This is a genomic window from Pseudomonas sp. CFII64 (assembly GCF_000416235.1).
Classification (GTDB): Bacteria; Pseudomonadota; Gammaproteobacteria; order Pseudomonadales; family Pseudomonadaceae; genus Aquipseudomonas.
The window spans coordinates 1-111,558 of record NZ_ATLO01000035.1; the positions used below are offsets into that span (position 1 = coordinate 1).

At 58.5% G+C, this 111,558-nt stretch carries 115 protein-coding genes and 2 tRNA genes (1 of these 117 only partly in view); 62 read left to right on the plus strand and 55 right to left on the minus strand.

The features are described from left to right. The 4 genes from rfbD to rfbB all read right to left on the minus strand — a co-directional run. The coding region (gene rfbD / locus CFII64_RS15235) for a dTDP-4-dehydrorhamnose reductase (protein ID WP_020291689.1) at nt 1-878 on the minus strand (878 nt) is incomplete at its 3' end. After that, a complete protein-coding gene (gene rfbC, locus CFII64_RS15240) occupies nt 875-1,423 on the minus strand; it encodes a dTDP-4-dehydrorhamnose 3,5-epimerase (protein ID WP_020291690.1) in 549 nt (182 codons plus the stop codon). The genes rfbD and rfbC, both read right to left, overlap by 4 nt. Then, a complete protein-coding gene (gene rfbA / locus CFII64_RS15245; RefSeq protein ID WP_020291691.1) occupies nt 1,420-2,295 on the minus strand; it encodes a glucose-1-phosphate thymidylyltransferase RfbA in 876 nt (291 codons plus the stop codon). Before rfbA ends, rfbC begins: the two co-directional genes overlap by 4 nt. Next, nucleotides 2,292-3,374: a dTDP-glucose 4,6-dehydratase gene (gene rfbB / locus CFII64_RS15250; protein WP_020291692.1), complete on the minus strand. Its 1,083-nt coding sequence runs from the start codon at nt 3,372-3,374 to the stop codon at nt 2,292-2,294. The genes rfbA and rfbB overlap by 4 nt, the downstream gene beginning before the upstream one ends. Before the next feature lie 288 nt (nt 3,375-3,662). Here rfbB and CFII64_RS15255 point away from each other — a divergent pair, with 288 nt between their 5' ends. The 6 genes from CFII64_RS15255 to CFII64_RS15280 all read left to right on the plus strand — a co-directional run bounded on the left by CFII64_RS15255 (nt 3,663) and on the right by CFII64_RS15280 (nt 12,219). Beyond that, on the plus strand, nt 3,663-6,575 hold the full coding sequence (locus tag CFII64_RS15255; protein WP_020291693.1) for an aminotransferase: 2,913 nt from the start codon (nt 3,663-3,665) through the stop codon (nt 6,573-6,575). A 296-nt stretch (nt 6,576-6,871) separates the two neighbouring features. Beyond that, on the plus strand, nt 6,872-7,978 hold the full coding sequence (gene aguA / locus CFII64_RS15260) for an agmatine deiminase (RefSeq protein ID WP_020291694.1): 1,107 nt from the start codon (nt 6,872-6,874) through the stop codon (nt 7,976-7,978). A gap of 639 nt (nt 7,979-8,617) precedes the next feature. Further along, nucleotides 8,618-9,889: an OprD family porin gene (locus CFII64_RS15265; RefSeq protein ID WP_020291696.1), complete on the plus strand. Its 1,272-nt coding sequence runs from the start codon at nt 8,618-8,620 to the stop codon at nt 9,887-9,889. A gap of 177 nt (nt 9,890-10,066) precedes the next feature. Then, nucleotides 10,067-10,834 (plus strand): helix-turn-helix transcriptional regulator, encoded by a 768-nt coding sequence (locus CFII64_RS15270; protein WP_020291697.1) that lies wholly within the window; start codon nt 10,067-10,069, stop codon nt 10,832-10,834. A 210-nt stretch (nt 10,835-11,044) separates the two neighbouring features. Further along, nucleotides 11,045-11,218 (plus strand): DUF1427 family protein, encoded by a 174-nt coding sequence (locus tag CFII64_RS29390; protein WP_020291699.1) that lies wholly within the window; start codon nt 11,045-11,047, stop codon nt 11,216-11,218. Between the two features lie 41 nt (nt 11,219-11,259). Next, nucleotides 11,260-12,219: a zinc-binding alcohol dehydrogenase family protein gene (locus tag CFII64_RS15280; protein ID WP_020291700.1), complete on the plus strand. Its 960-nt coding sequence runs from the start codon at nt 11,260-11,262 to the stop codon at nt 12,217-12,219. Nucleotides 12,220-12,227: 8 nt separating this feature from the next. Here CFII64_RS15280 and CFII64_RS15285 read toward each other — a convergent pair whose 3' ends face one another. After that, complete coding sequence (locus CFII64_RS15285; protein ID WP_020291701.1) at nt 12,228-13,787, minus strand: PAS domain-containing methyl-accepting chemotaxis protein; 1,560 nt, start codon at nt 13,785-13,787, stop codon at nt 12,228-12,230. Between the two features lie 406 nt (nt 13,788-14,193). On the opposite strand from CFII64_RS15285, the gene CFII64_RS15290 reads away from it, so the two are divergent. From CFII64_RS15290 to CFII64_RS15300, 3 genes are all read left to right on the plus strand, one after another. Then, on the plus strand, nt 14,194-14,838 hold the full coding sequence (locus CFII64_RS15290) for a hydrolase (protein WP_020291702.1): 645 nt from the start codon (nt 14,194-14,196) through the stop codon (nt 14,836-14,838). 331 nt (nt 14,839-15,169) lie between these two features. Beyond that, nucleotides 15,170-16,021, plus strand: a complete 852-nt coding sequence (locus CFII64_RS15295) for a CAP domain-containing protein (RefSeq protein WP_020291703.1) — start codon at nt 15,170-15,172, stop codon at nt 16,019-16,021. A 43-nt stretch (nt 16,022-16,064) separates the two neighbouring features. Further along, nucleotides 16,065-16,436: a PH domain-containing protein gene (locus CFII64_RS15300; protein ID WP_020291704.1), complete on the plus strand. Its 372-nt coding sequence runs from the start codon at nt 16,065-16,067 to the stop codon at nt 16,434-16,436. Nucleotides 16,437-16,454: 18 nt separating this feature from the next. Here CFII64_RS15300 and CFII64_RS15305 read toward each other — a convergent pair whose 3' ends face one another. Both CFII64_RS15305 and CFII64_RS15310 read right to left on the minus strand, forming a co-directional pair. After that, on the minus strand, nt 16,455-16,841 hold the full coding sequence (locus CFII64_RS15305; protein ID WP_020291705.1) for an ester cyclase: 387 nt from the start codon (nt 16,839-16,841) through the stop codon (nt 16,455-16,457). A gap of 89 nt (nt 16,842-16,930) precedes the next feature. Further along, nucleotides 16,931-17,152 carry a DUF6124 family protein gene (locus tag CFII64_RS15310; protein ID WP_044901430.1) on the minus strand — a complete coding sequence of 74 codons (222 nt, stop codon included), beginning with the start codon at nt 17,150-17,152 and terminating at the stop codon, nt 16,931-16,933. 238 nt (nt 17,153-17,390) lie between these two features. On the opposite strand from CFII64_RS15310, the gene CFII64_RS15315 reads away from it, so the two are divergent. The 3 genes from CFII64_RS15315 (at nt 17,391) to CFII64_RS15325 (ending at nt 18,275) form a co-directional block, all read left to right on the plus strand. Then, nucleotides 17,391-17,651 carry a hypothetical protein gene (locus CFII64_RS15315; protein WP_020291707.1) on the plus strand — a complete coding sequence of 87 codons (261 nt, stop codon included), beginning with the start codon at nt 17,391-17,393 and terminating at the stop codon, nt 17,649-17,651. Between the two features lie 107 nt (nt 17,652-17,758). Next, nucleotides 17,759-18,001: a CopG family ribbon-helix-helix protein gene (locus CFII64_RS15320; RefSeq protein WP_020291708.1), complete on the plus strand. Its 243-nt coding sequence runs from the start codon at nt 17,759-17,761 to the stop codon at nt 17,999-18,001. Beyond that, nucleotides 17,991-18,275, plus strand: coding sequence for a type II toxin-antitoxin system RelE/ParE family toxin (locus CFII64_RS15325; protein WP_020291709.1), 285 nt, complete (start codon nt 17,991-17,993; stop codon nt 18,273-18,275). Before CFII64_RS15320 ends, CFII64_RS15325 begins: the two co-directional genes overlap by 11 nt. A 115-nt stretch (nt 18,276-18,390) precedes the next feature. Here CFII64_RS15325 and CFII64_RS15330 read toward each other — a convergent pair whose 3' ends face one another. Further along, on the minus strand, nt 18,391-18,720 hold the full coding sequence (locus CFII64_RS15330) for a hypothetical protein (RefSeq protein ID WP_020291710.1): 330 nt from the start codon (nt 18,718-18,720) through the stop codon (nt 18,391-18,393). A 157-nt stretch (nt 18,721-18,877) separates the two neighbouring features. Here CFII64_RS15330 and CFII64_RS15335 point away from each other — a divergent pair, with 157 nt between their 5' ends. The 3 genes from CFII64_RS15335 to CFII64_RS15345 all read left to right on the plus strand — a co-directional run bounded on the left by CFII64_RS15335 (nt 18,878) and on the right by CFII64_RS15345 (nt 22,791). Continuing rightward, on the plus strand, nt 18,878-19,396 hold the full coding sequence (locus CFII64_RS15335; RefSeq protein ID WP_020291711.1) for a sigma-70 family RNA polymerase sigma factor: 519 nt from the start codon (nt 18,878-18,880) through the stop codon (nt 19,394-19,396). After that, nucleotides 19,393-20,334, plus strand: coding sequence for a FecR domain-containing protein (locus tag CFII64_RS15340; RefSeq protein WP_044901421.1), 942 nt, complete (start codon nt 19,393-19,395; stop codon nt 20,332-20,334). The genes CFII64_RS15335 and CFII64_RS15340 overlap by 4 nt, the downstream gene beginning before the upstream one ends. Nucleotides 20,335-20,436: 102 nt before the next feature. Then, entirely contained in the window at nt 20,437-22,791 is a 2,355-nt protein-coding gene (locus CFII64_RS15345) for a TonB-dependent siderophore receptor (RefSeq protein ID WP_020291713.1), read from the plus strand. A gap of 98 nt (nt 22,792-22,889) precedes the next feature. Here CFII64_RS15345 and CFII64_RS15350 read toward each other — a convergent pair whose 3' ends face one another. Further along, on the minus strand, nt 22,890-23,777 hold the full coding sequence (locus CFII64_RS15350; protein ID WP_020291714.1) for a LysR substrate-binding domain-containing protein: 888 nt from the start codon (nt 23,775-23,777) through the stop codon (nt 22,890-22,892). Between the two features lie 126 nt (nt 23,778-23,903). Between CFII64_RS15350 and CFII64_RS15355 the strand changes: the two genes are divergently transcribed. The 5 genes from CFII64_RS15355 (at nt 23,904) to CFII64_RS29795 (ending at nt 28,732) form a co-directional block, all read left to right on the plus strand. After that, nucleotides 23,904-24,413 carry a hypothetical protein gene (locus tag CFII64_RS15355; protein ID WP_044901431.1) on the plus strand — a complete coding sequence of 170 codons (510 nt, stop codon included), beginning with the start codon at nt 23,904-23,906 and terminating at the stop codon, nt 24,411-24,413. After that, entirely contained in the window at nt 24,410-25,264 is an 855-nt protein-coding gene (locus CFII64_RS15360; RefSeq protein ID WP_020291716.1) for an MBL fold metallo-hydrolase, read from the plus strand. The genes CFII64_RS15355 and CFII64_RS15360 overlap by 4 nt, the downstream gene beginning before the upstream one ends. Nucleotides 25,265-25,996: 732 nt before the next feature. Further along, the gene (locus CFII64_RS30560; RefSeq protein WP_084488276.1) at nt 25,997-26,290 is read left to right on the plus strand and encodes a DUF3892 domain-containing protein; all 294 of its coding nucleotides are present in this window, start codon (nt 25,997-25,999) and stop codon (nt 26,288-26,290) included. A 296-nt stretch (nt 26,291-26,586) separates the two neighbouring features. Continuing rightward, nucleotides 26,587-27,243: a hypothetical protein gene (locus CFII64_RS15365; RefSeq protein WP_020291717.1), complete on the plus strand. Its 657-nt coding sequence runs from the start codon at nt 26,587-26,589 to the stop codon at nt 27,241-27,243. Nucleotides 27,244-27,415: 172 nt separating this feature from the next. Further along, nucleotides 27,416-28,732 (plus strand): hypothetical protein, encoded by a 1,317-nt coding sequence (locus tag CFII64_RS29795; RefSeq protein WP_156883196.1) that lies wholly within the window; start codon nt 27,416-27,418, stop codon nt 28,730-28,732. 450 nt (nt 28,733-29,182) lie between these two features. Here CFII64_RS29795 and CFII64_RS15380 read toward each other — a convergent pair whose 3' ends face one another. The 6 genes from CFII64_RS15380 to CFII64_RS15410 all read right to left on the minus strand — a co-directional run bounded on the left by CFII64_RS15380 (nt 29,183) and on the right by CFII64_RS15410 (nt 35,387). Then, nucleotides 29,183-29,665: a TIR domain-containing protein gene (locus CFII64_RS15380; RefSeq protein ID WP_020291720.1), complete on the minus strand. Its 483-nt coding sequence runs from the start codon at nt 29,663-29,665 to the stop codon at nt 29,183-29,185. Nucleotide 29,666: 1 nt separating this feature from the next. After that, complete coding sequence (locus CFII64_RS15385) at nt 29,667-31,097, minus strand: SIR2 family protein (protein WP_020291721.1); 1,431 nt, start codon at nt 31,095-31,097, stop codon at nt 29,667-29,669. 528 nt (nt 31,098-31,625) lie between these two features. Then, complete coding sequence (locus CFII64_RS15390) at nt 31,626-31,937, minus strand: hypothetical protein (RefSeq protein WP_020291723.1); 312 nt, start codon at nt 31,935-31,937, stop codon at nt 31,626-31,628. Next, entirely contained in the window at nt 31,934-32,914 is a 981-nt protein-coding gene (locus CFII64_RS15395) for an integrase domain-containing protein (RefSeq protein ID WP_020291724.1), read from the minus strand. The genes CFII64_RS15390 and CFII64_RS15395 overlap by 4 nt, the downstream gene beginning before the upstream one ends. Nucleotides 32,915-33,818: 904 nt before the next feature. After that, entirely contained in the window at nt 33,819-35,147 is a 1,329-nt protein-coding gene (locus CFII64_RS15405) for an integrase arm-type DNA-binding domain-containing protein (protein ID WP_020291726.1), read from the minus strand. Between the two features lie 164 nt (nt 35,148-35,311). Next, a tRNA-Thr gene (locus CFII64_RS15410) sits at nt 35,312-35,387 on the minus strand. 175 nt (nt 35,388-35,562) lie between these two features. Here CFII64_RS15410 and CFII64_RS15415 point away from each other — a divergent pair. Next, on the plus strand, nt 35,563-36,534 hold the full coding sequence (locus CFII64_RS15415) for a J domain-containing protein (RefSeq protein WP_020291727.1): 972 nt from the start codon (nt 35,563-35,565) through the stop codon (nt 36,532-36,534). 150 nt (nt 36,535-36,684) lie between these two features. On the opposite strand, the gene CFII64_RS15420 is transcribed toward CFII64_RS15415, so the two are convergent. From CFII64_RS15420 to CFII64_RS15430, 3 genes are all read right to left on the minus strand, one after another. Next, nucleotides 36,685-37,203 (minus strand): Dps family protein, encoded by a 519-nt coding sequence (locus tag CFII64_RS15420; protein ID WP_020291728.1) that lies wholly within the window; start codon nt 37,201-37,203, stop codon nt 36,685-36,687. A gap of 420 nt (nt 37,204-37,623) precedes the next feature. Further along, complete coding sequence (locus CFII64_RS15425; RefSeq protein WP_020291729.1) at nt 37,624-38,841, minus strand: methyltransferase; 1,218 nt, start codon at nt 38,839-38,841, stop codon at nt 37,624-37,626. Between the two features lie 133 nt (nt 38,842-38,974). Further along, complete coding sequence (locus CFII64_RS15430; protein WP_020291730.1) at nt 38,975-39,739, minus strand: transporter substrate-binding domain-containing protein; 765 nt, start codon at nt 39,737-39,739, stop codon at nt 38,975-38,977. 679 nt (nt 39,740-40,418) lie between these two features. On the opposite strand from CFII64_RS15430, the gene gabP reads away from it, so the two are divergent. Continuing rightward, a complete protein-coding gene (gene gabP, locus CFII64_RS15435; protein ID WP_020291731.1) occupies nt 40,419-41,810 on the plus strand; it encodes a GABA permease in 1,392 nt (463 codons plus the stop codon). A 181-nt stretch (nt 41,811-41,991) separates the two neighbouring features. Here gabP and CFII64_RS15440 read toward each other — a convergent pair whose 3' ends face one another. The 3 genes from CFII64_RS15440 to CFII64_RS15450 all read right to left on the minus strand — a co-directional run bounded on the left by CFII64_RS15440 (nt 41,992) and on the right by CFII64_RS15450 (nt 44,216). Then, nucleotides 41,992-42,534: a cytochrome b gene (locus CFII64_RS15440; protein ID WP_020291732.1), complete on the minus strand. Its 543-nt coding sequence runs from the start codon at nt 42,532-42,534 to the stop codon at nt 41,992-41,994. 115 nt (nt 42,535-42,649) lie between these two features. Continuing rightward, nucleotides 42,650-43,135 (minus strand): hypothetical protein, encoded by a 486-nt coding sequence (locus CFII64_RS15445; protein WP_020291733.1) that lies wholly within the window; start codon nt 43,133-43,135, stop codon nt 42,650-42,652. Nucleotides 43,136-43,208: 73 nt separating this feature from the next. Continuing rightward, a complete protein-coding gene (locus CFII64_RS15450; protein ID WP_020291734.1) occupies nt 43,209-44,216 on the minus strand; it encodes an AraC family transcriptional regulator in 1,008 nt (335 codons plus the stop codon). A gap of 100 nt (nt 44,217-44,316) precedes the next feature. Here CFII64_RS15450 and CFII64_RS15455 point away from each other — a divergent pair, with 100 nt between their 5' ends. Further along, nucleotides 44,317-45,432, plus strand: a complete 1,116-nt coding sequence (locus CFII64_RS15455) for a fatty acid desaturase (protein ID WP_020291735.1) — start codon at nt 44,317-44,319, stop codon at nt 45,430-45,432. On the opposite strand, the gene CFII64_RS15460 is transcribed toward CFII64_RS15455, so the two are convergent. Next, on the minus strand, nt 45,390-45,632 hold the full coding sequence (locus CFII64_RS15460; protein WP_229635570.1) for a hypothetical protein: 243 nt from the start codon (nt 45,630-45,632) through the stop codon (nt 45,390-45,392). The two genes, CFII64_RS15455 and CFII64_RS15460, sit on opposite strands and share 43 nt — an antisense overlap. Nucleotides 45,633-45,917: 285 nt before the next feature. Between CFII64_RS15460 and CFII64_RS15465 the strand changes: the two genes are divergently transcribed. Together CFII64_RS15465 and CFII64_RS15470 are read left to right on the plus strand one after the other, a co-directional pair. Continuing rightward, nucleotides 45,918-46,163 (plus strand): type II toxin-antitoxin system ParD family antitoxin, encoded by a 246-nt coding sequence (locus CFII64_RS15465; protein WP_020291737.1) that lies wholly within the window; start codon nt 45,918-45,920, stop codon nt 46,161-46,163. Next, complete coding sequence (locus tag CFII64_RS15470; RefSeq protein WP_020291738.1) at nt 46,156-46,446, plus strand: type II toxin-antitoxin system RelE/ParE family toxin; 291 nt, start codon at nt 46,156-46,158, stop codon at nt 46,444-46,446. Before CFII64_RS15465 ends, CFII64_RS15470 begins: the two co-directional genes overlap by 8 nt. 157 nt (nt 46,447-46,603) lie before the next feature. Here the strand turns inward: CFII64_RS15470 and CFII64_RS15475 are convergent. The 5 genes from CFII64_RS15475 to panM all read right to left on the minus strand — a co-directional run bounded on the left by CFII64_RS15475 (nt 46,604) and on the right by panM (nt 50,963). Then, a tRNA-Phe gene (locus CFII64_RS15475) sits at nt 46,604-46,679 on the minus strand. Between the two features lie 101 nt (nt 46,680-46,780). Further along, a complete protein-coding gene (locus CFII64_RS15480) occupies nt 46,781-47,053 on the minus strand; it encodes an oxidative damage protection protein (protein ID WP_020291739.1) in 273 nt (90 codons plus the stop codon). After that, a complete protein-coding gene (gene mutY / locus CFII64_RS15485) occupies nt 47,050-48,117 on the minus strand; it encodes an A/G-specific adenine glycosylase (protein ID WP_020291740.1) in 1,068 nt (355 codons plus the stop codon). Before mutY ends, CFII64_RS15480 begins: the two co-directional genes overlap by 4 nt. A gap of 119 nt (nt 48,118-48,236) precedes the next feature. Then, nucleotides 48,237-50,456 (minus strand): AsmA family protein, encoded by a 2,220-nt coding sequence (locus CFII64_RS15490; protein WP_020291741.1) that lies wholly within the window; start codon nt 50,454-50,456, stop codon nt 48,237-48,239. Between the two features lie 78 nt (nt 50,457-50,534). Further along, nucleotides 50,535-50,963, minus strand: coding sequence for an aspartate 1-decarboxylase autocleavage activator PanM (gene panM / locus CFII64_RS15495; protein ID WP_020291742.1), 429 nt, complete (start codon nt 50,961-50,963; stop codon nt 50,535-50,537). A 254-nt stretch (nt 50,964-51,217) separates the two neighbouring features. Between panM and CFII64_RS15500 the strand changes: the two genes are divergently transcribed. From CFII64_RS15500 to CFII64_RS15530, 7 genes are all read left to right on the plus strand, one after another. Beyond that, entirely contained in the window at nt 51,218-52,879 is a 1,662-nt protein-coding gene (locus CFII64_RS15500; protein ID WP_020291743.1) for an OFA family MFS transporter, read from the plus strand. Between the two features lie 260 nt (nt 52,880-53,139). Beyond that, nucleotides 53,140-53,733: an imidazoleglycerol-phosphate dehydratase HisB gene (hisB, locus tag CFII64_RS15505; RefSeq protein WP_020291744.1), complete on the plus strand. Its 594-nt coding sequence runs from the start codon at nt 53,140-53,142 to the stop codon at nt 53,731-53,733. Beyond that, nucleotides 53,733-54,371 carry an imidazole glycerol phosphate synthase subunit HisH gene (hisH, locus tag CFII64_RS15510; RefSeq protein ID WP_020291745.1) on the plus strand — a complete coding sequence of 213 codons (639 nt, stop codon included), beginning with the start codon at nt 53,733-53,735 and terminating at the stop codon, nt 54,369-54,371. The genes hisB and hisH overlap by 1 nt, the downstream gene beginning before the upstream one ends. A gap of 5 nt (nt 54,372-54,376) precedes the next feature. Further along, a complete protein-coding gene (locus CFII64_RS15515; RefSeq protein WP_020291746.1) occupies nt 54,377-54,637 on the plus strand; it encodes a DUF2164 domain-containing protein in 261 nt (86 codons plus the stop codon). A gap of 129 nt (nt 54,638-54,766) precedes the next feature. Then, a complete protein-coding gene (hisA, locus tag CFII64_RS15520; protein WP_020291747.1) occupies nt 54,767-55,504 on the plus strand; it encodes a 1-(5-phosphoribosyl)-5-[(5-phosphoribosylamino)methylideneamino]imidazole-4-carboxamide isomerase in 738 nt (245 codons plus the stop codon). 91 nt (nt 55,505-55,595) lie between these two features. Next, nucleotides 55,596-56,366, plus strand: a complete 771-nt coding sequence (hisF, locus tag CFII64_RS15525; protein WP_020291748.1) for an imidazole glycerol phosphate synthase subunit HisF — start codon at nt 55,596-55,598, stop codon at nt 56,364-56,366. Nucleotides 56,367-56,523: 157 nt separating this feature from the next. After that, on the plus strand, nt 56,524-57,300 hold the full coding sequence (locus CFII64_RS15530) for an ABC transporter substrate-binding protein (protein ID WP_020291749.1): 777 nt from the start codon (nt 56,524-56,526) through the stop codon (nt 57,298-57,300). 42 nt (nt 57,301-57,342) lie between these two features. Here the strand turns inward: CFII64_RS15530 and CFII64_RS15535 are convergent, their stop codons facing one another. From CFII64_RS15535 to gpmI, 4 genes are all read right to left on the minus strand, one after another. Further along, on the minus strand, nt 57,343-58,137 hold the full coding sequence (locus CFII64_RS15535; RefSeq protein ID WP_020291750.1) for a divergent polysaccharide deacetylase family protein: 795 nt from the start codon (nt 58,135-58,137) through the stop codon (nt 57,343-57,345). A 3-nt stretch (nt 58,138-58,140) separates the two neighbouring features. Then, the gene (locus CFII64_RS15540; RefSeq protein ID WP_020291751.1) at nt 58,141-59,457 is read right to left on the minus strand and encodes a S41 family peptidase; all 1,317 of its coding nucleotides are present in this window, start codon (nt 59,455-59,457) and stop codon (nt 58,141-58,143) included. A 30-nt stretch (nt 59,458-59,487) separates the two neighbouring features. Further along, the gene (locus CFII64_RS15545) at nt 59,488-60,825 is read right to left on the minus strand and encodes a murein hydrolase activator EnvC (protein WP_020291752.1); all 1,338 of its coding nucleotides are present in this window, start codon (nt 60,823-60,825) and stop codon (nt 59,488-59,490) included. Between the two features lie 152 nt (nt 60,826-60,977). Next, nucleotides 60,978-62,513: a 2,3-bisphosphoglycerate-independent phosphoglycerate mutase gene (gene gpmI, locus CFII64_RS15550; protein ID WP_020291753.1), complete on the minus strand. Its 1,536-nt coding sequence runs from the start codon at nt 62,511-62,513 to the stop codon at nt 60,978-60,980. A gap of 207 nt (nt 62,514-62,720) precedes the next feature. Between gpmI and CFII64_RS15555 the strand changes: the two genes are divergently transcribed. From CFII64_RS15555 to secB, 3 genes are read left to right on the plus strand one after another with little or no spacing between them, the layout of a single operon-like run. Continuing rightward, complete coding sequence (locus CFII64_RS15555; RefSeq protein WP_020291754.1) at nt 62,721-63,134, plus strand: rhodanese-like domain-containing protein; 414 nt, start codon at nt 62,721-62,723, stop codon at nt 63,132-63,134. Nucleotide 63,135: 1 nt separating this feature from the next. Continuing rightward, nucleotides 63,136-63,390, plus strand: a complete 255-nt coding sequence (gene grxC, locus CFII64_RS15560; protein ID WP_020291755.1) for a glutaredoxin 3 — start codon at nt 63,136-63,138, stop codon at nt 63,388-63,390. A 41-nt stretch (nt 63,391-63,431) separates the two neighbouring features. Then, nucleotides 63,432-63,920, plus strand: coding sequence for a protein-export chaperone SecB (gene secB / locus CFII64_RS15565; protein ID WP_020291756.1), 489 nt, complete (start codon nt 63,432-63,434; stop codon nt 63,918-63,920). Between the two features lie 174 nt (nt 63,921-64,094). On the opposite strand, the gene trmL is transcribed toward secB, so the two are convergent. Next, a complete protein-coding gene (gene trmL / locus CFII64_RS15570; RefSeq protein ID WP_020291757.1) occupies nt 64,095-64,550 on the minus strand; it encodes a tRNA (uridine(34)/cytosine(34)/5-carboxymethylaminomethyluridine(34)-2'-O)-methyltransferase TrmL in 456 nt (151 codons plus the stop codon). On the opposite strand from trmL, the gene CFII64_RS15575 reads away from it, so the two are divergent. From CFII64_RS15575 to CFII64_RS15605, 8 genes are all read left to right on the plus strand, one after another. Continuing rightward, on the plus strand, nt 64,549-64,989 hold the full coding sequence (locus tag CFII64_RS15575; RefSeq protein ID WP_020291758.1) for a hypothetical protein: 441 nt from the start codon (nt 64,549-64,551) through the stop codon (nt 64,987-64,989). The genes trmL and CFII64_RS15575 overlap by 2 nt on opposite strands. A 304-nt stretch (nt 64,990-65,293) precedes the next feature. Then, nucleotides 65,294-65,428, plus strand: a complete 135-nt coding sequence (locus CFII64_RS30280; protein WP_020291759.1) for a hypothetical protein — start codon at nt 65,294-65,296, stop codon at nt 65,426-65,428. A gap of 505 nt (nt 65,429-65,933) precedes the next feature. After that, nucleotides 65,934-67,283 (plus strand): OprD family outer membrane porin, encoded by a 1,350-nt coding sequence (locus tag CFII64_RS15580; protein ID WP_020291760.1) that lies wholly within the window; start codon nt 65,934-65,936, stop codon nt 67,281-67,283. 183 nt (nt 67,284-67,466) lie between these two features. Beyond that, a complete protein-coding gene (locus tag CFII64_RS15585) occupies nt 67,467-68,105 on the plus strand; it encodes a peroxiredoxin (protein WP_020291761.1) in 639 nt (212 codons plus the stop codon). 895 nt (nt 68,106-69,000) lie between these two features. Further along, entirely contained in the window at nt 69,001-69,966 is a 966-nt protein-coding gene (locus CFII64_RS15590) for a sulfonate ABC transporter substrate-binding protein (protein ID WP_020291762.1), read from the plus strand. Between the two features lie 28 nt (nt 69,967-69,994). Then, on the plus strand, nt 69,995-70,792 hold the full coding sequence (ssuC, locus tag CFII64_RS15595; protein ID WP_020291763.1) for an aliphatic sulfonate ABC transporter permease SsuC: 798 nt from the start codon (nt 69,995-69,997) through the stop codon (nt 70,790-70,792). Beyond that, entirely contained in the window at nt 70,789-71,604 is an 816-nt protein-coding gene (gene ssuB / locus CFII64_RS15600; RefSeq protein WP_020291764.1) for an aliphatic sulfonates ABC transporter ATP-binding protein, read from the plus strand. Before ssuC ends, ssuB begins: the two co-directional genes overlap by 4 nt. 38 nt (nt 71,605-71,642) lie before the next feature. After that, on the plus strand, nt 71,643-71,858 hold the full coding sequence (locus CFII64_RS15605) for a molybdopterin-binding protein (RefSeq protein ID WP_020291765.1): 216 nt from the start codon (nt 71,643-71,645) through the stop codon (nt 71,856-71,858). A 57-nt stretch (nt 71,859-71,915) separates the two neighbouring features. On the opposite strand, the gene CFII64_RS15610 is transcribed toward CFII64_RS15605, so the two are convergent. Next, nucleotides 71,916-72,761 carry an alpha/beta fold hydrolase gene (locus CFII64_RS15610; RefSeq protein ID WP_020291766.1) on the minus strand — a complete coding sequence of 282 codons (846 nt, stop codon included), beginning with the start codon at nt 72,759-72,761 and terminating at the stop codon, nt 71,916-71,918. A gap of 114 nt (nt 72,762-72,875) precedes the next feature. On the opposite strand from CFII64_RS15610, the gene CFII64_RS15615 reads away from it, so the two are divergent. Then, nucleotides 72,876-73,763, plus strand: coding sequence for a LysR family transcriptional regulator (locus CFII64_RS15615; RefSeq protein WP_020291767.1), 888 nt, complete (start codon nt 72,876-72,878; stop codon nt 73,761-73,763). Between the two features lie 3 nt (nt 73,764-73,766). Here CFII64_RS15615 and CFII64_RS15620 read toward each other — a convergent pair whose 3' ends face one another. Both CFII64_RS15620 and CFII64_RS15625 read right to left on the minus strand, forming a co-directional pair. Next, on the minus strand, nt 73,767-74,423 hold the full coding sequence (locus tag CFII64_RS15620; protein WP_020291768.1) for a TetR/AcrR family transcriptional regulator: 657 nt from the start codon (nt 74,421-74,423) through the stop codon (nt 73,767-73,769). Between the two features lie 238 nt (nt 74,424-74,661). Beyond that, a complete protein-coding gene (locus tag CFII64_RS15625; RefSeq protein ID WP_020291769.1) occupies nt 74,662-76,038 on the minus strand; it encodes a glutamine synthetase family protein in 1,377 nt (458 codons plus the stop codon). Nucleotides 76,039-76,314: 276 nt separating this feature from the next. Between CFII64_RS15625 and CFII64_RS15630 the strand changes: the two genes are divergently transcribed. The 8 genes from CFII64_RS15630 (at nt 76,315) to CFII64_RS15665 (ending at nt 85,672) form a co-directional block, all read left to right on the plus strand. After that, nucleotides 76,315-77,091, plus strand: a complete 777-nt coding sequence (locus tag CFII64_RS15630) for a gamma-glutamyl-gamma-aminobutyrate hydrolase family protein (protein WP_020291770.1) — start codon at nt 76,315-76,317, stop codon at nt 77,089-77,091. Nucleotides 77,092-77,155: 64 nt separating this feature from the next. Next, the gene (locus tag CFII64_RS15635) at nt 77,156-78,514 is read left to right on the plus strand and encodes a glutamine synthetase family protein (protein WP_020291771.1); all 1,359 of its coding nucleotides are present in this window, start codon (nt 77,156-77,158) and stop codon (nt 78,512-78,514) included. A 216-nt stretch (nt 78,515-78,730) separates the two neighbouring features. Further along, complete coding sequence (locus CFII64_RS15640) at nt 78,731-80,095, plus strand: aspartate aminotransferase family protein (RefSeq protein WP_020291772.1); 1,365 nt, start codon at nt 78,731-78,733, stop codon at nt 80,093-80,095. A gap of 120 nt (nt 80,096-80,215) precedes the next feature. Then, on the plus strand, nt 80,216-81,313 hold the full coding sequence (locus CFII64_RS15645; protein ID WP_020291773.1) for a polyamine ABC transporter substrate-binding protein: 1,098 nt from the start codon (nt 80,216-80,218) through the stop codon (nt 81,311-81,313). Nucleotides 81,314-81,581: 268 nt separating this feature from the next. Continuing rightward, entirely contained in the window at nt 81,582-82,676 is a 1,095-nt protein-coding gene (locus CFII64_RS15650; RefSeq protein WP_020291774.1) for a polyamine ABC transporter substrate-binding protein, read from the plus strand. 55 nt (nt 82,677-82,731) lie between these two features. After that, complete coding sequence (potA, locus tag CFII64_RS15655; protein ID WP_020291775.1) at nt 82,732-83,874, plus strand: polyamine ABC transporter ATP-binding protein; 1,143 nt, start codon at nt 82,732-82,734, stop codon at nt 83,872-83,874. Continuing rightward, on the plus strand, nt 83,871-84,791 hold the full coding sequence (locus tag CFII64_RS15660) for an ABC transporter permease subunit (protein WP_044901424.1): 921 nt from the start codon (nt 83,871-83,873) through the stop codon (nt 84,789-84,791). The genes potA and CFII64_RS15660 overlap by 4 nt, the downstream gene beginning before the upstream one ends. Beyond that, the gene (locus CFII64_RS15665) at nt 84,788-85,672 is read left to right on the plus strand and encodes an ABC transporter permease subunit (RefSeq protein ID WP_020291777.1); all 885 of its coding nucleotides are present in this window, start codon (nt 84,788-84,790) and stop codon (nt 85,670-85,672) included. Before CFII64_RS15660 ends, CFII64_RS15665 begins: the two co-directional genes overlap by 4 nt. 127 nt (nt 85,673-85,799) lie before the next feature. Here CFII64_RS15665 and CFII64_RS15670 read toward each other — a convergent pair whose 3' ends face one another. Continuing rightward, entirely contained in the window at nt 85,800-88,187 is a 2,388-nt protein-coding gene (locus CFII64_RS15670; RefSeq protein WP_020291778.1) for a penicillin acylase family protein, read from the minus strand. An 89-nt stretch (nt 88,188-88,276) separates the two neighbouring features. Continuing rightward, nucleotides 88,277-88,861, minus strand: a complete 585-nt coding sequence (locus CFII64_RS15675) for a DUF6436 domain-containing protein (RefSeq protein WP_020291779.1) — start codon at nt 88,859-88,861, stop codon at nt 88,277-88,279. Between the two features lie 101 nt (nt 88,862-88,962). Here CFII64_RS15675 and CFII64_RS15680 point away from each other — a divergent pair, with 101 nt between their 5' ends. Then, nucleotides 88,963-89,922: an alpha/beta hydrolase gene (locus CFII64_RS15680; protein WP_020291780.1), complete on the plus strand. Its 960-nt coding sequence runs from the start codon at nt 88,963-88,965 to the stop codon at nt 89,920-89,922. Nucleotides 89,923-89,924: 2 nt separating this feature from the next. Here the strand turns inward: CFII64_RS15680 and CFII64_RS15685 are convergent, their stop codons facing one another. Further along, nucleotides 89,925-90,683 carry a DUF2059 domain-containing protein gene (locus CFII64_RS15685; RefSeq protein WP_020291781.1) on the minus strand — a complete coding sequence of 253 codons (759 nt, stop codon included), beginning with the start codon at nt 90,681-90,683 and terminating at the stop codon, nt 89,925-89,927. Between the two features lie 149 nt (nt 90,684-90,832). Here CFII64_RS15685 and CFII64_RS15690 point away from each other — a divergent pair, with 149 nt between their 5' ends. The 4 genes from CFII64_RS15690 (at nt 90,833) to trmB (ending at nt 93,481) form a co-directional block, all read left to right on the plus strand. Further along, nucleotides 90,833-91,468 (plus strand): 2OG-Fe(II) oxygenase, encoded by a 636-nt coding sequence (locus CFII64_RS15690; RefSeq protein WP_020291782.1) that lies wholly within the window; start codon nt 90,833-90,835, stop codon nt 91,466-91,468. Between the two features lie 93 nt (nt 91,469-91,561). Then, nucleotides 91,562-91,762, plus strand: a complete 201-nt coding sequence (thiS, locus tag CFII64_RS15695) for a sulfur carrier protein ThiS (protein WP_020291783.1) — start codon at nt 91,562-91,564, stop codon at nt 91,760-91,762. Between the two features lie 54 nt (nt 91,763-91,816). Then, nucleotides 91,817-92,611, plus strand: a complete 795-nt coding sequence (locus CFII64_RS15700) for a thiazole synthase (RefSeq protein WP_020291784.1) — start codon at nt 91,817-91,819, stop codon at nt 92,609-92,611. 222 nt (nt 92,612-92,833) lie between these two features. Further along, entirely contained in the window at nt 92,834-93,481 is a 648-nt protein-coding gene (gene trmB, locus CFII64_RS15705) for a tRNA (guanosine(46)-N7)-methyltransferase TrmB (protein WP_218187608.1), read from the plus strand. A 125-nt stretch (nt 93,482-93,606) separates the two neighbouring features. Here trmB and CFII64_RS15710 read toward each other — a convergent pair whose 3' ends face one another. From CFII64_RS15710 to CFII64_RS15750, 9 genes are all read right to left on the minus strand, one after another. Next, a complete protein-coding gene (locus CFII64_RS15710) occupies nt 93,607-93,930 on the minus strand; it encodes a DUF3392 family protein (RefSeq protein ID WP_020291786.1) in 324 nt (107 codons plus the stop codon). A 21-nt stretch (nt 93,931-93,951) separates the two neighbouring features. Continuing rightward, nucleotides 93,952-95,166, minus strand: a complete 1,215-nt coding sequence (hemW, locus tag CFII64_RS15715) for a radical SAM family heme chaperone HemW (RefSeq protein WP_020291787.1) — start codon at nt 95,164-95,166, stop codon at nt 93,952-93,954. Beyond that, on the minus strand, nt 95,163-95,756 hold the full coding sequence (rdgB, locus tag CFII64_RS15720) for an RdgB/HAM1 family non-canonical purine NTP pyrophosphatase (RefSeq protein ID WP_020291788.1): 594 nt from the start codon (nt 95,754-95,756) through the stop codon (nt 95,163-95,165). Before rdgB ends, hemW begins: the two co-directional genes overlap by 4 nt. Then, nucleotides 95,756-96,199, minus strand: a complete 444-nt coding sequence (locus CFII64_RS15725) for a DUF4426 domain-containing protein (RefSeq protein ID WP_020291789.1) — start codon at nt 96,197-96,199, stop codon at nt 95,756-95,758. Before CFII64_RS15725 ends, rdgB begins: the two co-directional genes overlap by 1 nt. 25 nt (nt 96,200-96,224) lie before the next feature. Then, complete coding sequence (gene metW, locus CFII64_RS15730) at nt 96,225-96,845, minus strand: methionine biosynthesis protein MetW (protein WP_020291790.1); 621 nt, start codon at nt 96,843-96,845, stop codon at nt 96,225-96,227. A gap of 7 nt (nt 96,846-96,852) precedes the next feature. Beyond that, nucleotides 96,853-97,992 (minus strand): homoserine O-acetyltransferase, encoded by a 1,140-nt coding sequence (locus tag CFII64_RS15735; RefSeq protein ID WP_020291791.1) that lies wholly within the window; start codon nt 97,990-97,992, stop codon nt 96,853-96,855. A 203-nt stretch (nt 97,993-98,195) separates the two neighbouring features. Continuing rightward, on the minus strand, nt 98,196-98,786 hold the full coding sequence (locus CFII64_RS15740; protein WP_020291792.1) for a YggT family protein: 591 nt from the start codon (nt 98,784-98,786) through the stop codon (nt 98,196-98,198). 27 nt (nt 98,787-98,813) lie between these two features. After that, nucleotides 98,814-99,632, minus strand: a complete 819-nt coding sequence (proC, locus tag CFII64_RS15745) for a pyrroline-5-carboxylate reductase (RefSeq protein ID WP_020291793.1) — start codon at nt 99,630-99,632, stop codon at nt 98,814-98,816. 24 nt (nt 99,633-99,656) lie between these two features. After that, nucleotides 99,657-100,343 (minus strand): YggS family pyridoxal phosphate-dependent enzyme, encoded by a 687-nt coding sequence (locus CFII64_RS15750; RefSeq protein WP_020291794.1) that lies wholly within the window; start codon nt 100,341-100,343, stop codon nt 99,657-99,659. Between the two features lie 55 nt (nt 100,344-100,398). Between CFII64_RS15750 and CFII64_RS15755 the strand changes: the two genes are divergently transcribed. Continuing rightward, the gene (locus tag CFII64_RS15755) at nt 100,399-101,433 is read left to right on the plus strand and encodes a type IV pilus twitching motility protein PilT (RefSeq protein WP_020291795.1); all 1,035 of its coding nucleotides are present in this window, start codon (nt 100,399-100,401) and stop codon (nt 101,431-101,433) included. Between the two features lie 89 nt (nt 101,434-101,522). Here CFII64_RS15755 and CFII64_RS15760 read toward each other — a convergent pair whose 3' ends face one another. After that, nucleotides 101,523-102,200, minus strand: coding sequence for a C40 family peptidase (locus tag CFII64_RS15760; RefSeq protein ID WP_020291796.1), 678 nt, complete (start codon nt 102,198-102,200; stop codon nt 101,523-101,525). 250 nt (nt 102,201-102,450) lie between these two features. Between CFII64_RS15760 and CFII64_RS15765 the strand changes: the two genes are divergently transcribed. Together CFII64_RS15765 and CFII64_RS15770 are read left to right on the plus strand one after the other, a co-directional pair. Continuing rightward, nucleotides 102,451-102,870, plus strand: coding sequence for a TM2 domain-containing protein (locus CFII64_RS15765; RefSeq protein WP_020291797.1), 420 nt, complete (start codon nt 102,451-102,453; stop codon nt 102,868-102,870). Between the two features lie 300 nt (nt 102,871-103,170). Continuing rightward, nucleotides 103,171-104,520: a delta-60 repeat domain-containing protein gene (locus CFII64_RS15770; RefSeq protein ID WP_020291798.1), complete on the plus strand. Its 1,350-nt coding sequence runs from the start codon at nt 103,171-103,173 to the stop codon at nt 104,518-104,520. Nucleotides 104,521-104,588: 68 nt separating this feature from the next. On the opposite strand, the gene CFII64_RS15775 is transcribed toward CFII64_RS15770, so the two are convergent. The 7 genes from CFII64_RS15775 to gshB all read right to left on the minus strand — a co-directional run bounded on the left by CFII64_RS15775 (nt 104,589) and on the right by gshB (nt 110,613). After that, nucleotides 104,589-105,860, minus strand: coding sequence for a dihydroorotase (locus tag CFII64_RS15775; protein ID WP_020291799.1), 1,272 nt, complete (start codon nt 105,858-105,860; stop codon nt 104,589-104,591). Next, nucleotides 105,857-106,861 (minus strand): aspartate carbamoyltransferase catalytic subunit, encoded by a 1,005-nt coding sequence (locus tag CFII64_RS15780; protein ID WP_020291800.1) that lies wholly within the window; start codon nt 106,859-106,861, stop codon nt 105,857-105,859. The genes CFII64_RS15775 and CFII64_RS15780 overlap by 4 nt, the downstream gene beginning before the upstream one ends. 26 nt (nt 106,862-106,887) lie before the next feature. Beyond that, entirely contained in the window at nt 106,888-107,409 is a 522-nt protein-coding gene (pyrR, locus tag CFII64_RS15785) for a bifunctional pyr operon transcriptional regulator/uracil phosphoribosyltransferase PyrR (RefSeq protein WP_020291801.1), read from the minus strand. A 112-nt stretch (nt 107,410-107,521) separates the two neighbouring features. Continuing rightward, nucleotides 107,522-107,962, minus strand: a complete 441-nt coding sequence (gene ruvX / locus CFII64_RS15790; protein ID WP_020291802.1) for a Holliday junction resolvase RuvX — start codon at nt 107,960-107,962, stop codon at nt 107,522-107,524. Then, complete coding sequence (locus CFII64_RS15795) at nt 107,962-108,531, minus strand: YqgE/AlgH family protein (RefSeq protein ID WP_020291803.1); 570 nt, start codon at nt 108,529-108,531, stop codon at nt 107,962-107,964. Before CFII64_RS15795 ends, ruvX begins: the two co-directional genes overlap by 1 nt. Nucleotides 108,532-108,606: 75 nt before the next feature. Beyond that, nucleotides 108,607-109,509: an energy transducer TonB gene (locus CFII64_RS15800; protein ID WP_020291804.1), complete on the minus strand. Its 903-nt coding sequence runs from the start codon at nt 109,507-109,509 to the stop codon at nt 108,607-108,609. 150 nt (nt 109,510-109,659) lie between these two features. Then, nucleotides 109,660-110,613, minus strand: coding sequence for a glutathione synthase (gene gshB / locus CFII64_RS15805; protein ID WP_020291805.1), 954 nt, complete (start codon nt 110,611-110,613; stop codon nt 109,660-109,662). Nucleotides 110,614-110,838: 225 nt separating this feature from the next. On the opposite strand from gshB, the gene pilG reads away from it, so the two are divergent. Then, the gene (gene pilG, locus CFII64_RS15815) at nt 110,839-111,249 is read left to right on the plus strand and encodes a twitching motility response regulator PilG (protein WP_020291807.1); all 411 of its coding nucleotides are present in this window, start codon (nt 110,839-110,841) and stop codon (nt 111,247-111,249) included. 45 nt (nt 111,250-111,294) lie between these two features. Then, nucleotides 111,295-111,558, plus strand: the 5' portion of a protein-coding gene (pilH, locus tag CFII64_RS15820; protein WP_020291808.1) for a twitching motility response regulator PilH. It continues 102 nt past the right edge of the window; only the first 264 of its 366 coding nucleotides appear in the window; its start codon is at nt 111,295-111,297; the stop codon falls past the right edge of the window.

Consider the following 111,558-nt stretch of genomic DNA (forward strand, 5'->3'; position numbering starts at 1 on the left):
AGGCACTGCAGCAATGCGCTGTGCCAGTCGGTTTGTTGCACGCCCCATTCGCGTTGCAGTTTGCTGCAATCGAGCCGCGAGTTGAGCGGGCGCGGGGCGGGGGTTGGGTAGGCGGAGGACGGAATAGGGTGCAGCGTGGCGCATTTCTTGCCGCTGTTGATCAATTGCTGACCAATCGCCTCGGCAAAACCAAACCACGAGGTCTCGCCACTGGCGGTCAGGTGATAAGTGCCCCAGGCCCCAGGGTCGCCACTGCGCCAGCGGTCGATCAACTGTCGTGTGCTCTGGGCGATGGTGCCCGCCCAGGTCGGCGCGCCGATCTGATCGTCGACGACGTTCAATTTGTCCCGCTCCTGCAACAAGCGCTGCATGGTCAGCAGAAAGTTGCGTCCGACGGCGGAGTACACCCAGCTGGTGCGCAAAATCAGATACTGCCCGCCGATGACACTGATCGCCTGTTCGCCGGTCCATTTGCTGGCGCCGTAGATGCTCAGCGGATTGATTTCGTCGTCTTCGGTGTAAGGCGATTGCTTGCTGCCATCGAACACGTAATCGGTGGAGTAATGAATCAGCGGGATGCCCAGCTCTTCGGCCTGCTGGGCAAACACACCCGCTGACATCGCGTTGATCTGAAACGCCGCCGTCGCATCGGTTTCGGCCTGATCCACTGCGGTGTAGGCGGCCGCATTGATGATCAGGTCCGGTTGCACGGCCTGCACTCGATCAATCACCGCCAACGGATAATTCAGATCCAGCTGGTCACGGCCCAGCACCACCAGTTCGCCCAGGTCCGCCAGGCTTTTCTGCAAGGCTTGAGAGACTTGGCCGTGCTGGCCGGAAATCAGGATTCTCAGCGGTTTTTCGGCGCGATCGTTCATGGGAAAAGATCAGCCTCCTTCAGGTATTTTGCGTTCTGGTCCTTGGCCGACATTTGCGGCTGCTTGCCATCGAGCTCCCAGTCGATACCAAGGTCCGGGTCATCCCAGCGGATGCAGCGCTCTGCGGCCGGGGTGTAGTAATCGGTGGTCTTGTACAGAAATTCCGCGTAGTCGCTGAGCACCACGAAACCATGGGCAAAACCCGGCGGCACCCACAACTGGCGGAAATTCTCGGCGGACAGCTTCACGCCGACCCACTTGCCAAAGGTCGGCGAACTGCGGCGGATGTCCACCGCGATGTCCAGCACTTCCCCCGCAGTCACGCGCACCAGTTTTCCCTGGGCATGTTCGATCTGGTAATGCAGGCCGCGCAGTACGCCCTTGGCCGAGCGTGAGTGGTTGTCCTGCACGAAGCGGGTGTCCAGGCCGGTGGCATCCGCGAAGGCCTTGGCGTTGAAGCTTTCATAGAAGAAACCTCGTTCATCACCGAACACACGAGGCTCGATGATGATGACTTCAGGCACTTCACAGGCAATCACATTCACTGATTTTCCCCCGCAAGCTTGAACAGGTATTGGCCGTAACCGGTCTTGCCGAAATAGTCGGCGCGCTGAAGCAAGTGCTCGCGATCGATCCAGCCGTTCTGGTAGGCGATTTCTTCAAGGCAGGCGACTTTCAGGCCTTGGCGATGTTCGATAGTCTGCACGTATTGCGACGCATCGAGCAGGCTGTCGTGGGTGCCGGTGTCGAGCCAGGCGAAACCGCGCCCGAAACGTTCGACCCGCAGGTCGCCGCGTTCCAGATACGCATTGTTCACATCTGTGATTTCCAGCTCGCCGCGTGGCGATGGCTTGACGTTCTTGGCGATCTGGATCACTTCGTTGTCGTAGAAATACAGGCCGGTCACCGCATAGCTCGACTTCGGATGCTTGGGTTTTTCTTCGATGGACAGCGCGCGGCCCTCGTCGTCGAAGTCGATCACGCCAAAGCGCTCCGGGTCTTTGACCCAATAGCCGAACACCGTCGCGCCTTCGGTATGGGCGGCGGCTTTCTGCAACTGCTCGCTGAAGTGCTGGCCGTGAAAGATGTTGTCGCCCAGGATCAGGCACACCGAGTCGTCGCCAATGAATTCTTCGCCGATCAGAAACGCCTGGGCCAGGCCATCGGGCCTGGGCTGCTCGGCATAGTGAAAATTGACCCCGAACTGGCTGCCGTCGCCCAGTAGATTGCGGTACTGCGGCAAATCCTGAGGCGTGGAGATGATCAGGATTTCGCGAATGCCGGTCAGCATCAGCACCGAGATCGGGTAATAAATCATCGGTTTGTCGTAAATGGGCAACAGCTGCTTGGAGACGCCCAGAGTGATGGGGTGCAGGCGTGTGCCCGACCCGCCTGCCAGAACGATTCCCTTGGTCATGCGATCAGATCCTTATGGTGGGTGAAGCCCAGTCGTTGGCCCTGATAGCTGCCGTCCTGCACTCTGCGGCACCATTCCAGGTTGTCGAGATACCATTGCACGGTTTTGCGTAAGCCTGATTCGAAGGTTTCCTCCGGCGTCCAGCCCAGTTCACGTTCGATCTTGCCGGCATCGATGGCGTAGCGCAGATCGTGGCCCGGACGATCCACCACGTAGGTGATCAGGTCGGCAAAATTCGTCACGCCAGCGGGATGCTCTGGCGCCAGCTCTTCAAGCAGCGCGCAAATGCTGCGCACCACGTCGATATTCTTTTGCTCGTTGTGGCCGCCAATGTTGTAGGTCTCGCCCACCACGCCTTCGGTCACGACCTTGAGCAGCGCCCTTGCGTGATCCTCGACAAACAGCCAGTCGCGCACTTGCAGGCCGTTGCCATACACCGGCAGCGGCTTGCCCGCGAGGGCGTTGAGAATCACCAACGGGATCAGCTTCTCGGGGAAGTGGAACGGGCCGTAGTTGTTCGAACAATTGGTGACTACCACCGGCAAGCCGTAAGTGCGATGCCAGGCGCGAACCAGATGATCGGACGCGGCCTTGCTGGCCGAATAGGGCGAGCTGGGCGCATAGGGCGTGGTTTCGGTGAACAGGTCATCGACGCCGTGCAGGTCGCCGTACACCTCGTCGGTGGAAATGTGATGGAAACGAAACGCGGCGCGCTCGGCTTCCGGCAGTTTCAGCCAATAACCGCGCACGGCTTCCAGCAGGCTGTAGGTGCCGACGATGTTGGTCTGAATGAATTCCGCCGGGCCGTCGATGGAGCGGTCGACATGGGATTCAGCGGCAAGGTGCATGATGGCGTGCGGCGCAAAGCGCTCAAGCACGGCACTGACCTGGGCTTGATCGCAGATGTCGGCCTGCACGAACTCATAGCGGGTATTGGTCGCAATGCTGGCCAGCGATTCGAGATTGCCGGCGTAGGTCAATTTGTCGAAATTAAGCACATCGTGTTCGGTGTTCTGGATCAGATGACGGATCAGCGCCGAGCCGATGAAGCCCGCACCGCCAGTTACAAGTATTCGCATGAGCTGGCCTTCTTCCTTGTTGGTCGTAAGACGTATGGAGCATAGCTTGTGGGCGTGAGCAGGCCCGCGCAAGCAGCATCAAGCAAGAATGGTCGCTTGGGTCATGAAAAGATTTGATTGGCCCCCGGCACTTGCGTCATAAAACCGGCGATGGTGATTCTACGGCGTGCTTATTGGTGTCGTTAATCCGACGCAACTATAGTTGTGGATCAAAACACTCAAGTCACGCCTGATTTGCCCTCGTCGGCCGGGCCAGGCAAGCCCGTCCAGCACTATTTGAGGTTGTTCATGCCCCTTGCCACGTTGATTCGCCGTTCCAGCCTGCCATGCCCGGAAGTCACCACAGAACAAGCGTTGCAACTGCTCGATCAACATTACGGCCTGAGCGGCACGTTGAAGGAGTTGGGCAGTCAGCAGGACCGCAATTTCCTGCTCGACACCGGCAGTGGCCGCTACGTCCTGAAAATCTGCCACGGCGCGTATTCGCCTGCCGAGTTGCAGGCCCAGCACGCGGCGCTGGGGCATCTGGCGGCGCACTCGCCGGTTCGCGTGCCGGCTGTGGTCAGCAGCAAAAATGCCGCGCAGCTGCTGTCGCTGGAAATCGACGCCAAGCCCGTGCATGTGCGCCTGCTGGAATTTGTCGACGGGCAGTCCCTCAGCCACCTGGCGCATCTGCCGACTGATGTCGTAGCCGGGATTGGCGAGCTGTGCGCCCAGGTTGATCAAGCGCTGGCAGGCTTCGAACATCCGGGGCTGGAGCGCATCCTGCAATGGGATCCCCGACATGCGATGGCGCTGATCAAGCACTTGCTACCCGTGATTGAAGACGCCGACAAACGCGCCTGTATCGCCGAGGCGGCCGAGCTGGCGCAGCATCGTTTACTGCCGCTGATTGCCGCGCTGCCGTTGCAGGCCGTGCATCTGGATATCACCGAATACAACGTGGTCTGGGCGCGCGACACACAGCGACAATGGCAGTTGCAGGGTTTGATTGATTTCGGCGATCTGGTCACGACCTGGCGTGTCGCCGACCTTTCGGTCACTTGCGCCGCGTTGCTGCATCATGCGGACGGCGACCCGCTGTACATCCTGCCGGCGATTCGCGCCTATCACGCGATCAATCCCTTGCAGCGTGAAGAGTTGCAGGCGCTTTGGCCGCTGATCGTCGCACGTTCGGCGGTGTTGGTCCTCAGCAGTGAACAGCAGGCCAGGGTCGAGCCGGACAACGCGTACATTCAGGCCAATATCGCCAGCGAATGGGGGATCTTCGATCTCGCCACTTCGGTGCCGATAGCCTTGATGGAAGCGGCGATTCTCGCGGCGCTGGGCATGGCGGCGGCCAAAGCCCCGGAGCCGATTTATTTCCCGTTGCTGCCGAGCCTGATCGGTCGGGAATTTCGCCTGGTGGATCTGGGCGTGTTGAGCGAGCATTTTGTCGCTGGCAACTGGCAGCAGGATGGCATCGACGAGCAATTGTTGATGCAGGCCGCGCAAGCCTTAGGTCAGGCGTCGAGCCGTTTCGCCGAATATCGCCTGTCGCGCACCTTGATCGACAGTGCGAAGCAGCCCGAAACCTGCGCCTTGCACGTGGAGTTGAGCCTGCCGGACGCCATCCCCTTGCATGCGCCGTTCAGTGGCACTTTGCGCATGACCGCTGACGCCGCACTATTGCTGGTGGGCGAGGACATGAGCCTGCGCCTGTGGGGCGCGGCTTGCGGATTGCAGTCCGGGCAAAAGCTGGTCGCTGGAGACGAGCTTGGCCAAAGCGCCGGTTCGCTGATCCTGCAACTGTGCGGCGCGCCAAACCTGAGCCCGCCATTGTTTGCCACACCGAGCTGGGCCGATGCCTGGCGAGCGTTGTGCCCGTCGCCTTCGACGCTGCTGGGTTTCCCCTGTGATGCGCCGCCGTTGCCCGATTCGACGGGGTTGCTGGCGCGACGTGATGCCAGCTTCGCCCGCTCGCAAAAACATTATTACCAGGCACCGCCGCACATCGAGCGCGGCTGGCGCAACCATCTGATCGACATGCAGGGCCGCTCGTATCTGGACATGCTCAACAACGTCGCGGTGCTCGGCCATGGCCATCCGCGCATGGCGGCCGAAGCGAGTCGGCAATGGTCGTTGCTCAACACCAATTCGCGCTTTCATTACGCGGCCATCGCCGAATTCTCCGAGCAGCTGCTGGCGCTGGCGCCACAAGGCATGGATCGGGTGTTTCTGGTCAACAGCGGCACCGAAGCCTGCGACCTGGCGATTCGTCTGGCCTGGGCGTTCAGTGGCGGGCGCGACATGCTCTGCGTGCTGGAGGCCTATCACGGCTGGTCAGTGGCGGCGGACGCGGTTTCGACGTCCATCGCCGATAACCCTCAAGCCTTGAGCACCCGGCCGGACTGGGTGCATCCCGTCACGGCGCCGAACAGCTATCGCGGCGAATTTCGCGGCCCGGACAGCGCGCCGCAGTACGTGCGCAGCGTCGAACAGGTTTTGCAGCAGTTGGCTGCGCAACAGCGGCAAGTGGCGGGTTTTATCTGCGAACCGGTTTACGGCAACGCCGGCGGGATTTCCTTGCCGCCGGGTTACTTGCAACAGGTTTACCAGAAAGTCCGGGCGCAGGGCGGCGTGTGCATCGCCGATGAAGTGCAGGTCGGTTATGGCCGCTTGGGCCGTTACTTCTGGGGTTTCGAAGAGCAGGGCGTGGTGCCGGACATCATCACCATGGCCAAAGGCATGGGTAACGGCCAGCCGCTGGGCGCAGTGATCACCCGCCGGGAAATCGCCGAAGCGCTGGAAGCCGAGGGCTATTTCTTCTCGTCAGCCGGAGGAAGCCCGGTCAGCTGTCGCATCGGCATGGCCGTGCTCGATGTGATGAAAGAGGAAAAGCTGTGGGAAAACGCTGAAATTGTCGGCGGACATTTCAAGGCACGACTGGAAGCGCTGATCGACCAGCATCCCTTGGTGGGCGCGGTCCACGGCATGGGTTTCTATCTGGGCGTCGAGCTGGTGCGTGATCGCCAGAGCCTGGAACCGGCCAGCGAAGAAACCGCCTATTTGTGCGAGCGCCTGCGGGAGCTGGGCATCTTCATGCAGCCCACCGGCGACTACCTGAACATCCTGAAAATCAAACCGCCCATGGTCACCACCCGGCAGAGTGTGGATTTCTTTGTCGATATGGTGTCCAAGGTGCTGGCAGAGCTGGAATAAACCCGTTTGAGCGAGGCTTGCTGTAGGACTGGCTTTAGCCGGGAGGGCAATTGACGCTCTCGCGACTAAAGTCGCTCCTACGGTCGCTCCTACGGCTACTTCGCGAGCAAGCTCGCTCCCACAGGTTGGTGGTTTATTCAGATTAATATCGGGATAGTTTGCCGATTTTGTCTTTTAAATTTAGTGCTAATGCTTTAATTGCCGATTTTTATCGTCTATAAAGGCGTCCAGATTGTCATGGCACGCCTGCTATGGTGAGAAGCCCTTTGTACGACGGTTCGCTGGAGTTCTGAATGATGACCACGCTCAATAGCACGCCGCGCGCCGACGGCTTTTACATGCCGGCCGAATGGGCGCCGCAAACCCAGACCTGGATGGTATGGCCGGAGCGGCCGGACAACTGGCGTCTGGGCGGCAAACCGGTGCAGACCGCGCACGTCGCGGTGGCCAAAGCCATCGCGCGTTTCGAGCCGGTGACGGTCGCCGTTTCCGCCGCGCAATACGACAACGCCCGCGCGCGCCTCGATGTGCCAAACATCCGTGTGGTGGAAATCAGCAGTGACGACGCCTGGGTGCGCGACACCGGCCCGACCTTCGTCATCAATGATCACGGCCAGGTGCGTGGCGTGGACTGGGATTTCAACGCCTGGGGCGGTTTCGATGGCGGGTTGTATTCGCCCTGGAACCTGGATTCCCAACTGGCGAGCAAGGTTCTGGAAATCGAGCGCTGCCCGCGTTACCAGACCAAGGGTTTCGTGCTCGAAGGCGGCTCGATCCATGTCGATGGCGAGGGCACGCTGATCACCACCGAAGAGTGCCTGCTCAACCGCAATCGCAATCCGCACCTGTCCCGCGCAGAGATTGAAACCGTGCTCAGCCACAACCTGGCGGTCGACAAGATCATCTGGTTGCCGGACGGCCTGTTCAACGACGAAACGGATGGACACGTCGATAACTTCTGCTGCTACGTGCGCCCCGGCGAAGTGCTACTGGCCTGGACGGATGATCCCGAAGACCCCAACTATTCCCGCTGCCACGCGGCATTGAGTATTTTGGAAAACAATCGGGACGCCAAGGGCCGGGCATTCATCGTGCACAAAATGCCGATTCCCGGCCCATTGTTCGCCACGCACGAAGAATGCGCAGGCGTTGATCAGGTGCATGGCAGCCAGGAACGCAACCCATCGGTGCGCCTGGCCGGTTCCTATGTGAATTTCCTGATCGTGAACGGCGGGATTATCGCCCCCAGTTTCGACGATCCACTGGACGAAACAGCGCGAAAAATCCTGCAAACGCTGTTCCCCGAGCATGAAGTGGTGATGGTTCCAGGCCGCGAATTACTGCTGGGCGGCGGCAATATTCACTGCCTGACTCAGCAGCAACCGGCCCCGCACCGGGTCTGAATTGTAGGACGATATTTCCTTTCGGACACACAGTTGGTCCCGATCTTGCTCTCACTAACCCATCACCCGATGGGTTTTTTTATGGGTCGCGGTTTACTGGTCTATGCTTTCGGATAGATCTGTAACGAAGTGTTTAATCGTTCGCCGCGTCTCTCGTCTGTCATATAGCGCCCGTACATTTAGCCCCTCACGACTTACAGAGGTTGTCCCTATGAACGCAGCTCTAGAGCACCATGCTCACGGTTTGTCTGCTAGTAGCGAAGCCCGCCAAATGATGGCGGATTGGTTAAGGGCGACAAACATCCGAGTACCTCAACGACCGGATGTACGCAAAATGCTTCTGCAGCGTTACCCGGCCGGGTTGCTGGAAGAGGCGGAACTGGAAGCACTGATCAGCGTGCATCGAGACTCCAGCAGGCCGTGCTAGAGCGGTCGAATGTTTCAAAGGTGTTACATGCAAATTGACACCTTTCAAGCCTGCGTCTAGGATTTGCGTCCTCCGCCCGTGGCCTAATGCCATGCATCAGTAGTCCACTGCGATGATTGCGCCGGCTTTTCGGAAGCTGTTTTTCGGAAGGCCAAACGACTGAACAAGTCGTCGCCACGGCGCGTGATCAATCCGCAGAAAGGGAATTACCGATGCTCACTACACGTATCAGCTTGCTCGCACTGAGCCTGATCAGTGCTGGACAGGTCATGGCTGACGGCCAGGCCGACTCGAAGGGATTTGTTGAGGACAGCAGCCTCAATCTGTTCCTGCGCAACGCGTACATCAATCGCGATTACAAGAATGGCCGCGAAGACAAGGCCGAATGGGGCCAAGGCTTCACCGCCAACTTCGCCTCGGGTTTCACTCAGGGCACGGTCGGCGTGGGCGTCGATGCGTTCGCGCTGTACGGTTTGCGTCTGGATGGCGGCAAGGGTCGCAGCGGCGCGGGCGGTATCGATTTCTTCAAGCAGGGCGACAGCGGCGCAGCGGCGGATGACCTGTCGCGTTTCGGCGGCGCAGTCAAAGCACGCATCTCCAATACCGTGATCAAGTACGGCGACCAGATGCCTGAGTTCCCGGTGCTGAGTTACGACAACTCGCGTCTGCTGCCGGAAAGCTACACCGGCACGTTGATCACTTCCAAAGAGATCGATGGCCTGGTCGTCAACGTGGGTCGCTTCACCCAGCAGACGCGTAAAAGTGCCGAAGGTCGCGACAGCGGCGATCTGAAAAGCATCAATGTCTACGGGGCCAGCTACAAATTCACCGACGCGTTCAGCGCCGCGTTCTACGCCTCCGACGACGAAGACACGCTGAAAAAGCAGTACCTGAACCTGAACTACGTGTTCGCCCTGCAGCCAGACCAGTCGCTGACCTTTGACTTCAACGGCTACAAGACTGAACTGGACAAGGAAATCGCCGACAGCGGCGAGCGCGACAACAAGATCTGGAGCCTGGCGGCGACCTGGGCAGTGGGCATCCACTCGTTCACCATTGCCCACCAGCGCAGCACCGGCGACACCGGCTACAACTACGGCGGTTATCGCAATGCTGGCGGATTTGGTGACGGCGGCAACACTATCTACCTGGCGAACTCGTACTGGTCCGACTTCAACGGCAAGGACGAGCGTTCCTGGCAGGCGGGTTACGGCGTGAACCTGTCGACCGTGGTTACTCCGGGCCTGAGCTATAAAGTGGCTTACGTGCGCGGCGACAACATTGATGACGGCACCAATCGCGGCAGCGGCGAAGAACGCGAAATCTTCAGCCAACTGACATACGTGGTGCAGAGCGGCCCGGCGAAAGATTTGTCCGTACGCCTGCGCAACTCGTTCCTGCGCGTGTCCGACAACGCCAGCAACTACAACAGCGAAGGCAACGAAACGCGGATCTTCGTGGATTACCCGATCAACGTGTTCTGATTGTCAGCACACCACTCGTACAGTCTGCGTAGGCCCGGCTTTAGCCGGGAGGACGCCGGTACATTCTCGGCGGATGCGTCATCAGACCTTCCGCCCTCCCGGCTGAAGCCGGTCCTACAGTTCTGTGTGCTGGCTGCGCTACCATGTGCCATCCCAGCACCTGATCCCGGTCGCCCCATGGCCCTCGCAACGCCTCCCGATCTTTCCGATATTGCCGTGCCCGTGCAACCGCTGGCGCGTACCTATCCGCGTGGGCGGTATATCGAGCCGCACGAGCATGTCTGGGGTCAGGTGTTGTACGCCACCTCCGGCGTGATGTGGGTTGAAACGCCGCTGGAAGCGTTGGTGGTTCCGCCGCAACGAGCCGTCTGGTTGCCGCCCGGCGTGGTGCATGGCATTCGCGTTGTCACCGACCTGGAAATGCGCAATATCTACCTGCGCCCGGCCATTGCCGAAACCCTCGAAAAAACCGTGCAGGTTTTCGAAGTCGGTCGTTTGCTGCGGGAATTGATCCTCGGCCTTGTCGCCCAGGATCACGAGCAAGCGTCGGAGTATTACGACGCATTGGTCGGACTGGCGCTGCTGGAACTCAAGCGCGCCAAACGGTCGATCCTGAAAATTCCCATGCCCGACCAATCCGACCGTCGCCTGATGAACCTGTGTCAGGCGGTCATGAGCGAGCCGTCGCTGGCGATTGCCTTCGAGCAACACGCGGAAAACGCCGGAGCCAGCGTGCGCACGCTGGCCCGACTGTTTCAAAGTGCGCTGGGCATGGGCTTCGCCGAGTGGCGGCGCCAAGTGCAACTGGCCACCGCCGTGGCGGAAATCATCCAGGGCGTCCCCGTCAGCACCATCGCCCGCTCGCTGGGCTATTCGCCCAGCAGCTTCAGCGACATGTTCCGCCGGGAACTGGGCGTGGCGCCTTCGAAGTACCCGCTTATATGAAATCCGTAGGACCGGCTTTAGCCGGGAGGAGGTCAGTCCATTCGCAGCAGATGCCTCGTCGGACCTTCCGCTCTCGCGCTCTCGCGCTTTCCCGCTCTCGCGGCTAAAGCCGCTCCTACGAGGTTTTGGCCGATATTCCGAAGTCCTTGGCCGATAGCTTTTCCCTGCCGCTCGTAAACTTTGCGCATTCCAGTTTGCCCGGAGTTCACCATGAGCTATCTCATTTCCATCGTTATTGGCATCGCCGTCGGCCTGCTCTACGGCGCGCTTGATTTCCGTTCGCCTGCGCCGCCCGCCGTGGCGCTGGTGGGTCTGACCGGCATGTTGCTGGGCGAAAAACTTTGGCCCATGGGCAAGCAGTTGCTTGCCAGCTGGGTGTCCTGATTTCTCGAATCGCGCCGCAACAACTTCACGAGAGGCCTTCCATGAAAGCACTGCAATTTTCCCGAACCGGCGACCTCGCCGCACTGCAATACGTCGATCTGCCCAAGCCGGTTGCCGGCCCGGATGAAGTGCTGATCCAGGTGAAGGCCGCGGGCCTGAATCCCAGCGACGTCAAAAACGTGTTGGGTCGTTTTCCGTACACCACTCTGCCGCGCGTACCGGGGCGTGATTTTGCCGGAATCGTGGTGCAAGGCCCGCAGGCGTTGCTCGGCCAGGAAGTCTGGGGCACTGGCAAAGAGCCGGGCTTCTTTCGGGACGGCTCCCATGCTGAGTTCCTCACCTTGCCGGCCAAGGGCGTGGCCCTCAAACCCAAACATTTGAGCTTTAGCCAGGCCGCCAGCCTTGGCGTGCCTTACACCACCGCATGGGATGCGTTGCAACGCAGCCTGGTCGGCGCCGATACGCGTTTGCTGGTGATCGGTGCCAATGGCGCGGTCGGCAGTGCCGCTCTGGCGCTGGGCAAGATCCTGGGCGCCCAAGTCCTCGGCGCGGTACGTCGCCCGGAACAGCTCAAGGCGTTACAGGAGCAGGGCTTCGACGCCATTTTGCTGGACGCGGCTGAGGAACTGGCCGGGCAAGTCAGCGGGATTTTCAAAGGCGGCGCCGACGTCATCTTCGACACCACCGGCTTCTGGCTGCCCGGCGCAGTGAGTGCGCTGGCGCCATTCGGCCGCATCGCCATCATTGCCGCGCCGGTCGACGGCCACGTGCAATTGCCCGCGCTGGCGTTGTATCGCAGAGGCGGCTCGGTGGTGGGTATCAACTCGTTGCTGTACGACTGCCAGGCCTGCGCGAAGATGCTTGACCAGTTTGGCCGATTCTTCGACGAAGGCAGCTTGCCGCTGCCCACCGGCCTGTTCGAATCACCGCTCAGCGAAGGCCTGGCACGCTACGCCGAGGTCAACCAGGGCGCAGGGGAGAAGGTGATTCTGGTGCCGTGAGGCCCGCTTTACCGATTAAACCGCTCAACCAACGCACGCAGCCCGCGTGACGCCGCTTCAAGTTCAGCGCCGCGCGACACGGCGGCGCTGGCGTTGCTGGCGGATCGCTCGAAGGTCTCGGCCACGTTATTGATCTGCCGGGAAATGTCCTCGGCCACGTGGGCCTGTTCTTCCGAAGCGGTCGCCATTTGATGACCCATGCTGCTGATCCGGCCAATCACTTCGCGAATACCTTGCAGCGCGTCCTGCGCCTCGATCACCTGGGCAACACCTTTGTCAGCCTCGCTGATACCCAGCTGCGCAATGCTCACCGCGTCGTCGGCACCCTTTTTCAACGATGCGATAACCGCCTGAATTTGCTGGGTCGACTCACGCGTCTTGCCTGCCAACGCGCGGACTTCATCGGCAACCACCGCAAAACCACGGCCTTGTTCGCCGGCCCGGGCAGCTTCGATGGCGGCGTTGAGCGCGAGCAGGTTGGTCTGATCGGCAATCGCTTGAATGACGCCGGCCGCCGACATGATTTGCTGGGTTTCATTGGCCAGGTTATCGACGGCGCTGCTGATATTGGTCACCGTGCCCGCCAGCCGCTGGATCGCCTCGCGGGAAGTACCGGCCACTCGGTTGCCTTGCTCGGCCAGTTCATTGGCCGTGCTGGCTTCGGATGCGGTGTGCTGCACATGCCGGGCGACTTCGTTGATCGAGGCCGCCATTTCAGTCATGGCCGCTGCGGTCATGTCTGTTTCGGCACGTTGTTCCAGCAGCGCGCGTTCGGTTTGCGAGGAGAGCTGAGTGGAATGGCCCGCCGCTTCGGAAACCTGACTGGCCAGATCGCTCAGGCGGGTCAACGCGGTTTTGAGGCGCGCGTCCTCGCTGAGCAGAATCATTTCCACCCGCGCCTGAGAGCCATAAGCGTCGCTGTAAGTCAGCGCGCTCACCGGATCGGTGAATGCATTGGGCGCGCTGTTGATGATGCCGGACAACTGACGTTCGCCGCGCAGATAAGCCCACGCGCCCAGCGCCACGAACAACCCGGCGATGACCACTTGAGCCACGATACCGGGGAAGAAATTGTTCACAGCCAGGGCGACGGCCGCAGCAACGACCGGCACCGCCATGATGCTGGCAAACACACCCAGATGACGGGCCGTCGTGACCGCGCTTTTGCCTTCGCGCAACCGCGCGTACAAGGCTTCGGCCCGGGCGATCTCTTCGCGAGTCGGCTTGACGCGCACGGACTCATAACCGATCAGCCGACCGTTCTCCAGGATCGGCGTCACGTACGCGCTGACCCAGTAGAAATCGCCGTTCTTGCAGCGATTCTTGACGATGCCCATCCAGCTTTTGCCCGCCTTCAAATAGGCCCACATCACGCCGAAAACATCCTTGGGCATGTCCGGGTGGCGAACCAGGTTGTGCGGGCTGCCGATGATTTCAGCCTGGGAATAACCACTGATTCTCGCGAACTCATCGTTGCAGTACGTGATTTTGCCGGTGGTATCAGTCGCTGAAATCAAACGTTGTTCGGCGGGAAAGGTTTGCTCGGTTTGCGTCACATGCTTGGCCATCGTCAACGTCCATATAGAGGTACTTGAAAAAACCTCACTGACAGTGAGATCCGGCCAACAGTGGCTGAGTATAGGTAGCGCCTGAGCGTTATCAAATTTCCAGCCACTCTGCGCCGGTTTCACCCAGCGCATGGGAAAGCTCTATCGGCCTGATTCCGTGGTTCTCCAGTCCGGATGATGAACGGGAGATCTGTTCTGGATTGCCATTGGGCGCAGCTGAGGTGTTCAGGTGTAACGGCCACACCATCAATGTCCCCAAAATAGAAACAATGAATCCGAATTTTGGGTAATTGTCTCGATCAGGCGTCGGCAGTATCTTTGTTCCAACGCCGCAGAACACAGCCAGACGCTGAAGCGCGGCAACCGAACTCAGCTACTCAATCTAACGTTTAAAGGGAATACAACCATGTCGATCCGCGAACTGCTCAACCCAGCCAACTCTGCCCTGATCCTCATCGACCACCAGCCGCAAATGGCTTTCGGCGTCCAGTCGATTGACCGCCAGACCCTGAAGAACAACACGGTTGGCCTGGCCAAGGCCGCCAAACTGTTCAACGTGCCAACCATCCTCACCTCGGTTGAAACCAAAAGCTTCAGCGGCTACATCTGGCCAGAACTGCTCGGTGTGTTCCCGGATCAACAGCCCATCGAACGTACTTCCATGAACTCCTGGGAAGACAAGAAACTGGTCGAAGCGGTCAAAGCCACCGGCCGCAAAAAACTGATCATCGCCGCGCTGTGGACCGAAGTCTGCCTGACCTTCCCGGCGCTGGAAGCCATGGAAGAAGGCTACGAGGTGTACATCGTCACCGACGCCTCCGGCGGCACCACCAAAGAAGCCCACGACATGTCCGTGCAGCGCATGATTCAGGCGGGCGCAGTACCGGTGACCTGGCAACAAGTGCTGCTCGAATACCAACGTGACTGGGCGCACAAAGACACCTACGAAGCGGTCATGGAACTGGTCCTTGAACACAGCGGCGCATACGGCATGGGCGTCGACTACGCCTACACCATGGTCCACGGCGCGCCGCAGCGTAAGGTCGTCTGATCCACCAAACCCCTGACCGAATCGCCCCCGAACAGCCATGTTCGGGGGCGATTGCGTTGCGGTGCCAGAATAAGAACCGGTAAATGAATAGATTCCCGTAGGACCGGCTTTAGCCGGGAGGAGGCCGGTACATTCGCAGTACACGCGTCGTCAGAACTTGCGCGCTCCCGGCTAAAGCCGGTCCTACGCATCCTGTGTGCTGGCCGATACGATTCCCCAGCCATTCAATGATCCCCCGCCCGTCGTGCAACTTGTGCCAAAACCCGCAGTCATACGCCCGCCATAATTTACTCGCCGCTGAACCATCTTTCTCCATCAGAGCTGCCGCCCCATGCGCCCAATCGCTCGTTCTTGTCTCCTGCTCCTGATTCCCCTGTTCACGCTATTCACCGGCTCAGCCCAAGCCAGCGCAGAAGGGCAGCTCGCCCAAGCCATCAACGACTACCGCGCCCAACCCTCGCGCTGCGCCAGCAACACACCCCGCGCCCTGTCGCCATTGGCGCTGAAGTCGAAACTCGCCCTGCCCATCGGCTTCGGCGGCGATCTGCGCGAGACACTCAAGGCGTCCGGCTATCGCGCGGTGTCGGTGCGAACCATCCGTTTGGTCGGCGCGCCAGACGCAGACGCCGCGTTCGACATGCTTCAACGCCGCTATTGCGCGGCGCTGCTCGACACCGATTTCGCAGACATCGGCATCACCCGCGCCGCGAACGAATGGCGCGTGGTACTGGCCAAACCGCTGCTCGATGGTCGCCTGGAAGACAAACAAACCGCCGGCAAAACCTTGCTCGCCCAAGTCAACGCCGCCCGCGCTCAGCCACGCATGTGCGGTCGCAAACCCTACGCCGCCGCCCGCCCGCTGGCCTGGAACGCGGCGTTGGAAGCCGCTGCGCAACGACACAGCCTGGCCATGGCCAGTGAAAGCTACTTCGCACACATCGACCCCAACGGCGACTTGCCCGAAGACCGCGCCCGAGCGGCTGGCTACGGCGGTCGCCAGGTCGGCGAAAACATCGCCAGCGGCCAGGGCTCGGCAACCACCGCGATGCAAGGCTGGCTTGCCAGCCCCGGCCACTGCGCCAACCTCATGAACCCGATGTTCACCCAGGTCGGCGCGGCATACGGCACCAACGCCAGGAGCCATGCCGGGGTTTACTGGACGATGGTATTCGGCGCGCCTTGATGGGTATGCTCAGCGCAGGATTTTCATAAGCGAGGACGGACCAATGCTGGATTTCAACAACAAGGGCTTTTTCAAACTCAAACAAAACAGCGAATACGCCGAGCGCGTCCAGTCGCTGCTGCTGGAAGGCGAAGAAGTCATCGACGCCTACAAATCCATGCGCGACGGCGTGGTGTTCACCAACAAACGCATCATCTCGGTCAACGTGCAGGGCATCACCGGCAGCAAAAAAGACTTCACCTCGCTGCCCTACAAAAACATCGTCGCCTACTCCATCGAAACCTCCGGAACCTTCGACCTGGATTCCGAACTGGAAATCTACTTCTCGTCGCTCGACAAAGTGAAATTCGAATTCACCGGCAGAACCTCGATTATCGAAATCTCCAAACACATTTCCCGCTACCTGCTGGATTGACCGCCCGCTGTCGACGCTCTACAGCTGAGCCTCGATAGCCGCTTTATCGACAATCGACCAGACCCGCGCAATCTTCCCGTCGCGAAACTGATAAAAGACATTCTCGGTAAAACTCACCCGCTTGCCGTTCACCGCCAGCCCCAGAAATTCACCCTGCGGGCTGCAATCGAAACCGAGGCGCGCAGCAATATGGCTGGCGTCCACAACCAGCAACAGAATGTTGAACTGCAAATCCGGGATCTGCCGAAAATCGTTCTCCAGCATCTCCCGATACCCCGCAAGCCCGAACGGCCGGTCATTGTGATACGCGTCTTCGTGAACGAAGTTGCCAAGCGCCGGCCAGTCTTGGGCGTTGAGGCAGGCGATGTAGGCTTTGTAGGTGTCAGGGAGCGTTGAGGTGGTCATAAGCTGCCTCGCAATTTTAGAGCGCTCGAAAGGCGCACAACCCCGTTGGAGCGAGGCCAGCACTTCAAGCCGCCGCAAGAAACGTGAAGTTACGACGTTTTACTCTCCGCTTCCAACCCGGCAACCGCCGCTTCCACCAAAACTCGCGCCGCTTCAATCTGATGCATCACCGCTCGCGCGAGCGCCCGGAATTCCCTTGTGCTGTTGTCCGCTGATTCATACGCGGTGGCGGCTGCGCAGGTGAGGTATTCCGAGGCAGTGATGAGGGCGTCTTCGACGTTTATGCCTGGCTTTGTAGTGAACAGGTTCATGCCGGTTTCGTAGGGCTTGGTCTGTTGATTTGGTTTACGGGTAGCTGCGATGTGGAACTGAACATAATGACCTCTCGACATAGTTAGGCCATCACTCATTGCGACTAAACAAAGGGTGGCGGCTGTGCGCGGGTTAGTCGACCGGCGTCAAGAGAACCCGGCGCACCCGAAGGTGCCCCGTGCACAGCCACCATAAATGCCATACCGGTATCGTGGGTATGGGGGATGGAGGTGAGCCATGTTGATCTTGACTGTCAGGCGACTAAACCCGGCCGTTGATTTCAACGACAGGCAGGAAATTAGCCGCAGCGTCAGGCATCTACAAGCGGTGCAGAGGATATCCACAAAATTCAGAATCGTCTTACAGAAGGGCGGATTTATTGCTGAAGGATGTTTCTGGATTACGGGGATTTGGGGGTGGTTTTCTGATGGGTTGGGTCGGGTTTTACGGGTATTTGCCCATGGACGCCGCAACGCTCTGGCAAGCGCCGCAGAATAGGTCAGCCTGAACGGAAAACATTGTGAAGCATCTTGCGACGGCGTGCTAATTCCAGTGGGTGCTTCACGGTGTAAGATGCCGAGCAAACGTTCACTATCGAGGCTGCCATGACCGGGATATCCCTGAACCTGCCGGAAGACCTTTCCAACTCGCTCGCCGACTTGGCCAAGACTAATGGCCAGACTGTCAGCTACTTGGCGATGGACGTTCTTCGCGACTACATCGAGCATGAAAAGACGTTAACTGCGCAGATCGAACTGGCGGTGGAGGAGGCCGATCAAGGCAAATTCGCGACCGATGAACAGGTAGCGGCAATGCGCGCCCGGCGTTGGAGCAGGAATGCGGGTTGAGTGGCTGGAACAAGCCCTCAAAAATCTAGAGGACGAAGCAAATTACATAGCGCTTGAAAACCTCAGGTCTGCTGATGAGTTCTCAGATGCTATCTTTGCAAGCGTGGACAAGCTGGCGCGATTCCCAGCCATGGGTCGTGAAGGTCGAGTAAAGAACACGCGCGAATGGGCAGTGCCCAAGTGGTCCTATCTGATTCCCTATCGAGTACGTGGGGATCGCCTCCAGATCCTTGGTGTGTTTCACACACGACAACGGCCTCGTACCAAATGGTGACGGCACAAAAATCTCTCTAGCTAATGAAAGGCTTCGTCCTTCGGTCCGCTGCTTAGCGACCGATTTTGCAGTCTGACCTGGACGGACCCTCGAGCCAGAACAAATTGCGCAAATCTTACAGGTGCGCGCCTGTCTTCCTGCGACACTTCAAAAGCCAAATCAGCGTCAGCACGGTCGGCCAAAACAACGTGTTAAGAATGTCGTGAACGCTGGCCTGCCAGCGCCAGTAGCCGAAGCTTCCAATATCGTCTTGCCTGTCGACCCATTCGCCCACACACGCAAGGATGAAAACTACCAACCAGCCAATGTATGGCCTGTGTCGTCGGATGATAGCGACCAACATCAGATAGACCGCCATGCCCACGTAGATGTGCAGCGCGTCCTTTGACAGTCCGGTTGCCGACATGATGCTGAGCTTGATGCTTTGAGCGGTTGAGGTTTCCATGAAGTTCTTCCTCCCTGACCTTTCTACGTACTCTCGACTCTGGCCGAGCATCAATTATAAGTCGCTCTTGCACCGGCAATCCCGCCACACCCTTGCAATCAGGCACCAATCACACCACCATTGCGAATAGTTTTCATTAACATGGACGCCACTCGCTGTGTTTCCTACTCATCCGGCAAACCAAGATCCTCGTCAGCAGGCGCTTCATCGCCTGTTTGGCGAGCACCACAGCTGGCTGCTTGAACGCCTGCGTCTGCGCCTGCACTGTCGCGAGGATGCCGCCGATATGGCGGCCGAAACCTTCGCTCAGGTTGTGGCGCTGCCGGATCCCCATGCCATTCGTGAGCCCCGGGCGTTGTTGAGCCTCATTGGCAAGCGGCTGATGTTCGCCCGCTGGCGGCGCAATGATGTCGAACGTGCCTATCTCGACGCCCTCGCTTCCTTGCCCGAGCCGACCGCGCCTTCGCCCGAGGAGCATTGGGTGGTGATGGAGGCATTGATGGCGGTCGATCAGTTGCTGGATGGTTTGTCGTCCAAGGCCCGCGCGGCGTTTCTGTATAGCCAGATCGATGGCCTGACTTACGCACGTATCGCCGAGGAGTTGGGGGTGTCGGTGACGCGAGTGCATCAGTATGTGGTGCAGGGATTGACCGCGTGTTACCGGGGCGTGTCGTGACGACGGTGTCTGCGGCGGCGGCGCAGGCGATCGAGTGGTATGCGCGGCGTGCTTCGGGTGTGTTCACGGAACAGGACCAGGAGCAATTGATTGGGTGGCTGGCCGCCGACCCGAGTCATCTGCGCGCCTGGCAGACCTTGCAGCAGCAGTTGAACCGTAGCGTGACGCCGTTGGTGCAGCAGCAGGCCGCCGTCCATGCGCTGTGCGACGCCGGTTACAGTCGTCGTCGCATGCTGCGTGGCGCTCTCAGCCTGGGTGCCCTGGCTGTCGGCGCGCAGTTGTTGACCCTGCCGGGTGGACCGTTGCACGCACGTTTGCGCGCCGACCTGCGCACCTCGACCGCCCAACGCCGTACGTTCACTCTTGATGACGGCTCGACCTTGCAACTCAATGCGCAGAGTTCCGTCGATCTGAATTTCAACCCTCGGCAGCGGCACGTCCAACTGTTGCGCGGCGCGGTGCAGGCCCAGGTGCGCAGCGATCCGGCGCGGCCGTTCGTGCTGGCGTGCCCGTGGGGCGAGGTCTGGCTCGACAGTGGCCGGTGCCTGCTGGCGATGCAGGCCAGTCAGCCTCAGGTGTGGGCGCTGGAGGGTTCCTTGCAGTTGCGCACGGCCCATCACAATCAGCACCTCGCTGCCGGCCAAGGCCTGGCATTCGATGGCAACCGCTGGCAGGACCTTCCTTCGCATTATGTTGACGAGCGCAGCTGGACCAGAGGGCTGCTCGAAGTCCATGACCAGTCTCTGGGCCAAGTGATCGAGCACCTTGCGCCTTACCACCAGGGGCTGCTGCACGTTTCGACGGCGGCAGCGGCGTTGCGGATATCCGGAGTGTTTACCCTGGATGACACGCGCGTTGCGCTGGCCGCGCTCAAGGATGTGCTGCCGTTGCGCATCGATACCTGGCTGGGCGTGTGGACACGAATCGAGCGTGTCTGAATTTTTTTCCTGACACCCCTGAAAATATCCGGGACTCGCGTCACATACCTGATAGACGCGCGTATTCCGCGCACTCGTTTCCGTACTTCTGCGAGCCCGCTCATGCATCCCAACCTCCTTTTGCCGCTGTTTGCCGGCTGCCTGGCCAGCTTTACCCTGCAGGCGGCCGAAACCGCCTATGACTTCAACCTGCCTGCCGGCGCTGTGGGTAATACCCTGATCGGCATCGGCCAGGTGAGTGGCCAGCAGGTGCTGTTTATTCCGACGGATGTGGCGGGTCGCCAGGCGCCAGCGGTGCGCGGGCACTTGAGTGCGAGTGAAGCAGTGCGCCGGAGCCTGGCGGGCACCGGCCTGAGTGTGAGGGTCACCACGAGCGGTGCCTTGAGCGTGCAACGAGCCGGCGACGGCCTGACCCTGGACGCCATCAACATTGATGCAATGCGCCAGGGCGGAGAAACCGCCGACGTCGGCTATGTGGCTCAACGTTCGTCGGTTGGCACAAAAACCCGGACGGAATTGGTAAAAATCCCACAATCCGTGTCAGTAGTGACCCGCGAAGAACTCAACGCGCGCAAAAGCGACAACCTCTCCGACGCGCTCAAGTACACCCCCGGGTTCAGCAGCCAGCCCGCCAGTTTCAGCCGCACTGCCGACGACTACACCCTGCGCGGCTTCAACGTCGGCGCCGGTACCGGGGGCATCCTGCGCGATGGCATGAAACTGCAATCGAACCCCTACGACGGCAGTGTCGAAGCGTATGGGCTGGAACGCGTCGAGGTACTCAAGGGCGCCTCGTCCGTGCTGTATGGCCAGCTGTCGCCGGGCGGCATGATCAATACCGTGAGCAAGCGTCCTACCGATACGCCGCTGCACGAAATCGGCCTGGAACTGGGCAACTACGACCGCCGCCAGTACACCCTCGACCTGGGCGGACCGGTGGATGACCAAGGCCAGTTCAGCTATCGCCTGACCGGGCTGTGGCGCGACAGCGGCACGCAGGTCGACCACGTCGACGATGATCGCCGCTACATTGCCCCGGCCGTGACCTGGAAACCCGACGACGATACCTCGCTGACCATCCTCGCCAGCCATCAGGAAACCGAGACGGGTTTCTCGCCGCCGATGAGCTATGCGCTCAGCACCTACAGCAATACCCCCGGCTACAAGATCGGCCGCAACCAGTTCGTGGGCGAGCCCGGCTACGACCATTTCACCAATCGCATGGACACACTCGGCTACCTCTTCGAGCATCGCTTCAACGACAACCTGAGCGTCAATCAAAGTCTGCGTTACTTCCAGGCCAATACCAATTGGGACTACCTGATTCCCGTGTCGGTCAGCGGCAGCCGACTGCTGCGTCGCTACAGCGCCCGCGAAGAACGCTCCACCGGCTGGACCAGCGACAACAACCTGAACTTCACTTTCGACAGTGGACGCTGGCAGCATGACCTGGTGCTGGGCGTGGACTACTACCACAAGACCTATGATTCGCACCGCCTGATCAGCTCGACCCAGGCCCAACTGGCACCGTCGCTGAACCTGGCCAACCCGCAATACACCGGCGTCGGCGCCAACACCGCGCCCGACACCGGCAGTGACCTGCACAGCAGCCAGGCCGGCATCTACCTGCAAGACCAAATCACCTTCGCCGATAAATGGGTACTGCTGCTCGGTGGCCGCCAGGACTGGGCCGAGAGCGTCACCACCACCTTTGCCACCGACGCCCGCGCCACCCGCAACGACAAAAAAGCCACCGGCCGTGTAGGCCTGGTCTACCTCGCCGATAACGGCCTGGCGCCCTACGTCAGCTACAGCCAGTCATTCCAGCCGGCCAGCGTCAGTAACCCGGCCTTCGGCAACGCTTTTGCCCCACTAGAGGGTGAACAATACGAAATCGGCCTGCGCTACCAGCCACCCGGCACCGACACTCTGCTCAGCGCCGCCGTCTACCAGCTCGACCAGGACAACTCCCTGAGCCTCGACAGCCTCACCAACACCTACGTGCAATACGGCAAGACCCGCTCCAAAGGCCTGGAACTCGAAGCCAAGAGCAACCTCACCGAGAACCTTCAACTCAGTGCCGGCTACGCCTACACCGATACCCACGTACTGGAAGACAAGACCGCCAGCAACGTAGGCAAACGCATCGAAGGCGTGCCCTACAACAGCGCCAGCCTGTGGGCCACCTACCGTTTGGCAAGCCTTGGCCTGGAACGCCTGCGCCTGGGGGCTGGCGCCCGGTACACAGGGACTACGCGGACTACACCGAGCGCTTACGATGGGAAGATCCCGGCTTATACGCTGGTCGATGCGCTGGTGAGTTACGACGTGGACAGTCACTGGCAACTGCAGGCTAAAGCGCAGAATCTGTTCGACAGGAAATACCTGTATTGCAATACAACATGCCGGTATGGCGATGAGCGCAGCTTGATTGGTTCGGTTACGTATAAGTGGTGAAAGCCCAGGCGGTCGGCAGGTGAGTTCAGCTTGTTATCAACAGCAGGCGGGGTTGCGCTGTACTTGGCTAGACCCGGTACTGGCACCTCCGCATGCCCCTACTTCACCTGCGCCTCCTCCAACAGCCAGTGCGCAAATGCCTGGATGGGTGTGCGGCTCAGCTCAAGATGTTCGGGTAACACCAGGCAAAAGGTCTTGGCGACATTCTCCTCCTGCGGCCATGGCGCAACCAGCCGGCCTTGCTCCAGCTCTGCTTCCACATACAGGCGTGGTACGAGTGCCACGCCGAGGCCAGCCAGTGCTGCCTCGATCAACATCGCATGCAAATCGTAGCGCGCGCCCATCGCTGCGTTGCTCAGGACAATCCGGGTTTCCTGGGCGTAACGCTGCCAGGCATCCGGGTTCTGCCGTCGGTGTAATCGCGGCAGTGAATCCAGGTCCGTTGCCTGCTTGTCCGGATTCAGGAGGGCAGGATGACAAACCGGAATTAATACTTCGTTCAACAGGCGGTGCGTGTGCATGCCTGTCCAGGCCGGGTGCTCAAAATGGATGGCGGCATCAAATCCGCTACCGGCAAGTACGAACGGTTCCATACGTTCCGAGAGGTGCACGCAGATATTTGGGTGTTGCCGGCCAAAGCCAGACAACCGAGGAATCAGCCAGCGCAAGGCAAAGGTTGGGCTGACGGCGATATCCAGGCTTTCGCCGTCGCTGGGCTGACCCATCAAATACTGGCTGTCCCTGTCGAGCCGGTCGAGTACTTCGCGCACTTGGGCAGCGTAGCGCTCACCGTTAGGCAAGAGCCGTACGCGGTTGCCAACGCGCTCGAATAGCGTGATGCCCAGAAAGGCTTCCAGGCGGCCTATCTGCCTACTGATGCCGCCTTCGGTCAAGGCCAACTCTTTTGCGGCACGGGCGAAACTGCCATGGCGGGCTGCTGTTTCAAAGGCCATCAGGGCAGCGTTACTGGGGAGCTTTCGACGCATGGTCTTTCCTGGTTCAAATCAAGGCAGTCACCTTGATGTTTAGTCACTGTAGGGTGCCGAAAAGTCGTTTTATCGGTCATTAGCGCGGCATTAGCATGATGGAACATCAACCAATGAAGTGACATGATGATTTACACAGTCGAATGCAACTACGCCGACCCCGCCAGCGAAGCCGAGTGGAATGCGTTTTACAGCCTGGAAAAACTGCCAGCGCTGATCTCGGTCAGCGGATTTGGCTCCTCACAGCGTTTCAAAGCCTTGAGCGGCGATTGTCCGGGCTACCTGGCCCTACATTCGGTCGATAGGCTTGCCGTATTGCAGAGCGACGAGTACCGCCAAAAAGGAGGTGGCAACTTTTCCCGCTGGCAGTCGCACATCACTGATTGGAGACGCAACCTCTATGCCGGGCTGGACCGGGCAATTGCCGTGGGCGCGGACGAATTCCTGTTGGTCAGTGAACAAGGCCCTCAAACGCTGATTGAATTAGGCCTTACACCTCTAGCGCTGCACGCCGTTGCTTTGGACAAGACCCCTGCACACCGTTGGCTGGCCAAACTCGATTGCACTCAGGCAAGGGCCAGCGAACTGCAGGGGTTGAATGTATATCGCGCAATGACTGTGCAGTTACTGTCATGAGTTACTTGGACATAAATCGCGGAATACTCCCCAGCCAGCAAATAGGCGACTTTTCAATCACCGCCATCAGCGACGGTTACTTGGGGGCGAGCCTGGATTTTCTCGCCAATATTGCGCCAACGGAGGCGGTCCGGCTTCAGTTAGCCGCCGGGATCAGCGAGCCAGCTTCGATCCATATCAATTGCTATCTGGTACGTGGGCGTGGCCGAACGATTCTGATCGACGCCGGCGCCGGTGGCTTCAAGCAATGGGGCGGCGAGTTGCTGGCCAATCTTGCATTGGCCGGCGTGCAACCCAGCGAAATAGACACGATTCTGCTGACCCACGCGCACCCCGACCACATCGGTGGCTTGTTGAACGCAGTGGGCGAAATCGCCTTCGCCAATGCTGAGTTGGTTGTGCATCAACGAGAGCTAGCGTTCTGGGAGGACGATGGCCACCTTGGTCAGGCCAGTGAGCGCGCGCGGGGAAACTTTCTGTTGGCACGAAGGGTGTTCGAGCAATACCGGCAAAATCTACGCCCGTTCACCGCCAACGACGTACTGCCCGGCATCAGCGCGATGCCGTTGCCTGGGCATACGGTCGGGCATTGCGGCTACCGCTTCGAATCCGCAGCGGGCAGCCTGCTGGTGTGGGGCGATATCGTTCATTTTCCTCAGATTCAGATTGCGCGCCCCGATGTCACGATTGCCTTCGATCAGGACCCGCTGCTATCGGCGGCCACGCGTACGAGGTTGCTGGATGTAGCCAGTACAGACAACTTGATGGTCGCTGGCATGCACTTGGGCGCGCTCGGTTTTGCTCATATCAAGCGCTCCGGTAACACCTACGCCATTGCTTACGAAGCGTGAGCCAAGTACGGGCAACAAGCTGTCTTTCGATAGTGTTTCTTAGCGCCTGAAAAAACTCCCTTGTACGCGTTGGGCTGCAGCAGCGGCATGGGTATCAGGAAATCGCAAGCGTCTTGCTGAAGTGAAAGCGGCCAAAACGAAAAAACCCGCCAGAAGGCGGGCTTGTCGCGGGGGGGCAGAGATTTTGAAAGCCTTCTCTGGAACCTTGTATGGTGCGGCACCAGACGAACGGTAGCTAGGAGCGGGGCTAGGTCTTTTGCGGGACTGGAGTTCGGTGGAAAATTTGGCGTACCCCAACCGGTAACTATAAATAAATCAGCTAGTTATGGATTTTAGTGGAATCGAACCCGGTATTTACAAAGTGTCAGCACCTTAATCTTCCAAAGACGCGTACGGAATGGTAAACATTCTTAGTCCGACCGTTACCGCTGCGGCTAATAGGCAGGAATCGGCCGATTCTGCTGAGCAAGTCACCCCGGCTTGGCCGCCCATACATTGAGCAGTAAAAAGGCCCTTTTTGCATGCTGCTACGTCAATTTGAGCCCTGAACATTCTGCGCAAAGCGGATTACAATTTCCGACGCGTACTTTTCTGCCGTGGAAACCGAAGCCGATTTTTCCAACAGTATCGGCCCAAAACGATCATTCACCCTAGGCTATGTAAATAGCCCTTGATTTTGATGTGCCACCAATATATATCCTAATATTTTGGCCATCTAGCCGGGGATCGAAAATGACTGATTTTTGCATTTCAGCCGTTAGGTATGACACGTCGAATCAGCATATCGCTATGCTGAAAGTTCATGAAGATAAAGGATCGAAAATAGGCCCGGCCCGTATAGTACCAAGAGAATTCGTAGCTGACTTGATTCGTCTGAATAAAGCTACATTTCAGACGATTATTCATAGCAAAGAGAGCAAAAGTTGGAGTAATGGTGCATTAGTGCATGTCATAGATGACACGTACCTATCGACTGATCGAAATGATATCAGTAAAGACAATTTAGGAAAATTGCCAGGGTTTTAATTCATACAGAGGGGAGAGCTAAAATTACTCGCCCCTTGTTTTTTAGTTGGTTGATGCATAGGTTTTTTTGTGTGTCCAGTTTGGGTCGTTAGTAGCCTGCCATGAGTGGCAGGCAACAGTCAGTAGTGGAGGATTGAAGTGGTCGGAGTAAGTCGCGAGCGCCATTTTTCTTACTTAGTGAAATTGTATTTGTACACAATTTATAATCAGGTAGACCTGAGCGGAAAGCAATGCTTGCAGAAGTTAATTTAAGTTGGACATAACAAGGTGTCTATTTACCTCTTGAGGCGCAATAAATGTTTAACTGGGTTTATGAAACATTTTCCTTGCCTGCTGCATTAGCTTGTATCGGGGCATTGATCAGCGCTGGTGGCGCACTTTGGGCATCTCACGAACAAAATAAATCTCAGAAAGAATCCGAAACTCAAGTAGTCCAAATAAAGCAATTGAATACCAAGATTCTGGCTCTCTCAGAGGAAAGTAGGGTTCTTGCAAAGGAAGGAATAGCATCTATAACTGGCGGCGACGGATTTGCTTACGTAGATATATTGAAAGGTTTTTTTCCAGGGGCTCTTTCGCCTGCGATTATTTCGGAAAGCGAGTACCCGCAATATGATTTATCAATTCGTTTCTTTGACGAAGACAAAAATCATGAAGAACAGATTTCTCAGCCCTTGATACTTAATATCGCAACACTTCCACCGGGCCAGAGCGTTTTTCATAGAATTCCAGCATTCGACATTGAAAAGAAAAATGATTATGCAAGATTCAATCTATTCATTAGTGCGCGGAATGGTTCTTTTATTGAGGAGCTTCGTTTAAGGAAGGTTGACGGCGACTGGTTCTCTGCATTTCGCGTATTCAGGAATAAGCCCAATGGGGACAAAATACTTCTGATGGAGCGCGCCATGGAGAAGTATCCGAGAGCCCAAGACAGATCCCTCATTTGGTAGTGGGGATTGCCAGTTCTAAATAGGACATAATGTTATGTGCTCTGGTGGCAGGGCACGTAGAATGATAGCAAGGCTCATTTGATCGGCAATGGTCGATGAGGCTTCAGGATTCAGCCTGACGAGCCGATAGTTAATCATATCGATATTATTATGTTGGTAATTTGGAGGTTCTGTGAGGTTTGAGCATGAAGGTCTACTGGTAGATGATTACAATTTGAGTTTGGATCGTCACTGCAAAGACTGCGGCAAGGCGTACACCATTGGTGATTATATGGGCGGCTTTTCTGAGCATCATTTTTATAGGCCTGTTGATTATAAAAGCGGGTGCGAAAGAAGCTGTTTGGAGTGCTGGCTTGGAGTTTCTGAATTTGTGAAGCCGAGACCGCAGAATCTGCAGCCTGTATTTCATAATCTGAATCTTACCTTTCCGCTTGAACATGGGCATTGGTACGATGACAGCCATTATGAACAGATCATCGCCGGTCAGTGGGCTGTTACGTATGAAAAGTATTTAAAGGACGGTTGTCATCTGGTCGTGTTGCCGCTTGCAAGGCTGCAGACTGATAGGGTTGTATTAATCCCTAACGGTGTTGCTATTTATCCTGTCGGTCGATTTGGATTTTCAACGATAGCTGGCGATCAAAGCGCGTTGATGGCGGCGGCTTTCCAATCCGCAGCATCAGGCGTGTCGATAGCAGATTTAAAGTCTCACCCAGTCATGGTTTTTCCTGTGAGATTTTCTTGGGAGGCATTGATTCATGCAAACCATAAAGACCATATGATAATGATCGATGCTCTGTCTGGATTGACTGAACCCTTGTGTTTCGATCTGTTCAGGTACTGGCATTGTAGATTGGGACAAACTCCTGATGAGGGGCTTCCTGCATTGCCTGGTCAGTTGCAATCGAACTTGATGATGGCGGGGGCTCTACTGATCAACGGGCTTACTCATCAGTCAGTAGTTCTAGGTGGCGCAGCGTTCAGCCATAAGATAACCCGTGGGCTAGGGTTGGTTCTTCGGCAACCTGAGTGGGAACAGATGCCGTATGGGGGAGAAGTGGGGGGAATAGTTATCCATGCTCTGTCGCTATATTCCCAGATGATACAAACACAATCCTCGACTGCGAAATTTATTCAAGCCCTAAGTTTGTTGGAGTTTCTGGCTTTTCCTAAAGCTTATCAAAAATTCACAAAAGTCAAGACAGTCATATCGAGATACATCACAACATGTCCTTCCGAACGAAAAAAGATTTTGGATAGGTTTGAAGAACTTACTGGAAAAAAAGATCCTGTCACGGGAGATGAAATGGGTCTGAGAACACGAATAGTTCATATTGGTGGCCGTTTGGAGTTTCTCGTCCCGTCAGGCAGGGATCGTGAGGCGTTGTTCTTAGAACTCGATGGATATGTGCGGTGCGTGATCGATCATATGATCGATCATTCGTCCTTGTCTTGGGATTCTTATGAGGAAGTTAAGGCGCAGATGTAAATCCCTAGTGTGCTGCGTGCCAGTACGGTTCCTACAAACAAGCGCATACATTGCGATTGAACTGGCAGGGCCGATCCAAGCATAGGAGCCGCGTCAGTAGCGATGAAAGGCAGCCTTTCTTCTAACCAACATCATCAAAGCAAGTGGGAGTATACGATTACTCACACTAACTTTTTTAGTTCGATTGGTTATGCTGGCTGCTAATTACTCAGCACTGTAAACCTTGACTTCTTGTAAGATTGCGATAATTGGATTCATCAGTCCATCATAGTCTTTATTGGAAATAACTTGATTGAGCATGAGTAGTACGAAAAGAATTGCTTTCAGGCAACTCCTCGAGCACGCACACGATGTGGACTATGCCGAGTGAAAAACGGGGTCAGACCACGATTTTCGTTATTTAATTGAAAACGTGGTCTGACCCCCTATTCCCGCGTTGTCACCTATGATTCAGCCTTTACTTATCTTGATTGCATCCGAAATCCAATCTTCTATGTTGTTTTTAATGTCATTATAAGCATCTGAAGCTTTTGGGGTGATACAAGGAGGTGTTTTGGAAGCACCGTTCCGTTTGTATGTAAAGTGATCGAGAGGGTTTTTTCCTTTTTTACCAACTCCATCGTTAGGGTCCTTGAGATCGTTTACATGTATCGCGAGCAAACCTTTTTTGTCATTCCATGCCTTTTTGATTTCATGCTTGACCCAAGGCCGTTCAGAGGTTTTTTCGCCCACTAGAACAACCACGCAGTCACAGTCTTTCATTTTGCTATCGATCCAATCTTCAATAGCTTTGTCTCCTTTCTTTTTAACAGTCTCCCAATCGTTGGCCTCCACAGGCTGATTACTTTCTAATGCGCCAATGTTACGCACTAGTTGGGTTCTCATTACGTCATTGTCAAAGTGAAAACTATAAAAAACCTTGGTCTTAGCCATTTTATTTTCCTAAACGTTGTATGATGTTAATGGTTTTTTTGATTATTTCATGCTGTGTAAGTTTTTCGTTGTTTAGTTCCTTTATTAGCGGATAAATCCAAGTGTTGGTTCCGAAATATTTAGTCGGATTTTCTTCCAATTGTGAAGTTATTATCTTTGCCATATATCCTGTTGCTCCGATAGGGATCGGGATGACGCCATTACTAACCGCAATTTCAAACTCTCGCATTACGCCATTTGCTGGAATAATGGAGCCGTTATCACTTTTTTTATTTCCGAAAATGAAGAGTGCGATACCCGTCAGCGCGATCATTCTTTGGCGATAATCTTCCCATAGATCTGCGAGATTTTTGTTGTTCGTCTCAAATTGTGGAAAAGGCCTAACAATCAATTGGTCTTCTGAGAATTTTTCAGGGGCAGAGTAGATTGCCTCAAGCGCACCGTTTATTACTGCGCTCCCGACTCCCCATCCAAAGCCATTTACAATTCGTAAATTAGTGATGATGAGTTTTTTGCTTAGTTCGTGAATAAAAGATTGCGCTTCAGATCTTTGCCAGTCGCCATATTCCTCGGCACTTCCTGATATGAATATAGTTTTCTTTCTGAAACGTATTTCTATCTCCTTAAGTATCTCTGTTATGGTTTCGTATTCATCTACGAGTACCGTCTGGATTTTGTATCTTTTTAGGTCGTTTATTTTAAGTTCTTGTTTTCGGGTTTTATATTTAAATGCTTCGTCACAGTCATTGCTGAGCCGGCTTTCACGTTTCATGAAGCAATAATGTTGTTTGTTGCTGCTGGTGCGAAGCCGGCTTAAAACATAGTCTAAGTTTGGATCGGTGAAGCTGAAGCCGATAAAAAGAAATGTCTTTGATATTAAATCTCCGCTCAGAGCTGTGATGAACTGTTCATGTGTCTTGTAGTATTCTTCATACTGCTCCTTTGCAATTATTGCTTTGGATGGAGAGCTTGCATCTCCATGCATCTTGTAAACGACAACATCTCGTTTAGGTTTTGTGTTCGCTAACTGGTCTATTTCATGCTTTATATCAACGACTTTAAGTGCTTCCTTAAGGCTGTCTTCGATCAATGTGTCATAATTTGTTGTCCAATATGTAGGTATTGGAAGTCTTGCGAGTATTTTATGGTTTATCGAGCTTTCAGCTTGCTCGGAAAACTCCTCAAGGATTTTTTTTGTTATTCCAGCCTTGCTGGCTCGGTGATTTACGTGGTATTGCGCAAGTGAAATTAAGTCGTGCTCATCATCAATTTTTAAACCAAGCTCGTCCGCGATGTCCCTTAGTAGTTCTTTCCAATCTACATAACCTGAACTTTTTGACATCCCTGCACCAGCAAAGATAGCAACGTTTTTTTCGGCAATATCCTTCACAAACTCTTTTATGAAGGCCTCAATTTCGTGATCGAAAGCCATATTGTTCTCGTTGTTGAAAATTGACTGGGTTTAAGTTTTCATCACAGCGCTGACTCGACAATCTTTTGTGTGATGTATTTGGGTGTATGGGCTTTTAATCTTTGCGCACTGATAGTGTCAGTGTTAAATGTGATTAAACTTATCGGGCTAAGTTTTATTGGCTTTTTTCTTCCTGAAAAAAACTCAACAGTAAGTTGAGGCTTACGCGGTTCTATGCGTTGTTCTGCATGGCAAACAACAAAATTTTCCGAGGACTGGGAAGCGGTAGAAATGTGCACATTGACGTCCTTGTCTCAACCAGCAGCAAGCCAGTAGGTGGCACTATGCTATCCGTGTCTGGGCTGCTCGAATAGGTACCTAGACTAAAGAAAGGCTAATGATCTACCTCAAATTGAAAGGCGAGGAAAAACGTGCTCTGAAAATCATCTGGCCAGCTTCTCCACCTCACGGAGATGGGGAGGCCGGCCAGATGATTCTCAGATCTATTTTTGGAAGGGAAAGTGGGCGAAGAAAAGGGCAGATCTATTCTTAGCCCTCTACTTTTTGCCGTTTTCTGACCTTCGCTTGGCGGATGAGCAGCCAGGATTTTCCTAGGCGATGGGTGAGTAATTGCATGGTGAGCAAGTAGTAGTAGCGCGTCGATTCAGTGCGCTGGTTTAGGTGGTGATTCAAAAACCACTCAAGGTGTTTTCTCTGCCAAGTCCATGGGTTGTCGCGTTGCCAGCGCTCAGCTATTGCTGTTTGGATAGTCTTTGCCTGACAAATGTGGCGTTGGCGCGTGGAATACGACCCGGTCAGGACGCTTACTAGGAATAGCTCCATATCGAATGGTTTGTTCATGCTCGACCACCAATGTAAGCCGATACTACGCCAACACGGCCGTGCCCTAGCTCATAGCTAATTTGCATTCGGGCATCCTGATTTAGGTGTCGGTCGAGCTGATCACAATGGCCACCGTTGATGGGCGCGGGATGATGGGTGATTTGTTCATAGCGTTCGCATGCATAGGCCGCGCGCAACTCGTGGAAGCCTTTGAGACTGTACTGATGGAGGATGTCCCGTGCAGGACGGACGATTCCCCGTTGGAAATCGAGGTAGGTTTCGTTCGGTGCAAGTAGGTTGCGGCTACCGTCAGGCGAGACATGATTGGCGAATGCCAGTGCACCGCGGATGTGATCGTTCACCGTAATCCAACGAGGTGCCGACGCACCTGAGCGGCCACCTTTGGTGCCATCCTGGATGTTGATCTTGCCGTAGTGTTCGGCCTCACGTTTTAAACGCAGTAGGTCGGCCAAAATGGCCTCGCGTAAGCGAATGCCGATGGCTCGCGCCAACTGAGCGATGGCCGCCGCGCGCGGCATTTGGTGTTCGCAGAGCACGTCGACGATCCGCTTCACGTGCTCGCGGTCTTGGCCCTGCGGCACCGAGCAACGAACGCCGGTGCGCCGCATTCCTAGCGCCTGGCTCGGACTCAGTACTTTCACATGCTTATCACCTCGAAGCGCGGCCATGGTTCGGTTCACACTGGACAACCGGTTTTGCGCGGTGGCAATGGTGAGCTCACCTTGTTCAACTTGCTGGCGTAGATGTCCGGCGTAATCCAGCAAAGTCTGCCGATCAATCTGCCGCGCATCGTTAAACCCCGGCCCATCTTCCGAGTGACACCAGCGTACAAATGCCTGCCAGCGATCACTGTGCGCTTTGACTGTGCCGTAATGCCCTCCGCCAAATAGATCTCGCAATGCCTGTGGCCCGGCAAAACTCAACTGCCGGCCATAGCCAAAATTTCGCCCGTCTCGTCTACCGACCAATGCCATGATCGAACTCCTCTCGAAGCAAACTCTTAAAACTTTCCCCACGTCATCCCGCCAAGAATGTTGAGTGTTATCAGGGATCAAGGCACCTGCGACCTGTGAGGGTTGTCCACTAACGCGGGACTGGCGGCTCTTTACGACCGGGAGCTTGGGCATCTCATGATCTGGCCTCCTGAGCACTTCCGAGGAAGTGGGCGGGTGGAGGCTGCGCTGGCTGACGAGACCGACGCCGCGAGATCTTGAGTCAGGTGAAGGCAGTGATGCGATGACCGGGGCATGCCTGACTGTCAGTCAGGTGCAGTCCATTCCTTGGGCAGCGGCACCATCATCTACATCGCTGTTGCTGGTGACTTCGGTGTTTGTCACGCCGATTGTCACGAGGGGAAACGCCGCAAAGCCTTGTACGAGTTGGGCTGCAGCAACGGTAGGAGCGCCCGTCTCTTTCCGGGAGAAAGAGACGGGCGCAGGTTGGCGCAATGAAATGGCCAAGCGGATAGGTTGCTGCAGGGCAGCTATGAAAGGGAATGAGTTGCCGCAGTGGGCACGGTGGTAAAAGTAGGCATCCATCACATCGCTGTGACCGTGCGAGCCGCCGGACGCTAATCGCACTTTGGGAGAACCACCACGGTGTGGCGTAGCCTTAAAGGTTCTGGCTACCTGGGTTGCTGTCAACGACAGCGCTTTGCCCGATCTTTTCTACGCCTGTGGATAATTCGGGTCAAGGCTCGAATTTTCGGGAGTTCTGCGGCTGTGGATGAAATTATCCACCGGTGGAAATCTATGGTTTTCCACAGACAATTTGCGTGGGCTTTAGATTTTTTAAATGAGGTCCATCCAAGCAGGGCGGCTTTGCAGCCCCGCTTGGATGGACCCGCGTGGAAGGGCGGACAACGGTGATCTCACAGGCTTACCCACGTTTGGATGCGCCACGGCTATTTTGTAGGGCTGTGATGTTGTCGCCGACTGGGTGAGCGAATTCGTGGGGTGTCACATGCCCATGGCGGTTGGCGTCGATGTAGTTGCTCCACCACGCCATGATCAGCCTGCGCTGTTCGAGGAATTCGGCCTTGTGGATATACGCGGCACGCACACGGTTGCGTTCCTTGTGGCTCATTTGTCTTTCGATGGCTGCGTCGGTCCATAATCCGGACTCCAGCAGGGCGCTACAGGCCATAGTCCTGAAGCCGTGGCCGCACACGTCCTTGCTGGTGTCATAGCCGACGTTGCGGAGCATGGTGTTCACCGTGTTCTCGGACATGGCCTTCCAGTACTTGTGGTCGCCCGGTAGCACCAACTCTGAAAAGCGACTGAGGCTACGCAGGCGTTCCAGTATTTCGATGACCTGCGGCGACAGCGGGACCATTTGAATGTCGCCGTTCATCTTGGTCCCGCGTGTGGAGTTGCGTACCCCTTCAATCGGTGCGCGGGTATCGGGGATTTCCCACATGGCGCGTTGGAGGTCGAACTCACTCCATCGAGCGAAGCGCAGTTCGCTGGAGCGGACGAATACATGCAACGTCAGCAGGACGGCGAGGCGCGTCAGTTCGCGGCCGTTGTAGTTGTCGATACGGTGTAGCAGTTCGGGTAGGCGGTTGAGGGGGAGGGCTGGGCGATGGACTGTGCGCGGCGCGTGAATCGAGCCTGCCAGATCCAGTGCAGGATTCATGGTGATCTGCCGGGCTCTTTTGGCCCCGCGCATGATGGTGGATAAGTAGTTCTGTACCCTTAACGCCACATCCATGGTGCCGCGTTCCTTGATGCGCTGGGTGATCCCTAGCAGGTCGTGGGTATCGAGTTCAGCGATGGGTCGTTGGCCGATCAGCGGGAAGACGTGGGTGCGCAGTCGGCTCATTACGGTTTTCGCGTGTCCTTCGGTCCAGCGGCGGGACATATCAGCGTGCCACTCCAGGGCGACGGTTTCGAAAAGCAGTGCCGCCCGCTGGGCTACGATCTTGGCCTTCTTCTTTTCTTCCATTGGGTCGAGGTTGTCGAGCAGCAACGCCTTGGCTTCGTCTCGCTTACGTCGTGCGATGGAAAGGGTAACTATGGGGTAATTGCCGATGATGAGCGTACCTTCCTTGCCGTTGGGCTTGGTGTACTTCAAGCGCCAGGTCTTCACGCCATTGGGTTTGACGAAAAGGTACATGCCGCCACCGTCGAACAGTTTGTAGGCGCGCTCGCGGGTTTTGGCCGTGCGGCATTGCAGGTCGCTGAGAGGGATCGCTAGACGTGGCATAGGGGTACGCGCTCCTGACCGGAAAATCGCAGTACCCCTAACATACCCTCGGGGAAGGGGGATTTTGTTGGATCCCGACAGAGGGTCCTGGAACGAAAAAACCCGCCAAAGGGCGGGTTTTCGGGGCTTCCAGAGCATTCAGTAGAATGCAATGGAGCCTAATGTGGTGCCGGCACCAGGAGTCGAACCCGGGACCTACTGATTACAAGTCAGTTGCTCTACCAACTGAGCTATACCGGCGTGATGGGCGCAGAGTATATAGAGGTTTTCGGGCGTGTAAACCCTAGCTGACTGATTCGGTTGAAAAATATTTTCCGGCGGGGATTTTGTGCGCTGTGTAGCGCGGTTGCGTTGTGTGCGGGTTTCGCTGGGGAAAGCTTGTTAAGATGGCCCGTCGCCATGGATTGCAAGCTGAATGCCCAAAACACGTACTTATTACGACGAGCTCAATGTCGCGCGGGATGCTTCTGCGGAGGAGATCAAGCTCGCCTTCAGGAAGCTCGCGCAGCAGTTGCATCCGGATCGGAATCCGGCGGCGAATGCGTCGGATCTGATGGCGTTGCTCAATGCGGCGCATGATGTGTTGGCGGACCCGGCCAAGCGTGCGGAGTACGACGTGACCTTGATTCGTCAGGCGCAGCAGGCGCGGGGTGCGGCGGCTCAGCGTCGGCAGGCGCAGGCGGGCAGGGCGCCGGTTGCGCCGACGGCGGCCGCCAGATCCAAACCTTCGCGTCCTGCGGCGCAGGCTAAAACGTCCAGGCCGCTTCGGCGTGGCAGCCGTTTGCGCTGGGCAGCGCTGTTTATCGTGTTTTGTGCGGGCGGTGCGTGGATGGGTTATGACCCGAATGCGGGCAAACCTTTCGTTCCGCCGCCGGTCATCGAAGCGGTTACCGCTGTCGCGCCGGTTGAGTCGAAGCCTGAGGCGGTCGCTGTGCCGATTGGCACGCCGATCAAGTTGGTCGACCCGGCCCAGCCGCAATGCGTTGCGCCGCCGGTTGATCCGTTGGGCGCACCTTGGCCCACCGCTGCCGGATATATCAGCGGCATGCCGGTGAATCGGGATGGCGGGTGGTCGGAAATTACCGTGGATAACAGTGCCGGCAATGAGCCGGTGTACGCCAAGGTGACCGACGCCGGTGGGCGCCATGCTTATCGGCATGCGTTTATTCCGGCGCACAGTTCTTTCACCTTTGCGCGCATGGACGTCGGCTATTACCTGTTGAAGTACAAGATGCTCGACACCGGTTGCGCGTATGCGTCCAGTCGGATTCGCCTTGAAGAAACGGCGGTGGATAATCGGGTCAAGTCGACGGTGTACAAGCTGACGCTGCGCAAACTGGAGAACCGCAATTCGCAGTTTTCCAATGTGCGCAGTGACGAGTTTTGAGGTCTGGCTGCCGTCTTCGCGAGCAAGCTCGCTCCCACAGAGTAGGACCGGACTTGTCCGGGAAGGCGTCGGGTCTGCGGGCAGATGTTCGGCGTCTGTACCGGCGTTTTCGGGGACGAGTCCCCTCCTACCGTTAGCCTGACGTGATCGTCAGGAAGTACGGCCCGACTCAAACAGGAACCAGATGCGGCGTTCGGCTTCGTCGATCCAGTTTTCCAGCAGGCTGGCGGTGGCGACGTCGTTGTGTTCGTCGCACAGCGCGTGGGTTTCGCGCATGTAGTTGGCCAGTTGCATGTTGTCTTCGCGCAGTTCGGCGAGCATGTCGGCCGGGGTGACGAAATCGGCGTCGTTGTCGCTGATGCGTTGCAGGCGTTTGATGTGGCCGGTTGAGCGCAGGGTCGTGCCGCCCAGTTTGCGTACGCGCTCGGCGATGGCGTCGGTGGTGGCGAAGATCTGGTCAGCCTGATCGTCGAGCAGCAAGTGGTAGTCGCGGAAATACGGGCCGGACATGTGCCAGTGGAAGTTTTTGGTCTTCATGTAGATGCCGAACGTGTCGGCCAGCAGGGCGTTGAGTTCGCCGGACAAATCGCGACGCGCATCTTCGCCCAGGCTGTTCGGGGTGTGCAGGTCGGCTTTGCGATGTTCTTTGGCGGCTTCGAGATTGTTCATGGACGTTTCCTTCCTGATTGATCAATAGACGCAACGCAATGGTAGAAAAAGGTCGCGCAGACTGCGTGCAGGCACCTGAAACGGCAGGCCTGGCGGGGCGAACCTTTATCCTGAGACGAATACGCCTGTTTGGACAATGCCAATGTGACGGATGTCAGTGTTTGGCATTCCAACAGCCTCGGCTGCGGCTTTCTTTACTGCGCGTGCTCAAATCTTATGCACAGGCGCTGAACCATTCGAACCAATCCGGCGGATGTTTCTGGAACCGTTCTCATTTCTCGGTAAACCGCTATTTACAGGCCTTTGCGCAGAGCCTGAAAATCCGGCGGGCCCATTAAATAGCTAGCGAACTAAGTTTTTGCGGCACTCTGCCTATTTTCATCAACAGAGTTATCCACAGGTTTTGGTACATTTGGGCGGTCAGTCGAGTTCAGCGATCAACAGCAGATTGCGCGGGGTGAGATGGCTCTCACAGAAGGTCCCCACGCGCACCTTGTAGTGGCGTTCCTGTAGATACAAGGCCCGGTCCAGCACCAGCCAAAGCTCCAGCGGGCGACGGAACAGGTTGCGTACCAGCTCCAGATTGCGCACTTGCGCCAGGCGCTCCCAGCCAGCGGCTTCCAGTGCGGACCAGTCTTGCTCGGCAATCGTCGGCAGATCCTTCAAGGCGCCCAAGTCGCGACAGTAGTCGGCGAAAGGCTTGTCCAGCCAGGCAACCGGCAGCGAAGGCGTGGGCAGGTAGTCGTCGGTATTGCGCAACTTGCGTTGCAGCAAGTCGAAGGCCAGGCGACGCGCCATCGAAGTATCGCGCTGACGCCGCACGCGAGCGCCGGCGGTGACGGTTTCGCTGAGGGGCAAGCCCAGATCGTCTTTCGACAGTTTCAGCGCGGAGGCCTGGGCTTCGATGGACAGCGGCTGATACTGCTCGGCGTCGATGCGGTTGTAGCAGCAGGGTGCGATAGCCACTTGCGAGCAGCGAACCCGGCTGGCGATGCGCATCAGTTGCACGTGCAAGTCGCCGCAGGCATGCAGGGCGACCGGAGTGTGATGGGGTTGCAGGCGACGCCAGGCATCGTCGGCCATCACGTCTTGCTGCACATGCGTGGCGTTGATACGCAGTCGGTCGCTGAGCTGATGCCCGGCCTGCACCAGTTTCGGATCGCGTTCCAGGCAGGTCAGCGACTGGTCTTGATGAGTCAGGCGGCGCCCGAGATGGCCTTTGCCCGCGCACCAGTCCAGCCAGTGTTCAGGTGTTCTGGTGAATTCCAGGCGACTGGCGAAGGCTTCGATCTGTTGCCATTTTCGCCCCGGCACATCGACGCTCATACGTGACGCCACGGGCGACAGGTTGAAGGCAGGAAGCGCCGCGATATTGCTCAATTCAACGGCTTCGGCAGCCAGTTGCGGAAATGGAAACGGTGCGTCGAGTTGTTCGGGGCGGTTGTGCGCGATCTCGGCTTCACTGAGTGAGCGTTGTCGCAGCCAGCCGGCCAGCTCCGGATAGCGGCTCTCCCACGGCAGTTGCAGATGGGTAAACGGCCGGGGGCGCCATAGCGATTGATAGGCGAACAGGAAGCTGTCCAGCGCGCGAAAGCGGCTGCGCAGGTGTTCGTCTGGTGCAAGAGGGTCGTGGGCCATGGTCGGCTGCTGTCTGGGTGCGAAAAAGGCTGGTCTGGAAACCAGCCCTCTTCATAGCAGCACGTTTGGTGCGCGTCTAGGCAAAATGCAGGTACGAGCGGCGATTAATGCCGACGATCGCGACACAATCGGCTTAAAGAATACTGAACGGGAAGTACTTGTCGTTGATCTTCTTGTAGCTGCCGTCTTCGATGATTTCCTTGATTGCCAGGTTGAGTCTGGCGCGCAGCGTGTCGTTCAGGCGCACGGCGATGCCGATCTTGTCGTTGTCGTAGACCGGGTTGCCCTTGAACTCAAAGCTCATGCCCGCGTCGCTTTTCAGCCATTCGTAACTCGGGTATTTGTCGGCCAGGATGGCGTCCAGGTGTCCGGCGGCGAGGTCGGCGTAGGCGCTGGCCTGAGTGTCGTAGAGCCTGATCGTGACTTCTTCGCCCAGATTCTGTTGCAGCCAGGTCGCAGAAACCGTTTCGTTCTGCGTGCCGATGGTCTTGCCGCGCAATGAGTCTTTGATCGACGCGGTGTCGGTTTTGATGTCGCTGGTCTTGGGGGCGATGAATTGCAGTTTGTTGGAGTAGTACGGGGTGGTGAAGTCCACCAGTTTGCTTCGTTCCTCGGTGATGGACATGGACGACATGATGAAGTCGTAGTTGCCTACGACCAGCGACGGAATCATCTCATTCCATGCCGTGACCACCACTTCACACTCGACTTTCATCTTCGCGCACAGAGCGTTGCCAATCTCGACGTCAAAGCCGACGGCCTGGCCGCTGGCATCCAGGCTATTGAACGGCGGGTAAGCGCCTTCGACGCCCATCTTCAGCTTGTCCACAGCAAAAGCGCCGGTCGTGAACGCCAGAGTGGCCACTGCGACCAGCAGGCATTTTCTGTACATCTGCATGGGTGTTGCTCCGTTTGCGGTTGCTGGACATGAATGATTTGCGCCGTGCCGGCAGGCCGTTGGAGCGGTCTGGTGCGGCGGTTCAGCTCTTCGACCCTGGCGCGGGGTAAAAGCTCAACGTCCGAGGGCGGCGGATGAAGTTTATTTCATGGACGAGCGGACGTGTGGGATGGTTTCGGCTGACTGTGCGAGATGGCTCTGCAAAGACCGGACCCTGTAGGAGGGGACTTGTCCCCGATTGCGCTGGGTCTTGCACCGAGGAAATCCGAACTATACGTCGCCTGCAATAGCCATTCGGGGACAAGTCCCCTCCTACCTGGAATTCAGATCGCACCACGGTGGCAGATTCTCTCCTGCACATTTGCGGATTACGTGCGTTTCTTTTACGCACACCCAGACAAGACGCACCGCCGAGGTGCGCAGAAAGCCCGGGTGTGTAGTTTCGGTGCGTTCTCGTGTTGCGCCTTGGGGCGCCAGGTAACAAATCCTACAAAAATGGCTAAACGCCATTGCAATCAATGAGTTGTCCTACCTCTCCCTAAGCCCTCTATTCCAAGGCCGACGTCGTTTTTGAAACATTTTGGCGTAATTCTTGCGTCAATAATAAAAAACAGCACCGTTGCTTTCTTTTTACGAAGAGGTCCGGTGCGGATCGATCCCCCTCGCAAAGGTAGGTTCAATGAGCAGTACCCCGATTTCTTCCGAGCTCGATCAGGGGCTCAAGCCACGGCACATTACGATGCTGTCGATTGCCGGTGTGATTGGTGCCGGTTTGTTCGTGGGTTCCGGACATGCCATCGCCGAAGCCGGTCCTGCTGTGCTGCTGGCTTATGCCGCTGCGGGAACATTGGTCGTGCTGGTGATGCGGATGCTGGCGGAGATGGCGGTTGCGTCGCCCGATACCGGCTCGTTTTCAACCTATGCCGACCGCGCGATCGGGCACTGGGCCGGGTTTACCATCGGCTGGTTGTACTGGTGGTTCTGGGTGCTGGTGATTCCGCTGGAGGCCAACGCCGCCGCGACCATCCTGCATGCCTGGTTTCCGAATGTGGCGATCTGGGCGTTCACCCTGGTCATCACCTTGCTGCTCACGGTCACCAACCTGTTCAGCGTGAAGAACTACGGTGAATTCGAATTCTGGTTTGCGCTGATCAAGGTTGTGGCGATCATCGGTTTTGTCGTGCTGGGCGTTGCGGCGATCTTCGGTTTGCTGCCCAACAGCCAGGTCAGCGGCGTCAGCCATTTGTACGACACTCAGGGCTTTTTGCCGAACGGAATGGGCGCGGTACTGGCCGCGATGTTGACCACAATGTTCTCGTTCATGGGCACGGAGATCGTGACCATTGCGGCGGCCGAATCGAAAGACCCGGAAAAGCAGATCACCAAGGCCACCAATTCGGTGATCTGGCGGATCTCGTTGTTCTATCTGCTGTCGATTTTCCTTGTCGTGGCCCTGGTGCCGTGGAATCACAGCGGTCTTGCTGAAGTCGGGTCCTACCAGACCGTGCTGGACATGATGGGTATCCCGAACGCCAAGATGATTGTCGATATTGTGGTGCTGATCGCGGTGACCAGCTGCCTCAACTCGGCGCTGTACACCGCTTCGCGGATGTTGTTTTCCCTGGGCAAACGCGGTGATGCTCCGGCCGTTGCCAAGCGCACCACGCAAAGCGGCACGCCTTATTGGGCGGTGATGTTGTCCACAGGCGCGGCGTTCCTGGCGGTTTTCGCCAACTATGTCGCGCCGGCAGCGGTGTTCGACTTCCTGCTGGCCAGCTCCGGTGCCATCGCGCTGTTGGTGTACCTGGTGATCGCCGTTTCGCAACTGCGCATGCGCCAGAAGAGCATCGCGGCAGGTGAGAGCGTGGCCTTCCAGATGTGGCTATTCCCGTGGCTGACCTGGGCGGTGATCGTGTTCATCGTCGCGGTGCTGGGTATCATGCTGGTCCAGGAATCCCATCGCGTGGAAATCCTCGCCACCGGCTTGCTCAGCCTGCTGGTGGTCGCCGCCGGCCTGTTCGTCGCCCGCCGCCGCAAGGTCGAACGGGCAGGGAAGGTTGTGTTGAACTGACAGTTCGTCACGATCCCGCAGGACTGGCTTTAGCCGGGAGGAGGTCGGTACATTCGCAGCGGTTGCGTCGTCTGACCTTGCGCCCTCCCGGCTGAAGCCGGTCCTACGGAGCCTGTGTGCGGGCTATAAGCAATATGGTGAAATCCTCTGTTGCGCTCGCGTCAGTTTGGCTCCTGCAGGATTACCGCATCCGATACAGCACCGAACGCCCCGTCACTTGATGCTTGATCACCGCCAGCAGATGCAGGATCACCAGCACGGCAAGCAGCGCACAGAGAATGTGATGCACGCTTTGCAGTTCGCCCAAGGCGAGCGTTGAGTGAATGAGCTGAGGCATCGGGATCAGCGTCAGCAGGATGACCGGGTGGGTCATCATCAAAACCCCAGTGATCAGCACGCCTGCAATCAGCAGATACAACGCGCTGTGGGTCAGCCGTGCCAGTGTCGCCTCGGCTGATTGGGTTGCTGTTGCAGGTTTTGGCGCCTTGAGGTGCAGCCAGAAGCGCCAGGCGAAGAAGGGGATGAACAGCGTCGATACTTGCGGATTGAGCGCCTCGACCCATTGGCGCAGCGCATCGCCCTTGGGCAGGAGCGCCACGCCGAAACCGCTGACGGTCGCCCAGATGATGATCAGTGCGGACAGCCAATGCAGGAAAACCCGAACGCTTGAGTAAGGCTTGGATCGGCCTGTCGCTGGAGCGGCGGTCGGGAGGTGGCGGTTCATCGCGTTCAACGTCGGGCTCGCTGTTGAGAAATAGAGTCATTCTCTTTAGGCGGCGTAAACTATGCCCTGAAGCGCGCGATGTAAATTAAATAACAGCGTCGCAAATGGATCTGGCTCAGCGAGCCGGTTTCTCGTTGCGCTTGAGCAGCAGGCGCGACGCTTCGTTGTAGTCGGTCTGGAACGAAGGGCTGCCGATCCATTCAATCGCGGCGTCTTCGTCTTCCTCGTAGAACATCGCCCGGTAAGTAATCAGCAGGCCCATCATGAAGTCGGTGGCCGGCTCTTCGTCTTCTTCGGCGATAACCAGCTCCAGCACCGGGTATTGCAGGAACACCACGCACATCGCCAGCTGGCTGATGCTGTGCGCGGCTTTCATGGTCTGGAACAAATCGTCGAAGTCGGCGGGGTCGAAGCCGTTTTCTTCGATGTCCTTGAAATCGAAGGTGCTCAGGTCGATTTCGACGTCATCGAAGGGCTGGTTGACCAGCGGCGAAGCGAACACCGGGTGCACAACGTTTTGCACCGGTTTGCTGGAGCGGTTCTGTTTTGCCTTGGCTTTCGCTCGTTGGGCGCGTTTGTACTGCTTGTCTGGCGAGGCCATGGGCTTGGGTCCTGTTGCGGTCGAAGGTTCACAGGCCGCTATTGAAACGCAGACAGTTGGATTTACCAAGGCGCTATTTGCCGACGCCTTCGCGATATTGACCTGGCGACTGCCCCGTCCAGCGTCTGAATGCGCGGCTGAAGCTGCTGGTGTCGGCGAATCCAAGCAGATAGGCAACTTCGCTCAAGGAATTGCGCGGATCGCTCAGGTGCTGCAACGCCAGGTTCTGCCGCACTTCGTTGAGCAGCAGATCATAGCGGCAACCTTCGTCTGCCAGATGCCGCTGCAAACTGCGCAGGCTGACATGCAGATTCTGAGCGATGCTTTCAGCGCAGGGCTCGCCCTCGGGTAGCTGCGCTTCGATGATGGCGCGCGCGCGACGTTCCCAGGTCAGTGGCTGGAGTCGTTCAAGGGTGCGGTTGAGCACGGTTTCGTTGTGCTGCGCCAGTTCCGGGTTGCCATCGTCCAGATGGCTGTCGAAATCGGCACAGTCGAACTCCAGCAGATTCTCCTCGGCGGCGAAGAATATCGGCGCCCGGAACACATGGTGCCAGGGCGTCGCGTCCGCCGGTTCCGGCCGTTGCAGGTACACCGCCAGCGGCGCATAGGTTCTTCCCAGCCGGTTGCGGCAGGTGCGCACGTAAATGGCGGCAAACGCATCCAGCGCCTCATGAGCTGGCGCGGGGCTATCGGCCGGTACGCGGAAACGAAACCGGTAACGGTCTCCGGCGCGTTGCAGGTCCAGTTCGAGCGCATCGCTGACCACCGGGTGATAACGCACGATGCGCTCGAACACCTCGCGCAGCGACCCGCTGGCGACCAGCGCATAACCCAGCGCATGGAAGGTGGTCGGGCTCACAAACCGGGAAACCCGCAAGCCAATGGCCGGATCGCCACTGGCCTGGACCGCCAGCTGCCACAGGCGCGTGGTGTCGCTCACCGGGTAGCGGGCGTTGGGATCGTCCATCAATTGCGGGTCCAACCCGGCCGCACGGCACAGCGCAACGCTGTCCAGGCCCGAAGCATCGAGCTGCTTGCGCAAGGCGCGGGTCCAGCTGGCGAGGATGCTTGGTTCGTGCATACAGATTGGCGCTTCCGGTCAACAGGTTGGCGTGCAGGGGCGCGCGGCGTTGCGCAAGTCCGCGCACAGTGCTTTCACTTCATACCTAGAGGATGGAAGCATGCATGACACTTCTGCAAGTCCCGCCAGACTGAATGCGCAGCAGCGATCGGCACATATTCGCGCCGTGGTGATGGAGCACGGTGCAGAGCTGCGGGCGCGCTATCCGATTCTTCGTCATCAGGACGCGATTGGCGTCGGCATCTTGCTGTTCGCCTTGACGGGCATGATCGCCAGCGCGGCGTTGTACATCGGCGGCTACATGGCCTGGTGGGTGTGTCTGCTGCTCAACGGGTTTTTCGCGTCCCTGACCCACGAACTTGAACACGACCTGATCCACAACATGTATTTTCGCAAGCAACGCATCCCGCACAACCTGATGCTGGCGCTCGTCTGGCTGGCGCGCCCCAGCACCATCAATCCGTGGATTCGTCGGCATCTGCACCTCAACCACCACAAGGTTTCCGGCACCGAGGCGGACATGGAAGAGCGCGCCATCACCAACGGCGAGCCCTGGGGCCTGGCGCGGTTGCTGATGGTCGGCGACAACGTGATGTCGGCGCTGATCCGCATGCTGCGGGCGAAAACCCCCGCGCACAAACTCAGCATTCTCAAGCGCACGCTCAAAGTCTATTTCCCGCTGGCCTTGCTCAACTGGGGCTGCTGGTACGTCTTTCTGGGCTTCCATGCAGCCAACGGAATCGCCGGTTTACTGGGCTCGCCGATTGTCTGGTCGGCGAACACATTGGCGGTCATGCAAGTGATCGACATCGCAGTCGTGGTGTTGGTCGGCCCCAATGTCCTGCGCACGTTCTGCCTGCACTTCGTCAGCTCGAACATGCACTACTACGGCGACATCGAGCCCGGCAACGTCCTGCAGCAGACCCAGGTCATGAACCCGTGGTGGATGTGGCCGATGCAAGCGTTCTGCTTCAATTTCGGCAGCACCCATGGCATCCACCACTTCGTCGTCAAAGAGCCGTTCTACATCCGCCAGATGACCCGCAAGGTGGCCCACAAAGTCATGGCCGAAATGGGCGTACGCTTCAACGACTTCGGCACGTTTGCCAGGGCGAACCGATTTGAGCGGGACGAGGTGCGGACGCCGGTAGGACCGGACTTGTCCACGCCCGATCAATCCTCGGGATCTTTGGGCTCTTCAGGTCTCCAGCGCTGAATAAGCTCGGCCATGCCTGCGACGATGGTGTCGGAATTGCTCTCCAGGACCGCCAGATAGCCAAGAATGCTGTCGGCTGTCTCTTGGTCACCCTGGCGCTCGATCCACAGACGAACCTCACCCACGGCCAAGGCGATGGCGTTGATGTTCTGATTAAAACGCGCAAGCAGGATAGGGGTAGGGTCATCGGGCAGTGACATGGTGTTTCCTCCGTATTAGAGAGGAAAGCGTAGGGCATGGGCATGGGCCATGAACGCAGGCTGACGAATTGCAGACAAAGAAAAGCCCGCGATGGGGATCAGCGGGCTCAAGGTGTTGCAGGAGCTGAATAGACCATACGGGCCAAGACGTGAAAAGCTCGTGAACGGCTGAAATAAAAAGCCTGGCGCTTGGCGGGACGTCTACATAACTGCTCAGCGGTGTGCAATAACGCATCAATAGTATGACAAACTACGCGCCACCGATAACTGAGCTTGAGGATCATCATGGGAACCGTGCGTAAAACCATCACTGTGACCGACCAGCAGGATACCTGGATCAAGGCGCAGATTGAGGCTGGCCGCTACACCAACGACAGCGAATATATCCGCGACCTGATCCGGCGTGAGCAGGAGCGCAGTGCCGAGATCGAGGGCATCCGCCTGGCTCTGATAGAAGGTGAGTCCAGCGGCGAACCCCGCCCATTCAACGCCGAAGACTTCAAACAGAGAATGCTGAAAGCGCATGGCTGAATACCGTCTTACGCCCGCAGCCGAACGCGACTTGGAAGCGATCTGGATTTACACCTTCCAGGAGTGGGACGCGGCACAGGCCAGTCGTTACATCGACAACATAACAACGGCGTTCGCAGAACTGGCGCAGTCGCCCAAAACAGCGCCGACCTGCGACCACGTCCGACCGGGCTACCGTCGGCGTAGCGTGGAGCGGCATGCCATCTACTTCCGTATAACCGCATATGGGATTGCGATCATTCGAGTCCTGCATGACCGGATGGATGCGCCGCGCTATGTTTGATGGGCAACTGCGCCGCTAGCCAGGCGCGGCTGATACGGAGCCGCACAAGCTGATCATGTTCTGCCTTTGCCCGTTCGATCAAGAACAACAAAAAACCCGCACAAGGCGGGTTTTTTGGGTTTCAGATGATTGTGTAGCACCACCTGAATCTAATGAGTGGTGCCCAGAGACGGAATCGAACCGCCGACACGGGGATTTTCAATCCCCTGCTCTACCGACTGAGCTATCTGGGCAACGGGGCGCATTAGACGTTTTTTTCAGGGGGTCGTCAACGTGTTTTTTAAAAAAATTTGAATTATTACCGTCGCTTACGACCCGCACTGCTGGAAACGCTTTATTTTTCGGGGGGAACGTAGCCGTCGGCCTTGGCGTATTCCTCGCCGGAAAGGTACTTGTCCATCTCGGCTTGCAGGAATTTTCGGTCTTCGGCGTTCATCATGTTCAGGCGGCGTTCGTTGATCAGCAGGGTCTGGTGTTTCTGCCAGTCGGCCCAGGCTTTCTGCGAGACGTGGTTGAAAATATCTTCGCCTTTAGCGCCTGGGTAAGGGGCGCGTTCCAGGCCGGGCAATTCTTCTTTGTACTTGCGGCACATTACGGTGCGGGTCATGACGACTCTCCTGCATTCAATACGTCGGCTGCGCGTTTCAGCAGCTTCTTCACCGGGGCGGCAAGGCCCAGGCGCGGCGGGGTGGCGAGGTTATACCAGAGCCAGTCGGCCTCGGCCACGTGATGAGCGGACTCCTCGACCTGGACCAGCCAGGGTTCGATGCTCAGGCGAAAGTGGCTGAACGTGTGGATCAGCTCAGGCAGTTCGTGGTGTTTGCCCAGCTCCAGCGAGTGTTGCAGGGCCAGGTGTTGCAGATCGGCGAAGTCATCCAGTTCCGGAAGGCTCCACAACCCGCCCCACAAACCGCTGGAAGGTCGGCGATAAAGCAGAATCGCGCCATCGCGGTTGGCGAGCATCGGCATCAGCGTGCGCTTCTGCGGGACGTCCTTGCGCGGTTTGGGGATCGGGTAGCGGGTTTCCAGGCCCAGCAGATGCGCTTCGCAGCCACTTTCCAGCGGACACAGCAGGCAAGTGGGTTTGCTGCGGGTGCACAACGTTGCGCCCAGGTCCATCATCGCCTGGGTGTAATTATTGACCCGAGCGTGGGGCGTGAAACGCTCTGCAGTGGCCCAAAGCTGCTTGGCGACCTTCGGCTCGCCGGGGTAACCCTCTTGCGCCGTGAAGCGCGCCAGAACGCGTTTGACGTTGCCGTCGAGGATCGGCGCGCGCAGGCCCATGCTGAGGCTGGCGATGGCGCCTGCGGTGGACAGGCCGATGCCGGGCAGCAGAATGAGTTGCTCCACATCCCGAGGGAATTCGCCGCCGTGATCCGCGACGACGATTTTTGCGGTTTTTTGCAGATTGCGCGCGCGGGTGTAATAACCCAGGCCGGTCCACAGGTGCAGCACTTCGTCTTCCGGCGCTTCGGCCAGGGCTTGCACGGTGGGCAGGGCCTCCATGAAGCGGTCGAAGTAGTTGAGCACGGTGCTGACCTGGGTCTGCTGCAACATGATTTCCGAAACCCACACCCGATACGGCGTGATGCCTTGTTGCCAGGGCAAGTCGTGGCGACCATAGCGGTCGTACCAGTCCAGTACAGCGGTGGAAAATTGCTCGGGTTGCATTGCTTGGTCCGGGTTGATCGTGGGGGCGTATTGGTTGTTGCAGGGAGTTTGTAGGAGCGGCTTTAGCCGCGAGAATACGGCCTCGCGGCGACAGCCGGTCGTACAAATCGGAAGCGTTTCTAGCGTTTGAACAACCCGCGCAATGCGTCCTTGAGTTCCGGGCTGACTTTGTCGCCGAGTTTTTCTTCGATCTTGTCACCCAGCTTGTCGCCCGCCAGTTTCGCGGCGACCTGGCCGAGGCCTTCCTTGTCCAGACGGCACGCCTTGGCGCCCAGCTCCAGCGGGCCGCGGCAGCGCACCGGCCACTCGATGCCGACATAGCGCGGATTCACTTCGCACGCCGGATCAGGCATTTCGGTCTTGTCGCCTTCGATGATGATGCCCACGCGATAGTTCATGCCCAGCACGCGCAGGTCCACATCGCCGTCGCCGTTCACCGTCAGGCCGGGAATTCGCACTTTGAGGTCAGGGTTGCTGGCCACGCCGTTGCGGAACACCAGATTGCCGTTGAGCTGCTGGAAAGGCGTGTCCTTGCCGCGCGGTTCGCCGCTGAGGGTTTTTCGGTTGAGCAGGGAAATACCCTGGCACAGCTGTTGTTCAAGGTTGGCGTTGACCAGCACGCCATTGTTGAGCACGAAGCTGGCGGTGCCGTTGAGGCTGTCGATCAGGGCTTTTTGGCTGTTGCCCTTACCGTTCACATCACTGTTGAGGGTGAGCAAACCTCTGACCGGCGGGGTTTGGCCCTGGCTTTGCAGAACACTTTCGACAGGCACTTTGGCGACGCGGGTTTGAACACTTGCCAGCGGCACATCCGGGCGTACGTCGAGGTTGCCTTTGACTTCGAAATTGCCGTTGTACAGTTCGCCACGCAGGCTTTCGAGGTTGACCACGCCGTCAAGCGCCCGGGTTTTGAGTGCCGCGTTCTGAATCGGCAGCTTGTCCAGCGTCAGCGTGCCGAAGCTCAGGTCGGCGTCCACATCCAGTTTGCGCATGCGCTCCAGCGGCAAGAGTTTGTCGGTGCTCCAGGCCGCCTTGGTCGGTTGCTCCGGCAGCGGCGTCGTACCCGCACCAGCGACAGCGGCCGCTTCGCCACTCTGAACTTCGGTTTTACGCGCGGCTTTTGCCCCTTTGGTTTCCTCACTTTCAGCCGGGCGATAACGGTCGGCGTTGAACGTGTCGCCCTTGAGTTGCAGGCGCAGCGACTGTTTGGCGAAGTCCTCCACGGCAATGCGCCCGGTGAAGGCGCTGTTATCGACTTTCAGATTCAGGTCTTCCAGCGCCACGCTGGTGGGTGTGCCGGTCAGGCGGGTGACCATTTCGACCTTGCTCAGGCTGCCTTCAGCCATGGCCGGCAGCGTCTGGCCGACGCTGTCGAGGAAAGTGTGCAGGTCAAACTGGGCAATCGACAGGCCGCCGCTGAGTTGCGGGGTTTTATCCAGTTCGCGAACGTGCAGTTCGCCCAAGGCGCGTAATTGGTTGGCGGACAGCTTGAGGCTGGTCCATTCGGCGACGTTCGCTGCCAGATCGACCAGTAATTGCCCTTGGGCCGCGAAGGTCACGGTTTTGCCCTGCAGCGGTTCACCCGAAGCCTCGCCGGACAAACGCATGTCTTCAAACTGATAACGCTTGAGCGCGCGGTCCAGCCGCAGCTCGCCAACCAGTTCGGTCTTGGCGCGCATCACGGGCTGGTTGGTGGCCAGGAATGCCGTCAGTTTGATCGGGATCTCGGCGCCTTCGTGAATGGCGCCGGTGCTCAGCTGGATGCTTTCGGCGCTGAAAGACTGGCCTTTGCGCGCATCGGTGTATTCGACCCGCGCGTTGTTGACGGTCAGGCTGTCGATATCCAGGCGGATCGGCTGCGAGGCCTTGTCGGGCCGGGTCGCAACGGCTGGGTTGTTGTCGGTGGTCGGTGGCGTGGCGCCGGGTTCGGCAGGCGCGGGTTTGCCGATGTCTTCCCAGTTGCCATGACCGTTTTCGTCACGATTGAGGCTCAGGTTCAAGCCTTCGACACGCACGTCGCTCATCTGTACCTGGCGGCGCAACAGCGGCAGCACGCGCACGGACAGACCGAGCATTTGCAGGTCGGCGAAAGGTTTGGTGGGGTTGGTCAGGGTAGCGACGCTGGCTTCATGCAGCTCCAGGCCCAGCCAGGGGAAGAGGCTCCAGCCGATGTCGCCGTTGAGCGTCAGCTCCACGTTTGCCTTGTCGCGTGCCAGTTGGCGAATCTCGTCTTTATAGTCGTTGGGATCAAACAGATGGCTCAGGGCGAAACCGAGAGCCACGATGATCAGCAACAGCCCGAGAACAAACAGTCCCAGGATTTTGCCGAACGCTTTCATGGGCGAGTCCTTGTATTCGACGTTCAAAATATGCCCGCGAGTATAACGTCCTCACGCAGGTACCGGGCCCTGGATGCCTCACGCACAGCTTGTCCCAGGCTCAGACGCTGGGGGAATCTGCAGCTCTACGTGGAGTTTGGCCGCCAGAGTCTGGACTTCGAGAGCCTCGGCGGTTGCCAGCAAGCGTAGCGTGCAACCGGCATCTTCGGCCGATTTCTGCGCATGAATCACCAGACGTTCCGCGACCCCGCGTCGGCGGGTGAGGGCGCGCACGCACAAGTGCGACAGTTCCCAGACCTGCCCGTGCCTTTGCAGGCGCGCGGCCCCCAGCAAGCGGTCATTGAATCGCGCGGCAATGAGCGTGTTGTGATCCAGCGTCGATTCAATGAGTTGCGACGCATCGCTGAACGGTGCGAAGAGCCAAGGCGGAGCGTCTCGATAGATCTTCTGTAAATCCCCCTGGTCCTGGTAAGTGACCGACTGCAGGGACTCGACAACGATTGGCATGTTGTTTCCTTTTGCGATGCGAAGGCGTCCCGGATGAGTGTTGATCCGGCGATATCTAAATGGCGTCAAAAAACTGATGGCAGGTTGCCTCTAGTGCTGCGGCAAATGCTAATCTCTCGCTTTTGGTGCAAAAGGTGCGTCTATTTGTCACGTAACCGGAAATAGCGCCGATAAGAGAATAGTTGCCCGTGCGAATGGACTCCGTGTGCAGCAACCAGGGCCTTGCGAGTTATACACAATTGGGGAATAAAAAAATGAGTTCAAGCACTGTGTTGGACGGCTCTGCCGTGCAGCCTGCGTTCTTGTCCAAAGAGCGCATCATCGCCAAGCCCGGTTTCAACCGTTGGCTGGTTCCACCCGCAGCACTGGCCATCCATCTGTGCATCGGCATGGCGTATGGTTTTTCGGTGTTCTGGCTGCCGCTGTCGAAGGCAGTTGGCGTCACCGCACCGGTCGCTTGCGCACCTGATATGAGCTTCTTCGCGCAGATTTTCTCGTCTGCCTGCGACTGGCCGATCTCGATGCTCGGCTGGATCTACACCCTGTTCTTCATCTTCCTGGGTTGCTCGGCGGCCATTTGGGGTGGCTGGCTGGAGCACGCGGGTCCACGCAAGGCTGGCGTTGTGTCGGCATTGTGCTGGTGTGGAGGCCTGTTGATCTCAGCGCTTGGGGTGTACACTCACCAGATATGGCTGATGTGGGTAGGCTCGGGCGTGATCGGCGGCATTGGTCTGGGCCTGGGTTACATTTCGCCGGTCTCGACCCTGATCAAATGGTTCCCGGACAAGCGCGGCATGGCTACCGGCATGGCAATCATGGGTTTCGGTGGCGGCGCGATGGTCGGCGCACCATTGGCAGCAGCCTTGATGAACCATTTTGCTTCGGCTGACGGCGTCGGTGTTTGGCAGAGTTTCGTGGTGATGGCGGTGATTTACTTCATCTTCATGATCGGCGGCGCCTTGTCATATCGCGTTCCGCCAACCGGCTGGAAACCTGAAGGCTGGACCGCTCCGGTCAAGAAAGCCAGCAACGCGATGATCACTCACCGTCACGTGCACGTGAACGTGGCCTGGAAAACCCCGCAATTCCGTCTGGTCTGGCTGGTGCTGTGCCTGAACGTTTCGGCAGGTATCGGCATTCTCGGCATGGCTTCGCCGCTGTTGCAGGAAGTGTTCGCTGGCAAATTGCTGGGCAGTGACTTGACCTTCAGTCAGCTCAATGCCGATCAGTTGAAGCAGATCGCTGCAATCGCTGCGGGCTTCACCGGTCTGTTGAGTCTGTTCAACATTGGCGGACGGTTCTTCTGGGCATCGTTCTCGGATTACCTGGGCCGTAAAAACACTTACTTTGTGTTCTTCGCGCTGGGTTTTGCGCTGTACGCGTTGATTCCGGGCATGGGCCATCTGGGCAACATCGCGCTGTTCGTCGGTGCGTTCTGCATCATTCTGTCGATGTACGGCGGTGGCTTCGCAACGGTTCCGGCGTATCTGGCCGACCTGTTCGGTACGCAGATGGTCGGCGCGATCCACGGTCGTCTGTTGACGGCATGGGCAGCGGCGGGCGTATTGGGTCCGGTGTTGGTCAACTACCTGCGTGAGTATCAGCTGAGCCACGGCGTTGCGCGTGCCGATGCCTACGACATCACCCTGTACATCCTGGCCGGTCTGTTGGTGTTGGGCTTCATCTGCAACCTGCTGGTACGTCCGGTTGCCGACAAGTACTTCATGACCGATGCCGAGCTGGCTGCGGAACAAGCAATCGGCCACGACAAGGGCGCGGATCACACCACCGTGCTTGAGTGGAAAGCCAATCCATCCACCAAACCGCTGGCGATCGCTGCCTGGCTGGCAGTGGGTATTCCGTTGGCGTGGGGTGTGTGGGTCACCTTGCAGAAGACTGCGGTGTTGTTTCACTAAGACTGACGCCGCGCCTACCGACGTGTAGGACCGGCTTTAGCCGGGAGCGTGGCATTTCTGACAACGGAAATGCCGCGCTGCTGTTGTCCTTCTCGCGGCTAAAGCCGCTCCTGCGATGGAGCGCTTTTAGCCGTCGACCGCCAATAAACCCCCGTAATTCGTCGTCTTCTTCCTTTCCCTTCTTCTGTTTGCTTCATGCCAGGCGCCTTCTAGGCCTATAATGATCGCCTTTTTCGCCCAATGATTTTGCGGAGCTGGTGATGGCCGAACGTAAGGCGTACGTCGAGCGCAATACTCTGGAAACCCAGATCAATGCCTCGATCAACCTGGATGGCACCGGAAAGGCCCGATTTGATATCGGTGTACCTTTTCTTGAGCACATGCTCGACCAGATCGCCCGGCACGGGCTGATCGACCTGGATATCAACTGCAAAGGCGACCTTGAGATCGACGACCACCATACCGTGGAAGACGTCGGCATCACGTTGGGTCAGGCCTTCAGCAAAGCGATCGGCGACAAAAAAGGCATCCGTCGTTACGGCCACGCCTACGTGCCGCTCGATGAAGCGCTGTCGCGGGTGGTCATCGACTTCTCCGGCCGCCCTGGCTTGCAGATGCATGTACCGTTTACCCGCGCTGTGGTAGGCGGTTTTGACGTGGACTTGTTCCAGGAATTCTTCCAGGGCTTCGTCAATCACGCCAATGTCTCGCTGCACATCGACAACCTGCGTGGCACCAACACTCACCACCAGATCGAAACCGTGTTCAAGGCTTTCGGTCGCGCCTTGCGCATGGCGGTGGAACTGGACGAGCGCATGGCCGGGCAAATGCCTTCGACCAAGGGTGTGCTCTGATGCAGACGGTCGCGGTTATTGATTACGGCATGGGCAACCTGCACTCGGTCGCCAAGGCGCTCGAACACGTTGGCGCGGGCCGGGTTCACATTACCAGCGACGCCAATGTGATTCGCGAAGCCGACCGCGTGGTGTTTCCCGGGGTCGGCGCGATTCGCGATTGCATGGCTGAAATCCGCCGCCTGGGTTTTGATTCACTGGTGCGCGAAGTCAGCCAGGACCGCCCGTTTCTCGGCATCTGCGTCGGCATGCAGGCCTTGCTCGACAGCAGCGAAGAAAACGGCGGCGTGGACTGCATCGGCATGTTCCCCGGCCAGGTGAAGTTCTTCGGCAAGGATCTGCACGAGGACGGCGAGCACCTGAAAGTGCCGCACATGGGCTGGAACGAAGTAACGCAGGCGGTGGATCACCCGCTGTGGCACGACATCCCGGATCTGGCACGTTTCTACTTCGTGCACAGTTTCTATATCGATGCCGCCAATCAGCGCCAGGTGGTCGGTCGCGGTCACTACGGCGTCGATTTCGCTGCCGCGCTGGCTGAAGGTTCGCGCTTTGCCGTGCAATTCCACCCGGAGAAGAGCCATACCCATGGCCTGCAACTGTTGCAGAACTTCGCCGCGTGGGATGGTCGCTGGTAATCGCCATGGCTAAAGGTAAAGGCAAACCGCCGATCCTGACCCTCAGTGCCGAACACGAACAGCAGGCTATCGACAAGCTCAAGCGCCTGTTTTCCCAGCGCTTCGAACTGGACCTGGGTTCGTTCGAAGTTGCCGAAGTGCTGGAGTTGTTCACCAACGAGATCGCCCCGCATTACTACAATCGCGCGATTTTCGATGTTCAGCAGCACCTCAAAGAGCGCTTCGAGAGCATCGAAAGCGATTTATGGGCGCTTGAAAAGAATTGAAGAATTGAACAACACGTAGGAGCGGCTTCAGCCGCGAGCAATGTTGGCGAGCAATATCGCGAGCTCACGGCCCTTACGGCCCTCGCGGCTAAAGCCGCTCCTACGGTTCCCTTTGACGAAGGAAAAAGCATGCTGATTATTCCCGCTATCGATCTTAAAGACGGTGCCTGTGTACGCCTGCGCCAGGGCCGCATGGAAGATTCCACGGTGTTTTCCGATGACCCGGTGGCCATGGCCGCCAAGTGGGTCGAAGGCGGCTGCCGACGTCTGCATCTGGTCGATCTGAACGGAGCGTTCGAAGGTCAGCCGGTGAATGGCGACGTGGTGACTGCAATCGCCAAGCGTTATCCAAACCTGCCAATCCAGATCGGTGGCGGCATTCGTTCGCTGGAAACCATCGAACATTACGTCAAGGCGGGCGTGAGCTACGTCATCATTGGCACCAAGGCCGTCAAGAATCCCGAGTTCGTCGCTGAAGCCTGTCGCGCGTTCCCCGGCAAAGTGATTGTCGGCCTGGACGCCAAGGATGGCTTCGTCGCCACTGACGGCTGGGCTGAAATCAGCACCGTGCAAGTGATCGATCTGGCCAAGCGTTTCGAAGCCGATGGCGTATCAGCCATCGTTTATACCGACATCGCCAAAGACGGCATGATGCAAGGTTGCAATATCCCGTTCACCGCCGCACTGGCGGCGGCAACGCGGATTCCGGTGATTGCCTCCGGCGGCATCCATAATCTGGGCGACATCCGCGCCTTGCTCGACGCCAGGGCGCCGGGGATCATCGGCGCCATCACTGGCCGTGCGATCTACGAAGGCACGCTGGACGTGGCTGAAGCCCAGGCGATGTGCGATCTGGAGCAACGCTAAGTCGCTTTACCGTAGGAGCGGCTTTAGCCGCGAGGGCGCCCTCCCGGCTAAAGCCGGTCCTACGGTCCAATCCGTTTTGGAGATCAACCCCATGGCTCTGGCCAAACGCATCATCCCTTGCCTGGACGTCGACAACGGTCGTGTGGTCAAGGGCGTCAAGTTCGAGAACATTCGTGATGCGGGCGATCCGGTTGAAATCGCGCGTCTTTACGATGAGCAGGGCGCGGACGAGATCACCTTTCTCGACATCACCGCCAGCGTCGATGGCCGCGACACCACGCTGCATACCGTGGAACGCATGGCCAGCCAGGTGTTCATCCCGCTGACCGTGGGCGGCGGCGTGCGTACCGTGCAAGACATCCGCAACTTGCTCAATGCCGGTGCCGACAAGGTGTCGATCAACACCGCAGCGGTGTTCAATCCGGAGTTCGTCGCCGAAGCGGCGCAGCATTTCGGTTCGCAGTGCATCGTGGTCGCCATCGACGCCAAGAAGGTGTCGCTGCCCGGTGAAACCCCGCGCTGGGAAATCTTCACCCACGGTGGCCGCAAGCCGACCGGCCTGGACGCCGTGCAGTGGGCGATGAAGATGGAAGAACTGGGCGCCGGCGAAATCCTCCTGACCAGCATGGATCAGGACGGCATGAAAAACGGTTTCGACCTCGGCGTGACCCGGGCGATCAGCGATGCGCTGGGCATTCCGGTGATTGCGTCCGGCGGCGTCGGCAATCTGCAACACCTGGCTGACGGCATCATCGAAGGCCACGCCAGCGCCGTGCTGGCCGCGAGCATCTTCCACTTCGGCGAGTACACCGTGCCGGAAGCCAAGGCCTACATGGCCAAGCGCGGGATTGTGGTGCGCTGAGATCCAAATCTGTTGGAGCGAGGCTTGCCCGCGAATCGATCAGCTCGGTGTGCCAGACTAACCGCATTATCGTTCTTCGCGGGCAAGCCTCCAACGGTATGGACTTCCTCCCGACAGCGCTGCACTCTGTGCGCTGTCATGCGTCAGGAGGATGCACATGTTCAGAAGCCGTCTTATTGCATTCGCAGCCTTCAGTTCATTGTTGTCGGGGGCGGTTCAGGCCGCGACGACTGGCGACGAGGCTGGTAGCGGGTCGCCCACTTCCATCGTCTTGCTGACCGAAAACTTTCCGCCGTTCAACATGGCCGTCGATGGCAAGAACTTCGCCCAGGAAAGCAGCATCGACGGCATTGCGGCCGAGGTGGTGCGCGCGACGTTCAAGCGCGCGGGCATCGACTACAGCATGACGCTGCGTTTCCCCTGGGAGCGGGTCTACAAGCTGGCGCTGGAAAAACCCGGCTATGGCGTGTTCTCCACGACCCGGCTGCCGGAGCGCGAGCATCTATTCAAATGGGTTGGACCGGTAGGTTCCTACGACTGGATCATGCTTGCCCGCGCTGACAGCCCTATCAAATTGACGACTCTGGAACAGGCCAAGGCCTACAGGATCGGTGCCTATAAAGGTGACGCCATCGGCGAGCGCCTGGCTTCCCAGGGCCTGAACCCGATCCTGCTGCTGCGCGATCGAGACAACGTGAAGAAACTCACCAACGGCCAGATCGACCTGTGGGCGGTGGGCGATCCTGTCGGCCGCTATCTGGCGAAACTCGACGGCGTGACCGGTCTCAAAACGGTGTTGAAATTCAACAGCGCCGAGTTGTACCTCGCACTGAACAAAAACACCCCGGACGAAATGGTTGCCCGCTTGCAAACCGCGCTGGACCAGATCCGCGCCGAAGGCAAGATTGCCGAGATTCGTAGTCGGTTCGAGTAGGCGGTCTCAAGCAGCCGATAAAACCCGTTGGAGCGAGGGCCGTTACCGATAAACCCCATTCTTGCCATGCCCGGCCATGGCTTCGTTGCCGCGCACGCTGATCATCCGGCGCAGGTCGATCCAGTCGATGCCTTGGGCCTTGAGGTTGGGCAGTTCGCGTTCCAGCACGTCGAGGGTGACGGGATAAGGATGGCCGATCATGACCGCTGAACCCTGCTTGTGCGCCAGCTTGATGGCGATCTGCAGTTGGCGCGTGATGGCTTCGGCGGTGCGTTCGTCGTCGAGGAACACATCCCGTGACACGCTCGCCAGGCCGATCTGCTGCGCCTGCGCAGCGGCGACGGTCTTGGCGCTGGTGCGGCTGTCGACGAAAAACATATGCCGACGCTGCAGCTCCGCGACCAGCCAGCCCATGGCGACCGGCTCGGCGGTCATGCGGCTGCCCATGTGATTATTCAGGCCAGCGGCATAAGGCACTTTGAGCAGCGCGGCGTTGAGACGGCTTTCGAGTTCCGCCAGCGGCAGTTCCGGATGCCAGGCAAACGGGCCGGTCGCCGGGTCCATGGGCATGTGCAGCATGACGGTTTTGCCGGCTTTGTGCGCCTGACGGGCGAATTCGGTGGCGTGGGGCGTATCGGGCATGATCGCCAGAGTTACCGGGCCGGGCAGCGCCAGGGCGCGTTGGTCCCGAACCGGGTTTTGCCCCAGGTCGTCGATGATCAGGCTCAGGTAAGCCACCCGGGCCTGGGGTTTTTCCGCTACCGGCGACGCTGCCAGAGCAACGCCGCTGATGCCCCACGACGCGACCAGCAGGCAAACGCACAGAAACGGGCGCATCGGTTATTTGCCGCGGGTGATACTCAGGCCCTTGAGCAAACTGAGCGCCTGGCTGAGCTGGAAGTCATCATCCTGCGGACGCGCTTTGCTGGCCCCACCTTTGACAGTCGGTTTGTCCGCGCCGCCATTGCCGTTGCCCAGGTGACCGAGCAGGTCCGCTTCCTTGTAGTTCTCGCCATCGACTTCGTTGGTGACCTTGGCGCGACGTACGACGATGTCCGGGTTGATGCCCTGGGCCTGGATCGAACGCCCGTTCGGTGTGTAATACAACGCCGTGGTGATCTTCAGCGCGCGATCGTTGTTCAGCGGCAGCACGGTTTGTACCGAGCCTTTGCCGAAACTGTCGGTGCCCATGAGGATGCCGCGTTTCTGATCCTGCAAGGCGCCGGCAACGATTTCCGATGCCGATGCGCTGCCGCCGTTGATCAGCACCACCAATGGCACACCTTCGCTGGCGTCAGCCGGATCGGCCGAGAAACGCAGTTCGGAGTTGGCGATACGGCCTTTGGTGTAAACGATCAGGCCTTTGGTCAGGAAGTGATCCGCGACTTCGACCGCCGACTGCAGCACGCCGCCGGGGTTGTTGCGCAGGTCCAGGACCAGCCCGCTCATCTTCTTGCCGTTGTCTTTGCGCAGCTTGGCCAACGCCTTGCCGACTTCTTCGCCGGTCTTGACCTGGAACTGGGTGATGCGGATATAGCCGTAGCCGTTTTCCAGCATCTGCGCCTTGACGCTCTTGACCTGAATGGTCGCCCGCGCCAGCGTCACGTCGAACGGCGTACCACCATCGCGCACCAGCGTCAGGGTGATTTTCTCGCCGATCTTGCCGCGCATCTTGTCGACCGCTTCCTGCATGGTCTGACCTTGCGTCGGCGCGCCGTTGATCTTGACGATCAGGTCGCCCGCTTCGATGCCCGCCTTGGAAGCCGGGGTGTCATCGATTGGCGACACGACTTTGACAAAGCCGTCTTCGACGCCCACTTCGATGCCCAGGCCGCCGAACTCGCCGCTGGTGCTTTCCTGCAGCTCCAGGAAATCTTCCGGGCCGAGGTAGGCCGAGTGCGGGTCAAGGTTGCTGAGCATGCCTTTGATGGCGTTCTCCAGCAGGGTCTTGTCGTCCACCGGTTCGACATACGCGGCTTTGATCCGGTCCATGACCTCGGCAAAGGTGCGCAGCTCTTCCAGCGGCAAAGGCGCCTTGGCTGGCGCTACCGGCGCAGCGGCAGGTGCAACCTTGACCTCGGCAGCCTGAGCCAGCGGGGAGCCGATAACGATGGCAATAGCGAAAGCCAGCGAGGTGAGGCGGGACAGATACGGCATGTCTAACGAACTCCTGAAGTTGATACCGACTTATCCTTGAGTGCGGCACCATTGGGCCGGATCACTTGGGCGACCCTGCTGACGAATAGCGAAATACAACGCTGTAGCTTCTTGACCGCCACTGTTGCCTACCGTGGAAATTGCTTCACCTGCTTTAACAACGTCACCCGCCTGCTTGAGCAAACTCTGATTGTGACCGTACAAACTCAAATAGCCGTTGCCATGGTCGAGAATGACCAGAAGCCCCGAGCCGCGCAACCAGTCCGCGAACACCACCCGACCGCCGTGCACGGCATGCACCTGGCTGCCCGCAGCGGCATTGATCATCACGCCATCCCAGGTCGAACGGGCATCGTCGCCGCGTGCTTCGCCGAAACGCGCTAACAATCGACCATCAACGGGCCATGGAAGTTTGCCCTTGGCCTCTGCAAAAGGCCCGCCATAGGAAACTCCGGCGCTGGAAACCATCGCGCCGGGCGACTTGACCGGACGGCGTGGCGCTTCTTCAGGCTCTTCCTTGCTGTCATCGCGAGTCTTGTTGCGCTCTGCCAGGGCTTGAGCTTGAGCCTGAGCTTCACGCTGGCGCTTTTCTTCAGCCTCGCGTGCGGCAATCAGGGCTTTCTGGCGCGCTTCTTCGGCTTCGCGAGCCTGACGCGCCAGGGTTTCTTCAATGGTCTTGAGGACTTTGGCCAGATCGGCCTGGTCCTGCTGCCGCGATTGCAGCTTCTGGTCGCGGGCCTTGTAGTCCTGATTCAGCTTGGCCAGCACCTTCTGGCGTTCCTGGCGAACCTTGTCGAGTTCCTCGCGCTGGTCATCCAGCGTGCTTTTCTGCACCAGCAATTGCGCCTGTTGCAGGTCGATGTCCTTGCCGACCGCTGCCAGTTGGCGCAGCGTTTCGTTGAACGTGTGCAGCTGTGCCAGACGCGCCTGACTCATGTAATCGTAATAGGTCAGCGTGCGGGCGAATTTTTCCGGGTGTTGCTGATTAAGCAGCAGTTTCAGGTATTCCTGCCGACCGCTCTGATAAGCGGCGCGTGCCTGAATAGCTATTAACCGTTGTTGCTCAACGCGCTGGGCTTGCAACTTCTTTTTTTCCTGGTCGAGCCGTTGCAGCTCGACTTCGGTCTTTTTTAGTTCCTTTTGCAGGACCTCGACCTGCTTTTCCAGCTTCCCCATTTCGGTTTCAGTGCCGCGCAGATCCTTTTGCACGCCGGTTTTTTCTTCCTGCAACTTGCCCAGGGCTTTTTGCAGCTCAACGACATCCTGACGCGCAGCATCAATCTGTTTTTGGGTTTGCGCACGCTCATCATCGGCAAACGCCGGATTGAGCAGGCAGATCAGAGCAAGGGCGATAAAGGCGCGGAGCATGGGGGTGGGCGATACCGAGGAATTGTGAGAAAAAATGACAGGCCTAGTATGCCCGCCATAACTAGCAAAAAAAATGCCTCTTCATTAAAGCTTGAGGCCATACGTAGAAAAAAACCGGCGTTGTCGTTGCCAACAAGCCGGTTCAATGCCCTTTATTCCGCCACGAGGATCGAAGTGCCGGTCATTTCTTCGGGTATGGCCAACCCCAGCAGTTCCAGCATGGTCGGCGCGACGTCGGCCAGCACGCCGCCTTCACGCACCTTGAGCTTGCGCTTGCCGATATAGATGAAGGGCACCGGTTCCGACGTGTGAGCGGTATGGGCCTGGCCGGTGTGGTCGTCGGTCATCTGCTCGACGTTGCCGTGGTCAGCCGTGACCAGCGCTTCGCCGCCGACCTTTTCCAGCGCCTCGGCGATTCGGCCGACGCAGACATCCAGATATTCCACGGCTTTGATTGCCGCTTCCATGATGCCGCTGTGCCCAACCATGTCGCCGTTGGCGTAGTTGACCACAATCACGTCGTAACGCTGGTGCTCGATGGCATCGACGATACGGTCGGTGACTTCCGGCGCGCTCATTTCCGGTTGCAGGTCGTACGTGGCGACTTTCGGCGACGGGATCAGGATGCGCTCTTCGCCGGGGAACGGTTCTTCCCGGCCGCCGGAGAAAAAGAACGTCACGTGGGCGTACTTTTCGGTCTCGGCAATGCGCAGCTGGGTCTTGCCGTTGGCGGCGAGGTATTCGCCCAGCACGTTTTTAAGGCTGCCGGCGGCAAATGCCGAGGGTGCCGGAATGCTTGCGGCGTATTGGGTGAGCATGACGAAACCGGCCAGTTTCGGCTGACGGGCGCGCTCGAAATCCTTGAAATCGTCTTCGACGAATACCCGTGTCAGCTCCCGGGCACGGTCGGCGCGGAAGTTCATGAACACCACGGCGTCGCCATCTTCGACTTTGACGCGTTCGCCAATGCTGGTGGCTTTGACGAATTCGTCGTTCTCGTCGCGCTCGTAAGCGGCTTGCAGACCGGCCACGCTGCTGGCGGCCTGGAATTGCGACTCGCCGTCGACGATCAGGTTGTAGGCCTGGGAAACGCGGTCCCAGCGGTTGTCGCGGTCCATGGCGAAGTAACGGCCGATGATGCTGGCGGTGCGGCCCTTGCCCAGGCGTGTGAACGTGGCGTCCATCAGCTCCAGGGATTTCTGCGCGCTGCGCGGCGGCGTGTCGCGACCGTCGAGGAACGCGTGCAGGTAGATTTTTTCAGCGCCGCGCTGGGCGGCCAGTTCAGCCATGGCCACCAGGTGGTCCTGATGGCTGTGAACGCCGCCGTCGGAGAGCAGGCCGAGAATATGCACGGCCTTGCCCGCGCCAACCGCTTTGTCCACGGCGGTGCAGATGGTCGGGTTGGTGAAGAAATCGCCATCACGGATCGATTTGGTCACCCGGGTGAAATCCTGATACACCACGCGGCCGGCACCGAGGTTCATGTGCCCGACTTCAGAGTTGCCCATCTGCCCGTCCGGCAAACCGACGTCCATGCCCGAGCCGGAAATCAGGCCGTTGGGCATGGTCTTGTACAAGCGGTCCATGACCGGCATTTTGGCGGCCAGAATGGCGTTGCCTTCGCGGTGCTCGCTGTGTCCGAAGCCGTCCAGAATGATCAGGACCAAAGGTTTTGGCGTGGTAGTCATAGATCCCACTCGTGGCTGATGAAGTTAAATTAAAAAAGGATCGGCATTTTAGGGGCTGTTGTTGTTCAATTGCGAGCCGCGTTGCCGGGTCCAATCCTGTGCGCAAGGCATTAAAGGTGCTCAAAACGTGTCAGCGCCGTACGGGCTTTGGCCGATCTTGGGTGCTGTGTATACTGGCCGACATTTTAACGCCCCTGGAACCTACCGATGGTTGATCACCTGATTGCATTTGCCACGAACCACTATTTGATCACTGGCGCCTTCGTCATCCTGCTGGCGTTGCTGATCGCCTACGAGATGAGCAAAGGCGGTCGCAGCCTGAGCACGCGTGAGCTCACGGCGCTGGTCAACAGTGATCAGGGTGTAGTCATCGACGTCCGTTCGACCAAGGATTACGCGGCGGGCCACATCGTCGGCGCGCTGAGTTTCCCTCAGGACAAAATCCTGACCCGCACCGCCGAGCTTGAAAAGCACAAGGCCAAGACCCTGATCATCGTGGATGCCCACGGCCAGCACGCCGGCACCACTGCTCGCGAGCTGCTCAAATCGGGTTTCACCGCAGCCAAACTGTCGGGCGGCGTTTCCAGCTGGCGCGCAGACAATCTTCCTTTGGTGAAATGAAATGGCAGAAGTCATCGTCTATTCCAGCGATTATTGCCCTTATTGCATTCGCGCCAAGCAATTGCTGCAGAGCAAGAGCGTGGCATTCGAAGAAATCAGAGTCGATGGCAAGCCGCAAGTTCGCGCCGACATGGTGAAGAAGGCCGGTCGTACCTCGGTACCGCAGATCTGGATCGGTTCGACCCATGTCGGTGGATGCGATGAACTCTTTGCCCTGGAGCGCGCCGGCAAGCTCGACGCGCTGCTGACAGCCTGATTCCAAACCCTACTAGACCCTAAAAGTAAGAAGGATCTGAGATGACTGATCAACCGACCAACGGCACCGTTGCCAACGAAGAAGACGCACCGCAATTCTCGTTGCAGCGCATTTATGTTCGCGACCTGTCGTTCGAAGCACCGAAAAGCCCGGCGATTTTCCGTCAAGAGTGGACGCCTACCGTCAGCCTTGACCTGAACACCCGTCAGAAAGCACTGGAAGGCGATTTCTACGAAGTCGTGCTGACCTTGTCCGTTACCGTGAACAACGGCGACGAAGTGGCCTTCATCGTTGAAGTCCAGCAAGCCGGTATCTTCCTGATCAAGGGTCTGGATCAGGGCGCAATGAGCCACACATTGGGCGCGTTCTGCCCGAACATCCTGTTCCCGTATGCTCGCGAAACCATCGACAGCCTGGTTGTCCGTGGCTCGTTCCCGGCGCTGATGCTGGCTCCGGTGAACTTCGATGCCTTGTACGCGCAAGAGCTGCAGCGCATGCAGGAAGCTGGCGAAACACCTACTGTTCAGTAAGTGTTGCTGCTGGACTGAAAAAGCGCCTTTCGGGGCGCTTTTTTTTGGGACCGTTTAGCCGCCCCCGGCCCGTAATTGGACCGGCTTTAGCCGGGAGATGGACATTGTCGACGAAACAGGCGCAGTGACTGCACTGCCTTCCTCCCGGCTGAAGCCGGTCCTACGGGATTTGGGCTATTTAAACCCCAACTGCCGCCACGCTTCATACACCGCCACGGCAACGGTGTTGGACAGGTTCAGGCTGCGGCAGCCTTCGCGCATGGGCAAACGCAGACGCTGGTCGCTGTCCAGGGCGTCAAGGACTTCCGGAGGCAGGCCGCGGCTCTCGGGGCCGAAGATGAACGCGTCACCGTCTTCGAAGCGCGCGTCATGAAAGGGCCGCGAGCCTTTTGTGGTAAAAGCGAACAGGCGTGGATGACCAATGCTTTCCAGGCAGCTGGCCAGATCGGCGTGGGTCTGCAAAGTGGCGTACTCGTGGTAATCGAGGCCCGCCCGGCGCAGGCGTTTGTCATCCAGCTCGAAGCCCAGGGGCTCGATCAAATGCAGGGTGCTGCCGGTGTTGGCGCACAGCCTGATGACGTTGCCGGTATTCGGCGGAATTTCTGGTTGAAAAAGGATGACGTGAAACATGCACGGCTCCGAACTTAAGGACGGGGTGCATTCTACCCCCGAAGAGGACCCGCGACCGAAGCTATGGCCGCGTGTTCTTGGTTCGCTGGCAATTGTCGGCTTGATGGTGGGGCTGATGATCGGCCGCCTGACCGAGCCCGACCCTCTCGAACTGCTGCAAATCGAAGAACTCCCGAGCGGCCTTGTGCTGTGGTTCAACCAGGAACCGCACGTGGTGAGCGAACAGGTCGACGGGGCGGTGGCGTTACGCTTCACGGCGAAAGGACAGCCATGGCGTGGTCAATTGCAACTCGATGGGAAAGTCGTGCGCTGGAAGCTGGAGCGAAAAGGGGGGGATTTGCTGCTGAACCTGCTGGCGGCCCGTCCGCTGCACGGTGACTTGCGCGGTGCGGAGCTGGACGGGCGCTGGAGACTGGAGGTCAGTCTCCGAGAGAAATAAAAGAGGGGAATCCCCGGCCTGCCTGTACCAAGGTCCCCAAAACTGGTGATACGTAACCTATAGCAGAGGTCGTGCCAGTTTTTTGATTTTTGCAAAAAACAATCTGCTGTCTCCGCCTGAGGTCGCCCAATGCCCTGTTATTTCGGGCCTTTACGGCGTCGAAGTAAATCTCAATAGCGTGCGTTCAGCCCGGATTCAGCTCGTTGCTGATCCATGTAGCGGCGATAACGGATCAGCCATTACGCATCGTTGCGGTGCATGGAGCGCTTTGATGCACCTTTGTGAATGCGCGGGAGCCTGTTTCATGTTTGTGGCTCTGGACGACGCAAGCCCTCGCCAACGACAGGTGGCCGACATCCCGACAGCGATTTTGTTCATCGGCCGGTATCCCGATCTGCCGAAAGCGGCTGCAAAAATCCGGATTTCAGGTCGTTCTTAAGCCATTCTTAAATTTTTTTTCAGCTTTATATTTCAGTCCGACCTAAGGCGGTGGCAATTGTCACAATTGCGGCTACTGAGGTGTATCTCCCGTGTATCAAGGGCTTCAGCCAGTTTCAACGAGGTGTAATGGTCGGGATACGGTGACTGGATAGTCGGATTTAAGCCGTTTGCCAGGTCCGAATGCGTTTCTCCGACCAGCGGTCATGAAATAAATTTTGGGAATTAGCTTTGCAGGTCGATACACTCCTCGACGGACGGAATCGACACGGCTTGTGACATATATCTGATAGATCTAAAAGGATGAATATTAATTCTTTTTAGATTTTAGAAATGTTCACTACCCTGCTGACCACCGACACACGCGGCCTAGTCATTTAGTCTTGAGGCGCCCGGTAACCATTGACTCACCGAGTCGGGTCTGGCGCTAATCGCGCATCCCTGAGTTAGAGCACTTCGGTGCCAGCATCAGGGATTACAAAAATTAGATTCACGAGGAGCGAAACATGAAGAAGTCCACCCTGGCCCTGGCCGTCACCGTTGCTGCATTGGCGCAACAAGCCGGTGCCGCTGGTTTCATTGAAGACAGCAAAGCGTCCGTAAGTTCGCGGACCATGTATTTCGATAACGATCTGCGTGAAGGCCGTCGTGCTTCTGACCAGCGCGAAACCGCTACCGGTCTGAAGTTCGATTACCTGTCGGGCTTTACCCAAGGCACCGTCGGTTTTGGTCTCGACCTGCAAGCGCTGGTGGGCATTCACCTCGGCGGCGGCATTGACCACCACACCACTTCGACTACCAACAGTTTCTTCCCTACCGACACTGACGGTAGCTCGGTAGACAACTGGAGCCGTGTGGGCGGTAACCTCAAGGCTCGCTTCTCGAAAACCGAACTGCGTGCCGGTAACGCATTGGCACCTAACCTGCCAATCCTGGTTTCCAACGATGGCCGTTTGCTGCCAACCGCTTATGAAGGCGGCGTTGTGACTTCCAAGGAAATCGACAACGTTACCCTGACTGGCGGTCAACTGACTCAGTCGGCTGGTCGTGCTACCAGTAACTGGAGCGACCTGTCGGTCAACGGCGGTACTAAAGGCAGCGACCAGTTCCGTTTCGCGGGCGGCGACTGGAAAGTCACCAAAGACCTGACCTTGCAGTACTACTACGCGAACCTGGAAAACTACTACAAGCAGCACTTCCTGGGCTTGGTACACGTTCTGCCAATCGCTGATGACCAGTCGTTCAAGACTGACCTGCGTTACTTCAACAGCAGCTCCGACGGCAAAAACGGCGACACTGGTTACGCGTTCAACAACAACAGCGGTTATGCCAAGAACCCGGGCGAAGTTGATAACCAGACCTGGTCTGCCATGTTCACCTACACCTTGGGTGGCAGTGCATTCCTGATCGGTCACCAACAAGTGGGCGATGACGGCGGCATGGTGTTCCTGAACCAGGGTAGCGTCGTAAACGGTCGCAACCGTAACGAAGGTAACGGCGGTTCCAGCGTTTACCTGTTCACCGACTCCATGGTCAACAGCTTCACCCGCGCCGGTGAAAACACGACTTTCGGTCAGTACTCCTATGACTTCGCACGTCTGGGCGTCCCAGGCCTGAAAGCCGCAGTTGCTTACCTGCACGCCGAAGACATCAAAGGCACTGGCGCTGTAGCCGGTCGTGAATTCTCCGAGTGGGAACGCGACGTGCGTGTTGACTACGTGATCCAGAGCGGCCCGCTCAAGGGTTTCGGCACCACAGTTCGTCACGGTTCGTACCGCGCCGATGCTGACCTGAACAACTCTTCCAACACCGATCAGACTCGTGTGATCTTCAACTACACCTACGCTTTCAAATAAGCCTGGTGGTTTGACTGGTTGAGTTGAAAAGGAACCCCGCCTCGTGCGGGGTTCTTTTTGCCTGGAATTTTATATTTCTTTTAGTGCTATATAAATCGTTATCTATTCTTTTTATTCCGCTTCGCAGTCGGGCACTGTGTGCTGAACTCAGCTATCCACTTCGGCAAACAAGGAGCAACACCCATGAGCCTGCGACTTGGCGACATCGCCCCTGATTTTGAACAGGAATCCAGCGAAGGCCGTATTTCCTTCCATGACTGGCTGGGCAGCAGCTGGGGAGTGTTGTTCTCCCACCCGGCCGACTTCACCCCGGTCTGCACCACCGAATTGGGCTTCACTGCCAAGTTGAAAGACGAGTTCGAAAAGCGCGGTGTCAAGGCCATTGCCCTGTCGGTGGACCCGGTCGACTCGCACATCAAGTGGATCGACGACATCAACACCACGCAAAACACCCTGGTCAACTTCCCGATCCTGGCTGACGCCGATCGCAAGGTGTCCGACCTGTACGACCTGATTCACCCTAACGCCAATGACACGCTGACCGTGCGTTCCCTGTTCGTGATCGATCCGAACAAGAAGATTCGCCTGACCATCACCTATCCGGCCAGCACCGGGCGCAATTTCCACGAAATCCTGCGGGTCATCGACTCCTTGCAGCTGACCGACAACTACAAGGTCGCCACGCCCGCCAACTGGGTGGACGGTGATGAGGTAGTGATCGTGCCGTCGCTCAAGGATGAAGACGAGATCAAGCAACGCTTCCCTAAAGGCTACAGGGCCGTCACGCCTTACCTGCGCCTGACACCGCAACCCAATCGCTGATTTACCCTTTCCACGACAAGCAGGGGTTAGTTTGGGCCGATTCGTCGGCCCTTTTTTTATGCCTGAAATTTGCCCCGAGCCGGTAGGAGGGGACTTGTCCCCGAAGAGGCCCGTACAGGCAAGGAAGATCTGAATGGTCTGCACGGACGCCTCCCCGGACAAGTCCGGTCCTGCCGAGCAACACAGCCCGGTAGGAGGGGACTTGTCCCCGAAGAGGCCCGTACAGGCAAGGAAGATCTGAATGGTCTGCACCGACGCCTTCCCGGACAAGTCCGGTCCTACCGATCAATACAGCCCGGTAGGAGGGGACTTGTCCCCGAAGGCGCCAGTGCAGGCGAGGGACATCTGGTTGTGTACACGGACGCCTCCCCGGACAAGTCCGGTCCTGCCGAGCAACACAGCCCGGTAGGAGGGGACTTGTCCCCGAAGGCGCCAGTGCAGGCGAGGGACATCTGGTTGTGTACACGGACGCCTCCCCGGACAAGTCCGGTCCTGCCGAGCAACACAGCCCGGTAGGAGGGGACTTGTCCCCGAAGGCGCCAGTGCAGGCGAGGGACATCTGGTTGTGTACACGGACGCCTCCCCGGACAAGTCCGGTCCTGCCGAGCAACACAGCCCGGTAGGAGGGGACTTGTCCCCGAAGGCGCCAGTGCAGGCGAGGGACATCTGGTTGTGTACACGGACGCCTCCCCGGACAAGTCCGGTCCTGCCGAGAGTCGAGATATTTCTTTAAGGAATAACCAAATGAAAAAATGAGATTTATAGATATAAAAAACTGCTGTTAAGGTCACTGCGTGCTGGCGTGATTGCCAGCGAACGAATTGTCGTCAAACGCCTTACTCGCCCGCCATCGGGCAAGCAGGTGCCATTCATGAATCAGCAAAGGAGAGCGCCAATGCGCACTGTCATTTTGCGTCGAGGCTTGGCCGCTCTGTTTGCTGCAGCGGTCGCCTTGGGCGCCATCAACCAGGCTCAGGCGGAAAGCTTGCGCATCGGTTATCAGAAATACGGCACTCTTGTGCTGCTCAAGGCCAAGGGCTCGCTGGAAAAGCGTCTGGCCGAGCAGGGCGTGCAGGTGCAATGGACTGAATTCCCCGGCGGCCCGCAGTTACTCGAAGGGCTCAACGTCGGCTCCATCGATTTTGGCGTAACCGGCGAAACGCCACCGGTATTCGCCCAGGCCGCAGGCGCCGATCTGCTGTACGTCGCTTACGAGCCGCCTGCGCCGACCAGTGAAGCGATTCTGGTGCCCAAGGACTCGCCGATCACTTCGGTCAAAGACCTAAAAGGCAAGAAAGTCGTGCTCAACAAAGGCTCCAACGTGCATTACCTGCTGGTCAAGGCACTGGAAGACGCCGGCCTGAAATACACCGACATCCAGACCGTATTTCTGCCGCCCGCCGATGCCCGCGCCGCCTTCGAGCGTGGCAGCGTGGATGCCTGGGTCATCTGGGATCCGTACCAGGCTGCCGCCGAGCAACAGTTGCAGGCGCGAACCCTGCGCGACGGCACCGGTATCGTCGACAACCATCAGTTCTACCTGGCGACCAAGCCTTACGCGCAACAGCACCCGAAAGTCATTCAGGCGCTGATCGAAGAAGTCCGTGCGGTGGGCGAATGGTCCAAGGCCAACCCGGAAGAAGTCACCGCCCAGGTCGCACCGTTGCTCGGCCTGCCAGCTGACATCACCCTGAAGTCGGTCAAGCGTCAGGGCTACGGCGCGCTGTTTCTTACGCCGCAGGTCGTCGCTTCGCAGCAGAAAATCGCTGACACGTTTTATCAGCTCAAGTTGATTCCCAAGCCGCTGAACATTGCGGACGTGATCTGGACCCCACCCGCTGCTGTCGCGAAAGCCCAGTAATCAGTTGGCCACTTGAGGAGACAACTCCATGAGCCTTAGTGCTTCGCAACGCATCGTCCAGCGCCTCGCGCCTTGGGCATTACCGATCCTGCTGCTGGCGATCTGGCAGCTATCGGTCAGCGCCGGTTGGCTGTCGACCCGTATTCTGCCTGCGCCCAGTGCCGTCATCGAAGCCGGCGTCAATCTGGTTTCCAGCGGTGAAATCTGGACGCATCTGGCAATCAGCGGCTGGCGTGCCGGGGTCGGTTTCGCCATCGGTGGCGGCATCGGTCTGGCCCTGGGCTTTATTACCGGGCTGTCGAAATGGGGCGAACGCCTGCTCGACAGTTCGGTGCAGATGATTCGGAACATTCCGCACCTGGCGCTGATTCCACTGGTGATCCTCTGGTTTGGCATCGACGAAACCGCCAAGGTGTTTCTCGTCGCGTTGGGCACGTTGTTCCCGATCTACCTCAACACCTATCACGGCATTCGCAACATCGATCCGGCGCTGGTGGAAATGTCGCGCAGCTACGGATTGTCCGGCTTTGGCCTGTTCTGGCACGTGATTCTTCCGGGTGCCATGCCTTCGATTCTGGTCGGCGTGCGCTTTGCCCTGGGCTTCATGTGGCTGACCCTGATCGTTGCCGAGACCATCTCTGCGAGTTCCGGTATCGGTTATCTGGCGATGAACGCCCGGGAATTCCTGCAAACCGATGTGGTGGTGCTGGCGATCGTGCTTTACGCGGTACTCGGCAAGCTGGCGGACCTGGCCGCACGCGGCCTGGAGCGGGTCTGCCTGCGCTGGCATCCGGCCTATCAAGTGACTAAAGGCGGTGCGGCATGAGCAGCTTGAAACAGCAACAACCGGCCCATCTGCTGCGCGGCATTCCACTGGCCGTGCGCAACCTGAAGAAAACCTTCGGCAGCCGCGAAGTCCTCAAGGACATCGACCTGCATATTCCAGCCGGGCAATTCGTCGCCGTGGTCGGGCGCAGCGGTTGCGGCAAGAGCACCTTGCTGCGCCTGCTGGCCGGGTTGGATAAACCCACTGACGGCCAACTGCTGGCCGGTTCGGGCAAGCTGGTCGACGCCCGGGAAGACACCCGTTTGATGTTCCAGGAAGCGCGTTTGCTGCCCTGGAAAAAGATCATCGACAACGTCGGCCTCGGCCTGAGTGGCGACTGGCGTAGCAAGGCCCTGGAAGCCCTCGAAGCAGTGGGTCTGGCCGAGCGCGCCGATGAGTGGCCGGCGGCATTGTCCGGCGGGCAAAAGCAGCGCGTCGCACTGGCCCGGGCGCTGATCCACCAACCGCGTCTGTTGTTGCTGGACGAGCCGCTCGGCGCGCTGGATGCCTTGACCCGCATCGAGATGCAGCAGTTGATCGAGAACCTGTGGCGCAAACATGGCTTCACTGTGCTGCTGGTCACGCACGATGTCAGCGAAGCGGTGGCGATTGCCGACCGGGTAATTTTGATCGAAGAAGGGCGCATTGGCCTGGACTTGCTGGTGGAGTTGCCGCGTCCGCGCGCGCGAGGCTCACATCGCCTGGCCGCTCTGGAAACCCAGGTACTGGAACGCGTCCTGTCCCTGCCCGGCACGCCGCCGGAGCCCGAACCTGTTTCACCGCTGCCCACGCAATTGCGTTGGGCTAATTAATCGAATCTACGACTCTCAACCCACACAGGAAATTCAGCATGACTATCAAAGCCATCAACGTTCGCAACCAGTTCAAAGGCACCATCAAGGAAATCGTCGAAGGCGACGTGCTCTCCGAAATCGACGTGCAAACCGCATCCGGCATCGTGACTTCGGTCATCACCACCCGCTCGGTCAAAGAGCTGGAATTGGTAGTGGGTAGCGAAGTCATCGCGTTCGTGAAATCCACCGAGGTTTCCATCGCCAAGCTGTGATCGATGGGCAACAACCACAGCCCCGGACGGTGACGACCCTCCGGGGTTTTTTCGTTTTCAGGCCTGGCTGTGGATAAATGCGATGGCTTTGGCGGCGAATTCGTCCGGCGCGTCCTCCATCAGAAAATGCCCGGCATTTTCGAGGAGATATAAGCTTGAGCCGGGAATGTCGCTGTGCAGGCGATGTGCGTAAGACACCGATTGCCATTCATCCTCCGCGCCCCAGAGGATTTGCGTCGGGACGCGCAGTTCCGGCAGGCGTTCGGCATGGTCCTCGGTGTAGCGGGCGTTGTAGTGCGCCACCTGATTCTTGTAGAAGCTGACCTGGCCGATCAGGCCCGTGATCGGCGCCAGGTATTGCTCCAGCACTTCACCCTGCATGACGCTCTTGTTGAAGACCGCCATGCCGAGTTGCCGGGTCATCAAGGCCCGATGCTGCTCGGCGTCCGCTGCGGCGTGGTCGGCATGATGGTCGCGGATGTCGCGCCAGGTTATGGAAGGCCATGAGTCATAGCTGCAGATGTCGGCAATGGTCAGTGATTGCACGCGTTGCGGCGCTTCGATGGCGAGCCGGAGCGCGGTAGCGCCGCCTATGTCATGGGCGATGAGGTGCGCGTGAGGGAGTTCCCAGTGGTCCAGCAACTGTTCCAGCAGCAGCCGCTGCATCGCAATCGAGGTGTCCTGGTCCCGGGGGAATTCCGAGGCGCCGAAGCCGAGCAGGTCAAATAGATGCACCTTGAATCCCGCTTCCACGAGGAGCGGAACGACGTTGCGCCAGATATACGAATGGGCTGGCGTGCCATGCAACAGCACGACCGGCAGGCCTTCGCCATGAATGCCCGTTGCGATGCGTCGACCCTCGATGATGACGTGCTGGTTGAGCAGATTCGAAATTGCGTTCATGAGTCTGTCCTCTGAGGTGTGTTCGAACCTCAAGCCTATCGAAGGGCTTTCCATGACACCAATGACAACTTATGCTTGTGAAATTCGATTCTTGTCATAGATAGCGAGGTGGTCATGAACCAGCGATTACCCATCGACGTATTGCGGGCGTTGCGCAGCATCGTCGAACTGGGAAGTGTCACGCGGGCGGCGGAAAGCTTGAATCTCAGTCAGTCAGCGGTCAGTTGGAAGATCAAGCGTCTGGAGAAGCAGTTGGGCTGCGATCTGATTCGTCGGGAGGGTCAACGCCTGGTGGCGACCAACGAAGGCGCTGAGCTGTTGATTCATGCGCGGCGCATTCTCAATTCCCACGATGAAGCGCTGGCGCTGTTTGCCCCGTCGACGCTGCAAGGCGTGGTTCGGCTGGGGGTCACCGAACAGGCATCACTGCCGCAACTTGCGCCGCTATTGGCCAGGTTCGCCAGGCAACACGGCAACGTCGATGTCCAGGTTGTGGTCGAGCAGAGTCAGGCTTTGCGGCAGTCTCTCGTGCAGGGCGATCTGGATCTGGCACTGCATCAGGATTTTTCCTACGCGTTGAGCGCCGAGGATCACCTGTTGTGGAGTGAGCGCCTGCAGTGGTGTGTGCCAGCGGGATGGCAATACACGCCTGATGCGACGGTGTCGTTGGTGACGTATGGGCCGGGATGCTTTTACGGCAGCCTGGCGCAGGACCGGCTGCAAGCGGCGGGCATACGTTGCAAGGTGGCGGTGCAGTGCCCGTATTCGGATGGCGTGCTTTCAGCGATTTCCGCCGGCCTGGGTATCGGCATCGTGGCCGGGGGCAATATTGACCTGCGCGTTGAAACGGGTCGGGCTTTCCAGCGCAGCATGCCGCTGCCGGAAGTCGCCAACGTGTTGCGCTACAGCCAGCGCAAGCACGATCCGATCCTTCAGGCATTGCAGCAGATGTTGGCGCAAGCGCTGACGCGAACCCCTGAAGTCGCCTTGGTGCAAGGCTGAGGCTTAATCCGTCGAAAGCGCTGTTTTCGGCGGCTCTCTGCGCGCCAGGAAGGGCGGCAAATACAAACCCAGATACGCATCAAACACGCGCATGCCTTCTTCGGCCATGCGCGGCGTGATTTCGTCGTGCAGTTGCATGGACCGGGCGTAAACCCGGTCGCCCAGTTCCATCGCCAGGGCAAACACATCAACGTCGTCGGGCAGGACTGGCAGCTGGAAGTGGCGATTGAAAACTTCGAGCATCAGGTGACCCAGTTCGATGTCGTGCTGGCGGTCGGCCTGGTTGATTTCTGTGAGGCCGTGCTGGGCGAGGATCAACTGGCGAGCGGCGGCGTCAGCGTTGTAGATGTCCAGCATGCGCATTTCCACCAGCCGGGACAGATCGCGCCAGCTGTTCAGTGCTGCATGTTCGATAGGCGCTTGCAGGCAGGCACGAAAGGCCGCGTGGATATCGGCGGTCAGCGCTTCCAGCAACGCCGGGACGCTGGCGAAGAAGTGATAGACCGACGAAGGCGGAATCTGCGCCCGTTCGGCCACGCTGTAGATCGACAGACTCGCCACGCCTTCAGTCGCCAGTAACTCGCGTGCGGCATCAAGGATCGAATCGATCCGGGCCTGACTGCGTGCACGAGGTTTGCGGGCGGTGGCGGGGCGGGTCATGAAGTGGTCTCTTGGGCGGGGCTGTGGGGATTGTAACTAATTATGGGCGCGTGGAATTCCGTAGGACCGGCTTCAGCCGGGAGAGAGCCAGTACATTCGCTGCATTTCCTTGATCAGAAAAAATGCTCTCCCGGCTAAAGCCAGTCCTACGGGATCATTGCCAGGCACACATACAGATATCAAAAAAAACGCCGCAAAACCTTCAAGGCCTGCGGCGTTTTTTATGCTTCACACCTGGTTAAACGGTATGCAGATACCAGTTGTACTCAAGGTCGGAGATGGAGTGTTCGAACTCTTCCAGCTCACTTTCCTTGCAGGCGACGAAGATATCGATGTATTTCGGGTCGATATAGCGCGCCATGATTTCACTGTCGTCCAGCTCGCGCAGGGCATCGCGCAGGTTGTTCGGCAGGCTTTGTTCGTTCTGCTCGTAGGAGTTGCCTTCAACGGGCGGCGGCGGTTCGATCTTGTTGGTCAAACCGTGATGCACGCCTGCCAGAACCGAAGCCATCAGCAAATACGGGTTGGCGTCGGCACCGGCAACCCGGTGTTCCAGACGCACTGCATCGGCGGAACCGGTCGGCACGCGCAAGGCGACAGTCCGGTTGTCCAGACCCCAGCTTGGCGAATTCGGCACGTAGAACTGAGCACCGAACCGGCGGTATGAGTTGACGTTCGGGCAAAGGAACGCCATCTGCGCCGGTAGGGTCTCGAGCACACCGCCGATCGCATGACGTAATGCGGCGTTCTGCTCGGGATCCTCGCTGGTGAAGATGTTCTTGCCATCGCGATCCAGGATCGAGATGTGGACGTGAAGACCATTGCCTGCCTGACCCGGATAGGGCTTGGCCATGAAGGTCGTGTCCATTTCGTGGTCGTAGGCGATGTTCTTGATCAGTCGCTTGAGCAGTACTGCGTAATCGCAGGCCTTGATCGGGTCGGCGACGTGGTGCAGGTTCACTTCGAACTGTGCCGGGGCGCTTTCCTTGACGATAGCGTCAGCAGGAATGCCTTGTTCTTTCGCGCCTTCCAGAATGTCCTGGAGGCAATCGACGTATTCGTCGAGATCGTCGATCAGGTAGACCTGTGTCGAGTGCGGGCGTTTGCCGGAGATCGGCGAGCGTGGCGGTTGTGGGCGGCCATTCACGTTCTCCTGATCGATCAGGTAGAACTCCAGTTCGAAGGCGGCGCAGATCGTCAGGCCCATGTCATCGAACTTGCTGACCACTTGACGCAGGACTTCACGCGGGTCGGCGAAGAAGGGTTCACCTTCGATTTCGTGCATGGTCATCAACAGTTGCGCGGTAGGGCGCTTCTGCCAGGGTTCATTGCACAGGGTGTCCGGGATTGGATAACAGATTCGGTCAGCATCACCGATGTCCAGACCCAGGCCGGTGCTTTCCACCGTCGAGCCATTGATATCCAGGGCAAATAAAGAGGCAGGCAGGTTGATGCCCTTCTCGTAAACCTTATGGAGGCTGGTGCGTTCTATGCGCTTACCGCGCACCACACCATTCATATCTGCAATCAGAAGGTCAACGTACAGAACCTCAGGATGTTCCTTAAGGAACGCGTTCGCTTCGTTAAGCTGAACGGCACGCGGGGGTACCGACATGATGCAACACCTTTGTTGTTAAAAATATCAATCATCGAGCCTTACGGGATTCAGTCAATCCGAAAGCCATGATTAAGTCAATAGAGCCTTCTTTTGCCCTAAAAGGGCGCCGAAAAGCCGTTTTTGCCGCAATTAGGGGCAAGTATTGGACGCTGCAAGGACGCGGCACATCAGGCCTGGGCGGGCCGTGTTCGATTTTTTACCGCACAGTTGTGGAAAAAAATGAACAAGGCTAAGCTCGATTGCAACCCATAACAGCAACAACACGGGGGTCCTATGTCTCGCCTGCCACTGATCGGCGTCACCGCCTGCAACAAGCAGATCGGTCACCATGCCTATCACATCAGCGGCGACAAATATGTCCGGGCGGTAGCCGTGGCGGCCAAAGGCCTGCCCTTGATTCTGCCTGCCCTCGGACCCTTGCTTGATCCCGCCGAAATTCTCGCCAGCCTTGATGGACTGCTGTTCACCGGCTCGCCTTCCAATGTCGAACCCTGGCACTACAGTGGTCCTGCCAGCGCTCCGGGTACGGAGCACGATCCTGATCGCGACAGCACCACCTTACCGCTTATTCGTGCCGCCGTGGCAGCTGGTGTTCCGGTTTTGGGCATTTGCCGTGGATTTCAGGAGATGAATGTAGCCTTCGGTGGCAGTCTGCATCAGCGTGTTCACGAAACCGGAACCTTCATGGACCATCGTGAACCGGACAACGAACCGGTCGAAGTCCAGTACGCGCCGAGCCATGCCATGCATGTCCAGCCAGGCGGCGTTCTGGCCGGGATCGGGTTGTCCAGCGAGATCCGGGTCAATTCCATTCACGGGCAAGGCATCGAGCGTCTGGCGCCGGGCTTGCGCGTGGAGGCACAGGCGCCGGACGGCCTGATTGAAGCCATTTCGGTTGAAGGCAGCGAAGGATTCGCGCTGGGTGTGCAATGGCATCCCGAGTGGCAGGTGACTGCCAATCCGGATTATCTGGCGATCTTTCAGGCGTTTGGCGATGCCTGTCGAAAACGAGCGATTGAACGCGACGCCGATGCGTCACACAACTCCTGATCCTTGATCGGGACCAAGCGGGTCTGTTGAGCCTCAACAGACGCTTTATAAACCTGAGGTATTTATGAGTACCAACCTCGACCAGCTCACCGATTGGTTGAAAGAACACAAGATCACCGAAGTCGAATGCATGATTGCCGACCTTACCGGGATCACTCGCGGCAAAATCTCACCCACCAACAAATTCATTGCCGAGAAGGGCATGCGCTTGCCGGAGAGCGTATTGCTGCAGACCGTCACGGGTGATTACGTCGAAGACGACATTTATTACGAACTGCTCGACCCTGCCGATATCGACATGCTCTGCCGTCCCGACCAGAACGCGGTGTACCTGGTCCCCTGGGCAATCGAGCCCACCGCGCAGGTGATTCACGACACCTACGACAAGCAGGGCAACCCCATCGAGCTGTCGCCGCGCAACGTCTTGAAGAAAGTCCTCAAGCTGTATGCCGATCGAGGCTGGCAGCCGATTGTCGCGCCGGAAATGGAGTTCTACCTGACCAAGCGCAGCGACGACCCGGATTACCCGTTGCAGCCGCCGATTGGGCGCTCCGGTCGCCCGGAAACCGGTCGCCAGTCGTTTTCGATTGAAGCGGCCAACGAGTTCGACCCGCTGTTCGAAGACGTGTACGACTGGTGCGAGCTGCAAAACCTCGATCTGGACACCTTGATTCACGAAGACGGCACCGCGCAGATGGAAATCAACTTCCGTCACGGCGATGCCTTGTCCCTGGCCGACCAGATTCTGGTGTTCAAACGCACCATGCGCGAAGCCGCGCTCAAGCATGATGTGGCCGCCACGTTCATGGCCAAGCCAATGACCGGCGAGCCGGGCAGCGCCATGCATTTGCACCAGAGCATCATCGACATCAAGACTGGCAAGAACATCTTCTCCAATGAAGACGGGACCATGAGCGAGCTGTTCCTGCATCACATAGGCGGCCTGCAGAAATTCATTCCCGAGCTGTTGCCGCTGTTCGCGCCCAACGTCAATTCATTCCGCCGCTTCCTGCCCGACACTTCTGCGCCGGTTAACGTTGAGTGGGGCGAAGAAAACCGCACCGTCGGCCTGCGCGTGCCGGATGCCGGGCCGCAGAACCGCCGCGTGGAAAACCGCTTGCCCGGCGCCGATGCCAATCCGTATCTGGCAATTGCCGCGAGCCTGCTGTGTGGTTTCATCGGCATGGTCGAAGGCCACAACCCAAGCGCGCCCGTGGTCGGACGTGGTTATGAGCGGCGCAACCTGCGTCTGCCGTTGACCATCGAGGACGCGCTGGAACGGATGGAAAACAGCAAGACCATCGAGAAATACCTCGGCAAGAAATTCATCGTCGGCTACGTCGCCGTCAAACGTGCCGAACACGAAAATTTCAAGCGCGTGATCAGTTCATGGGAGCGGGAATTCCTGCTCTTCGCCGTCTGATTCAGCAAAAAAAGGGCTTTTAGGAGTTCCAGGGTAGGAGGGGACTTGTCCCCGATGACGTCATCCCGGACGGTGTCATTTTCTGGATATGCCGGTGTCAGGCCGAACGCCTTCGGGGACAAGTCCCCTCCTACCGGACCCACGTTTGCTGTGCGCCAGCGCGACGTCATAACGAGGGGATCTTCTACAGGAATACAAGCATATGGAGTGCTACAAATGAGTACCAACAACCCGCAAACCCGCGAATGGCAGGCCTTGAGCAGCGAGCACCACCTGGCCCCGTTCAGTGACTACAAACAGCTTAAAGAAGTCGGCCCGCGCATCATCACCCGCGCCAACGGGGTGTATCTGTGGGACAGCGAGGGTCACAAGATTCTCGACGGCATGTCCGGCCTGTGGTGCGTCGCCATCGGCTATGGCCGCGATGAACTGGCCGAAGCCGCCGCCAAACAGATGCGTGAGCTGCCTTATTACAACCTGTTCTTCATGACGGCTCACCCGCCGGTGCTGGAACTGGCGAAGGTCATCTCGCAGATCGCCCCGCAAGGCATGAACCACGTGTTCTTCACCGGTTCCGGTTCGGAAGGCAACGACACGATGCTGCGCATGGTTCGCCACTATTGGGCGATCAAGGGCCAGCCGAACAAGAAAACCATCATCAGCCGGGTCAACGGCTATCACGGCTCGACCGTGGCGGGCGCGAGCCTGGGCGGCATGACGTTCATGCACGAGCAGGGCGACTTGCCGATTCCGGGCATCGTACACATCCCGCAGCCATACTGGTTCGGCGAGGGTGGCGACATGAGCCCCGACGAGTTCGGTGTCTGGGCCGCCGAGCAGCTGGAAAAGAAAATCCTCGAACTGGGCGTCGACAATGTCGGTGCTTTTATTGCCGAACCGATCCAGGGCGCCGGTGGCGTAATCGTGCCGCCAGCCAGCTACTGGCCGAAGATCAAAGAGATTCTGGCCAGGTACGACATTCTGTTTGTCGCCGATGAAGTGATCTGTGGTTTCGGGCGTACCGGCGAATGGTTCGGCAGCGATTTCTATGACCTCAAGCCAGACATGATGACCATCGCCAAAGGCCTGACCTCGGGTTACATCCCCATGGGCGGCCTGATCGTGCGCGACGAAATCGTCAAGGTGCTCAACGAGGGCGGCGATTTCAATCACGGCTTTACCTATTCCGGGCATCCGGTTGCGGCAGCGGTGGCGCTGGAGAACATTCGCATTCTGCGCGACGAGAAGATCGTCGAGCGGGTGAAAGCGGAAACGGCACCGTATTTGCAAAAGCGTTTACGTGAGCTCAACGACCATCCGTTGGTGGGCGAAGTCCGGGGTGTGGGCCTGTTGGGGGCAATCGAGCTGGTCAAGGACAAGGCAACGCGCGAGCGTTACACCGGCAAAGGCGCAGGCATGATTTGCCGAACCTTCTGCTTCGACAATGGCCTGATCATGCGAGCGGTGGGTGACACCATGATTATCGCGCCACCATTGGTGATCAGTTTTGCGGAAATTGACGAGCTGATCGAGAAAGCGCGCAAGTGTCTTGATCTGACATTGGCGAAGTTGCAGGGCTAGGCTTTGATAACCCCGTAGGACCGGCTTTAGCCGGGAGGGCGGCGTCCGCTTGAAACATCGGTCAGGCAATTGCCAAACTATGGCTAGAAGCCGCTACCTAACAACACTGGAGCTGTATACATGAAAAAATTTGGCAAGACCCTCCTGGCACTGTCCCTGATGGGCGTTGTGGCCGCTGCTGCTCAGGCCGATGACAAAGTGCTGCACGTGTATAACTGGTCCGATTACATCGCGCCGGACACTATTTCCAAATTCGAAAAAGAGTCGGGCATCAAAGTCGTTTATGACGTGTTCGACAGCAACGAAACCCTTGAAGCCAAGCTACTGGCCGGCAAGTCCGGTTACGACATCGTCGTGCCGTCGAACAACTTCCTCGCCAAGCAGATCAAGGCTGGCGTCTATCAGGAGCTGGACAAGTCCAGGCTGCCCAACTACAAAAACCTGAATACCGCGCTGCTCAAGGCCGTATCGGTCAGCGACCCGGACAATAAACACGCCTTCCCGTACATGTGGGGCTCGATTGGTATCGGCTTCAACCCGGACAAGGTCAAGGCTGCATTGGGTGCCGACGCGCCGACCAATTCCTGGGACTTGCTGTTCAAGCCCGAGAACGCTGCCAAGCTGAAATCCTGTGGCATCAGCTTCCTGGATTCGCCAACCGAAATGTTGCCGATTGCCCTGCATTACCTGGGCTACCCAACCGACTCCCAGGACAAGAAGCAGCTGGCCGAAGCCGAAGCGCTGTTCCTGAAAGTTCGTCCATCGATTGGTTACTTCCACTCGTCCAAGTACATCTCCGACCTGGCCAACGGCAATATCTGCGTCGCGGTCGGTTATTCGGGTGACATTTACCAGGCCAAATCCCGGGCTGAAGAAGCCGGTGGCAAGGTCAAGGTCAGCTACAACATTCCCAAAGAAGGTGCTGGCAGCTTCTACGACATGGTCGCCATTCCCAAGGATGCCGAAAACGTCGCAGGCGCCTACAAGTTCATGAACTTCCTGATGCAGCCGGAAATCATGGCTGAAATCACCAACGAAGTGCATTTCCCGAACGGTAACGAAGCGTCGACGCCTTTGGTCAACAAAGACATCACCAGCGACCCGGGCGTTTACCCGCCCGCTGATGTGTTGGCGAAACTGTACGCCATCGCCGATTTGCCAGCCGCGACCCAGCGGATCATGACCCGCAGCTGGACCAAGATTAAATCGGGTAAGTAACTGCGGTTGATTAACCTCTGTAGGACCGGCTTCAGCCGGGAGAGCGTCGGTACACTCACACGATGAATGTCGTCAGGAGTAACGCCCTCCCGGCTAAAACCGGTCCTACGAGCGATTTGGCAGTTCCTGAGCGCGATCCAAACCCTTGTCATATAAAGTTTTTTTGCAGTACGAGGTCATCAAAGGTAAGTTGCGCGCCGGTTTACCGACCCACAGTCCAGCTCGGCGACACGGGCACCAGACCCCATACAGAAAAAGGATTGTTCACGTGTCTATTTCCTTATTTGCCAAATCCATGCTCGCCGCCGCCACCCTGACCCTTACGGTCGGTGCCCAGGCAGAATCCGTCGTGCATATTTATAACTGGTCCGATTACATCGGCACGACAACGTTGGCGGACTTCGAAACCACCAGCAATATCAAGCCGATGTACGATGTCTTCGACTCCAACGAAACCCTGGAAGCCAAGCTGCTGGCGGGGCGCACCGGCTATGACGTGGTGGTGCCGTCCAATCACTTCCTCGGCAAACAGATCAAGGCCGGTGCTTTCCAGAAACTGGATAAGACCCAGCTGAGCAACTATCAGAACCTTGATCCGGCGCTGCTCAAGCGGCTGGAAAAAAACGATCCCGGCAATCAATATGCCGTGCCGTATCTGTGGGGCACCAACGGCATCGGTTACAACGTCGACAAGGTCAAGGCGGTGCTGGGCGTCGACAAGATCGATTCCTGGGCCATGCTCTTCGAGCCTGAAAACATCAAGAAGCTGTCGAGTTGCGGCGTGGCCTTCCTCGATTCCGCCGATGAAATGCTCCCGGCGGTGCTCAACTACATGGGCCTGAACCCCAACAGCACCAACGAAGCCGATTACAAAAAGGCCGAAGCCAAGCTGATGGCGGTCCGTCCTTATGTCACTTATTTCCACTCTTCGAAATATATTACCGACCTGGCCAACGGCGACATCTGCGTAGCTGCCGGTTTCTCTGGTGATGTGTTCCAGGCCAAGGCTCGTGCGGCCGAAGCGGGCAAGGGCGTGAACATTGCCTACGCTGTGCCCAAGGAGGGCGGCAATCTGTGGTTCGACATGCTGGCGATTCCGGCCGACGCCAAAAACGTCAAGGAAGCTCACGCCTTCATCAATTACCTGCTCAAGCCTGAAGTGATCGCCAAGGTCAGCGATCAGGTCGGTTACGCCAACCCGAACCCGAAATCCGGTGAGTTCATGGACCAGGACATCCGCACCGACCAGGCCGTTTATCCGTCGCAGGAAGTGCTGGACCGGTTGTTCGTGAACAGCGAGCTGCCACCCAAGGTGCAACGTCTGATGACCCGCAGCTGGACCAAGGTCAAGTCGGGCAAATAAAAATCCAGCGCCCGGCTGCATTGGTCGGGCTGCGAATCTGTTGGGAGTTCCACCCATGGCAGTTGCCTCCGGCGCCTACAAGAAATCACTCGAAGGCGGTCAGCAACCAAAGCAGGTGCTGGTCAAGATCGATCGGGTCACGAAGAAATTCGACGAGACGATTGCGGTGGACGATGTGTCCCTGCAAATCAACAAGGGCGAGATCTTCGCCTTGCTGGGCGGTTCGGGTTCGGGCAAGTCCACGCTGTTGCGCATGCTGGCGGGGTTCGAACGACCTACCGAAGGCCGGATTTACCTGGATGGCGTCGACATTACCGACATGCCGCCGTACGAACGTCCGATCAACATGATGTTCCAGTCCTACGCGCTGTTTCCGCACATGACTGTCGAGCAGAACATCGCCTTCGGCCTGCAACAGGACAAGCTGCCGAAAGCTGAAGTAAGCGCCCGCGTCGAAGAAATGCTCAAGCTGGTGCAGATGACCCAGTACGCGCGCCGCAAGCCGCATCAATTGTCCGGCGGCCAGCGGCAGCGGGTCGCGCTGGCGCGTTCTTTGGCCAAGAAGCCCAAGCTGCTGCTGCTCGACGAACCCATGGGCGCGCTGGACAAGAAACTGCGCTCGCAGATGCAACTGGAACTGGTGGAAATCATCGAGCGGGTCGGCGTGACCTGCGTAATGGTGACCCACGATCAGGAAGAGGCCATGACCATGGCCGAGCGCATCGCGATCATGCACCTGGGCTGGATCGCGCAAATCGGCAGCCCCATCGACATCTACGAAACGCCGACCAGCCGTCTGGTCTGTGAATTCATCGGTAACGTCAATCTGTTCGAAGGCGAAGTCATCGAGGACATGGAAGGCCATGCCTTGATTCGCAGCCCGGAACTGGAGCGCAATATCTACGTCGGTCACGGCGTAACCACGTCGGTTGAAGACAAGCACATCACCTACGCGCTGCGTCCGGAAAAACTGCTGGTCACCACCGAGCAACCATCCTTCGAGTACAACTGGTCCCGGGGCAAGGTTCACGACATCGCGTATCTGGGCGGCCACTCGGTGTTCTACGTGCAACTGCCGTGCGGCAAGCTGGTGCAGTCGTTCGTGGCCAATGCCGAGCGCCAGGGCACGCGACCTACCTGGGGCGATGAAGTCTTCGTCTGGTGGGAAGACGACAGCGGCGTGGTACTGCGCTCATGAAAATCCGCAAAATAAAAAGAGCCCTCAATCGAATAACGCCCGGTGGCCGGCAGTTGGTGATCGGCGCGCCGTTCCTCTGGCTGTTCCTGTTCTTCGCCTTGCCGTTCATCATCGTCATCAAGATCAGCTTCGCCGAAGCTGACGTCGCAATCCCGCCTTACACCGAGATTTTCAGTTACGCCGAACAGAAGTTCGAAGTGATCCTCAACTTCGCCAACTACGCGCTGCTGACCGGCGATGATTTGTACATTTCGGCGTATCTGGGCTCGCTGAAAATGGCCTTCTTCAGCACGCTGTTGTGCCTGGTGATCGGCTTTCCCATGGCCTACGGCATCGCCACGGCGCGTAAGGAAATGCAGACCGTTTTACTGCTGCTGATCATGATGCCGACCTGGACCGCGATCCTGATCCGGGTTTACGCGTGGATGGGCATCCTCAGCAACAACGGCCTGCTTAACGCGTTCCTGATGTGGCTGGGCTTTATCGACGAGCCCTTGCAGATTCTCAATACCAACCTGGCGGTCTATATCGGCGTGGTCTATTCGTACCTGCCTTTCATGATTCTGCCGCTGTACGCCAACCTCGTGAAACATGATACGAGCCTGCTGGAGGCCGCATCCGACCTGGGTTCGAGCACCTTCAACAGCTTCTGGAAAATCACTGTGCCGCTGTCCAAGAATGGTGTGATTGCCGGCTGCATGCTGGTGTTCATTCCGGTGGTGGGCGAGTTCGTCATTCCCGAGCTGCTGGGCGGCCCGGAAACCCTGATGATTGGTCGCGTGCTGTGGCAGGAATTCTTCAACAACCGCGACTGGCCGGTGGCGTCCGCGCTGGCGGTGGTCATGCTGTTGATCCTGATCGTGCCGATCATTCTGTTCAACCGCAGTCAGGCCAAAGAGCTGGAGGGCAGGGCATGAGAAGCTTTCGATTCTCGAACATGATGCTGATCCTCGGCCTGTTGTTCATCTACGCGCCGATGGTGATTCTGGTCATCTATTCGTTCAACGCCTCGAAACTGGTGACGGTATGGGGTGGCTGGTCGGTGAAGTGGTACGTCGGCCTGCTGGACAACACGCAACTGATGGGCTCGGTGATGCGCTCGCTGGAAATCGCCACCTACACGGCCATTGCCGCAGTGGCGCTGGGCACCATGGCGGCGTTCGTACTGACGCGGGTGACACGCTTCAAGGGCCGCACGTTCTTCGGCGGCCTGGTGACTGCGCCGTTGGTGATGCCCGAAGTGATCACCGGTCTGTCGTTGCTGCTGCTGTTCGTGGCCATGGCGCAATTGATCGGCTGGCCGCAGGAACGCGGCATCGTGACGATCTGGATCGCCCACACCACGTTCTGCGCGGCGTATGTGGCGGTGGTGGTGTCGGCGCGTCTGCGTGAGCTGGACCTATCCATCGAAGAAGCGGCCATGGATCTCGGCGCGCGGCCGTGGAAGGTGTTCTTTCTGATCACCATCCCGATGATCGCGCCATCGCTGGCGGCGGGGGCGATGATGTCGTTCGCCTTGTCGCTGGACGATCTGGTGCTGGCGAGCTTTGTTTCCGGTCCCGGCTCGACGACCTTGCCGATGGAAGTCTTCTCCGCCGTGCGTCTGGGCGTGAAGCCGGAAATCAACGCGGTGGCGAGCCTGATCCTGCTGGCGGTTTCCATGGCGACTTTCCTGGTCTGGTTCTTCAGCCGCCGCGCGGAAAACCAACGCAGGAAAGCCATCCAGCAAGCCATCGAAGAAAGCGCTGCCGACACCTACAAACAGCCCGATCCACGCCGGGCGGCTGCGCCGGTTTGATTTAAGCCCTGTTGGCGAGGCTTGGCGTAGGACCGGCTTTAGCCGGGAGGGCAGTTGATGCTCTCGCGACTAAAGTCGCTCCTACGGTCGCTCGTCGATTCGCGGGCAAGCCTCGCTCCAACGGCGGTTAGAGCCTCGGCACCAACCGCAGCGTCCCTTGCGTATGCCCCGCAATATCCCCTTCATTCAAATACTGCTGCACATAGCCGCCGTCGATGTAGGTCTGCGCCTGATCTGAATAATGCTTGTCAAACGGCACGCCGCTTTGCCCGACCGGGTTGATTCCCACGCTGTGTGCCGGGTCGGCGAAGTCGATGATGCGCCGCGTGGATGGGCCGTAGGTCACGGGCCATGGCGCCGGGCCGATGCGCGCGGACAAGTTATTGGGCACCTCATGCGTGCCGGGAGCGGCAAATGGCCCGACATTGAGCAATTGCCCCAATAGCGGCTGCGAGCCCAGCGGATGGGCATGGGTCAGGGTATGCGCCTTGCCCCACAGCCATTCATCCGGGTTGAGGCCATAAGTGGATTTCAGGTGCGAAACGCTGGCGTGCCAGGCGACTTTCACGGTATTGGCGCGGCTTTCCGGCGCTGGGGAATTGCGATTGTTCCACCATGGCGAACTGGCGTCAGCAGCGACGCGAGGCAACGCGGCATCGATGACTCGCGTCGACAGCAAGGTTTCGAACAGGCCATCGCCCAGTTCGTCGTGAAAGATTTCTTCGGTGAGATCAAACAAGAATTGGTTGAACAGCGTCGCGCCGACCGAATCCAGCGAATAGTCGCCTTTCCAGCTGGCCAACCGCTCCACCAGGGCCTTTTCTTCGGGATCGCTGATGATGCTGCGCAATACCGGAATCAGTGGCGTGAGCATGCGCGAGGCGTACTCGGTCTGCGTGCCCAGTTGCAGCTGCTTGCTGCTGTCCACATTCCACTTCACCGCCGAATCGCTCAGTTGCCGATTGAGCTGCTGACCACGGTCGGCGAGATTGTAGTAACCGGGGATCGACATACCTGTGGGCGAAGTCGGCTGGAAGTTGGCGGACACGATGTAGCCGCGCGCCGGGTTCTCTTCCTGCGGGTTGGCGCTGAACGGGTAAAAGCCCAGCTTGTCGGCCTGTTCGGTGCTGCCATCCAGAATGTAGTTGGGGTTCACGCCCTCCGGGCGCATCGGCAATTGCGCCGCCGCCCACCAGCCGATATTACCCTTCGCGTTGGCCCAGACGATGTTCAGCCCCGGCGACTGGATCTTCTCGGCAGCAGCGCGCATTTTTTCCAGGGTGTCGGCGCGATTGGCTTCATAAAAGCCTTCCAGAATCGGGTTCTCCGATTCAAGGAAAGACCACCACATGGCAATCGGCGTCTTGCCCGCCGTCGCACCCAGCACGTCATTGACGATAGGCCCGTGGGGCGAGCTGCGCAGGGTGATGGTCAGCGGCTGTTCGCCCTTGACCGCAATCTGCTGCTGGCTGCTGGTCATCTGCACCCATTGGCCGTGGTACCAGACTTGATTGGGGTTGTCGGGATTGGTCTTTTCGGCGATCAAATCCAGGTCGTCGTTCTGGAGCATGGTCAGGCTCCAGCCGAAATCCATGTTGTTGCCCAGCGATGCAAACGGGTTGAGCGCCTGATGATGGCCATACAACTCAAAGCCTGGCGCGGAGAGCTGCGCCTCGTACCACACCGCAGGTGCAGAAAAGCGAATATGCGGATCGCCCGCCAGCAGCGGCTTGCCGCTTTGGGTGCGACTGCCGGAAACCGCCCAGGCGTTGCTGCCTTCGAATTGCGGCAGACCGGCTTGTTCCAGCGCCTGATTGCTGAGGAAGGCCAGTTGGTTGAGGGACTTCCAGTCGCTGTCGGCAAGCGCCGGCACCTGACCGAGCGCGCCTTGGGGCCGCCAGTCGAGGTCGAAGGCTTTCAGATAATCCGCGCCGAGCTGATCGCGCACGTAAGTCAGCAGAGGTTCGGTACGAAACGCCGCCGCAAAGCTGTAGGCCATATAACCGCCGACGCTCAACGTGTCCTCAGCCGTGAACGGGCGCTTGGCAATGCCGAGCAAGTCGAACTCCAGCGGTCTGGCGTGGCCGTCCTGATACTGATTGATGCCGTCCAGATAGGCTTGCAGGGCTTTCCAGGCGGGCGTGTTCTGGTCGTGGCGCGCGACATATTCATCGGCATGCTCGCGGATGCGCAGGCTGCGAAACAACTTGTCGGTGTCCAGCAGTTTCGGCCCCAGCACTTCGGCCAGCTCGCCCCGCGCCAGACGGCGCATCATTTCCATCTGGAACAGCCGGTCCTGGGCATGCACATAACCGAGGGCGCGATACAGGTCGGCCTCGTTTTCGGCGCGGATATGCGGCACGCCGCGCTCGTCATAGCGCACGCTGACCGGTGCTTGCAGATGCGCCAGCGTGATTTCGCCGTCACGCACCGGCTGCTTGAGATGGATGAACCAGGCACCGCCGCCTGCAACGAGGGCAATGATCAACACAAGGATAGTCAGGCTGCGTTTCATCCAGCTTCTCTATAAGGGGCAGGCACACAGGGCGCAATTGAAACACATCTCTCACAGGACCGGCTCGTAGGTCCTACGGCGTGCTGCATTCAAAGCAACCACGGGCAATAACACCCCACCGCCATGGTGTGCGTGGCATCCACCGGGCGACCGGCGCTCAGGGCTTGCAGGATCGGCTCGATGAAGCTGTTGCTGGAATTGCAGGTCAGCCCTTCACTGTACGGCCCGAAATACGCGAGCTTGCCGTCTCGATCCCAGATCGCAACTGCCGGGCTGGCGGTGATTTGTTCGGCACCGGGCAAAGTGCTCAACGGCTTGATGGCGCTCAGGGTTGCCGGCAACTGGCCGTGGCTGCCGGGTTTCTGCACCGAATAGAAATCCACGCCGCTGCTGTCAACAAAATCGCCGCCGAAACGCTCGATCAGCTCCCCAAGATGCTGCTGGTTGCCGACATTGCACGGGCACGCCGGGTCCCAGAAGTGCACCAGCCGGATGCGCCCAGGTCCTGCCAGCTCGGCCGGCAGGCGCAGTGCATCGCCGGCGAACAGCGCAGTTTGGTCGCTGAACGGGCGCAAATACCGTCCCTGAAACCAGTCGTACGCCGCCCACAGACCGGCTACGCAAACCAGCGCGAGCAGCCAGCTGAACAACGTATTGCGGCGGATGAGTTTCATGTCAGACGCTTCTGTTTAAGGTGGCGTAGCTTGCCACGCCAAGGGATACAGATGAATATCGGTGCAGCGCATTTCGCCATGTTGTTTGTTCTGGAATCTTCATGACCGCCACGTTCGACCCCAATTCCCTACGCGCCAGCCTGCAGCCGTTGAGCGCGATGCAGCCGCTTTCTGTCGAGGGGCTCGCCTACCAGCGCTTCTACAGCCTTGCCGGACTGGGCCCGAATGGCCTGACGCGCAGCTGGCTGGGGCGCATGGACGTCGCGGGTTATGAAATCGTCGCTCAGGTCTGGCTTCCCGAGCAGCCGGTGGCGACGATGTTCCTGCTGCACGGCTTTTATGATCACATGGGCCTGTTCAAGCATGTGATCGAGTGGGCGCTGGGCCTGAACTTCGCGGTGATCGCCTGCGATCTGCCGGGCCATGGTCTGTCCGGCGGCCCGCGCGCCAGCATCAATGATTTCGCGGAATATCAACGGGTGTTGCAGCGCTTGTTCGCCGAAGCCTCAACCTTGCAGTTGCCCCAGCCCTGGCATTTATTGGGACAGAGTACCGGCGGCGCGATTGTGATCGATCACGTGCTCAATCAGGGCGAGAAGAGCCCGGCCCAAGGCCAGGTGATTCTCCTCGCGCCGCTGGTTCGCCCGCGCGCCTGGGGCTGGTCGAAGCTCAGTTATTACCTGCTCAAACCCTTCGTCAAAGGCATCGCCCGGCGTTTCAGCGAAAACTCCAATGCCCCGGCGTTCCTGCCATTCCTGATGGCTGACCCGCTGCAAGCCCGACGCCTGCCCACCGCCTGGGTCGGCGCGCTGGCGCGCTGGATCAAACACATCGAATCAGCGCCACGCAGCACCCGCAGCCCGATCATCATCCAGGGCGAAGCGGACATGACCGTTGACTGGAGTCACAACCTCGACGTGCTCAACGAAAAATTCAACCACCCGCAAATCCTCATGCTCAGCGAAGCCCGCCATCATCTGGCCAATGAGCTGCCGGAGTTAAGGGCGCGGTATTTTGCTTGCATAGAGCAGAAGATGGCTCTGGCGGCTGCAAACGGTTAGGCTTACTGACCCGGCGCCAGGCTCGAAGCGCTTTGCCCGACTGCCAGACCCGCGCGGATCGCGGCCAGTGCGGCCTGGTAATAGGCTTTGCCTTCGGGGGATTCGGCGAAGTTGGAGAATTCTTCCAGTTCCGGGTCGGACAGGTCGCGGTAGACGTACAGCAGGGTGTTGTTCATGTCGGCGGCGATTTGCTTCATCAGGCGTTCGCGTTGACCGTCGAGCATGCCTTGACCGGAAGCGCCGCCCATCAAGCCGGGAATCATCTGGCTCAGGCTGTCCGCCGCGACACCGGCAATCGCCAGACTGATCTCGGCACCTGCTTCCTTGGCGGGCAACGCCTGCGCCAGATGACCGATCAACAGTTGGCGGGTGGCGTCGGCTTCGATATGCGGCAGGCCCTGGGCGTTTTTCGCCAACTGGTCGGCGCGGGTTGCGGTCAGCTCGGCGTTGACGATTTTCATGCCCAGCGGCGATTGAAAGAATTGCAGGGCCGGGCTGGGATCGCGCAGGGTTTCGCGCAAGCGCTTCTCGGCGCGCTGATCCATGGCCTGTGGGGCGAAACGCTGATTGCTGTTATCGACCAGCGCCTGATAGACCGCGGGTGGCAGGCTATTGCGATAGCGTTGTTGGGCGGCTTTGAGGGCATCGTTGAAATGCGCGCGTTGTTCTGGCCAACCGGCGACCTTGTATAACTGGTCATAGCTGTCTGCCCAGGCGGGCAACGTGCAGAACATCAACAGCAAAACAAACAAACGGCGCATAGGGACTCCTGTCGGCAGGTCGCTATTCTCCGGGTGCTGGCGGGGATTTGTCGAGTTATGACTGCCCTTGCCGCGTGAAAATTAGTTGAGTTAACAATCCCGGCATCGTCGGTACTGTTGGATTTGCGGGCATATGGATACTATGCGCGATGCGAATCGCCCCTGATCACCCACTGCTGCTACGAATCGTTGACGACCTGGCTGCTCACGGCTGGTCGCAGCAGAATATTTTCCTGCCTGAAACATTGACCCGCGAGCTGGCGGGCGAGTGCCGCAAGCGCGCCGCCGAAGGTGAACTGGCTCCGGCTGGCGTGGGGCGCGGACCCTTCCAGGAAGTGCGCGAAGGTATCCGGGGCGATCATATCCAGTGGCTCGAAGCCGGGCAGGTCGAGGTCTGCGACCGCTATCTGGAACTGATGGACAGCCTGCGTCTGGCGCTCAATCGTGGCTTGTTTCTCGGCCTTGAAGACTATGAAAGCCATTTCGCGCTGTACCCGCCTGGCGCGTTCTATCGCAAGCACGTCGACCGCTTTCGTGATGATGACCGGCGCATGGTTTCAGCGGTGCTTTATCTGAATCAGGCCTGGTTGCCCGAACATGGCGGCCAGTTGCGCATGTATCTCAAAAATGAGCCGCAAGAAGAACTCCAATACGACGTGCAGCCCACCGGCGGTTGTCTGGTGGTGTTCCTGTCCGGTGAGATCCCTCACGAAGTCCTGCCTGCGAGCCGCGAGCGACTGTCGTTGACCGGATGGTTCCGCCGTCGGGGCAACGAGCCATTCTGACCGGCCCGAAGACGAATGGCGTGGCTTTGCCTTGGTCATACCGGCTGATCGGGCTAGAATGCTCGCCCCTAAAAATGATGGCTGCACTCGCGCATGCACATTCAGTTGAACGGCGAACCCCTTGAACTGCCGGATGGCGAAACCGTCCTGGCATTGCTGACCCGCCTTGATCTTGCCGGGCGTCGCGTCGCAGTCGAGCTGAACCTGGATATCGTGCCGCGCAGCCAGCATGTGTCCACCGTCTTGAGCGACGGCGATCAGGTCGAAGTGGTCCACGCCATTGGCGGCGGCTAGTCCCCGGCACGCAGTGATTTCAATCTGCTAGAAACCTTTCCAAGAGGATTTCCCATGAGCAACGTTCGCAGCGACAAGCCGTTCACCCTGGCCGGTCGGACTTTCGAGTCGCGCCTGCTGGTCGGCACCGGCAAATACGTCGATATGGAACAAACCCGTCTGGCTATCGAAGCTTCGGGTGCCGAGATCGTCACGGTCGCGGTGCGCCGGACCAATCTGGGCCAGAATCCGGGCGAGCCGAACCTGCTGGATATCCTGCCGCCGGACCGCTACACCATCCTGCCGAACACTGCTGGCTGCTTCGACGCCATCGAGGCCGTGCGCACCTGTCGCCTGGCCCGTGAGCTGCTCGATGGCAAGAATCTGGTCAAGCTCGAAGTGCTGGCCGACCAGAAGACCCTGTTCCCCAATGTGATCGAAACCCTCAAGGCCGCCGAAGTGCTGGTCAAGGAAGGCTTCGACGTGATGGTTTACACCAGCGATGACCCGATCATTGCCCGGCAACTGGCGGAAATCGGCTGCATCGCGATCATGCCGCTGGCTGGCCTGATCGGCAGCGGTCTGGGGATCTGCAATCCGTACAACCTGCAGATCATTCTTGAAGAAACCAAAGTGCCGGTGCTGGTCGATGCCGGTGTCGGCACCGCATCCGACGCCACCATCGCCATGGAACTCGGCTGCGAAGCGGTGCTGATGAACTCGGCCATCGCCCACGCGCAGGACCCGATCCTGATGGGCGCCGCCATGAAACACGCCGTCATTGCTGGCCGGATGGCCTACCTTGCCGGGCGCATGCCGAAAAAACTCTATGCCAGCGCATCCTCGCCGCTGGACGGGTTGATCCGGTAGGACTCCTACCGTAGGACCGGCTTTAGCCGGGAGGACGTCTTTCTGATCAAGGAATTCGTCGGATGTATAGGCCCTCTCCCGGCTAAAGCCAGTCCTACGGTCATATAGATAATGTGTCGTTTGATATAGAGCTCGTTGATGACTGATTCGCACGTTCCACCCGAGTCGCCTGTTGCAGAAGAAGGCGCAGAACGCCAACACCGGCGCATCAAGAGTTTCGTGATGCGCGCCGGGCGCATGACTGAAGGCCAGCAACGTGGCCTGGATCAAGGTCGCCCGCTGTTCGTGCTGCCGCTGACCGACGCGCCTGTGGATTACGATCAGGTGTTTGGCCGCTCTGCGCCGCGCACCCTGGAAATCGGCTTCGGCATGGGCCATTCCCTGCTGGAGATGGCGGCGGCTGCGCCGGATCAGGATTTCATCGGCGTCGAAGTGCACAATCCAGGCGTCGGCGCGCTGCTCAACGGCGTGCTGACTCAAGGCTTGACCAACGTGCGGGTCTACGATTGCGACGCGATCGAAGTGCTCAACCGGTGTATCGCCGATAACAGTCTCGACCGCCTGATGCTGTTTTTCCCTGATCCATGGCACAAGAGCCGGCACCACAAGCGCCGTATCGTGCAGCCTGAATTCGCCGAACTGGTGCGCAGCAAACTCAAGGTCGGCGGCGTGCTGCACATGGCCACCGATTGGGAACCCTATGCCGAGTTCATGCTGGAAGTGATGAACGTCGCGCCGGGTTATCGCAACCTGGCTGAAGACGGCAAATGCGTCCCACGCCCGACCGAGCGCCCGATCACCAAGTTCGAACGCCGTGGCGAACGTCTGGGGCATGGGGTTTGGGATTTGAAGTTCGAGAAACTGAATTAAGGCCTGTCGCCTGAACTGTAGGGCCGGCTTCAGCCGGGAGGGCGTCATTTCGGATAATGAAATGCCGTGGCTGTGCTGGCCTCCTCCCGGCTGAAGCCGGTCCTGCGGGAGCGATAATTCTTGCTTCACTTCCTGTCCGCAACCACCCCGATCAACACCAGCACCACCACCAGCACCGGCGCCAGGCTGTAGTTGTTGAACTGGCTCAGCCCGCGAATCACCCACGGCGTGGCGTAGATCAGCGCGGCGCCGCTGCCGAGGGTGACCAGCAACGCCATGAGCGGGATGCGCAATGCACCTGCGAAGCTGCTGATGCGTTGTTCGACCCAGCCCTTGAAGTCCGCGCCAAACAGCACCAGCAAACAGCCCACCAGCGCCAACGCGATTTCCGAAAGGTTGCTGCGGCTCCAGCGGGAGGCAGTGGCGAGCAGGTCGAAGATGAAATCCATGCAGGGTCCTTAGATCAGAATTCAGATCAGAAAATATTGCAGCAAGTCATTGAGAAACAGCTGGCCCTGGGGCGTGGCGACCAGCCGTGTCGGATCCGGCAGCAGCAGGCCGCGTTGTTCGGCTTGCTGACGGGCACTGGCCAGCGAATCGAGGCTTAGACCCGTGCGCTGGCGAAATAACGCAGCGTCCACACCATTTGTCAGGCGCAGGGCATTCATCAGGAATTCGAACGGCAGCTCTTCGACGCTGAGCAGCTTTTCCCCAGCCTTGAATGGCTTGGCCGGGTTGAGGTAATCCTTGGGCAGGCGGGTTTTCCAGGTCCGCACGATGCGCCCGTCCGGATGGCTGAGCTTGCCGTGGGCGCCCGCGCCAATGCCGATGAAATCGCCAAAACTCCAGTAATTGAGGTTATGCCGCGCCGGTCGGCCGGGTTGGGCGTAGGCCGAGACTTCGTACTGCGCGTAACCGTTTTCAGCGAGCAGCAGCTGTCCGGCTTCCTGGATGTCCCAAAGAATGTCGTCTTCGGGCAGCACGGGCGGCTGGTTCCAGAATACGGTGTTCGGCTCCAGCGTCAGTTGATACCAGGACAAATGCGTCGGCCCCAGATCGATGGCTTGTTGCAGGTCGCCCAAGGCATCGCTTTGCGACTGATCCGGCAGGCCGTGCATCAGGTCCATATTGAAGTTATCGAAACCGGCCTGACGCGCCATGTCGGCGGCGCGAATCGCTTCGTCGCCGTTATGAATCCGGCCCAGCGCCTTGAGCTTGGCTTCCTGGAAACTCTGGATGCCAATGGACAGTCGATTGATGCCCAACCCGCGATAGGCGCTGAACTTGACCTGCTCGAAGGTGCCCGGATTGGCTTCCAGGGTGATTTCGATGTCGCTGGCAAAGCGAATGCGCTGTTCGACGCCTTTGAGCAAGCGGCCCAGCGCGTCGGCGCTGAACAGGCTCGGCGTGCCGCCGCCGAAGAAAATCGAGCTCAGTTCCCGGCCGTGCACATGGGGCAGGTCCAGATCCAGATCGGCCAGCAGCGCGTCGATGTATTCAGCTTCCGGCAGCACCGGGCTGGCGGTGTGGGAATTGAAGTCGCAGTACGGGCATTTGCGCACGCACCACGGAATATGGATATACAGCGACAACGGCGGCAGTTGCGGCAGCGCTGCTCGCGGGCCGCTCGAGGAAAAACCAGTTTCACCGAGAAACAGCGGCTGTGTGGCTGAATCGTGGGTCATTTCAAACTCAAGCGCTGGCGCAGAATCGCCATGGCGCGAGCGCGATGGCTGAGCTGGTTTTTCTCGGCGGGGCTCAACTCAGCACTGGAGCAATTGCGCTCCGGCACCCAGAACAACGGATCGTAACCAAAGCCGTGCGCGCCGCTCGCAGCGGTCAGAATGCGCCCGTGCCACAGGCCTTCGCAGAGAATCGGCAGCGGATCATCAGCGTGACGCACCAAAGCCAGCACGCAGACGAACTGCGCGCCGCGTTGCTCTTCGGGCACGTCCTTGAGCACGTCCAGCAACTTGGCGTTGTTCGCCGCGTCGCCCAGACCATCGGCATAACGCGCCGAATAAATCCCCGGCGCGCCGCCCAGATAATCCACCGCCAGCCCCGAGTCGTCCGCCAGCGCAGGCATTCCGGAGATGCGCGCAGCGTTACGCGCCTTGAGGATCGCGTTCTCGACAAACGACAGGCCGGTTTCGTCCGGCTCGATCTGGCTGAACTCGCCAATCGAGCGCAATTGCACGCTGTCGCCGAGCATGGCCTGGAGTTCTTTGAGTTTGCCGGCGTTGTGGCTGGCCAATACGAGCTGCGGGAAAGTCATTAGTCGCCTGAGTAGATTTCTTGATTGAAGCTGAACGAATGTGCGTCCTCGCTACCGGCCTTCACGTTGACCGTGAAGGTGTAGATCGCTGACGCATTCGGATCAACAGCGAATTGCGCGATGTAGTAGACCGCGCCCTTGTCGTTGATCTGCTTGAACGTGAGGGTTTTTTCCCGGCCGGTCAGGTCTTTCACGTTGCCGGTGACGTTGGCGGGAATGGTCTTGCCGGCCTTGACCGCCGCGATGTTCAGCACGCCCTGGTTCTTGCTGCGAATCAGGCCGGTGGCTTCGGCGATGGCCGGTTGCAGAACGCTGGAAGCGAACGCGTTGTAGTGCACGGTCAGCTCACCGAATTGTTCTTTGCGCTCGGGCTTGGCGTTGTCGGCAGCCATCAGCGGCAATGCCAGGCACAAGGTGCATAAAAAGACAGCTAGGCGGCGCATGATTATTCTCCTGTCATGAAGTGACTCAAATCGCAATCTGGTGCTCTTGCAGGCCCGGACTGCTGACCCGATAGATGCCGATCTCACCTAACAGGTTAGGCCATAGCTTACTGGCCCAACCGTGTCGATGCTGTTGATCTACCGCAAGCCGATCAATGACCCGCGCATGGCGGCCCCGGCACAGGTCTTCGAAGTCTTCGAAAGTGCAGAAGTGGATGTTCGGCGTGTTGTACCAGGTGTAAGGCAGGAAGTCGGACACCGGCATGCGGCCCTTGGTCGCCAGATACCAGCGGCAGCGCCAGTGACCGAAGTTGGGAAAGGTGATGATGCACTGGCGGCCGACACGAAGCATTTCGTCGAGGATCTTGTCCGGGTAGCTCACCGCTTGCAGCGCCTGGGTCATGACCACCACGTCAAAACTGTTGCTGGCAAAGTTGCCCAGCCCTTTGTCCAGGTCCTGCTCGATGACATTGACGCCCTTGCCCACGCAGCGGGCGATGTTATCGGCGTCGTTTTCCAGGCCGTAGCCGGTAACTTGCTTGTTGTCGCGCAGCCAGGCCAGCAGTTCGCCGTCGCCGCAGCCGAGGTCGAGCACCCGGCTGCCCGCAGGGATCCATTCTTGGATGATTTCCAGGTCAGCTCTCATGGCTTCCTCACAGTGCAATGCGGTTCATGTAGCTGGAGAAAGCCTGCAAGTAACGCGGGATCGGGATCAGGAAAGCGTCGTGGCCCTGAGGCGCGTCGATTTCCAGGTAGCAGACGTTCTTCTTCGCCGCCATCAGCGCATCCACCAGTTCCCGGGAGCGGGCCGGGGAAAAACGCCAATCGGTGGTGAAGGAAATCACGCAGAACTCGGCGGTGACGTTGGCCAGCGTTGCCGCCAGGTTGTCGTTGAATGCACCGGCCGGGTCGAAGTAGTCCAGCGCCTTGGTCATCAGCAGGTAAGTGTTGGCGTCGAAACGCCCGGAGAACTCTTCACCCTGATAACGCAGATAGCTTTCGACCTGGAACTCGACGCTGTGAAAGTCGTAGTTGAGCTTTTCGCTCTTGAGGCCACGACCGAATTTCTCGCCCATGGAATCGTCGGACAGGTACGTGATGTGGCCGACCATGCGCGCCAGCATCAGGCCGCGTTTGGGGATCACGCCGAATTCCTGGAAGTCGCCGCCATGGAATTCCGGGTCGGACAGGATCGCCTGCCGCGCCACTTCGTTGAAGGCGATGTTCTGCGCCGACAGCTTGGGTGCCGAAGCGATAGCCAGGCAGTGGCGCACGCGATTGGGGTAGGTCATGGTCCATTGCAGCGCCTGCATGCCGCCCAGACTGCCGCCAACCACTGCGGCCCATTGCTCGATGCCCAGCAAGTCAGCCAGACGCGCCTGACTGTGAACCCAGTCCTCGACGGTCAAAACCGGGAAATTCGCGCCGAACGGCTTGCCGGTTTCCGGATCGATGCTGCTCGGGCCGGTTGAGCCGTTGCAGCCGCCCAGATTGTTCAGGCTGACCACGAAGAAGCGACGGGTGTCGATGGGCTTGCCGGGACCGATGCAGCTATCCCACCAGCCGGGCTTGCGCTCGTCGACGCTATTGAAACCCGCCGCGTGGTGATGGCCGGACAAGGCGTGGCACACCAGCACGGCATTGCTGCGCGCGGCATTGAGTTCGCCATAGGTTTCGTAAATCAGGTCGTAGGCAGGCAAGGAACGACCACAGTCCAGGGCCAGAGGCTCGCTGAAATGCGCCAGTTGCGGCGTGACTAGACCGACAGAATCTTCGGGAAAGACCGTGGACATCGACCCTGCTCTCGCTTAAATGAGGCGTAAGTCTAAAGACCGACGGGGGGAGGGGCAACCAAGGAATAATTCGGGCATCGGCGGCTCACCCGCATTCTCCGTAGGACCGGCTTTAGCCGGGAGGGCATTATCTCGGACGATAGATGTACATCGTCTGCATTGACGCCCTCCCGGCTAAAGCCGGTCCCACGCAGTTGTGCAGGTCAGATCAACAAACGCAGCACGTCCGGCATCATGCTCATGGCCGCCAGGTTGTTGATGACCAGCATGTCCAGCAGCTTGAGGACCATGAACGCCAGGATCGGCGAGATATCCAGGCCGCCCAGATTCGGCAGGATCTTGCGCAGCGGGGCCAGCATCGGTTCGCAGATCTGGTTGACCATTTCTGCGCCAGGGTTATGGCTGGCCGGGGCGACCCAGGACAGGATCACGCTGATGATCAGGGCGAAGAAGAAAATCTTCAGAAACAGCGCTGTCACACCAATGATTGCCCAGAGCAGCAGATGCAGCGGATCGCCGGTGGTGCCGTAGGCCAGCAGCAAGGTCAGGGCCATCAGGATCAGCTGCACGATGATCGCCAACACCAGCGACGACATGTCCAGGCCGAACAGGCTCGGAATGATCCGGCGCAGGGGCTTGAGCAGCGGTTGGGTGGCGCGCACGGCGAATTGGCTCAGCGGGTTGTAGAAGTCCGCCCGCACCAGTTGCAGCACGAAGCGCAGCAAAATGATCAGCAGGTATAGGCTGCCAATGGTTTGCAGGATGTAGATTGCAGCGGTGTTCAGTCCGATCATCGGTTCTGTTCCTCAATGGCCTAAAAGTTACTTGCCCAGCTGTTCGGCCATCTCTGCCGAGCGCTGTGCGGCGGCAGTGAGTGCGGTTTCGACGAGCGCTTCAAAGCCGCCGGCCTGGAATGATTTGATTGCAGCTTCTGTGGTGCCCGCTGGCGAGGTTACCCGACGACGCAGCTCGGCAGCGTCGACATCGCTGCCGGTGGCCATCAGCGCGGCGCCCAGCGCGGTTTGCAGCGTCAACTGCGAGGCGACTTCCTGGGGCAGGCCCAGTTTCACGCCCGCTGCCGTCATGGCCTCGATCAACAGGAAGAAGTACGCCGGGCCGCTGCCCGAAACTGCCGTGACTGCGTCCAGTTGCTGTTCTTCTTCGAGCCACAGGGCAATGCCTACCGCCGATAACAGCTGCTCGGCCTGTTCACGTTGCGCCGGGCTCACCAGAGCCGTGGCATACAAACCGCTGACACCCTGACGCAATAGCGCCGGTGTATTGGGCATGCAACGCACGAGAGGTTGCTCGCCCAGCCATTGGGCCATGCTCGCGCACGTGATCCCGGCAGCGATGGACACCACCAATTGATTGGGCTTGAGGCTTGGGCGCAGGGCTTCGCAAACGGTTTTCATCATCTGCGGCTTGACCGCGATCAGCACCACGTCCGCGCCTTCGATGGCTTCGGCGTTGTCGGCAACCACCACGATGCCATGTTCAGCGGCGATTTTGCCGCGTGTCTCGGCACCGGGATCGCTGGCGCGAATCGAGTCGGCTTCCACGCCCTGGGCGCGCAGCCCGCCGATCAGGCTGGCGGCCATGTTGCCGGCGCCGATAAAGGCAATACGAGTCTGGCTCATGTTGGTTTCCTTGAGTGGGGAAAGTTATGGCTGGCCGTAATCACGGGCGCCAAAGAGGGCAGTGCCGATCCGCACCCAGGTCGCGCCTTGTGCGATGGCGGCCTCCAGGTCGTGGCTCATGCCCATGGAAAGGGTGTCCAGTGGCAGGTTCAATTGCGCCTGCAGCGAACGTACCGCAGCAAAGGCCGCGTTTTGTTCGGCGCTGTCTTCGGTCGGTTCCGGAATCGCCATCAAGCCGCGCAGCTTCAGGCGTGGCAAAGCGCTGATCGCAGCGGCCAGGGCTGGCAAGTCGGCGGGCGCGCAGCCGGACTTGCTGGCTTCGCCACTGACGTTGACCTGAATGCAGATATTGAGCGGCGGCAAGTCCTCAGGACGTTGCTCAGACAGACGTTGTGCGATTTTCAAGCGATCCACTGAATGCACCCAGGCGAAGTTCTCGGCAATAGCGCGAGTCTTGTTCGACTGAATGGGGCCGATGAAATGCCAACACAAGGGCAGGTCGGCCAATTCGAGCTGTTTGCTCAAGGCTTCCTGCAAATAGTTTTCGCCGAAGTCGCGCAAGCCCGCCGCATAAGCTTCGCGCAAGGCGCCAGCCGGCTTGGTCTTGCTCACCGCGAGCAGGCCGATGGCGGCTGGATCGCGTTGGGCGGCAAGGGCGGCTGCGTTAATTCGTGCGCCGAGCGTTGAAATGTTCGCTGCTATCGTGGACATTGATTTGCGCCAGCAGGGCTAAAGTCTGCGGCATTCTATGTGATTGAGGAGCTGTATGGATATTACCGAGCTGCTGGCCTTCAGTGCCAAGCAAGGCGCATCGGACTTGCATCTCTCTGCCGGCCTGCCGCCGATGATCCGCGTCGATGGCGATGTGCGGCGGATCAACCTGCCAGCCCTGAGCGCCAAAGAGGTTCAGGAGCTGATCTACGACATCATGAACGACAAGCAGCGCCAGAACTTCGAAGAACTTCTGGAGACCGACTTTTCCTTTGAAGTGCCGGGCGTGGCGCGCTTTCGAGTCAACGCGTTCAACCAGAATCGTGGCGCGGGCGCGGTATTCCGGACCATTCCTTCAAAGATCCTGAGCATGGAAGATCTCGGGATGGGAGAAGTGTTTCGCAAGATTACCGACGTGCCGCGCGGCCTCGTGCTGGTCACCGGGCCCACCGGTTCCGGCAAGTCGACGACCCTTGCGGCGATGGTCGATTACCTGAATTGCAACAAGCATCACCACATCCTGACCATCGAAGACCCGATCGAATTCGTTCATGAGTCCAAGAAATGCCTGGTCAACCAGCGTGAGGTGCACCGCGATACCCTCGGCTTTTCGGAAGCCTTGCGCTCGGCCCTGCGGGAAGACCCGGACGTGATTCTGGTGGGCGAGCTGCGCGACCTGGAAACCATTCGCCTGGCGCTGACGGCGGCGGAAACCGGGCATTTGGTGTTCGGCACGCTGCACACCACGTCTGCAGCCAAGACCATCGACCGGATCGTCGACGTGTTCCCGGCCCAGGAAAAATCCATGATTCGTTCGATGTTGTCCGAATCGTTGCATGCCGTGGTTTCGCAAACCTTGCTCAAAAAGGTTGGCGGCGGGCGAATTGCCGCGCACGAAATCATGATGGGCACGCCGGCAATCAGGAACCTGATTCGCGAGGACAAGGTCGCACAGATGTACTCAGCGATTCAGACCGGAGGCTCGCTGGGCATGCAGACGCTGGATATGTGCATGAAGGATCTGGTCACCCGCGGCCTGGTGACCCGCGACAGCGCGCGGGAGAAAGCCAAGGTGCCGGATAATTTCTGAGGTGGGACCGGCTTTAGCCGGCAAGAGGTCGACGCATCTCTGTTGCCAGACACGACGCCCTCCCGGATGAATCCGGCCCTGCAACCAGATCAGCGCTGAACGATGCGCAGCGGCTCTTTCTGCTTGGGCAGAACGCGCTTGGCGACCATGTAGTGGCTGTTCCAGTACGGCTTTTTCAGCGTATCGACAGTCACGGCCTTGCCACGGCGCGGGGCGTGGACGAAGCGGTCGTTGCCCAGGTAGATAGCGACGTGGTTGACCTTGCGGCTCTTGATGTTGAAGAACAGCAGGTCGCCGGGCTTCAAATCCTTGCGATCGACTTTCTGCCCGTGGCCTTCGGCCATGGCATTGGAAGTGCGCGGCAGATTGACTTCACTGACGCCGTTGAACGCGTATTTGACCAGGCCGCTGCAATCCAGGCCTTTGCCGGCGGTGGTGCCGCCCCAACGGTAAGGTGTGCCGACAGCGCTAAGCGCGCGGCTGACCACCGAGTTGCTTTGTTTGGCGTTGGGCGCCATCACTGCAACACTGCTGGTCTTTTTCGAACTCTTGAGGGCAGCGGAACGGATGGCTGCCTTGGTGCTGCGCTCTCGTGGAGAGATGACTGGCGCAGGCTCGGTGCGGTTGGTTGCGAGCGTCGGCGAAGAGTGACTTTTCGCCGTGTAACCAGAGAAGCTCGCAGGTAAGGATTGCTCACGATTGGTGGCATGAGCGGCCAGGGGCAATAATAGGCAGATGGTCAGCCATGACTTTAAAAATGGACGCATTCGGCAGGGCTCTTGTGGGTAAGCGCGCAACTTTATAACAGCTTTTCGTGAATTTCTGACCCCATTTGTCGATTCAATTACGGGCCCATCGTTGCGATTTATGCGACAAACTGTCTCAAAAGGCGCTCCAATCCCTTTAGTTACAAGGGTTTGCCCGATCGACAGGAGGTTCCCGCCATACGTCGGATGGACACAGAAAAGTCACAGAATTTACGAATATTTTTTTCTATCAGCTCAAATGAGGACACCGATGAACACCTATCAGAATGGCATACAGCAGCACGATACCCACAGCAAAGTGATGGGCTACGTGCTCTGGATTGTCGGCTTCACCGGCGCGCATCGCTTTTACTATGGCAAGCCCGTCACCGGCACGATCTGGTTCTTCACCCTCGGTCTGCTGGGCATTGGCTGGTTGATCGACGTGTTCCTGATTCCGGCAATGGATCGCGAAGCCGACCTGCGTTTCACCTCAGGCTCGACGGACTACAGCCTTTCCTGGATCCTGCTGACCTTCCTCGGCGTGTTCGGCGTGCATCGCATGTACATGGGCAAGTGGATCACCGGGCTTATCTACCTGTGCACCGGCGGCTTGTTCCTGGTGGGCGTGCTGTATGACTTCTGGACGCTGAACGATCAAATCTCGATCAAGAACGCCCAGCGCGGTTGATTGAAAAATGTGTAGAACTGGCTTCAGCCGGGAGAGCGTTCTCGCGGCTAAAGCCGCTCCTACATATGTTTGAAGGCAGCCCGGGCGGCGTTGATATCTGGATTGTGTGCTGTCTGGCCAATCGCTTTCGGGGACAAGTTCCCTCCTACAGTTTGTTCGCCATGAATAAATAAGCATACAATAAATTTGCATGCTTATTTAAATCAGCGTAAACCGAAAATTGTGATTCCCCATGGATGAAATTGTTCTTTGGAAAAGAGCAGGGCATCACATCAAAAATTTTCGAACAAGGACGCTGTTATGGAAAACATTAATGCTTATCCGCGTTATGCGGGACAACTGGACCCGGCGTTTGCGCAGCAGACGGATATCCCTGGTTGGGTCGATATTTTGCGAGCGCTGGATTGGCCGGTGGGTCGGGATCTGTTCTTTTCTTCAATTACCCCGACGCTTGATGGTTATCTTTATGCGTGCGGCTATTTCGCCGAAACAGTCAGTGATCCGGTGGAATATTTCGTCGCTCGTGTGCAAGGGGACGGCCAACGAGATACCTCATTCGGTAATGACGGAGTCATCAGGGGTACATTTCCGATCAACTTCAAGATGATCATTCCGACCCGGTTGGTGGTGCAGGATGACGGCAAAATTCTTATGCAAGCGCTGGGCTACGCCGGCAATCCGGAGTTGCCTGATCCGGTTCTGCTGGTGGCGCGGTTCCTGGCGAGCGGCGCGGCGGATGTCGAATTCGGTGAGCAAGGGTTGATGAGGAAGGACTTGCCGCCTGGCAAACCGGGTTTCCTCAGGTCCTTCGTCGGCGACCTGCAGCAGTTGCCGGATGGGCGGATTCTTGCCAGCACAACCGGCGTGAGAATGGCTGCGCAAGGCCCGATGGAAAGCGCGATTGTCTACCGGCTTACCGCTCAGGGCGAGCTGGACGGGTCATTCAACGGCAACGGCATAAAGGATTTTGCCCCGCCGGGCGCGTCGTTGCGGGTCAGCGGTTTCGTGGCCCAACCTGATGGCAAGGTGGTGCTCGCCGGACAGGTGACCCACGAAGGCAGCAACTCCTCCAGCGGCATGTTCGTTCGCCTGGATGAGGCGGGACAGCTGGATGAAACCTTCGGCCCGCTGGGGAGTGGTTATTTCGAGTTTTCCCTGGACGATTACCATCTGCACATCAACTCCATTGCGCTGAGTTCTGATGGTTCGCTGGTGGGAGTGGGTGCCGCGTCGGCGGTTAATGCGGATCAAGGTTTGATCGATGAGGGATTTATCATCGGTATTACCGCTGAAGGTTTATCCGATGTTGGCTTTAATAACGGAACACTGTTGTTAACGCCAATCAATGAGCGTTATTCAGTGGACTGGATTTCGGCAGAATTTCAACGTGATGGAAAGTTGTTGGTGGCGGGGCGTTCAATGCGTCTGGCGGCTACTCATAACAGTTATGTATATATCGCGCGGTTTAACAGCGACGGGACAGCGGATATAAACTTTGGCGACTCCGAAACGGGAAGAGCTGAAACGATGGTGGGTGGTTTCAATGACATTCCGCTCGAAATGCGCCAACAAGCAGACGGCAAGATCCTCGTCGGTCTCAATGCCAGCAGTTTGCGCAAGGGAACCTTGTTGCGTTATTTGAATGAATAATATGCCGTAGGACCGGCTTTAGCCGGGAGAGCGCTCTCCCGGCGAAGTCGGCCCTACAGGTTCTCGCTTCAACCGGTATAACTAATCCGCCCATCCACCAGGGTGTAACGCACCGCGCTCGGCAGGCAATGGCCGAGGAACGGGCAGTTTTCGCCTTTGGACAGCCACTTCTCGCCCGCAACCGTGGAGGCCGCCGGATCGAACAGCACGATATCCGCTGCCGATCCCGCACTCAGTTGCCCTGCCGGCAGGCGCAATGCCGTTGCCGGGCCAGTGCTCAGGCGGGCTATCAGCGTGGGCAAGTCCAGCAAACCGTCTTCCACCAGCGTCATGGCCAATGGCAGCAGCAACTCGACACTGCTGATACCCGGTTCAGTCGCTGCGAACGGCGCCAGCTTGGCGTCCCGCTCGTGAGGCTGGTGATGGCTGGAGATCGCCTGAATCACGCCGGACTTGACCGCCTCACGCAGGCCATCGCGATCCGCGCGGCTGCGCAGTGGCGGTTGCACGTGATACAGGCTGGAGAAGTCGATCAAAGCTTCGTCGGTCAGAATCAGCTGATACAACGCCACATCCGCTGTGACTTTCAAGCCGCGTGCCTGCGCCTGGGCGATCAACGCCGCGCCACGGGCGCTGGTCAGCTGGCTGAAGTGTGCACGCACGCCGCTTTGCTCGACCAGCAACAAGTCGCGGGCCAGGGCCACGGTTTCAGCGGTTTCCGGAATCCCGGCCAGGCCGAGGAAGCTGGCGGTCGGACCTTCGTGGGCCAGGCCGCCTTCGGCGAGATCGCGGTCCTGAGAGTTGAAAATCACCGTCAGGTCGAACGTCGCGGCGTATTCCAGTGCACGGCACAGCGTGCGCGTGTTGCGAAAGCTTTCCAGACCGTTGCCGAACGCCACGCAGCCCACGTCGCGCAGGGCAACCAGTTCCGCCAGTTGCTCGCCTTCCAGGCCCTTGCTGAGTGCGCCAATCGGGAACACTTTGGCGTGTCCGGCTTCGCGGGCGCGGTCGAGGATCAACTCAGCCACCGCTGAGGTATCGAGAATCGGTTTGGTGCGTGGCGGACAGCACAGGCTGGTCACGCCGCCCGCTGCGGCCGCGCGGGTTTCGCTGGCAATCGTGCCCTTGCGGCTGTAACCCGGCTCGCGCAGAGCAACGTTCAGGTCGACCAGGCCTGGCGCGGCGATCAGGCCGGTGGCGTCGATGGTTTGAACAGGCTCGAAACCGGCCGGTGCCGCGCCAATGGCGAGTACCTTGCACGCTTCGATGTGCAAATCGGTGACTTGATCCAGACCGCTGGTTGGGTCGATGACGCGAGCGCCGAGAATACTGAGCTTCACTGGGCGTTCTCCTGCTCGAATTGGCGTTGCGCGGTCTGGCCGCTCATGGCCATGGACAATACCGCCATGCGCACGGCGATGCCGTAGGTGACCTGATTGAGAATCACCGAATGCGCGCCATCGGCGACGGCGGATTCGATTTCCACGCCGCGATTGATCGGGCCTGGGTGCATGACGATGGCGTCCGGCTTGGCGCCAGCCAGTCGTGCGGTGGTCAGGCCGAACAGGCGATAGAACTCGCCTTCGCTGGGCAGCAAACCGCCCTGCATGCGTTCGCGTTGCAGGCGCAGCATGATCACCACGTCGACATCCTTCAGACCCGCATCCAGATCGGTGTAAACCCTGACGCCGTACTGCTCAATGCCGATGGGCAACAGGGTTTTCGGGCCGATGACGCGGATGTCCGGGCAGCCCAGCGCCTTGAGGGCGATCATGTTCGAGCGCGCCACGCGGGAGTGCAGGATGTCACCGACGATGGCCACCGAGAGGTTCTCGAAGCCGCCTTTGTGGCGGCGAATGGTCAGCATGTCGAGCATGCCTTGGGTCGGGTGTGCGTGGCGGCCGTCGCCACCATTGATAATCGCCACTTCCGGCGACACATGCTCGGCAATGAAGTGCGCGGCACCGGAGTCGCCGTGGCGCACGACGAACATGTCGGCAGCCATGGCTTCAAGGTTGCGCAAGGTATCGAACAGCGTCTCGCCCTTGCTGGTGGACGAAGTGGAGACGTTCAGGGTGATGACGTCGGCCGACAAGCGCTGAGCAGCCAGTTCAAAGGTGGTGCGGGTGCGCGTGGAGTTCTCGAAGAACACGTTGCACACCGTCTTGCCGCGCAATAACGGGACCTTTTTTACCGCGCGCGCGCCGACTTCCAGAAAGGAGTCCGCCGTGTCGAGGATTTCGGTGAGCAACTCGCGAGGCAGGCCATCGAGAGAGAGGAAGTGGCGCAGCTGGCCCTGATGGTTGAGCTGCAGCGGGCGCTTGGCGTGGAGAGGCGTCATCGCAAAGGACTCTTGAAAAAGGGCGGCTAAAGGGCGGCGGAGGCGGTGGAAAGGTTTTGCATTTCGAGGCCAAGTGGCTCGGGGCCGGTCAGCTTCACGCGTTCGTGGTCAGCCAGCGACAAGGTTGCGCCGACCACATTCGGCCGAATCGGCAACTCGCCCGCATCCAGGTCCAGCAGGCAGACCAGCGTCACGCTGGCCGGGCGACCGTAATCGAACAGCTCGTTGAGTGCGGCGCGAATGGTGCGGCCGCTCATCAACACGTCGTCGATCAGCACCAGATGCTGGCCTTCGATCTCGAACGGCAGCTCTGAAGGGCGCACTTGCGGGTGCAGGCCGTTCTGGCTGAAGTCGTCGCGGTAGAACGACACGTCCAGCGTGCCCAGCGGTGCTTCGCTGCCCAGCGCCTTGAGCAGCGCTTGCGCCACCCAGACGCCGCCGGTGCGGATACCGATAAAGCGCGGATCGGCGATCCCGCGTTTGTGCAGATGAGCGTACAGATCAGCGGCCATATGGCTGATCAGTTCGGCGGGGTTGGGCAGGTTCATGAAAGTGCTCCTTCAAAGGCCCGAGTTTCATGCGCGCGGCGCTGCTCAGGCTGAAACGGGAATTTCGGGTGTCGCGGTGCCGCACAGGAAGACGTTGTACAGCCTGAACATGTCAGACATTGAACAGTTCGGGATTGGCATCGAGCCAGCCTTGCAGCAGCAGCGCAGCGGCGATGGCATCCACCGGGTTGTCCTTGTAGCTGCCGCGTTGTCCGCCGCGACTCATGCGCTCGCCCTTGGCTTCAAAGGTGGTCAGGCGTTCGTCATGGGTATACACGGGCAGGTTGAAGCGGCCGTTGAGGCGGCGGGAGAATTTTTCCGCCTTGGCGCTCATCTCGCTGGGCGTGCCGTCCATGTTCAGCGGCAAGCCGACGACGATAGCGTCCGGCTTCCATTCCTTGATCAACGCTTCGATCTGGCTCCAGTCCGGGACGCCTTGCACCGCCTTGAGGGTGCAGAGTTCCCGGGCCTGGCCGGTAATCACCTGGCCCACCGCGACGCCGATCTGTTTGGTGCCGTAATCAAATCCCAGTAGAAGACGCAATGCGGCCATCAGGCGTGGCCCGCCTGGCTGGTCAGCAGGCTGAGGTTGACGCCCAGGCGTTTGGCCGCAGCATTGAGGCGCTGCTCGCTGTCCATCTCAAACAGGATGGCCGGATCGAACGGGCAGGTCAGCCAGGCATTGTCGGCGACTTCAGCTTCCAGTTGCCCGGCTTCCCAGCCGGCGTAGCCAAGGGTGATCACATTTTGATCAGGTCCGTAGCCATCGGCGATGGAAAACAGCACGTCTTGCGAGGTGGAGAGCGAAAGGCCACCCAACTCGACGGTGGCCTGGAAGATCGGCCCGCTGGGATGCAGGACGAAGCCGCGGTCAGTCTGCACCGGACCGCCGGTATGAATGGCGATGTCCGCGCAACGCTTGGGTGCCGGAACGTCGGGACGCAATTGTTCAAGAATGTCGGCAAGCGTGAGGCTTTGCGGGCGATTGATCACCAGACCCATGGCGCCATTGGCGTTGTGCTCGACGATGTAGGTCAGCGTCTGGGCAAAGTTCGGGTCCGCCATGTGCGGCATGGCGATCAGGAATTGATGCTTGAGATAACTGGCGGATACGTTTTTCATGAGCCCTAGTGTGGCGCTGCGCGGCAGGCATGACAACTGGCAGTTATGACAGTGCCGCTGGCGGCTATATACAGGTCAGTTACTGGAAAGCTTGTCGCCCCGGGCGAATTTCCAGGTGCGAATGATCTCAAGTCGATCGATGTCGGCAAGATCGCCGGTGAACGGCGCAAATGGCGCCGCGAGCCGCACGATGCGCTGGGCCGCCTGATCCAGCAAAGGCTGCCCGGAAGACTCCAGCACCAACACTTCGTACAGCGAGCCGTCGCGGTTGATCGAGACCATCAGGCGCAAATTGCCGTAAATCTGCTGGCGGCGGGCTTCCTCGGGGTAATTGAGATTGCCCACCCGCTCGACTTTCTTGCGCCAGTCGTCTTTGTACCAGGCGCCTTTGTCGCGCATGGTCGATGCGGCGCTCAGGCGATGAATCTTCGGCCGTTTGGCGTACAGCTGTTGTTCGTTGGACAGTTCCGCTTCGAGGCTGGCGATTTCGCTGCTCAGCTCGGCGCTGTCGAATGTCGGGGCTTTCTTGGGCGCCGGATCAGGCTTGACCTCTTCGCGCTTGGCGACGGTCTTCTGTGGTGCTGGCGCCTTGGTGGCAACCACGGTTTTCTGGGCTTCCTGCTTGACCACGGGCTTGCTGGCCGGAGGCGGTGTCACTTTATTGATCTTGGTGTCCTGAAACGGCGCGATTTCCGTGGTCTTGGGGATTTCGGCCTTGTCCAGGGTGCCGCTGCCTTGCTGGTCGTCCTGGGCGAGAAAGTCCGCCTGTTTGGGCCTGGTTTCGCTTTTGAAGGTCGCGAGGGTGATTTCCAGGGTCTGGCTGATCTGCTCGGGCTTGACGTAGGTGAAGCCCACGCCAAGGATCACCGCGAGGTGGATCAACGCTGCAATCATCAGGGTAAACCCCAGACGATCAGCAGGTCGCACGCCAGCTCGGGAGAGTTCGTAAGGGAGGTCGTTGGCGGCCAGGGATGTCATCAGCGGTTCAGCGTCTCTTGGAGCATTGCGTGGCGCGCATCATAACGCAATGTTGTGGGACCGGCTTTAGCCGGGAGGGGGGTTGGTTGATCCGACCGACATCTCTGTGACCCGAACAACCCTCCCGGCTAAAGCCGGCCCTACGGTCGATCAGCGAGCCTTTAATTTCTTCTCGATCACATCCATCAACATCCCGCCGATGTCCGTGCCGAAGGCGTTGTCGATTTCCCGGATGCAGGTCGGGCTGGTGACGTTGATTTCGGTCAGATGCTCACCGATGACGTCCAGACCGACGAAGATCAGGCCTTTTTCACGCAAGGTCGGGCCGATCTGTTCAGCGATCCAGCGATCTTTTTCGGTCAAGGGACGTGCTTCGCCACGACCGCCCGCCGCCAGGTTGCCACGGGTTTCGCCCGCTGCCGGGATGCGTGCCAGGCAATACGGCACCGGTTCGCCATCAATCATCAGGATGCGTTTGTCGCCATCCTTGATCGCCGGCAAGTAACCTTGCGCCATGATTTGCTGGGTGCCGTGGGCCGTCAGGGTTTCGAGAATCACCGACAGGTTCGGATCGCCCGCGCGATGGCGGAAGATCGACGCGCCGCCCATGCCGTCCAGCGGCTTGAGGATCACATCGCCATGTAGCTCGGCAAAACCACGCAGGATGTCCGCACGCCGGCTGACCAGCGTCGGCGGGGTCAACGTCGGGAACAGCGTGGCAAACAGTTTTTCGTTGCAGTCACGCAGGCTTTGCGGCTTGTTGACGATCAGCACGCCGGCGGTTTCCGCTTGTTCCAGCAGATACGTGGCGTAGACGAACTCCATGTCGAACGGCGGATCCTTGCGCATCAGGATCACGTCGAGGTCGTCCAGGCCGATATCTTCCTCGGCGTCCAGTTCGAACCACTTGGCCGGGTCGGCGAACACTTTCAGCGGCTTGACCCGCGCGCGGGCCTGACCGGCGTTCTGATACAGATCCTGCTGTTCCATGTAGAACAGCGACCAACCCCGCGCCTGGGCGGCAAGCAGCATGGCCAGTGAGCTGTCCTTTTTATAGGAGATGCGCTCAATGGGGTCCATGACAATCCCTAGGCGAACGCTCATGGGCAAATATCCTCTGATCGATAACGGCCGCGACGGCCTTGAAATAGGCGTCAGGGTGGCGCTCTGCTTGCTCCGGGTCAAGAGGCAGGCGCGTGGCGGCAGGCTTTATGGATTGAGGATGAGGAGTGTGCTAAAAAGGCTCGGCGCTCGGACCATCGGTCGTTTAGCAAGCCCAGTGCCGGAAAGGACGCGAAAAATATTCGCCGCGGCGAGGGAAGAGCAGATATGGAACAGCAGCCAGCAGCATTGAAAGTCATGGTCATTGACGATTCCAAGACCATTCGCCGCACCGCCGAGACGTTGCTGAAGAACGTCGGCTGTGAGGTCATTACCGCAATTGATGGCTTCGACGCGTTGGCCAAGATCGCTGATAACCATCCGCGCATCATTTTTGTCGACATCATGATGCCGCGCCTGGATGGCTATCAGACCTGTGCCCTGATCAAGAATAACCGCGCGTTCAAGTCGACGCCGGTGATCATGCTTTCTTCCAAGGACGGTCTGTTCGACAAGGCCAAGGGCCGGATCGTGGGCTCGGACCAGTTTTTGACCAAGCCATTCAGCAAGGAAGAACTGCTCAATGCGATCAAGGCGCATGTGCCGGGATTCGTTGCAGTAGAACAACAGATATCGTGATGCCCGCCCCTACGGTCGCGGGCCTCCATCCTTATGGGGAATACCATGGCTCGAATCCTGATCGTCGATGACTCGCCGACCGAAATGTACAAACTGACCGGCATGCTGGAAAAGCACGGCCATGAAGTCCTCAAGGCCGAAAACGGTGCCGACGGCGTGGCGCTTTGCCGTCAGGAAAAACCGGATGCAGTGCTGATGGACATCGTCATGCCCGGCCTTAACGGTTTTCAGGCCACGCGCCAGCTCACCAAGGATGCCGACACCAGCATGATCCCGGTGATCATGATCACCACCAAGGATCAGGAAACC

Coding starts and splice junctions, on each gene's coding strand:
- rfbA (WP_020291691.1), bottom strand. CDS start 2,295: ATGACCAAGGGAATCGTTCTGGCAGGCGGGTCGGGCACACGCCTGCAC.
- rfbB (WP_020291692.1), bottom strand. CDS start 3,374: ATGCGAATACTTGTAACTGGCGGTGCGGGCTTCATCGGCTCGGCGCTG.
- CFII64_RS15255 (WP_020291693.1), top strand. CDS start 3,663: ATGCCCCTTGCCACGTTGATTCGCCGTTCCAGCCTGCCATGCCCGGAA.
- aguA (WP_020291694.1), top strand. CDS start 6,872: ATGACCACGCTCAATAGCACGCCGCGCGCCGACGGCTTTTACATGCCG.
- CFII64_RS15265 (WP_020291696.1), top strand. CDS start 8,618: ATGCTCACTACACGTATCAGCTTGCTCGCACTGAGCCTGATCAGTGCT.
- CFII64_RS15270 (WP_020291697.1), top strand. CDS start 10,067: ATGGCCCTCGCAACGCCTCCCGATCTTTCCGATATTGCCGTGCCCGTG.
- CFII64_RS29390 (WP_020291699.1), top strand. CDS start 11,045: ATGAGCTATCTCATTTCCATCGTTATTGGCATCGCCGTCGGCCTGCTC.
- CFII64_RS15280 (WP_020291700.1), top strand. CDS start 11,260: ATGAAAGCACTGCAATTTTCCCGAACCGGCGACCTCGCCGCACTGCAA.
- CFII64_RS15285 (WP_020291701.1), bottom strand. CDS start 13,787: ATGGCCAAGCATGTGACGCAAACCGAGCAAACCTTTCCCGCCGAACAA.
- CFII64_RS15290 (WP_020291702.1), top strand. CDS start 14,194: ATGTCGATCCGCGAACTGCTCAACCCAGCCAACTCTGCCCTGATCCTC.
- CFII64_RS15295 (WP_020291703.1), top strand. CDS start 15,170: ATGCGCCCAATCGCTCGTTCTTGTCTCCTGCTCCTGATTCCCCTGTTC.
- CFII64_RS15300 (WP_020291704.1), top strand. CDS start 16,065: ATGCTGGATTTCAACAACAAGGGCTTTTTCAAACTCAAACAAAACAGC.
- CFII64_RS15305 (WP_020291705.1), bottom strand. CDS start 16,841: ATGACCACCTCAACGCTCCCTGACACCTACAAAGCCTACATCGCCTGC.
- CFII64_RS15310 (WP_044901430.1), bottom strand. CDS start 17,152: ATGAACCTGTTCACTACAAAGCCAGGCATAAACGTCGAAGACGCCCTC.
- CFII64_RS15315 (WP_020291707.1), top strand. CDS start 17,391: ATGTTGATCTTGACTGTCAGGCGACTAAACCCGGCCGTTGATTTCAAC.
- CFII64_RS15320 (WP_020291708.1), top strand. CDS start 17,759: ATGACCGGGATATCCCTGAACCTGCCGGAAGACCTTTCCAACTCGCTC.
- CFII64_RS15325 (WP_020291709.1), top strand. CDS start 17,991: ATGCGGGTTGAGTGGCTGGAACAAGCCCTCAAAAATCTAGAGGACGAA.
- CFII64_RS15330 (WP_020291710.1), bottom strand. CDS start 18,720: ATGGAAACCTCAACCGCTCAAAGCATCAAGCTCAGCATCATGTCGGCA.
- CFII64_RS15345 (WP_020291713.1), top strand. CDS start 20,437: ATGCATCCCAACCTCCTTTTGCCGCTGTTTGCCGGCTGCCTGGCCAGC.
- CFII64_RS15350 (WP_020291714.1), bottom strand. CDS start 23,777: ATGCGTCGAAAGCTCCCCAGTAACGCTGCCCTGATGGCCTTTGAAACA.
- CFII64_RS15355 (WP_044901431.1), top strand. CDS start 23,904: ATGATTTACACAGTCGAATGCAACTACGCCGACCCCGCCAGCGAAGCC.
- CFII64_RS15360 (WP_020291716.1), top strand. CDS start 24,410: ATGAGTTACTTGGACATAAATCGCGGAATACTCCCCAGCCAGCAAATA.
- CFII64_RS30560 (WP_084488276.1), top strand. CDS start 25,997: ATGACTGATTTTTGCATTTCAGCCGTTAGGTATGACACGTCGAATCAG.
- CFII64_RS15365 (WP_020291717.1), top strand. CDS start 26,587: ATGTTTAACTGGGTTTATGAAACATTTTCCTTGCCTGCTGCATTAGCT.
- CFII64_RS15380 (WP_020291720.1), bottom strand. CDS start 29,665: ATGGCTAAGACCAAGGTTTTTTATAGTTTTCACTTTGACAATGACGTA.
- CFII64_RS15385 (WP_020291721.1), bottom strand. CDS start 31,097: ATGGCTTTCGATCACGAAATTGAGGCCTTCATAAAAGAGTTTGTGAAG.
- CFII64_RS15390 (WP_020291723.1), bottom strand. CDS start 31,937: ATGAACAAACCATTCGATATGGAGCTATTCCTAGTAAGCGTCCTGACC.
- CFII64_RS15395 (WP_020291724.1), bottom strand. CDS start 32,914: ATGGCATTGGTCGGTAGACGAGACGGGCGAAATTTTGGCTATGGCCGG.
- CFII64_RS15405 (WP_020291726.1), bottom strand. CDS start 35,147: ATGCCACGTCTAGCGATCCCTCTCAGCGACCTGCAATGCCGCACGGCC.
- CFII64_RS15415 (WP_020291727.1), top strand. CDS start 35,563: ATGCCCAAAACACGTACTTATTACGACGAGCTCAATGTCGCGCGGGAT.
- CFII64_RS15420 (WP_020291728.1), bottom strand. CDS start 37,203: ATGAACAATCTCGAAGCCGCCAAAGAACATCGCAAAGCCGACCTGCAC.
- CFII64_RS15425 (WP_020291729.1), bottom strand. CDS start 38,841: ATGGCCCACGACCCTCTTGCACCAGACGAACACCTGCGCAGCCGCTTT.
- CFII64_RS15430 (WP_020291730.1), bottom strand. CDS start 39,739: ATGCAGATGTACAGAAAATGCCTGCTGGTCGCAGTGGCCACTCTGGCG.
- gabP (WP_020291731.1), top strand. CDS start 40,419: ATGAGCAGTACCCCGATTTCTTCCGAGCTCGATCAGGGGCTCAAGCCA.
- CFII64_RS15440 (WP_020291732.1), bottom strand. CDS start 42,534: ATGAACCGCCACCTCCCGACCGCCGCTCCAGCGACAGGCCGATCCAAG.
- CFII64_RS15445 (WP_020291733.1), bottom strand. CDS start 43,135: ATGGCCTCGCCAGACAAGCAGTACAAACGCGCCCAACGAGCGAAAGCC.
- CFII64_RS15450 (WP_020291734.1), bottom strand. CDS start 44,216: ATGCACGAACCAAGCATCCTCGCCAGCTGGACCCGCGCCTTGCGCAAG.
- CFII64_RS15455 (WP_020291735.1), top strand. CDS start 44,317: ATGCATGACACTTCTGCAAGTCCCGCCAGACTGAATGCGCAGCAGCGA.
- CFII64_RS15460 (WP_229635570.1), bottom strand. CDS start 45,632: ATGTCACTGCCCGATGACCCTACCCCTATCCTGCTTGCGCGTTTTAAT.
- CFII64_RS15465 (WP_020291737.1), top strand. CDS start 45,918: ATGGGAACCGTGCGTAAAACCATCACTGTGACCGACCAGCAGGATACC.
- CFII64_RS15470 (WP_020291738.1), top strand. CDS start 46,156: ATGGCTGAATACCGTCTTACGCCCGCAGCCGAACGCGACTTGGAAGCG.
- CFII64_RS15480 (WP_020291739.1), bottom strand. CDS start 47,053: ATGACCCGCACCGTAATGTGCCGCAAGTACAAAGAAGAATTGCCCGGC.
- mutY (WP_020291740.1), bottom strand. CDS start 48,117: ATGCAACCCGAGCAATTTTCCACCGCTGTACTGGACTGGTACGACCGC.
- CFII64_RS15490 (WP_020291741.1), bottom strand. CDS start 50,456: ATGAAAGCGTTCGGCAAAATCCTGGGACTGTTTGTTCTCGGGCTGTTG.
- panM (WP_020291742.1), bottom strand. CDS start 50,963: ATGCCAATCGTTGTCGAGTCCCTGCAGTCGGTCACTTACCAGGACCAG.
- CFII64_RS15500 (WP_020291743.1), top strand. CDS start 51,218: ATGAGTTCAAGCACTGTGTTGGACGGCTCTGCCGTGCAGCCTGCGTTC.
- hisB (WP_020291744.1), top strand. CDS start 53,140: ATGGCCGAACGTAAGGCGTACGTCGAGCGCAATACTCTGGAAACCCAG.
- hisH (WP_020291745.1), top strand. CDS start 53,733: ATGCAGACGGTCGCGGTTATTGATTACGGCATGGGCAACCTGCACTCG.
- CFII64_RS15515 (WP_020291746.1), top strand. CDS start 54,377: ATGGCTAAAGGTAAAGGCAAACCGCCGATCCTGACCCTCAGTGCCGAA.
- hisA (WP_020291747.1), top strand. CDS start 54,767: ATGCTGATTATTCCCGCTATCGATCTTAAAGACGGTGCCTGTGTACGC.
- hisF (WP_020291748.1), top strand. CDS start 55,596: ATGGCTCTGGCCAAACGCATCATCCCTTGCCTGGACGTCGACAACGGT.
- CFII64_RS15530 (WP_020291749.1), top strand. CDS start 56,524: ATGTTCAGAAGCCGTCTTATTGCATTCGCAGCCTTCAGTTCATTGTTG.
- CFII64_RS15535 (WP_020291750.1), bottom strand. CDS start 58,137: ATGCGCCCGTTTCTGTGCGTTTGCCTGCTGGTCGCGTCGTGGGGCATC.
- CFII64_RS15540 (WP_020291751.1), bottom strand. CDS start 59,457: ATGCCGTATCTGTCCCGCCTCACCTCGCTGGCTTTCGCTATTGCCATC.
- CFII64_RS15545 (WP_020291752.1), bottom strand. CDS start 60,825: ATGCTCCGCGCCTTTATCGCCCTTGCTCTGATCTGCCTGCTCAATCCG.
- gpmI (WP_020291753.1), bottom strand. CDS start 62,513: ATGACTACCACGCCAAAACCTTTGGTCCTGATCATTCTGGACGGCTTC.
- CFII64_RS15555 (WP_020291754.1), top strand. CDS start 62,721: ATGGTTGATCACCTGATTGCATTTGCCACGAACCACTATTTGATCACT.
- grxC (WP_020291755.1), top strand. CDS start 63,136: ATGGCAGAAGTCATCGTCTATTCCAGCGATTATTGCCCTTATTGCATT.
- secB (WP_020291756.1), top strand. CDS start 63,432: ATGACTGATCAACCGACCAACGGCACCGTTGCCAACGAAGAAGACGCA.
- CFII64_RS15575 (WP_020291758.1), top strand. CDS start 64,549: ATGCACGGCTCCGAACTTAAGGACGGGGTGCATTCTACCCCCGAAGAG.
- trmL (WP_020291757.1), bottom strand. CDS start 64,550: ATGTTTCACGTCATCCTTTTTCAACCAGAAATTCCGCCGAATACCGGC.
- CFII64_RS30280 (WP_020291759.1), top strand. CDS start 65,294: ATGTTTGTGGCTCTGGACGACGCAAGCCCTCGCCAACGACAGGTGGCC.
- CFII64_RS15580 (WP_020291760.1), top strand. CDS start 65,934: ATGAAGAAGTCCACCCTGGCCCTGGCCGTCACCGTTGCTGCATTGGCG.
- CFII64_RS15585 (WP_020291761.1), top strand. CDS start 67,467: ATGAGCCTGCGACTTGGCGACATCGCCCCTGATTTTGAACAGGAATCC.
- CFII64_RS15590 (WP_020291762.1), top strand. CDS start 69,001: ATGCGCACTGTCATTTTGCGTCGAGGCTTGGCCGCTCTGTTTGCTGCA.
- ssuC (WP_020291763.1), top strand. CDS start 69,995: ATGAGCCTTAGTGCTTCGCAACGCATCGTCCAGCGCCTCGCGCCTTGG.
- ssuB (WP_020291764.1), top strand. CDS start 70,789: ATGAGCAGCTTGAAACAGCAACAACCGGCCCATCTGCTGCGCGGCATT.
- CFII64_RS15605 (WP_020291765.1), top strand. CDS start 71,643: ATGACTATCAAAGCCATCAACGTTCGCAACCAGTTCAAAGGCACCATC.
- CFII64_RS15610 (WP_020291766.1), bottom strand. CDS start 72,761: ATGAACGCAATTTCGAATCTGCTCAACCAGCACGTCATCATCGAGGGT.
- CFII64_RS15615 (WP_020291767.1), top strand. CDS start 72,876: ATGAACCAGCGATTACCCATCGACGTATTGCGGGCGTTGCGCAGCATC.
- CFII64_RS15620 (WP_020291768.1), bottom strand. CDS start 74,423: ATGACCCGCCCCGCCACCGCCCGCAAACCTCGTGCACGCAGTCAGGCC.
- CFII64_RS15625 (WP_020291769.1), bottom strand. CDS start 76,038: ATGTCGGTACCCCCGCGTGCCGTTCAGCTTAACGAAGCGAACGCGTTC.
- CFII64_RS15630 (WP_020291770.1), top strand. CDS start 76,315: ATGTCTCGCCTGCCACTGATCGGCGTCACCGCCTGCAACAAGCAGATC.
- CFII64_RS15635 (WP_020291771.1), top strand. CDS start 77,156: ATGAGTACCAACCTCGACCAGCTCACCGATTGGTTGAAAGAACACAAG.
- CFII64_RS15640 (WP_020291772.1), top strand. CDS start 78,731: ATGAGTACCAACAACCCGCAAACCCGCGAATGGCAGGCCTTGAGCAGC.
- CFII64_RS15645 (WP_020291773.1), top strand. CDS start 80,216: ATGAAAAAATTTGGCAAGACCCTCCTGGCACTGTCCCTGATGGGCGTT.
- potA (WP_020291775.1), top strand. CDS start 82,732: ATGGCAGTTGCCTCCGGCGCCTACAAGAAATCACTCGAAGGCGGTCAG.
- CFII64_RS15660 (WP_044901424.1), top strand. CDS start 83,871: ATGAAAATCCGCAAAATAAAAAGAGCCCTCAATCGAATAACGCCCGGT.
- CFII64_RS15665 (WP_020291777.1), top strand. CDS start 84,788: ATGAGAAGCTTTCGATTCTCGAACATGATGCTGATCCTCGGCCTGTTG.
- CFII64_RS15670 (WP_020291778.1), bottom strand. CDS start 88,187: ATGAAACGCAGCCTGACTATCCTTGTGTTGATCATTGCCCTCGTTGCA.
- CFII64_RS15675 (WP_020291779.1), bottom strand. CDS start 88,861: ATGAAACTCATCCGCCGCAATACGTTGTTCAGCTGGCTGCTCGCGCTG.
- CFII64_RS15680 (WP_020291780.1), top strand. CDS start 88,963: ATGACCGCCACGTTCGACCCCAATTCCCTACGCGCCAGCCTGCAGCCG.
- CFII64_RS15685 (WP_020291781.1), bottom strand. CDS start 90,683: ATGCGCCGTTTGTTTGTTTTGCTGTTGATGTTCTGCACGTTGCCCGCC.
- CFII64_RS15690 (WP_020291782.1), top strand. CDS start 90,833: ATGCGAATCGCCCCTGATCACCCACTGCTGCTACGAATCGTTGACGAC.
- thiS (WP_020291783.1), top strand. CDS start 91,562: ATGCACATTCAGTTGAACGGCGAACCCCTTGAACTGCCGGATGGCGAA.
- CFII64_RS15700 (WP_020291784.1), top strand. CDS start 91,817: ATGAGCAACGTTCGCAGCGACAAGCCGTTCACCCTGGCCGGTCGGACT.
- trmB (WP_218187608.1), top strand. CDS start 92,834: ATGCGCGCCGGGCGCATGACTGAAGGCCAGCAACGTGGCCTGGATCAA.
- CFII64_RS15710 (WP_020291786.1), bottom strand. CDS start 93,930: ATGGATTTCATCTTCGACCTGCTCGCCACTGCCTCCCGCTGGAGCCGC.
- hemW (WP_020291787.1), bottom strand. CDS start 95,166: ATGACCCACGATTCAGCCACACAGCCGCTGTTTCTCGGTGAAACTGGT.
- rdgB (WP_020291788.1), bottom strand. CDS start 95,756: ATGACTTTCCCGCAGCTCGTATTGGCCAGCCACAACGCCGGCAAACTC.
- CFII64_RS15725 (WP_020291789.1), bottom strand. CDS start 96,199: ATGCGCCGCCTAGCTGTCTTTTTATGCACCTTGTGCCTGGCATTGCCG.
- metW (WP_020291790.1), bottom strand. CDS start 96,845: ATGAGAGCTGACCTGGAAATCATCCAAGAATGGATCCCTGCGGGCAGC.
- CFII64_RS15735 (WP_020291791.1), bottom strand. CDS start 97,992: ATGTCCACGGTCTTTCCCGAAGATTCTGTCGGTCTAGTCACGCCGCAA.
- CFII64_RS15740 (WP_020291792.1), bottom strand. CDS start 98,786: ATGATCGGACTGAACACCGCTGCAATCTACATCCTGCAAACCATTGGC.
- proC (WP_020291793.1), bottom strand. CDS start 99,632: ATGAGCCAGACTCGTATTGCCTTTATCGGCGCCGGCAACATGGCCGCC.
- CFII64_RS15750 (WP_020291794.1), bottom strand. CDS start 100,343: ATGTCCACGATAGCAGCGAACATTTCAACGCTCGGCGCACGAATTAAC.
- CFII64_RS15755 (WP_020291795.1), top strand. CDS start 100,399: ATGGATATTACCGAGCTGCTGGCCTTCAGTGCCAAGCAAGGCGCATCG.
- CFII64_RS15760 (WP_020291796.1), bottom strand. CDS start 102,200: ATGCGTCCATTTTTAAAGTCATGGCTGACCATCTGCCTATTATTGCCC.
- CFII64_RS15765 (WP_020291797.1), top strand. CDS start 102,451: ATGAACACCTATCAGAATGGCATACAGCAGCACGATACCCACAGCAAA.
- CFII64_RS15770 (WP_020291798.1), top strand. CDS start 103,171: ATGGAAAACATTAATGCTTATCCGCGTTATGCGGGACAACTGGACCCG.
- CFII64_RS15780 (WP_020291800.1), bottom strand. CDS start 106,861: ATGACGCCTCTCCACGCCAAGCGCCCGCTGCAGCTCAACCATCAGGGC.
- pyrR (WP_020291801.1), bottom strand. CDS start 107,409: ATGAACCTGCCCAACCCCGCCGAACTGATCAGCCATATGGCCGCTGAT.
- ruvX (WP_020291802.1), bottom strand. CDS start 107,962: ATGGCCGCATTGCGTCTTCTACTGGGATTTGATTACGGCACCAAACAG.
- CFII64_RS15795 (WP_020291803.1), bottom strand. CDS start 108,531: ATGAAAAACGTATCCGCCAGTTATCTCAAGCATCAATTCCTGATCGCC.
- CFII64_RS15800 (WP_020291804.1), bottom strand. CDS start 109,509: ATGACATCCCTGGCCGCCAACGACCTCCCTTACGAACTCTCCCGAGCT.
- gshB (WP_020291805.1), bottom strand. CDS start 110,613: ATGAGCGTTCGCCTAGGGATTGTCATGGACCCCATTGAGCGCATCTCC.
- pilG (WP_020291807.1), top strand. CDS start 110,839: ATGGAACAGCAGCCAGCAGCATTGAAAGTCATGGTCATTGACGATTCC.